Genomic DNA, 115,343 nt, shown 5'->3' on the forward strand with positions numbered 1-115,343 from the left:
CCAGGCCGAATGACTTGGGATCATGCATCCACTGGAACCCGGCCAGCATGACGATCGCGTAGAGCAGCAGCGCCCCCAGCCCGACGCGCAGCGGATGAAACCGGTCCGCCAGCCAGCCGAGCGGAAAGGCCAGGCAAAAGGAGCAAATGAAAGTCACCACGAGGTATTTGCCGTAGGTTTCCATCGTCAGCCCGTAGCTTTTCGCCGCGTAGATGGCGAACAGGTTGACCGGCACGAAGACCGTGTTCGCCAGTCCGATGAAAATGAAGACCCAGAGGTAATACGGCTTGGAGAAACAATCGCGAAAGTAGTCCCCTATCGCGCCCAAGACAGGATTGGTCCGCGCAGCCGCGGCCGGCGGCGGATAATCGCCCTCCTTCACCCGCAAGCACATCACGGTGAATCCGACCCCGTAGATGAGGCCGATGCTGGCCAGAATGATCGAGTAGTTTTCCTCCGCGTGGCCGATGATCTTGTAGTTGAAAAGAATTCCCGCCCCCAGGCCCACGGCGCGAAACAGGCCGTAGAAGCGGCCCAGCCATTCCCGCGGCACCACATCGTTGATCAGGCCATTGAACACCGCGTTTGAGATGACCACGCCGATTTCGAACACCATCCAGAACAGGCCCATGGTTAGCAGTATCGTATGGTTGACCGTGGCGGGATTGCCGCCGAACCACTGGTGGAGCGCCGCGCCCAGCCGCGGACTGAACGCGAGTCCGATCATGGCCAGGGTGACAAACGGGGTGGGCAGCAGCAAAAAGGGGATCCGTCGTCCCCGACGGCTGCGGTGGCGGTCGCTCCAGTAGCTCACCGTCGGGCCGGCGATCAGGATGACCGTCCAGGGAATGGTGAGCAGGAAGATGCCGGTGACCAGGTCCGACGCCTCGTATTTCTTGAGCATCAGCTGCGTCACCGGCGCCGCAGACCGCTCTCGCATCATGTAGGCGAAATCGCCGAAGAGGAGCCAGACAAAGAGCAGCGCGAGGCCGCCGGCCGAGTAGGTCAGGGTACCAACCGACCAGATTTTTTTGCCGCCGGCAAGGGAGACGGGGGGCGGGTTGGGGGATGAAGGGGTAAGCATATCAAACGGGTAAGCAAAAAGAGCTAGGCCATGCTCGCCACCCGGGCCTTATCCAGTGCAAAACGCAGCGGCTGCCCGGTCCGGTAACGGTCAAGTTCCTCCAGCACGACCCGGCCCACGAGGGCGATCTCGCGGTGGCGGGCCCCGGCGATATGCGGCGTCAAAATCACGTTGGGCAAAGCGCGCAACGGCGAATCCGCGGGCGCCGGCTCCGGGTCGGTCACATCCAGCAGTGCGGTCAGGTCGGCACGCTCCCGCATGACGGCCACCAGCTCGGCCTCGCGCACGATGGCGCCCCGCGCGGTGTTCACGAAAGACGCATGCGGTTTCATCAGCCGCAGGTGTTCCGCCCCAACCAGCCCGATCGTCTGCGGCAGCAGCGGGGCGTGCAGTGAGACGACGTCACTCCGGGCGAATAGCGCCGGCAAATCCACCAGCTCGACCCCCAGCCGGGCGGCCTCTTCGCTCGTGACCGTGGGATCGCAGGCCAGAATCGTGAGCTCGTGGCGCTGGAGTCCCTGGACCACCAACCGCCCGACGCTGCTGAGACCGATGATGCCGACGGTGGCCGCATGCACCCCCGAGGAGGCAGTATCGGTCAGGTAGGCCCAGTCGGCCTCGCGCCGCCGCAGGTAGAACCAGGTTTGCTTGAGCGCGAGGATGATCATCGCCTCGGCAAAGGTCGCCGTGGGCCCGGCGTTCGCGCTGGCGGCACTGGAAAGCAGAATGCCCCGCCGCCAGAACTCATCCGTCACGAAGCCGCGCACCGATCCGGCTCCGTAAAGCACGACCCGCAGCCGGGGCATCGCGGCGAGTAATTCGCCGTCGAGCAGGGGTATGCCCCAACTGCCTACGAGCACCTCCACCCCGGCCAACCGCTCGCGCTCGGTGGGCCAGTCCGCGCCGGTGAAGGGCCCGGCCAGAATTTCCACCTGTTGCTCCAACCGGCTGCGCGCCGCGGGTGGGAAGAGCCAAGGCTGCAACTCGGCCCGGAAGGCCAGCGCGGCCCCGGGGCGACGGCCTGGAGAAGTTGTGTCGTCGGGGCTCATCTATTCGGCGCCGCTGGGGTTTTCCTGGCGACGGCCGCCGCGAGGCGAGACTGCAGCTCCGCGACGAGCGCGGCGGCGGTCGGTTCATCGGCGAGGTTTTTCATCTCGTGCGGGTCAGCGCGGAGGTCGAAGACTTGGGTCCAACCCGGCTGGTCCGGGTACGCGACGATCTTGGCGGTCTCCGTGCGGACACTCTGGATGTCATGCGTGACCTCGGGATACTCCGGGTCGCGGTAGTTCTCGTAGAAAAACTCTGTGCGCCAGCCGGCCGGACGTTCGCCGCGAAGGAGCGGGGCAAAGCTGCGACCCTCCTGAGCCCACGTGAGCGGCACCCCGGCAACCTCCAGAATCGTGGCCGGAAAGTCGATGTTCAGCGCGAGCGCGTCGACGACCGTGCCGGGCGCCACCGCGCGGGGGTAGCGGACCAGCAGCGGGATTCTGATGCTTTCCTCGTAGGCGGAACGCTTGTCGCCCAGGCCGTGCTCGCCGAGGTAGTAACCGTTGTCGCCGGCGTAGATGATGAGCGTGTCATCAGCGAGGCCTTGCTGCTGCAACGCCTCGAGGAGGCGGCCGATGTTGTCGTCCACGCCCTGCAGGCAGCGGAAGTAGTTCAGGCGATCCTCGACAAGCGGGTTCCACGGCTTCGTGCGATCAGCCCACTCGAACGGCGGGTAGGCGCGGAAGCTGACCGGCGCCGCGATGCGCGTGTCGGCGTAGCGTGCCGCGTGGCGCGGGGCAGGCGTGCGGTTGTCGTGCGGCGACTTGTAGCCGATGAAAAGCGCGAAGGGCTCGGTGCGGTGGCCAGCGATGTAGTCGATCGCGTGGGTGGTGGTGACGTCGTCGACCCACCCCTCCGTCTCAACCCAGCGGCCGTTCTGCAGGAAGCGGCAGTTCGGGTAGATGCCTTGGTCGATGAAAGTGAAGACGTGGTCGAAACCCGGCCGGTCCTCCTGCTTGCCCATGTGCCATTTGCCGAAATACCCGGTGCGGTAACCAGCGGTCCGCAGCGCGTGGGCCCAGGTGTCGGTCGAGACGAACGGCGTCTTGTTGTCCCGGATGCCGTGCGCATGGGTGGGCCGGCCGGTGAGCATCGAGGCGCGGCTCGGCGAGCAGAGCGAATGCGTGACGAACGCGTTGCGGAAACGGGCCCCCTCTGCCGCGAGCCGGTCGAGGTTCGGGGTCTGGAAGAAGGGAAACCGGGCCCGGTCTCCCTGCTCACGCTGCACGACACCCAAAGCGTCGAAACGCTGGTCGTCGGTAACGATCACGATGATGTTGGGGCGGCGTTCGGCGGCGCTGGCCGCGACCGACAGCCCCGCCAAGACCAACAGTGGTAGGAATCTCTTCATGCTGATTTTCCGGATGGGGCGTGAAACACCTCTGCCACGGCGTGCGCGGCGGGCTTTAGGGTGTGGTCGAACTCCACGATCGACGTGTTGGCGAGGCAGGGAAACGCATCGTGGCCCATCCAGATCAGAAATCCGCCGCACCGCGGAAATTGCGCCTTCTTGGCGCGCACGGCGAAGGCTAATTTTTCGGCCTGTTCTTGCTGCGTGTAGGCAACGTAGGCGGCCAGGGCTTCATCGTCCTTCATGCCCACGAACCGGGGGCCCAAGCGGTCCGCTTGCGTCCACCAACCGGACGAGTGCCGCCAGAGGGCATTGCCGAGCGGCCAGGTGGGTTCGCCGCCCGCCTGCCGGCGGATGAGGGCAAGGCTGCTCGCTCCGGCCACACCGGTTTCCCCGCGAAACAGCGCATCGTCGTCCCGCCAGTAGTTTTCCCAGTCGCCGGGTTGCGGGTGGCCGTCGAGGCCCCAGGGCCCGTGGACCTCGTGATGCAAACCCTGCCCAAACTCCGCGCGTTCCGAGTGAAACCGCGGGCCGTAGGGCGAAGTGGGGAGAAAGCGGCGCGCCGGGTCCTCCGCGGTCACCAAAGCCGCGAGGGCGGCAAGCACCGGGTGCGCCAGCGTCAGCGGGATCCGGCGTTTGCCTCGGGGATAAATCTCATCGACATGCAGTTCGTTGCCGCCGCACCACATGAGCAGGCAGGCGTGGTGCTGGCGCGAATGGATGAAGTGCCGCGCCACGGCGCTGAGTTCGGTGATGAACGCGGCATCACTGGGTGGGTTGCTGTCAATGCCCGAGGAGGAAAGCGGAAACTCCTGCCAGACCAGCAGGCCGGCCCGGTCGCAGGCCGCGTAGAATTCCGGCGATTCCAGATGTCCGCCGCCCCACACCCGGAGCAAATTGCAGCCCAGCTCGCGGTAGATCGCCACCAGCCGTTCGCTTTCCTCGCGCGTCGTGTCCAGATAACACATCCGCACCGGCGTCCAATTGACGCCCTGCAGGAAGATCGGCCGGCCGTTCACGACACAAAGCCAGGGCAACGCGTCGGCGGGCGCTCCTTCGCAAGGCCGCCACTCGATGTGCTTGAAGCCGATCTCCCGGGTCCAATGCGCGACGATCCGGTCGGCACGGGTGGCCGTGATTTCCAGCGCGTAAAGCGGCTGGGGGCCCTCGCCCTGCGGCCACCACAACTCAGGGTTCGCCACCTCGAGCGACAGGCGCTGCTCCCCCCCCGCCAGCTGGGCTTGGGTGGAAGCAACCGCCCGGCCCTCCCGGCGCAGGACCGCCGCAATGTTGGTTTCTCCTTCCCTCCCGGCGGAATCGATGGTGAACGCCACCATCCCTTGGTGGAAGTCAGCCGAAACCGTCGCCGCCGTGCCAAGGAGCAAGGGGCAGGCGGACCGCTCCTGCCGTTCGAGCGTCAGTCGGCCACTGGCGCCGATCGGAACAACCCGCACGCACCAATCCCAGCTGAAGTTGTAGCGCGGTTTCAGGTCGCGGGCCAGCGAGGTGTATCCCATCTGACCCTGCCCCTCCGGCGGCAGGGCAAAGACCAACGCGAGTTGATGCGAACCCGGCTGGGCCAGCTTGGCTCCCAGATCAATCCGCACCGGCTGATGGGCCCCGCTAAACTCCCCGACCACCGCGCCGTCGAGCAACACCCAGCCGTGGTGGTCAAGCACGTCGGCGCAGAGCACGACCGACATTCCTTCGTCCAGCGTCAGGGTCGGTAGCGGCGCGGAAAACTTCCAGTGCCGGTGCTCGACCCACTCGATGGCGAGCGAATTGCGGCCGACGTGCCAGTCGGGAATTTCCCCGGCCCGGCGCAGGTTTTCCTGCACACTGCCGGGCAGCCGGGCTGGAAACGGCCCGTGATCAGGCAAAAGAAACCCGCCGGTCTCGGCCGACTTCCGCAGCTTCCAGGCAAAAGGCCGCCAGCCGGTGAGGGTCCAGGCGAGGGTGGAGAGATCAAGCAACGGGGCCATGGGTTTCAGGATTTCTGCAAAAGGTTCAGCAACGCACGATCAAGCGGACAGCCATGCCAGTCCTCGTAAACCACATCCGATCGCGTGGAATCAAGTACGCCGAATGAGCCGCGAAAATTCCACAGCGCCCAGCCACACTCAAACTCCCGCAACACCGCGAACAGGTCAGCCAGCCAGCGCAAGAAAACCGCATGGGAAGTCCGGTGCCAGGCACCCAGTTCACCGCAGAAAACCGATCCACCTGAGACGGCCAAGGCCCGCCACGGGGCGAACCGCGCCCGCAGCGTCTCCACGTTCGCCTCGGTGCCATCTGTCAGAGTCATCGGCCAGTCGGGCCGGGCAGTGGGCTCACCCGCCCACCAGGCGAGATGATGGGTGACCTCATGCGGCCAGTATCCGCGGCAACCCTGCGTCACCCCCAGTGGTGTCAATCCCGGAACGGGCGTGGTGCCCGCATCAATGCCATCAGCGATGATGCACCGTTTGGGACTGACTTCACGGATAGCCGCGACGGCAGCCCGCACGACGCGCTCGTATTGCGTCGCGGTGCAGCGTACCGGTTCGTTGACCAGATTGAACTCAAGCACCGCCGCGCTGACGCCGGCGTAGCGTCGCGCCAGGGTGCGCCAATGATGGACGAAACAAGCCAGGGCCTCGTCGTCCTGCCAGAGGTCGAACGGATCCGGCTGCGGCAGCGGATTGATGACAAAGCCCGGGGCGTGGTGCAGGCAGAGCCCCAGCCGCAGGCCATGCCGCTGCGTCCACTCGACGGCGGCATCCAGCGGCGCCAAGCCGCTCTCCTCGATGGTGAAGGGTGCTTCCACTTTTGCCCACCAGCGGTAACTTAAGGGCAGCCGCACAAAGTTGAATCCCCATCCGGCAATCCATTCGAAATCAATCTCCCGAAAGCAGCCGCGGGGACCACGGATCATGTCGGCCCAGCGCAGGTCATCCGGCCCGAGAAACATTTCGGGGAGATTGAACCCGCGGCGCCGCGGGGCGTGGGACAAAGCGGTCATGGTCAATCTGGCTGGATCCGGACTGTAATCGTGGCGCGGAGCACGGGTGCGTCCAAGGCCAGGCCCAGGCGGGTCGGCTGGCGCTTGCCAGGCAGATCCTCCTGCAGCAACTCGGATCGCAGCTTCCAAGAGCCACCTTCGACGTTGACCTCGACCCGCACGGCCGAGTCTCCCTCACCGACAGTAAGCCGGCCCGGCTTTTTCTCGCGCCATTTCTCGAAGGTGATCAGCGCCGTCTCAAACGCCGCGGGCGCGGAGAATTCCACCGTGTCCCTGACGATGATCTCCGCCTTCGGCGCCCGGCGCAGGGTGAAGGTGCGGACAAGCGACTTGAGCGCCGGCACCTCATAGCCTCCCGAGAGATCGAGCACGACGGTATCCTCCTTTTCGCTGAAGGCAGTCGAGATGACTTTCGCCGCGAATTCCCGTCCCGGTTGCTGCAGCTGCCCCGCCACCACCGGGACGGCGTGGCCGTAGGAGCTGAGCACTTTTGAAACATACCGGTCCGGCCCGAAGGTGCGCTTAGTGTAGACCTCCAGCCCCGGGTCCACCAACACCGCGCGATCGCCGGCGGCGACGACGAATGAACCGAGGTCGTTGTGGTTGTGGTTCTCGGCGTTATGGCCGCCCTTGATCGCCGCACCGAAATTCGGCGTGGCCCGGCCGGTGTAGACCTGCGCGTCGGCAAACCAGTAATGGTTGGCATTGATGCGGGGGGCGGGGGCGGGCGGCAGGCCGGCCGTCGCCAATGGCAGGAAGACCTTCATCGCCGCTTCGTAGGTTTGCAGCGATTTCAGGTCGTTCACCGTCAGATTCCATACCTTCATGCCCAGGGGGGTGGGATAACCCTGCCGGACGGCGAGCGCCCCGAACCAGCTCGACGGCCGGTCCTTCACGTCCATGTCGGCAAAGGCCGGATAGATGCCGGGGAGAATTTGAAATCCCGCCGGATAGGCCGCCACCCGGAAGGCGTGGTCGCCGGACAAGGGGCGCACGCGGCCACCCGTGGCCGTCGCCAATGTTTCCGAGACCATGGCGAAATGACCGAACCCATAATTCCAATAGCCAATGCCCTCGCTGCAGTAGCCGTCGGCCGCAAAGCCCCGCAAATAATACTCCAGGTTAAGCGCGGCAAAACCGATGACCTCCGCCCGCTCGGCGCGGGATTCGAGCGTGGCAAGTGCGACGCCGACCACGCCGGCGTGGCACACGGCATTCCAGTTGTTGTCGGCCTGATTCCACCACATGCCGTCGGTGTCGGCACTCTTCTCTCCGTGGACGCGTGCGAGGAAAGGCGCAATCACGCGGCGCTTCAGCTCGGCGCGGATCCGGTTGTGCAGTTCTGGGGGCAATTGGTCGGCGTGCCAGTAGGCGATGGTGGCAAGGGACCATCCCTTCATGGCCACCATCAGGTCCACCTCGGTCCAACGGCCCTCAAAATTATTCAGCTTGGGATCGTGCGCGGGGAGCACCCAGGTTTTTTCAGCGAGGATCGCCTCCACCTGTTGCACCAAGGCCGGCAGGAACCGGCCCTGGTGTTCCACCCCCTCGGCCCATGCCAGAAGATTCAGCCGGGCCATCCGGCGCAGGTTGGCCTGTTGGAAGTCGGTGCGGTTGCCGTCTCGGGTGTAACGCAGATAGAGGTCGTCGGAGAGTTCCGGCACCGGCTGTTCCCGTTCCTTCAGCGCGGCCGCGACGAGCTCAGCGGCAGGGATCGTGGCGGCCGCTTTGGCCCACAACGCGCGATCCGTGGCCGGCGCACCCCAACCCGTCGGTTTTTCCGGCAAAGCCGCGGTGACCGCCTCCAGCCATCGGGCCTCCGGCACGAACCGGGACGCAACCGGCGCAACCGCTGCTCCCGCAACGAGGGCAGAGCTGAGAAAAAGCATGATGGCAGGGTGTTTCATTCGAGTTGTTCTCAGTGGATTACTCCGATCAAGCCGATCGTCGTGACCGTGCCGCAACCCCCTGCGAACGGCGCCGACACCGATTCCAGCTCGCACAGGTGTTCCCCCGGAACCAGCTCATCGGAAATCATGGTCGGCCGGAACCAGCCGCTGTCACCCGCCCACGCCGGTCGGTCGCGCTGGGTCGTCTGCCAGGCTCCGCCATCCACGCGATAACGGACCTCGCCCGAAAGCCGGCCAAAATCAAACCCGAGCACCAGCCCGCGCCCGGTGAAGGTGAACTTTAACCCCGCCCCCGGCACGGTGCTGTGCAACGCGCGGTTCATGCCCAGACAGGTGGACCAGCGGCGGAGGGTCCAGGGACCGGAGCAAGCCGGTTTCTCCAGGGGCAGCTGGCTTACGGTGTCCCAGCAACCCGGATGAAGGGCCGGCAGCAATGCGCTACGCGGCCCAGTCTCCGGCGTGCAAATCCACTCCTTTTCGCAAAAGGCGATGACGCTCTGCGCGTAACTGAGGCTGCCGCGACTCTCCGGGTGCAATCCATCGGGCAGCCACTCGGCCCAAGTCATGAGCCCTTGGGTCACTTCCTCCCAGCCATGGAGGCCCGCCCAGACCGAGCCGACGCCGTAGTGCTCCGCGAGGGCTTCAAACTCGGCGATGGAAGCCGGAACGCGACCCGCCTCCATGTCGGCCTGCATTTCCGGACAGAAAGTGTGCACCAGAACGACATCACAGCCGGCGGCCAAGAGCTGACGCAGCAGGCCCTCGCGGGTCCGCCCTCGCCGGGCCGGGGGCTGGCCGACGTCATTGACGGCGTACTCCACAAAAACGAGGTCGCACCCATGGGCGAGAATGTCGGGCGCGGCGCGAAAAACCGCCAGGTCGCTGCCCGTGGCGCCCAAGGCGGCGTTCTCCACGATGGCGCGCACACTCGGGGCCCACTGTCCAAGCCATGCGAGCCACGCCTCGGGCCAGCGCGTCCCGGTCTTTGGAGCCGTAATGGAACCACCCAGAAAACCGACCCGCAGCGTCCCGGCGGCCAGGGCGGCGTGCGCTCGGGCCAAGGGCCGCCGATGCCGAGCCACCGGACCAGGATTCACGGGTGGTAAAGTCATGATCGCGTGGGACGCCGCAAGGTGCGGCCATCGTTCCATGTGAAGGATTGCACCAGCGTCGTCGTCGGCGTGGTCGGTGCACCGCGCTCGTTCGTCTCGATCATTCGGATCAAGATATTCGCGGCCGTCGCCCCCACAGCGTCGGAATTGATCTGCAGGCCGCTCAAAGTTCGCGTGGGATGGTCCTTGTAGAAGAAGGCGATGCCCAGATCGCGGGGCACACGTAATCCCAACGTGCGGGCAAAGGCCGGCAAGCGATCCTCCTCGGTCAGAACGACGTCGGGACGCTCACGCCGAACCCACTCTGCAAAGAGCCTCTCATCCCAACGATCCTCCGGCAAAATCAACGGGGCGACCTCTTCCCATTCGGGCCTCAGGCGGTGCTGGACCAGGAACACGCCGAGCCGGCTGTGATGGGTCCTCACGTCCTGGGAGGCGCGGAGGACGAGGCCGGGGCGGCGATAGTTCCGTCGACCAATCTCCTCCAGAACCCGTTCGATACCGAAGGCATGGTCATCCACCACCCGGCTGAGTACGGGCCGGGCGAGTGAATAATCCAAGCTCAGGGCACTGAACTTACCCCACTCGATCTCAAGCGAAGGATAGTCCACGGGCAGGGGAGCAAAAAGCAGCCCCTGCACGTTCTGGGTCCAAAGGATTCCGCTCATGCGTTGGGCCGTGACCCCGGGTTCCCGCAGCCACACCGGCTCGCAGACATAGCCGCGGTCCAATGCAGCCTGTCGTGCACCTGCAAAACAACCGGCAGAGTATGCGCTTTCCCGCCATTCGTTGCGCTGTGGAAAGGCGGTCAAAAAAGCAATCTTGGCGCGGAAGGTACTCTTGTGCCGCCGGTGCCGCTGCGCCATCAGCGCAGAAATCATTGGATCGGGGCGGTAATGCAGCCGTTTGGCGGCCGCACGCACCAGCCGAATCGTGGAGGTAGACACTTCGGGGCTGTTGCGCAGGGCAAGCGACACGGCGGTTTGGGACAGCCCTGTGTCCCGGGCGACGTCTTTTTGGGTGACCATGACCATGTGTGGACCCAGCCAGGCGGGCGGCGCAAGCTGGGACGCGATCGCCTTTAAACCGGTTGGGCGAGCAAGTGCTGCAACAAATCGTCCAGTGGCGTGGTAGCCAGACCGCAGACCACGTCGCCACCACCGTAGTAGAGGTGGTAGACGCCATTCAACACAGCATGGCCACACGGGAAACAGACCCCATTGTAGAGACCCTTCGTTTCCCATTCGGCCGTTGGTTCGTAAATCGAACGGCGCGTGCGATGCGTGACCCGGAAAGGGTTTTCGAGATCTAGTAGCATTGCCCCGAGCCGGTAATGCTTGTCTGGGCCAACCGCGTGATAGATCTGCAACCAGCCGTGTGGGGTCTTGAGCGGCGGATTGTTCGCGCCCACCTTCAGCTCCCAATCCTGCTCGGCCTTGGCCAACAGCTTGAGCTGCTTCCACCCCAACACGTCATCGGTCGCCGCGATCCAAATCGCGGGCTGGTCGTTGGGAAATCCGGAACCATGCCATTGCATAGGACGATGGATCGTGACCCATTTGCCCCCCACCTGCTCGGGAAAGATGATCACATCGCGCTCGTCGAGGGATGGATCTGTGAGGCGGCCGGCACGAATCCATGACTTGAAATCCTTTGTCAGAAAAAGATGGGTCGACGTGAGATTCTGCCTGAGGGCAACCGGGAAGTGGGTGGGAAAAGTCCGGTGGATGCGGGTGGCGAGGGAGGGCTCGTCCCAGTATTTCCCGGGCGGAAACGGCCGCGAGGCAACCGTCACATAGTACCACTCACCGATCTTAATGATACGTGGGTCCTCAAGGCAGCCCCCGTCGGGGGTGAACGGAATGGGTGAAGCCACGGGGTGGCCGCTGTCTCGGGTAAAGTGAACGCCGTCCTTGGAACGGGCCAGACCCAGGTGGACGACATGGTCGGCGTCATTGCCGGCGGCACGATACAACAACAGCACCTCATTGCTGGACGTGTCATGCCAGGCGGCGGGGTTCGTGGTCACCAGTGACTCCCAGTCCGCGGCGGAATTGGGTGACAGGATCGGATTGGCCGGATGACGGGTGAGTTGAAAGTCAGCGAGCGGTGCCATGGTATTTTTTGAGGGGCCTATTGCAGAAAAACAGGCGGAACACGGCCCCAACCGTGCTCCGCCCGATTTTTATCTACCTGTTCTGACCTAGAACTTGTAATCAGTGCTCAGACGGATCGTGCGGTATTCACCATACGTGAAGCCCTCGGTGACATAGTTCTTGTCAAAGAGATTGCCCACGTTGAGCCGCACCACGATGGCGTGCTTGTTGGCCAGCTTGAATTCCTTGGCCGCAGTCACCCAGTGCACCAGATACTCGTCACTGCGCCGCGTCAGCGAGTTCAAGCCATTGTTCAGGTCGAGGATGGTGTCGTTCTTGTAGGTGAAACCATAACCGAGCCGGAGGCCGGCAGCCATGCCACCCTGGACCGTGTAACTCGCGGAGAACGTGCCGGATTTCTCGGGCGCCCGCGGCAACTCGCGACCGATCTTGAACTGCTCGGTGGCGCTCGCGCCGGTGATCTTGCCATCGTAGAAGGCCCAGCCCACGCGCAAATCGAGCGCTTTGGTCGGCTTGTAGGTCGCTTCAAATTCGTAGCCCTTGCTCTCCTCACCGGGCGAAAGCACGCCATAAGTGCGCGGGGGGACCAAGGACTGATCGTTGAACTGGCGACCCACGTTGGTCCGCTTCTGGGAGAAGACAGTCAGGGTGGTCCTCAGCGCGGGGTTCCAGACCGATTTGATGCCGCCTTCAAGGCCTTGAGCCTCCTGCGGAGGGAGAAACTCATTGTTGATATCGAGCAGGAACTGCGGCGCGTAGCTGGTGCTGTAGTTGGCAAAGAGCATGTGCTTCTTGGCCTTGTCCACCAAGGCGCCCACGCCGACTTGATAGATCGGGGTGGAGGGGAGTTCGATTTTGACCTTGGTCTGATGGTTGTAGTTTTCAATCAACTTGCCGCGAGCGTAGCCCAGTAACAGCTGGAAGCGATCATCGTAAGCCGAGAGAACCTCGCTGATGCGCGTATTGCTCCAGGTGCTGGTGAAACGCTGGGGTCCGCGGAATAACCGCCAAGGATTGTTGGGGTCGACCTGGGTGGGGATCGAGTTGGCGTTTCCCCCCAAGGTATTGGTCGGATCGATGGAGTTGGTGATGTAGTTGTTCTTCGGGAACGGGACATAGTCCGAAGCCACCGTGTCGCGGGTCGCCAGACGGGTGACCGGGTCGTAGCCGACATTCAACGTGAACAGGTTCAGGGTCGCGCCGTTCTGGAAGGTGCGCCACTCCTTGAAGAAGTAGTCGTTGGTATTCCATTCATAACCAATCACGGTGCGCGACTTGATCGGGCCAAAATCATACTCGGCGAGCAGGTCGCCCTTATAACCACTGATCTCGTTGCCATCCTGTTGCTCCACGCCGAAAAATGGCGTCGGCGTCACGCGGAAAGGGTCGCCGCCGCCCGGGGTCACCTGATCGCGATCGCGGTTGTTCCGGGAATAGATGCCGCGGAAGGTGATGTGGTCCGTCAGCCGCGACGTCAGATCGACGGTCCAGTTCGTCATCGTGTTGTTGGCGCTGGAGAAGGGACCAAAGGTGTAGTTGGTCTCCCGCCCGAGCCCGCGCTTGTTCTTGTCGACGACTTCCGTCGTCTGGCCGGGTGGCACCCACACGATGGGTTGGAGCGCGCCGAAGCCGGTCTCAATTTCCAGGTACTCATACTCGAACGTGAGTTCCGTGTTCGGGAATATGCGCCAGAGCGCCGAGGGGTTGATCGAAACCACCTGGTTCGAAAACCACTTGGAATCCCGCTCATTGTAGGTGTAGGACATCGGCAGGCGGAAGCCCAGCTTGCCGGGCACCAGCGTGATGTCGAAATCGGTCTGGGCCCGGTAGAACGAGTAATCGCCCATGGAGGCCGTCGCGACACCGCGGACTCCGGTCTCGCTCCGGAGGCGCGGACGCTTGGTGATGAAGTTGATCACACCGCCCGGGTCATTCTGCCCATAAAGAATCGAATTGGGCCCGCGGATGATCTCCACGCGGTCGACTCCCGTCATGTCGTAGAGCCGGCCACCCGGGGCGAAGCCGTTACGGCGAGGCAGCACGGTAAACCCGCGGTTGGCATACTGCTGGTTGCCGCCCGCTCCCTCGGAGGTCTGGTTGTTCTGCGCCGCCAATCCCGGGACTATTTTGGTCAGCTGATCGCCGTTGAGGACCATCAAATCCTTCATCATCTCGGCACTGAAGACCGAGATGCCCATGGGGGTCTTTTCCAACGGCCGGGATACCAAGGTACCGGAGGTGGATTCAGTGACATCAGAACCCTCCGTGCTCGTCACGACAAAGGGTGAAAGCTCGAGGATTTCTTCACTGGTGGCGGGGCTGGCCGCCGGCGCAGTTTGCGCCAACAGTGCACCTGAAGTAAAAGCGGACAGTAAGCCCGCGGTGATAAACCTGCGTGATGATTTCATGTGGGGTTAGGGGTAAGGCTCTTCACCCACTGACGGACTATCAGGTGAAGTGATGAGCTGAAGTAGCGAGCATCCCTTGCCTCGCAACCTCTCCGAAACTAATATCGATTAGCTTGTCCTCGCCCGCGCCGTGCACGGGGCCCTTGTCTTGCGTCAGCGCGCATTACTGTTGCCCCAGGCCCCCACTGGGACATTCCACCTGCGATGGCCATGTACCCTTCCCGCGTCTTGGTATTTTGCGACGATCGGTATCACCCTGCTTCATTGGTGCGTGCAGGACTCGCTTTTCTGAATGATATCTACCGATTTGATTGGGTCGAGGATCCTAGAAATCGGGATCCGGCCAGCTTAGCCAACTACGGTGTGGTCGTGCTCGCGAAATCAAATCACTGCACGAGCGCTGACCACGCTCCGTGGACTGGTCGCGGCATTGAGGAGCAGTTGGATCGATATATCCAGGCAGGAGGTGGACTTGTCGCCCTCCACTCGGGCACTGCCGGATACCAAGGTGTCTCGTCCATCAGGAGTTTCCTGGGCGGAGTTTTCACCGGACATCCTCCCCCGTGCGAAGTGCAATTCCAGCCCGAGGGTAGTCATGAAATCCTGAATGGAATCCACGAGGATTTCTCCATCGATGACGAACACTATCAGATGGAGATGGACGATCCGGACGTTTCGGTCTTCCTGCGTTCGAAATCAGCATGCGGCACTCAACCCGCCGGCTGGACCCGTTCGCACGGTCAAGGTCGCGTATGTGTTTTGACCCCGGGTCACACTGCAGCGGTTTGGCATCACCACGCCTACCGGCAACTGCTGCATAACTCCATTCGCTGGGCAGCAAATGATGCGCATGACTGATCGCATATTCGATAATGGCGCCACTTCATAGCTCCGGGCAACGAGCACATACTTTGACGTTACGGCGCTACTCCAAGAGCGCGCACCCAGAAGAGCGCAAGAGAAGTTAAACGTTTGATCGGTCGCATCGAACGCAGCCGCGCGTAGATTACCTGCTCATGTCCGTTTCGCAAAAGCCCTGAATCCTTATTTCGGAGGCCACCCCTCGACGCCCATTACCAGTGATGAGAAGGAGCTGTTTTGCAGCTGGGTGCGTAATAATCCCGGGATCACGTCAGGCGAGATTTCTCACCCTGTTCCTGAGCGGCGGACCGAAATTATGCTCTTCATGCTCGCCAAAGGGGAAGTCTTTACCCCTTGGAGCGAAGCGAACGTCGATAAACCGGAGGCTATACGGCTTTTTCCGTCCGCTCAGGACGAGGAAGCATTTCGACAATACCTTGACCGCAGCCGAAAGCGGCCAACGGATTTGTCTGAACTCGGTATTCGCTTAAAACCGGGTGTGTTGGTTGAATTCGACGGCGTCGATTATACGGTTACACGCCTATCTCCTAGCATGGTTAGCCTTCGGGCTGAGGACCAGGAGGAACGCACGCTTTCCTATCAAGCGTTACTCGATCTTAAGCCCTGTGTTGGGCGCAATTTCGGCGCCGAGAAGACATTTGAAGCCCTATACCGCGAAGCCCCGTTTAAGCATCGTGAGACCTATTTACGACCAATTGAGGCAGGAAAACGAATGATCTTCGTATTTCGAGAAGGATTGTGACACGGGGGCCGGACGGGACCTCGCCATTCACAACGGCCAAGGTAACGGATCTCATTTGCGACGTAGCTAGAAGTTTCTAACGCGCGACCGAAGAGATTGTTTACGTCATCATAAGCAATTTCGCACAGCCGCCAGTCGCTTTGGCTTGTAATGCGAACCCAATAGAATCCAGGAGTACGAGGAATCTTCATAATAGTTGGTATAACGGAGCGCAGCTAGTGCACACCACCCTGCTGCCGGATGCCCTCAAGGGCAAGATTCGCAAAAGCTACGAGGAGGCGGTTACGCAGCTTTCTGCGCCAGCAGACTCGTCCCAGGCCGTTAAAGTGGCCGCGTTCGTTCTTTATCCCGACTACAACGTCGATCCCATCGATGTGGAACTGAGCAGCCTATTCTTGGACTTCTGCACAGAAATCGAACTGCCTGACTACCCAATACGACTGCGGATATTGGAGAATTCTTAATCGACGACCCTGGCTTGACGACCCTGAGGTCCGGGATCTGTGGACACTTTGTAGTAACTCCTCAAATAACATATATCGCCCAAAAATGTGACACTCAACCTACTGGGCTGCAGGGCTTAAAATGGAAGGATGACCGAGACGCGAACACGCGACCTTCTACGTGACAGGCAAGACATCGAGACCAAGCGAGAGAGCATTTGGCTTGAAGCTACCGGTGCAGACGAATGCCGTAAAAATTGGCCATGGACGACATACCGTAAAGATTGGCCAAACCCGGGCATGCTTTGTGTCGCGCTACAAGCCCCCTTTAATTTGCGGAGAATGGTGGGCCCACCGGGATTCGAACCCGAAACCAAGGGATTATGCTTACCACTTCGGCTTTCGCCGCCGGCTTGGTGCCGTGCGTGGTCTGGACCATGCCTTCACCATGTCGCGCCATCGCGACGAAGGTGGGTGATTATGGTCTCTACACCTTACCAGGCTGCCCTGGGCTTGGCTCGGCGTTGGGTCGCGGGGCTGAAAAGCATCTCATTGAAATGCTCGCCAACCCCACAGGCCGTTCACCGAATTTACACCTGACTAGTTCGCCGTTTCCCGCGAACCGACCCATTTTTGAGTCCCCTGCTCTAACCGTTGAGCTATAGGCCCGAATAAAAAGAACAACTGATGGCTAACGTCCTGAGCAAGGCCGGCAAGCGCAACCTCCGAAGCCGGACTCAGCATCTCACTGAGATGAAGTCCACCGGGCTCCTTGGGCGTGCGCGATTCGTCTGAAAAATCCGGGCATCGGAGTCCCATCAACCGGCCCGACAACACTTAGTTCTGCGCGAGCCAACTGCCGCTCGATCACGGATACAGGGACTAGGTAAGCCTGAGCCAACGATGCGACCCCCATCCTAGACCTTTTCTCACCGCTAACCGGCAGACACTGATTAAGCCCGGCAAGGGGTGCCAAAAGTTCGTCTGCGAAAGCCTCAACCGCTGCAACACGGGAGCGGCCCTCGAATTGCCTAGGCGTCCTCAAATAGCCGGCTTCAGCCGCGAGAAAATAGTGGTGATCTGGAAGGGTAGCTTCCCCCCAGAAGACGATCACGGGCAGTTCTATTCTTGCCCCGGAATGATCGAGCAAGCTGACGACCACTTTGGTCGCCCCGCTCCCAACGACCCCCGCAGCCCGAACGCAGGGAATGCCCAACTGCTCCAGAATCTCTTCTATCCTGGCGATCGGGCTGATCCCCAAGTCTAACGTGGCGCGAAGGTCGCGGGCGTGATCAGCAGGATCTCGTTCGGCTGGAATCGGCATTCCCCGCCAGAACCGAGACAAGTATTCCGTAGGAAGGCGCAAAGCGCCGACTTCACGTGCCGCAACGATAGCTGCACCGCGCACTAAACGTAGAGACTCGCCGTTTATCTCACGCCGACGCACCGCGACTTCCAGAATCTCCAAAGTCTGCGCCAGATGCATCAATTCCGACACTTCTGGAAAGGCATTCAGGACCCTGGCTTGCATCGCGGGCGAAGGCCCAATCCCTCTACGAGACCAGGTCAGAACAGTCTGCTCGTGGACGCCGAGTTGCCGGGCCGCCGATCGCATTGATATACCACGGGCTTCAAGGGCTTGGAAAAATGCCCGTCGGAAACGGGGCAGCAACTCACGCTGAATCGGTTCTGCCATACCTAGAGGTTCTTCAGTTTCGAGATGCTCACAAGCATATAGCAAGCTATCGTATTAGGTATGATATGGATGCCTAAAGTTGGGCGGTCTTGTTCAGCAATTCTTCTGCTGAGGTTCTTTGGGGTCATAGCTCAAAAAGCATCCAATCGGGTCATATAAAACCCAAATGATATATGGTTAGACTGTGCCTAGATTAGTCGAGCTAGTTAGGCAGTCGAATTAAAAGGCGGGCAAATATTTTCAATAGCACTTGGCGCAATTCTCCATAGAAATTACCTAAATCACTAAACAGTAATTTACTAGAATACATTTAGCTCTCTGGTTCGTGGTGAAAATATTTCGTTTGGGGTCTAGGAGAATACCCTTTCGTCTACAAATAAGGGGGAGTGAAAGCTCCGAAGATCACCAACGCAAACGTACCTCAAGCCCAACATGAGCTTGGCGAGGTCCTGCGTGCACATGGGCTTTCAGCTGAAACACCGCCTCCCGATAGCAACAATGTCTTTTTGAGCCCGAAGGAGATATCACGCGTACTCTATCGAAATCCCCAGACCATGAAGCGGTGGAGGCGCTGGGGGTGGATAACCCCGAGTCCTAAATCGAGGGCGAGAGGGCTCCAGTACGATGCCGTACAGATCGCGGCTATTGCTGCACGTACATTCCGGCATTTTCGGAACCAAGACTTCGATCGGACAGAAGCGCAGCGTCTTGGGGTGGGGGATCTTCTGAACTGGGTCTACAATGCGGTGAAAGAGCATCAGGGGAGTATCCAAGAGTCCAGCGGTCCGGGCCTGCACCTTCTGATCCTGGCCTCCCTGTGCGACTGCTCAGAGGTGATTCCTCCGTCCTTCAACATCACGGCAGCCCAACTCAAGGAACTTCAGTCGGAGGCAAAGCGCCAACTCCGCGACCGACTGCGCGACGTCACCGGGCGGAAGCTCATGATCCATGCGTGGGAGCAGGCCGGCATTTCCGCGGTAACCCACGCCTCCTCCACTGCCGCGTAAATAGCTTATGAACAAAGAGAATAACGAAATCCAATGCCGGGCCCCGCTGCCCGTTTCACAATACCTCACCCTTCAGGATGCGAGTCAGTATACAGGCGTGCCCTTCGACACCTTGGTCTGGGCCCACTCAACAGGAAAGCTGGCGGTGACGCGCATCTACACAGGCGGCACTCACGTACTGTGGGTCCACTCCGGCGCCATTTGCTACTACATGATCAACGATGCGCCTGAGAAATATCGCTGGGCGCTCAAGCCCGTCGAGATCACCAGCCTCAGACCGCATACCGCCACCCAAGTCCGCCCCATTGATCCAACTGAAGTGGAGGATTTGGCAGATGAATTCCGGTTGGGAGGGACGACGTCCCCAATCTGGACGCTCACTGAAGACGGGATGGAATACATAGTCGATGGCTATCACCGCACGGCCGGCCGGCTCTCAGCGACCCAAACCGAGATCGATGCGATCCGCGTGCGCCTGCCCATCCGATACGCCCGGGCTATAGCGATCTACGCCAATGAGCGCCACGGTAGCCGTATCAAGGACTCCGATTTGCAGGCCCTCGTGATCCAGCATCTCGACCTCAATCCCCAAGCCCGAACTGACCTCGCGGCTGGCAAACTCTCGATGGGTGAACTTGCCGAGGTGGTATGCGTATCAATTTCCACCGTATCCCGCGCCTTGGACGACCATAATGATCGCCTAGCAATCGATCCGCAGGCCGTATTCGCAGACCTACGGGCCTTGAACAAGCATTTGACCCACCGGACTGCGGCCGCGGACGCCAAACTCCTCGCCTTTATTTTCGCAACCGCGTTGGGGCGGATCAAGGAGGACCTAACCAGGGTGGAAAAGGCCGACATCAAGCAGCGCCTCCGCCTGAATTCTACTCCGATTTGCTCCGGCATCACCCCCCTCATACGCAGCCTTATCTTCCGCCATGGTGGTGCCCGTAAACGGGGGAAAGCTATGACGATCGGCACCGGGCATGTGGCCCCACCCGAACCGGTCCTGGAAATATCACAAGCTAAGCGCACAGGGAAAGCCGCTAAGAAGAAGTCGACCGCCACAACCAAGGATTCACCGCGATACCATGAACAAATGACATTCGAGAGCCGGCTCATGTGAACGTGCACTACTACACTTCCACGCAATGGACCCCATGAAGAGCCGCGAAACACCCTCTTTACCGCCGACTGCACATGCCGCCGGTAAAGAGGTTCGGTCAATAGTAGCAAACGTCCGGACAAGTCGCCGAAAACCTCCTAAGGACGCCTCGATCGAAATACGGGTCGAGGCGACCTTGAAGGTCGAGGCCAGCGGCAAGGCGAAAGCAGAAAAGACAACAGTGACCAAGATCCTTACCCGAGCGCTCCGAGACTATGTGGCAGGTTCTCTTTGGGTGAGGCGACAACGCTATGGCCATGGTGCTAGACAGATGCAGGCGGCCGAACTGCGTCACGGACAGGTCATCATCACCAACATACTTTCCGACATTCTAAACATCGCCCAGCAAGAGGTGGACAGCCCTTTAAAATCGGCGGCATGCCATGCACTGTTGAAAGAGTGCGTAGTCCAGAACCGCAGACAGCTGGAGAGGCTATTCTGAGCTATGCATCCTGTTTTTTACAAAATCTGGGCGCGTTCTGGCCCCACCTCGATCAAGGAGGCCCAAAACTATGTTTACGGGAACAAGGCTTCCACGGGGGAACTTCGTTTGGCGGACCCAGAGCACCTGGCTGGCGTTGACCGTAGAACGATGAACCTCCTAGGACATGATTGCGCAATTAAAGGCCGGTACCTGACCACTGTCGGAAGCCTCAATTTCGAAGAGAATCCTAGTCGTCAGGTTCTCGTGGAGGTATTCAATCACTTCGTCGACTTCAGCTATGCAGGAATCGACCGTCAGAAGCGGTGCGTGGTCGGTGTAAAGCACCTGAAATTGTTAAAATACACCGGCCTAGAATCAGCGGACGTCCACTTTATTAACCTGCCAGTTCTGCTGGGGTGCGGTCGGGTGTTTCGGCCCTATTACTGGCGGGGATCCCGGTTTGGTTACGACTTGTGGGCGGAAAAGATGAACTACACCTACGGGTTCAGTTCACCCTTTGACCCTGTGCGGCGCCGGGTCACCGCTCCTCGCGCCTATGCCTCTGACACGCCTGAGATGGTTGAATTTAAGCGCGGAATCGGCGAGTTGGTTAACGCCGCTTGGGGAAGGGGAGCACTTGATTGCGGGCGGGACGTCATCGACTTGCTGCTGGCCCAACCTGGGGTAAGGCAGGCCTCGCACAGTAAATACGGCCTCACCGTGGTGGTCGCCGACATCAAGCGGCCCGTGAGCCTGACTGCGATGCTGTTCGCGGAGAGTTTCAACGCCGACTCTGTCAGGGAGAAGGTCGCTCGTTTAAAGCGGCGCACCAAAGAGGAGGTGGAGAAGGAATTCAAACGCATCGTTCAGTTGAGAGCGGATGAGCATTTTCGAAGGTTCGGCCAACCCACCGTCCGCTGGACCCGAAATGAAATCGATAACCTGTTAATCAAAAAGGACTCCAACCATGTCATTCCCCTATACACCAACGAAGGACGAGCTTGGGCAACCGCTGTCGCCGTTGATCGATTCGCTGCAACAGAATTTCACCGGCTTGGAGCAACGTGTGACGGCCTTGAGCGGCGCGTTGGACAAATTAATACAGAACTTGGAGAAAGCTTCGAAGTCGCGGAGCCGATTGTCACAGGAGGTGGCGGCGGTGAGGGACCAATTGAGCGTCTTCGCCGTGCAATTGGAGGGCTGGGACAGAGTCTTCGTCGAGCTGTCGAAGCGGTCCGCGGCGGAGAACGCCCGGCTACTATCTCTCGAAACCCGAATGAAACTCCTGGAATCATCGCTTCCATCCATCAAGCAGCTCAACACATTGCTAGGCGTCGGGCTATGAATCCCCGGTCGGCAGCGGAAGTGGAAAATGCTTTGTTAAGTTTTCACCGCGGCGAACCGATCTCAGAGAGGGAATGTTGGTGGCTTACCTTTGAACCGCTTGGGGTGAAGGCCAGTGTCCTGAAGGGTTTGGATGTGATTGATCCAATGGGTTGCTACGACTTGCGGAAGACTTGCCATGTCATGACGCTACTAACTCCCGGACAAGGTCCCCGCGAACCTGGATTTGATGTTCAGCGGCATCCATCTCATTGAGATGACTGCGGAGTTGCGGCTTGGTATTTCTATCAAGCCTCAACCTCAAACTTGGCGATGACGTTCTTCCGGTTAGTCAGGGCCACCACTTCATAACCCCACTCAGTATCCCTGATGATGGCCCACGACGTCGGATGGCGATAACCGCACATGTGACATCGGAGGCCTGGAACGTGGCCGACGTCGTGGCATTTTGGGCATGAGGCGCCGGGGAGATGCGAGTTATATTTCTCAACGTAGGCCCCTGCCCGCAAACGGGCTGAGCCAAACATTTTCTCAAGGCTCTCTAGCGATTCGTCCATACTCTCGGAGTCCGTTAAAGGGTGAGGTGCTTTCCCCGGGCACAGATGTGCCCGGAGGAAGTGTCGATTAGGCCGCAAGAATCTCCCGAGCGACAGCCTGAAGGCGGTGGGAGCCTTTGTGGAAAAAGCCCCGGACTCCCTCGCCAAACGACACGTAGATCAACGCAATCCAGACACGGCGATCGTGGAATTCGGGTTCATCGGCCACCAAGGTTGCGTAGCCAGATGCCTGAAGTAGATCTCTAGCGGCAGGCTCTTCGGGTAGCGTCGAAACCACTTTGAACTCTGCACAACCACGGTTCGCAAGGCCCCCCGACAGGAGGAGGTCGACCCGACCACTCGGAAGGCCCACACCATCCAAGCTCACTTCCGCTGTCATTTGCCGTACGCCCCTCTCCCAAAGCATACGTCTTGAGGCTTTGAGCCACGGAAGCATCATTTTCTGGCTGGTGCTTAGCAGCGCGCCAGGCGTTTTGGATGCCAACGCATGAAACTGGCAGCCGAGCTGGTATGTTGAACCATTCAGATGCTGAAGCCGTGGGAGCCTGATTGTACGAACGAAGTCATGCGCGATGGGTGTAGTCGCTAGGTGCGTCTCGAACTCGCGGGTAATGCTAGGGGTGATGTATTTGGTCATGGTCATGGTATCGTGTCTTAGGAATTCGCAGCAAAAGTCCGGGTTGCCAACTTGTCAATTATCAAGATTGACACGTTGTCATCCTTTAGATTGATCCACTACGTGGATAAATTTCGTGATGTACTCGAAGAAGTTATAGCGGCCGAATTTGGCGCCAGCCATAAGGCTCTGTCCTCAGCAGCAGGCATCAGCACCTCGCTTGTCAGTCGATTGGTGAGCGCAGAACGCAAAGGCAATCCCGTGGTTATCGGCAAGATTGCCGCAGCGTGTTCACCAGCAAAGCGTCGTGCCCTGATTCAGGCATATCTCCGTGGTATAGCCACCCAGATCAGTGCCGACATCGACGTGAAGGTCGTCGTGTCCAACTAGCAGTAGAGGGAAACCGTTTTGCCTGTACACGAAAAACTACTCCCTACGCATAGCCGTCGCATACTGCGCAAACCCAACCATCGATAAAAAGGAGAGGGAGCCTCACATGCGGACCAAGGAGCCGAGGACATGAAAATCCTCCACGTCGCTGACCTTCACCTCGACCATGATTGGTTTCGTTGGGTCGGCTCCAACAGTTCTGACTATGACCTACTCGTCATTGCGGGTGACCTCCAGAATGCCTTTTCGCGTACTCCTCAGAACGAACAGGCCCTGGGTATCACCCAATGGCTACTCGGGCTATCAACACCGACGGTAGTATGTTCGGGGAATCATGACTATTTTCTGACTGGCTTCCGCAGGAAGGACGAGCAAGCGGAGGGCAGATGGCTAACAGACTTGCAGGGTAAGGGCTCTGTCATCGGAGTGGATGGACAGACGGTGTACTTCAACGGGGCAACGATTCATGTAAACGGTTGGCTGCAAGTACCCCCCGAGTCGCTAGACCACGTTAGCATAATAGTCACACATGCTCCACCGATGGGATGCCCATGCGCTTTCGGCGCCGAGGGCCGGGACGTGGGCGACTGCGATCTATGGCAATCGCTGGAATACCCGCCTCGCCTGATGCTTTGCGGCCACGTACACCTGCCCAGCAAGAGAGCCTGCACCTGGCCACCACTCGATCCATCAACAACTATTCTGGTTCCAGGATGCGACGAGCTGTCGGAAGTGCCCTTGCACTGGAAAATCGATACGGGCCGCGGTACTGCCCTTCACAGTAGCGGCGAATTGGTCAGGCTATTGGACTGAATTTTAGGCACTGCCTGATAGGGCAAGGCTGCAAACACGAGGCGGCCAAACCTTCGGTCCGTCCACCCCGTGGCTTTGAGCGCGGGTGCGCTGGGTCTTCATACCTTTTGAGGTTCCGGCGTATTATGGAAAATCAACACACGCAGATCTCACCATCTGCAATCGTTTCGCCGAATCGCGGCGGAGCAGTAATATTCCAGGGTCATGCTTTAACGCAGGCCCTGGTCCTCACGCGGTCTGAAATAGACCGCTTTTTAGTTATGCCGGCAGCGGCTACCCCGCTGGTTATCCCCTCGTTCGCCTCAGCCGGACTCGCATGCTATACCGCAACTGGAAAGGTCGAGTTTATCGAGGTAACTCCCAACCCGGATCATCCGCTAGAATTCAGCTTAGACATAAAGCTCAAGCAGAGCGACCACATCGCGTACTATTCGCGAGTGTTAAGTTCAGAAGGGCCTGTAGCCTTAGCCAGACGTGGCGTGACGGTTCTGATTACTCCACGGACGGTCGCCCTCGTACACAGGGATGGGCAACCGAGCCTCTCAGTCGTCGCAAGCCTTCCTAGAGCGCAGGAACCCGACCTAGCCAACATCTACGCGGTAGATCCGAATCTACTCCGTGCAGCTTTGGAAGAAGCAATAACCCAAACTCGACAAGGGATTCACCATGACAACTGAAGAACCCTTACGTTTTCCACCCGGCGTGAGCTGGGACAGTCTGAAAAAGGAAGATCTAACGCCTCCACCGCATGTAACCTTCGGAACTGAGGCCTACAATCGGATACTCAGACACTATGGTATCAGTCATACCGCCGGACTAGCTGAGCGATTAATCCGAGCCAATAGGGCCGATTTTGCTGCCGCGGCCGCATCCATCCCACCAGCTGCCTGGAGGTTTCTCTACTACCGGGGCTTCTACGTACTCGAATCACTTAGTGCGTACGGTTTCTCAGCTGAGAGCGCACTACGTGAAATGTGCTCGTTGAGCGATCCGTTGCATGTCCCACCACCGGAATGGCTGGGCCATGAGATTTCGATCGAGTCCCTAGCTTCAGATCTAGAAATCTCGTTGCGCCACCTTGGGGAAGGCCCTTCCAGTGCAGTCTGGACCGTTCTGTCGCTCGCAAAGCGGGTCGTGCTCACCCAGGCCGAAGTTGAGGCCTGTCCTTGGTGGGAACCTGAATGGGCCCTCAACCTGGCCTATCGAATCGGCGTGACATGAATACGTCGTCCAGAACGTTTCGTTCTGCCTGTCGCCTTGCCGCAGAGTTAGAGGAAACGCCTACCTCTGTTCATGCCATCCTGAGGACCGCCCGATTTCTGTCTCAGTTTCAACCGCCTGTGACAGCTGATGAAGCCCAGATCATTTGCTACGTTGTCTGGGATGAAGGTACTCCCATGCCCGATTCGGTTGAAGAAACCCCAGAACTTCTGGCAAGCCGCATCGGGAAAGTCCTCAGGGCTCAAAAGACCCAACCTACGTCTAAGGATATGGAGAATCGTGTTCGTGAACTCCGTCGGTTCTCAAAGAAGCTGAGGAGCCTTGAGGACATCGAGGCCTACGCTCTCTACGTCGGGGGGTGGATATGCGCCCATGCTTCGGACGGAGCCCATCTAAAGCACTTCTTCGTGCTCACAGACAGCAAGGGATGAATTCGCGTGGAGCTTCGGCTCCATTGTCATCGGGGTGTTTGATCAGTGTGGGCTTGTCCTGAGCGCTGGTTAAACGCCCCTTCCCCCTTCCCGGGGAACTTTTGGTTTAGTTCAAACCCCGACCTTTCGCGACAGGTTTGGTTTGAAGACGTGCGTCATCACGCAGTGCTCTTGTCTGCTGGAACATTTCCTTTTCCCAGTAAGTGATCATGGCCTCAGGAACGCCGGATTCCCCCGCCGCCCGTCGCCAGCCACCTAGGGTCGCGGATTCAACTTGGTCATAGATTTCCCGAGCATTTCTAGCCGGGATTCCGCCGATTTTCGCCAGTTGCATCAGGGTTTCGTATTTAGTGGGGATAACCATGCTGCCGAGCCACGACAAACCTGCCAGTGTGTTGTAAACACTCGGGGTGACATCAAAAGCTGGCGCGAGTGACCATGACCGCGAAGTTTCATCATAACGGAACAGGTGATTGCGCCCGTGATCATCTCGATTTGTTGCTAGCAGATTAAACACGGCCCGCCGGAAGCACTCAATCGCGTCGGGTGCACCACCAAGGCGCCGAGAGAGACGCATGAAATCCTCGTAGTCTATGGCTCCATCGGCGGCCTTACGGTGCATCATACCGCTCAGAGAGTGTACATGCCGACGGCCTATTGTATCATCAGGTCGGCGGTAACGATCAAACCGCTCGACGGCGAAATGGTGGCGCTCACCATCGTGGACGAGGCAAGCCCTTGGCAGGCGGATGCCGGCATTTCGAGCCATCAGCCAAAATGCAAACTCAACCGCGCCCTCTGCTTCGTCGGTTGCCTGGGCGAACTTCAGTACGCAAGGAGAGTAACCGGGAGGCGGCAACCCTCCGATCAAGATCTCGTGTCGCTCGATCTGTTCGCCGTCGAGACGGAGGTGGACGGATGACTTCGGTTGCGCGCCCCCAAGAGAACTACCGCCCTTGGCTAAGGCCTCATTGACGTGCTCCTCTGTGAGTGGGACGGGAGAGGCGCGCAGCTTGTCGGCGGCCTTGGCGAGTTCGGCCAAGACAGCAGGGGCAGTTTCTGCGTCAGTGCCGGCTCCCAGCACGGGTTCAAAGGTCAGAGCCCCCGGTCCACGCTGGCCGATCACGGCCAACTTTCCGATGGGTGTCCGGATTGCCGGCATTTCCAGTTGCAGCATACGGTTGCCCCAGGCGTCGGGGAGGGAATCAGCGATCAATCCAGGCAGGCCGCCAACAAACGGCGTATCGCCCAAGCGGAATAGCTTGGATCCCCCCGAGAAGGTCTCCACGGGCATGCTCAATGGCGAAAGGTCGTGTCCACTGGCTAAGAACGCCCTGTCGAGTTCGAGCAAATAAACCGCGTCATCCGGCCGGTGGGCCAGCATACCCATGGGTCCCCCCAAGAATTTAATGTGAAGGGAAACAGGCTCAGACATGGGAATTACTCAGGCGACACCAGCCACGCGGACACGCTGGCGGGGCGGGCGAGTTTTACTCGATGCAAGAAAGGCCTCGATACTTGAAGGTGCAGTCCCCTGAGGCTTGGGCGTGGAGAGGAACCGGTCAGCCAGGCCAAGCGACACCAAGAGTTTGGCGAAGCCAAGAAATCCGATTTGTCCCGTGCGCTCGAATCGGCGCAACGTCGCGATCGAAACGCCACTGCGAGTCGCCAGATCACCCTGCCTAAGCCCCAAAGCCATGCGCTGGGTCCGCAGAGAATCTGCGGCCTCACGGAGAAGGTCAGCTTCGGTTTTAAGAGATATCATATGATCACTTAAATGCATAATTGTTATATAATCAATCAGAATTGATATACTACAGTTCAGCACTAACAACCACCTATCGGCCAACATCATTGCGCATTTATGTGAAAGGGAACTGGATCTACGTTGGGTAGCGCAGCGTAGTGACGCTCTGTTGTGGAAACCTTTTGGTGCCCAAGCGCTTTACAAGCGGAGTAGATACCCTGGGAGTTGCAGATAGCATCACCGAACAGTTTCCGGAGGGTATGCAGTGCCTTAGTGTCATGAACGAGGCCCTTGCTCTTGAGCCAACCACAGAGCGCCTTGAACTGGGAGTCGCAGCGGTAGTGTCGGTAGGTAACGTTGGCACGTGGCGCCGAATTGGACGGGAGAACAAAATCACCGTCGGCAGCGTTGCCGCGCAAGTTGTGGAGCAAGTTGTAGAACGATTGAGGAATGCGCACCTTGCGCAGGGAGGCCTTGGATTTCCCCTTTTGATACGCCGTGCGAGCAACCTCCACGATAGCGCCGTCAGCAACGGCACGCACATCCATCCAGCGCAACTTATCAGCTTCGTTGCGCCGCAGCCCGGCACCAAGGCAAAGGAGAAAAATTGCGAACATGATTGGCTTACGGCCGGCAAGTTCCTCTAGGGCAAAGTCGATGAGCACCTGCGGTTCGATCTCCTTCACAAACCGGAATTCCGCGTCATCCTCCTTGAAGAGACGAACTCCATCGAAAGGGAGCACCGCGGGAAGCTGAATTTTCACGTAGGGGATGATACGCCGGCGAGAGAATACGGACCGAGCGCCACGAACGAGGGCATTGATGGTGTGCTTGGCGCGGAGCTTAGCTAACGGATCATCTGATTTACCGCGTGACTCTAAATAGCGACACATGGTCGTCGAAATGAGTTCAGGGGTAAGTTGTGACAACCGGATGGATTCGATCCGCTTCTGCCAGGGCGTGCGCCCTTCCGCACCCGGCCACTTGTCACTGCCCTTGCCCGTTATGCCCAGACATCTGGCGAAAAGCGTGCGGCACTTTGCCCGATACTCGAACAGGGTGTGCGGATCGATTAGGCTTAAGGATTCGATGTGGTTGAAGTATTCTTCCAGCGTCAGGCTCTCTATATCCTTCTTGGGGGGCGCAGGGAGGAGGCGTTTCATGGCGGCATCCCAGCCACTGCTCTTGGCGTCCCAGTGGAACTGTTGGGCACGCCTCGCGGCTTCCGAAAGATCATTGGTCATGAGGCCCACAAATTTCCGCCGTCCCCCAATCTTGACGCGGAGCATGTAGTCCCCCGGCGAATTTTTGCCGTAGTAGGATTTGGTATTCTGCTTAACGCGCTTGGCCCAACTCTTCAGGTCAGACGGGCGCGGCTTTTTCTTGGCCACTTTTTGGCCACTTTTTTTGAGTGGGTGAACGATGGGATATTTGAGGATGTTATTCATGGGGGGATAGCAAAACCCCGCAAGTAACACGCCTTCAACGGCTCTAAGGGTGCACTAGCTACCTTTAAGGGTGCACTTGCGGATGTTGAGACTCCTCCTTACCACAAACTCATAATCCCTTGAGTGTGGGTTCGATTCCCACCCGGCCCACCAGTCTTGCCCGGACCGAAATTAGCGTGCGGGGGGTGCGGGGATCAGCCAAACGTCGTTGGCCAGGTCGACGGAGCCGCCGAGTTCCTCCTGCACGGCGCGGTCGACGATCCATACGCCGGTGAGGGCCATCGTCGGGAAGTCATCGAGGCCGTCGCGGAGGAAACCCGTGCGGGTGCGGTGGATGTTGAAACGGTCCGCGAATTTCCGGCCGAAGGCCTGCTCTACGCCCTCCTGGCCGAGCATGAAACCGATCAGGCCGCCCCAGGTAGCCGTCGGGTTGTCGGAATCCCAGCCCATCAGGGTCCCAAGCTTGATGGTCTCCACGAGGTCGCCGTTGCCGTAGAAAAGGCTGATCAGGCTCGAGGCGAAATTGATGCCGGCGGCGAAGCACCCGTTGCCCGGTTTGTTTTGTGCGGTCATGGCGTAGCCGTCCGCCTGCTCGACTTGGTAGCGTTGGTACACCTCGTCACGAGCCTGCTCCCAAGGCACGCCGGCGGCATGACGCGCCGAGACGAAATCATACATCCGCGCGGTGTAGGAATCGGCCGGGATCTCGCGCCGGGCCGTGTCGGCCATCCACCGCAGGCGGGCGCCGAGCGGCAGTTGCGGGTCGGCGGCCGAGGCCAGGGCGTGCATGCGCACATAGAACTCGGCGATCCACTGCGCGTTTTCCCGGGCGGTGGTCTGGATCGGTAGGCGGGCGATGCCCACGGCCACATCGGGCCGGCCGGGCGCGTACAGGCCGAAGATCTCCGTGGTGAGCTGGGCGTCGATCATCTCGAATTCCGGGTTGTGGGCCGGGTCGCCCGTTGCCGGTGGCACCAGGCCCGCCCGCATGAGGTCAAAGGCCTTTTGGTTCGAGACCCAGAGGAAGTTCTCCTCCTCGACGCGGATGTGCTTCAGCCAGCCGGTCCGGATCTGCTCCCCGGTGAGCCGGGTCGTCCGGTTTTCATGCAGCAGGGCCTGGTAGATGTATTCGATGTCGGTGTCGTCGTCCGCGCCCCAGACGCCGCCGGGCGATTCGAAAACGAAGTCGATGGTGGGGGACAGCGCGCTCGGTTGTCCGGGGGTCCAGATGTTGGGTTGGTCGGGCCCGCCCCAGTCGGCCCGCGTGTAGAAGGGACCGGTGCGGATGTCGCCGAGGTTGCCGATCTTGTCCATCTCGGTGACCAGGCCGGTCCAGTTGGCGATGCATTGGCCGAGCCAGAAACCCTGGAGCTGCTCCCGGTAGGCGGCGCGGGAGATTACCCGCGCACCCGGCACGGGCTTCACCGGCTGGTAGGTCAACCCGGGATCGGCCGGCGGGCGCGGAGCCGCCTGAGCCGCGGATGCGGTCAGCGCGACCAGCAGGAGCAGGAGAGGATACCGAAAGCAGGGCCGGGGGCCGGAGGCAGACATGGCGAGGGGCCGTTGGTTCAGGCGCGGACGGGTGGGGCGATGGTCTCGCCGGCGACGAGTTCAGCCTCGACGAGGATCTTCCGCCGGGGAGCGGTGGGGTGCTGGATGCGGTTCACGAGGCGCGTGACGGCGGCGGAGCCGATCTGCTCGTGGGGCACGCGCATCGAGGTGATGCGTTTCTGGCCGGCGGCCGGGTCGAGGCCGTCGAAGCCGGTGATCGAGACATCCTCCGGCACGCGCAGGCCGCGCAGGGGCAGGTCGTGGACGAGCTGGTAGGCCTGGTGGTCGGCGGCGCAGACCCACGCGGTCACATGATCGTCGCGGACGCGTTTGGCCACGGCGTCGGCCACCTGGGTAGGGGAGAGGCGCGGGGAGTTCTTGTCCACGTTGAGCACCCACTCGGGCCGGAAGGGCAGGCCGCGCAGGAACAGCGCCTCGACGTAGCCGCTGAAGCGCCGCGCGACCCAGTGCCCCCCGATGGGATAGTGCCAGGACAGAAAGCCGATGCGCTCGTGCCCGGCCTCGGCGAGGCGTTCGACGAGGGCGACCATCGCGGAGGCGTCGTCGGTGTCGATGATGTCGATGCCCGGCTGGTTGTAGCTTTCGAGCACGGCGACGGTCGAGACGCGCTGCGAGATGGCTTCCACGGCCTTTTCGGCGAAGGGATAGATGAGGATGGTCCCGCGCCAGTTGCCCTGGCGCATGTTGCGGATCACAGGTTGCCGGCCGGTCTCCGGGTGGAAGTCGGCGGGGGCCTGGTAGCAGACGTCGATCGTGACATGCTCGATCTCGGCGCGCGCCTGGATGCCGCGCAGGATGTAGGGGAAGGTGGCCATCTCGACCTTCTCCGCGGGGATGCCGATGAGCACCCCGATGGTGAGGGCGCGCGAGTTCTTCCCGCGCCGGCCGACGCGCCCCGGCGACATTTGGTAGCCGAGTTTTTCCGCCATCTCCTGCACGCGGCGGCGCGTCTCCGCGCTGATCGCATGGTGGTTCGCCAGGCTGCGCGACACGGTGGCGCGAGAGAGATTCAGGCGCTGGGCGATCAGCTCTTGGTTGACGGCCGTCATGGGGGATTTCGCAGGGGGGGAAACTCGGGCCATGGCTTCAACATCTAGGCCATGGCGGCCGGCGGAGGAAGCAACAAACGGCGAAACTATTATGCAACAAAATAAACAAACGACCGCCTGAATTCAGTGCACGCTGTGCATTAAGATATCACAAATAGCTAAACAATAATATGAAAAGAGATAATTGAAGGTCTTTTAATTCATGCAACAAGTCATGCACATCCTATTTGACTTTCGTGCACTTGAATTGCTCATTCATGGCCAGTGTCCGGTCAGTCCGGGCGCAACTATCCCCAACCCTTACCCCTCGGCAGCAGACGTCTCCCCGCGTTTCCGTCCGGAAACCGGTGCCGTCCGCCCGCCGCGAGGCCAGCACACCACCCCCATGAACCACAGACCACGTTCCGCGTCCTTCGCGGGATTCTTGATCGGCGCGGCCGCGCTTTCGCTTTGGCCGCTTGCCGCCTTGGCGCAGCAGACCACGGCCCCCAGCACCACCGAGGACGAGACGGTCGTCCTCTCGCCCTTCACCGTCACGTCCGACAAGGATGACGGATATGGTGCGACCAACTCGATCTCCGCGTCGCGCGTGAACACGCCGATCAAGGACATCCCGGTGCCGATCCTGGTCATCACCGACCAGTTCATCAACGACATCGGCGCCACCACGCTGCGTGATTCCCTCTCCTATGTCTCCGGCATCAGCCTGCAGACCCAGAACGACCTCGAGAACCGCGGCGGCACCTTCGGCAGCGCCTACGGTCCCGGCGGCGTCAACAACCCGGAAGGCGTCACGTCGAACATCAACGGCGTCCAGATGAAGATCCGCGGTTTCATCACCAACAACGTCCTGCGCGACGGCTACTATCGCGGCAGCCCCAGCGACTCGATCAACATCGAGCGCATCGAGGTGGTGCAGGGACCCAACGCCCTGCTCTACGGCACGGGCAACTTCGGCGGCGTGGTGAACTACCTCACCAAGAAGCCGCTGAACGAGGAGCGCGCCACCGCCAGCGTGTCGTACGGCACCAACAGCTTCATGCGCGCGACGATCGACAGCACCGGCCCGATCTCCTCGACGGTGGCCTACCGCGTGGTCGGCGCCTGGGAAGACACCGAGACCAACATCGACCACCAGTCGATGAAGCACTGGTACATCTCGCCCTCGCTCTCGTGGCGCCCGACGCGCAAGACTGAGATCCTGGCGCAGTATGAGTACAACGACGCCGAGAACCGCGGCTTTGGTTTCCGCGCCCTCCGCGCCGCCCAGGGCACCGGCGCCACCCCGATCAACAACGACCAGCTCGAGGCCACCGGCTTCTACTGGCCCCCGGGCGCCAACAAGCGCACGCACAACCTCGGCGGCCCCGACATCTATAATCTCAACCAGCAGGACAACACCGAGGTGACCCTCACCCAGCAGATCGTGGACGAGTCCACCTGGATGCCCCGGGTTGACTTTCTGGCCGGCTACAACCGCTCGACCTTCAACACCCAGACCCGCGACGCCAACGGCGGCATCCAGCAGGTCTCGGTCGGCAACCCGGGCTTCAATCTGTCGCAGACGATCACCCTGACCTCGATCGACAACGGTCTCGGCGGCAGCACGCCCTCCAACGGCAACCTCCAGTACGGCACCTTCGACAACGAGGTCACCCGCTTCTCCTGGAACCGCAACGACACCGGCACGACCCGCTCGCAGGTCCGGGCCGAGCTGACCGCCCGCAAAGCCCTCTTCGAGGGCCGCTGGTTCCAACTCGAGGACCAGGTCCTCGCCGGTTACACCAAGATCGCGAACAAGGTCAGCTCCGAAAACTGGGAGACCGCCCCCGGCCTCTACAGCTACAAGGGGCCGCTCGACCTCACCCCGATCCGCTTCGCCACGCAGGGTGACGGCAGCCCCGCCCCCGGCTTGTTCCAGAACAACCGCGACAACATCAACAAGGGCTGGGACCGCGCGCTCTATCTGAACAACTACCTGAAGTTCGGCAAGCTGGGCGGCCTCTCGGACCGCATCATCCTCATGACCGGCATCCGCGAGGACAAGGCCAACAACTGGTCCACCAACACCCAGGTCACGATCGCCGGGGTGCCGACCACCAGCACCAGCCGCGCCCTCGAGTCCAAGGTCAAGTCCCGCCAGAACGGCGTGATGCTCAAGCTCACGAACTCCCTCTCCGTCTACGCCCTCAAGGCCGACGGCTTCCAGCCGAACTTCGGCGGCCTGCATGAGGCGATGACCGGCGCGCCCGTGGGCGCCGACACGGCGAAGAGCAAGGAGCTCGGCCTGAAGTTCGACTTCATGGACGGCAAGATCTCCGGCACCATCAGCCGCTACAAGATCACGAAGAACGCCTGGATCTCCAGCGGCTTCTCCACCCCGGCCCCGCTGGGCGCCCCGCGCTTCGACCCGACCAAGCCCATCATCTACAACCTCGGTGATGCCAACGGCACGGGCTTCCAGCCCTTCCCGGGCTTTGTCTCCAACGGCCAGACCTACACGCCGAACGCGGCGCAGCAGGCCGCCTGGAGCGCCGCCGTCGCGGCGGGTGCCGTCACGCTCGTCTCGCCGATCAACGGCCGGGCCGCCGACTCCGGCAGCATCTACCTCAACGCCAGCACGCCCCAGGGCGCGGCGTGGATGGACGCCTTCTTCGCCGCCGCCGCCCCCGGCTGGGCCGGCTGGCCCTACAAGGGCAACGACATGAACGATCCCGGCATCAACAACGCCACGCTCGATGACGCCGCCTTCCAGAACGGCCCGCAGCAGGCCGCGATCCCCGCGATCTCGCAGTCCGAGGGCTGGGACGGTTCCTTCCTGTTCACGCCCACCAAGCAGCTCCAGATCGTGCTCACCGCCTCCATCGGCACGCAGGTCCAGCTGATCGACAAGGGCAAGTGGATCAAGTACCCGTACCCGCAGGACCGTTGGGCCACCTGGTACTTCCCGAACGGCGGTTTCGGCCTCAAGGGCCAGAAGCTCAACGAGGCCTATACGGACCCGACCGACACCTCGACCCGCACGAACACCGGCACCTTCCCGGGTGATGACACCCCCGAGGACCGCTTCTCGATCTTCGCCAACTACAAGTTCGAGGGCGACCTCAAGGGCTGGATCGTCGGCGCGGGTGGCGACTGGCAGTCCAAGCGCGCCTACTTCTCCGGCGTCACGCACGGCTCCGGCCAGGTGCAGACCGACGCTGCCGGCGAGGTCATCGTGCTCTACACTCCGAAGCAGTGGGTGCTGAATGCCTTCGTCCGCCGCGAGTGGAAGAAGGACCGTTACAACCAGTCCGTGCAGCTCAACATCGACAACGTCATCAACGACGAGGATCTCTACGGCACGATCTATGCCCCGGGCCTCTCCGCGCGTCTGACGTACACGATCGGTTACTAAGCTCCGCTTAAATCCAGAAACTCATTCGATCAACCCGGTGGGAGGGACTTGGCGTCCCGACCTGGTAAAGGCTGCGGCCCCGCGCCGCTCCCACCGCCGATCTCCGCTGTTAGCCAAGTTTGCTGGGGTTTAGTCGCGCGTCCCGGGTCCGCCCGGGGCGCGCCGCCCCGCCGGCTTTTTCCGCTTCCGCTGCGCCCCCCGGGGGCGCAGCGTCGGGCCGGGTCGCGACACCCCGCCGCGATCTTCAACCCCATCCCCTCGTGACCCCTCCCACCACCGCCCGCCTCACCTTCCGGGAAAAGTTCGCCTACGGTCTCGGCGACACCGCCTCGAACTTCTATTTCCAGGCGTTCAACCTGTTCCTGGCGTATTACTACACCGACATCTTCGGCCTGCCGTCGGCCGCCGTCGGCACGCTGCTCTTTGTGGTGCCGATCGCCGTCGCCGCGCTCAATCCCGTGGTCGGGGCGCTCTCCGACCGCACGAACACCCGGTGGGGCAAGTTCCGTCCGTGGATCCTGTGGGGCGCGCTGCCGTACGGCGTGCTCGGCTGCGTGATGTTCGCCAACCCCGACCTCGGCGTCCACGGCAAGCTCATCTACGCCTACCTCACCTACACCGCGGTCCTCATCGCCTACGTGGTCATCAACACGCCCTACGGCGCGCTGATGGGCGTGATGTCGCCCTCGTCCGAGGACCGCACCTCGCTTTCCTCCTACCGCTTCGCCTGCGCCTTCCTCGGCGCGTTGCTCATCGGCTGGCTCGTGCCCGGGCTCAAGGATTTCCTCACCCCGGCCGGCGGCTCGCCGGCCGACGGTTTCCGCAACACGATGGTGATCTTCGCCGTGCTGTCCGTGGGCATGTTCATCTACACCTTCGCCAACACCAAGGAGCGCGTCGTCGCCCCGCCCCAGGAAAAGGGCTCCCTCGGCCGCGACCTGACCGACCTGAAGTCCAACGGTCCATGGCTGGTCCTGTTCTTCGTCGCCTTTCTCAACCTGACCAACACCGGCATGCGCAACGGCGCCGGCATCTACTACTTCAAGTACGTCGTCGGGCAGGAGTCGGCCATCGGCACCTTCAACCTGGTCGGGTTTCTCTGCTTCATTGGCGGTGCGCTGGCCACGAAGCTGTTCACCGCCCGCTGGTCGCGCCGCTCGCTCATGATCTGGCTCACGATCATCAACGCCCTCGGCATCATGGCGTGCTACTTCGTGGACCCGCAGAACCTGCCGCTGCTTTACGCGCTCAACATCATCGCCTCCTTCGCCGCCGGCCCGACCCCCGCCATCGTGTGGTCGCTCTACGCCGACACCGCCGACTACGGCGAGTGGAAGTTCGGCCGCCGCGCCACCGGGCTCATCTTCTCCGCCACGGTCTTCGTCCAGAAGGTCGGCCTCGCCATTGGCGCCGCCACCATCGGCTGGCTGCTCGGTTACCTGGGTTTCGTGGCCAACGGCGTGCAGACCCCATCGGTCCTCCACGGCATCACGCTGCTCTTCAGCCTCCTGCCCGGCCTCTTCGCCCTCGCGGCCGGTGTCGCGATCTTCTTCTACCCGCTCGACGAACCCCAGGTGAAGGAGATCGAGCGTGACCTCGCCTCCCGCAAGGGCGGCACCAACCCCGCCTAAAACGAGCCCCGCGTGGTCCCCTTCCGGTCCACCCGGCTCCCGCCCCCATGAAATTTCTCCCTGCCCTCGCTTGTTTCCTGTCGGCGTTCGCCTGCGCAACCGCCGCCGCCCCGGCCACCCCTGCGGGCTGGAACCTCATCTGGTCCGACGAGTTCGACACCGGTACGCAGCCCGACCCGGCCCGCTGGGATTACGACGTCGGCGGCCAGGGCTGGGGCAATAACGAGCTGCAGTTCTACACCTCGGCCCGGCCGGAAAATGCCCGCATCGAGGCTGGCCACTTGATTATCGAGGCACGCCGCGAGAAATGGGAAAGCCGGCAATACACCTCGGCCCGTCTCGTCACGAAGAATCGCGGCGACTGGAGCCACGGGCGTTTCGAGATCCGCGCCAAGCTGCCGCTTGGTCGCGGCACGTGGCCCGCCATCTGGATGCTGCCCACGGTCTGGAACCTCGGCAACGGCGGCTGGCCCGACAACGGTGAGATCGATATCATGGAGCATGTCGGCTACGACCCGGGCGTCGTCCACGCCTCCACCCACTCGCAAAAGAACCAGTGGCGGAATAAAAACCAGCGCACGGCCACGATTCCCGTCCCCGACGCCGGCGAGGCTTTCCACACCTACACGCTTGAGTGGGATGCCGAGGAGATCCGCATCTTCCTGGACGACCACCATTATTTCACCTCCCGCAAGGAGGGCGGCGACTGGACCTCCTGGCCTTTCATGCGTCCTTTCCACCTCGTGCTCAACCTGGCGGTCGGCGGCGACTGGGGTGGGGCCAAAGGCGTGGATGAGACCATCTGGCCCCGGCGCATGGAGGTGGACTACGTCCGCGTTTACCAAAAGGCCGCGCCTTGATCCGTTCGACTGACCTTTACCCGTCCGCATGACCCCTTTGCTCACCACCCTCCTTTGGCACGACGAGTTCGACCAGCCCGTCGGCACCGGTCCGGACCCGCGCAAATGGGTGCATGACCTGGGGGACAACGGCTGGGGCAACAAGGAGCTGCAGACCTACACCAACGCACGGGAGAATTCCGAGGTGGTGGATGATCCCGCGGCCAGCGGTGGCCGGGCGCTGGTGCTGCGCGCCGTGCGCACGCCGGCGGGCGGCTACACCTCGGCCCGACTGAAGACCCACGGCACCTATGCCGCCACGCACGGCCGCATCGAGGCGCGGTTGAAGCTGCCGCAGGGGCAGGGGATCTGGCCCGCCTTCTGGATGCTCGGGGAAAACATCAACGAGGTCCCCTGGCCCGCGTGCGGCGAGATCGATATCATGGAACTCGTCGGGCACCTGCCGGGCACGCTGTATGGCACCTTGCACGGGCCCGGCTACTCGGGGGCCCACGGCCTGACCCAGTCGCTCGTGTTGCCGGATGGCGCCGTCTTTGCCGAGGCCTACCACGTCTTCGCGGTCGACTGGCGGCCGGGCCGCATCGACTGGTTGCTCGACGGCCAGGTCTATCGTTCGCTGACCCCGGCCGACCTGCCCGCGGGCGCGCCCTGGGTTTTTGATCACGCGCGGTTTTTCCTGCTGCTCAACCTGGCCGTCGGCGGCGCTTGGCCGGGTTACCCCGACGCCACGACGCAGCTGCCCCAGGAATACCGCGTGGATTACGTGCGCGTATACCGGCTGGACTGAGTCGGGACGACTTAGGCGCGGTAACCACCACCCTGTCAGGTGATGGCGTCGGGCCGGCCGTCGCAGTCGTGGGCCCGCACGGTGGATCCGGGGCTGACGGTCCAGTCGCCGGCGGTGGGACCACGGATGCCGGCCAGGTCGGCCGCGGACACGTCGTCGAGCGCAATCGCGGGTCGTTCATCGGGGCCCAGCAGGTGCAGTGACAGGTCGCGCACCTGGATCCGGGCCGCATGTCGCACGTACAGGCCCCAGGCCGGCAGGGTGCCGAACAGCATCGGCTCGGGGTAGCCCGCGGGCAGTTCGGGCACCGTGCGGGCGGCATCCGCGCGGGTGCCGCCGCCCCGGCCGTGCAGCTGAATGCTGGCGAGGCGCACGTCGGTGACGGGGTGGCCGGGCAGTCCGGCGATGAAGATGCCGTGTTCCGGGGCGACGTCGTAGGCAATGACGTTGCTGATAGCGATGCGCGCGGCGGTGCCGGGCATCCGCGCCCCGGGGGCGCGCAGGCGGGCACCCACGCGGATGAAAATCGGCGCGTTCATCACCTCGCGGAGGGTGAGGTTCGAGACGACCACGTCCTCCATCGGGGCGCCGTCGACCTGCTCCAAGGCGAGCCCGCGGCAGAATTCAAAGATGCAGTTGGTGATGGCGATATTGCGGAATCCACCGCTGGCCTCGGTGCCGAGCTTGATGCGCCCGATCGGGCCGCCGCGGTGGCGGATCACGCGCTCGCGGGTGCCGTCGTAAAGCGTGCCCTCGGTGAAGCCGCTCACGTAGCAGTCGGAGACCGTGACGTTCTCGACGGGACGCAGCCCGCCGAAGCCGCAGGATGACTTGATGCAGATGCCGTCGTCCCAGGGGGAGTTGACCGAGCAATGGGCGATACGGACATTCGCGCAGGCGTCGATGTCGATGCCGTCGCGGTTGGTGTCGATGAAGACCCCGTCGATCACGACTTGGTCGCAGGCGGCGGCGAGGATGGCAAAGTGGCCACCGTGTAGGATGGTCAGGTCACGGATCGTGACCTGGCGGCACGCGCGCAGCGCGATCGCCTTGTTGCCGACGCCGGCTGGCAGGGTGTCCTTGGCGTGCGGGTACCCGAAGGGACCGGGGTGGAGCGGGTCGGGGAAGGGCGGGAAGTCGCCGTCGGCCTCGAGCACGTCGGGCAGGTGCCCGGGCGGCTGGGGCGCGACCTGCCCCGCGGGCAGAGCGATGCGACCGTTGCCGCGGCTCAGGCCGCGGCCGTAGATGCGGCCCGGGCCGCGGATAGTCACGCCTTCCAGGTGCTCGCCCCAGATGAGGCTGTTGCGAAAGCGCGAGTGGCCGAAATCCTGGTAGTGATTGGGCGGGCCGTCCTCGGGGGCGTCGTAGCCTCCGGGCTGGCCGGCCGGGGGCGGGTCGGCGGCGATCAGGGTCGCGCCGGCCCGAAGCTCGAGCGTGATCCAGCTTTGCAGGCGGATCGAGTGGCACAGGTAATCACCCGCGGGGAGGACCACCGTGCCGCCGCCCGCGGCGTGGGCGGCGGCGATGGTGGCGTTAAGGGCGACGGTATCCAGCGTCCGCCCGTTCCCGGTGGCGCCGAAGCGGCGCACATCGAAATCGGAGGGAGCTGAGGAGCTTTCCGCCGGCGTTGTTCCCGGGTGATGCACGTAGCCGGTGGCTTACCAGTTGACGGTTGTGGTGAACCGGATGTTGCGGCCAGTGGCGGTCGTTAGCCCGGTGCCCCAGAATACGCCACCCGCCACGGCCAGGTAGTTTTTCCGGTCGAACATATTGTCCACGTTCAGGCGGAAGGTGTAACGATCGTTGAGGCGGTAGGTGGCGCCGAAGGTGTCGACGGCGTGGGCCTTCAGGAAGAAGAAGGTTTTGCCGGTGACATTGAGCACGGTGTAGTTGATCGGGGCATCGCCCGCGCGCTTGCCGCTGTAGCTGACGCCGGCGTTCAGGGTGAGGCCCTTGGCCTCGCCGTCGGTGAAGCGATAGCTTAGGAGCGTCGAGGCGTTGTTGTCAGCCACGCCGCGCACCATGCGGCCGAGGGCGTCGCGCATCTTGAGGTGCGAGTAAGTGGCGATGACGGACAGGTTGTCGCTCACGCGGCCCATCAGCTCGAACTCGTAGCCCTTGTTCTTAAGGTCGGAGACCAGCTGCTCCGGTGCGGTGGGATCATTCTGGCGGGCGGGATTCGGCACGGTGACGTTCGTCTGGGCGATCTGGAAGTAGGCGCCGTTGAGCGAGAGCTTGCCGCCGGCGAATTCGGTCTTGAAGCCGATCTCGTCCTGCTCGCCGGAGCGCCAGAGGGGCTGGTTGTTGGCGATGACCGGCGAGGCGTTGATGGAGCGGCTGGCGTAGAGCGAGACGTTGTCGCGGACCTTGTAGAGGGCGCTGAGGTTCCAGAGGTTCTTGCCGTCGTCCAGCACGCTGCGCGGGTTAGCGATGCCGGTGTTGACGTTCCAGCTCCAGGACTGGGTCTTGGTCGAGTAGCGGAGCAGGCCGCCCGTCAGGTAGAGGCGGTTTTCGAAGAAACCGAGGCGCTGGTTGATGAACCCCTGCATGTTGGTGTAGGCGTTGCCGTTGTGCGCCGTGAGGTTGGCCGGGTAGACCGGATAGGCGTAGGCCGTCGGCTTGCTGAGGTCGATGGCCGGCAGCGTGCCGGGATCCTTGACGCGACTGTAGCCCTGCTGCCGGGAGTAACCGAAGCCGACGACGGTCTGGGAGCTGACTACGCCGAGCTGGTGCGTGAGCACGGCGTCAGTTTGGAAATTGGCCGTTTCAGCCTGGGTCCACTGGATTTGGCCGCGCACCCCGATTGCGCCGGGGTTGAAGTATGCCCGGGGGGTCGCGATGTAGGGATTTGTAGTGGCGTTGTGCGCCAGCGAGGTGTTGGTGAGCGCCCAGGTCTGGTTCAGGGTCAGCTCGCCGGTGTAGGGGTTGTAACGGTTGTTTAGACCGGGCAGGCCGTTGACGAACTCCTGGTCGGAGTCCGAGTTGTAACGGCGGGCGTTGGCGGCGACGCGAACGCTGAGATTCTCGTTGATGGTGGTCGTCAGGTTGGCGAACAGATCGAGGCTATCGGTCTTCACCGCGCTCCAAGTTTGGGTGCCGTTGAGGCCGTTGTAGCCGAAGCCCGGGGCGAGCTTGGGGTCCACCGTGCCGGACTTGGTGGCGGGATCGATGATCAGGGCGGGCTCGCGGAAGATCTCGTGCTGGGCGGCGACGAGCTTGGCCGTGAACTGCGTCTGGTCCGAGATGCGCCAGGTGATCATCGGCGCGACGGCCGAGTTCTTGTTCTTGGCCGAGGAGGACCAGTAGGTGCGCGTATCCTGGTGCGAGCCGACAAGGCGGTAGGCGAGGCTTTTGCTGTCGGCGATCGGGCCGCCGACATCGAGGGTGGCCTTCTGGGCGTTGAACTGGCCGAGTTGCAACGTCAGGGTGCGCGAGGGGCGGAAGGAGGGCGCCTTGGTGATGATGTTCACCGAGCCGCCGGGGGCGCCGGCGGGCGAGAGGATGGCGTTAGGGCCCTTGGAAACCTCGATGCGGTCGATGATGGACTCCTCGACGTTGTCGGCGTCGGCTGATTGGAGGAAGTTGTCCACGGTGCGGGCACCGTTCTGGGTCTCGAAGCCGCGGATGATCATGCGGTCCTGAAACTGGATGCCGCGGCCTTCCTGCACGCCGGCGACGTAGCGGGTGACGTCAAACACTCGGCCCGGCGCGAGGTCGTCGATCATGTCGCGCGTGATGACGGAGATCGAGCTGGCGGTGTCGAGCAACGGGGCGCGGACGCGGACGGCGGAGATGGCCTCGCCGGCGCGGTAGCGGTCGGCGGATTCCGCCGACACAGTGAACGGCGAGAGCACCACCACCTCATTTTCCGGGGCGGTGGGGGCGGTGGTCTGGGCGCCCAGGGGCGCGACCGCCAGGAGGGACAAGCAGGAAAACACCAAGGGTGCGGACGGACGGATACGGCGAGCCTGGGCTCGCGGGAGGAGCGACTGGTTCATGGGGTTCGTGGGGTCTGGGGGTTGTCCTGACGGACCGGCACGGCGGCGCCGCGTGGTCTGCCCGGGATAGCGGCCCGGGGTGGGGCCGATGGGCGAACATGTGGCGTGGCGGGCGGGTCCGGCCAAGCCCCCCGGTGCTTTCCACGTAAAATGAATTGCCGCAACCGGGGCTGATGGCAGCGTGCCCGCATGGCCGTACCCCCGCCATCAAACAATCCGCCCACGCTGCGGGAAATCGCGCGGCGTGCCGGCGTGAGCCACACGACGGTCTCGCTGAGCCTGCGCAACCACCCGTCGATCCCCGAGGCCACGCGCGAACGCGTGCGCCAGCTCGCCGACGGGCTTGGCTACCGGTCGAACGTGTTGGTCTCCGCGCTCATGAGCCAGGTGCGGCTCAAGCAGCACAAGTCCGGTCCCGAGGTCGTGGGCTTTCTCACCGGCGGGCCGACGGCCGATGAGTGGAAACACCATTCCGCCAGCGTCGGTTTCTATGACGGCGCCCGGCGGCGCGCCCAGCAGCTGGGCATGCGCCTCGAGCCCTTTTGGCTGGGTCCGGGCGGGGTTCATTCCGCTGCTACGTGTCGCATGCTGCAGGCCCGCGCCATCCGGGGGAATCTCATCACGCCGTTCGCCGTCCCGGTCTACGACCACGAGCTCGACTGGGCCCACCTGATTTGTGTCGGCCTGGGTTATGTGTTCAACCACCACGCCCTGCACCGCGCCACGCACAATCATTTCCGCGGGGCTTTCCTCGCTTATGAAAAGCTCTGGCAGTTGGGCTACCGGCGCATCGGCCTCATGCTGGATCGCGACGACCAGAACCGTCGGGTGAACTACGGCTGGCTCGGGGGATATCTCGCCGGCCAGAACACGCTGGGTGAGACGCGGCTGGAGCCCCTGCTCACCACGCGCGGCGAGGAAATTCCCGCCCTGAAGGCTTGGATGCGCCAGGCCCGTCCCGACGCGGTGATCGGCTTCGGGCCGAAGCAGTTCCTCGCCCTGGAGCAGATCGGCCGGCGGATCCCGCGCGACCTCGCGTTTGCCGCACTCGACGTGGAGCAGACCAAGCTCGACCACGTCGAGGAGGTGACCGGTATCAACCAGAACCTCACGCTGATCGGCGCCACCGCGATCGACATCCTCGCCAGCCAGCTCTACCACAACGAACTGGGCCTGCCCCATCGCCCGGTCTACAGCATGATCGAGGGTTACTGGGTGCCGGGACGCACCGCGCCGAAACGCCGGGCCTAGGCCCGCCGGTGCGGGGCCGTCGGACCGGGTAGCTTTACGCGGAAAACGCCCGCAAGCTTGGCAATTGTCGGACTCATGCCGGACTTGCCCGGTTCGCCTCTGCGCCGGACCCTAAGCCCCACCCCATGGTCACCCCTCCGTCCGCCCCCGCGGCTGCCCCGATCGTCGCCCGCGCGGGTACGCTCCAGTACACCCGCGGCAATCTGGTCGCCATCTTTGCCTGGTTGCTCGGGGCCGAGGTAGTGTTCGTGCTCATCGACATCATCGAGCCGCAGGTTTTGCCCGTCCTCCTCAAGTTCCACGGGGCCACGGACACGCAGATCGCTTTCATCATCGGCTCGGTCAACGCTGTGCTCCAGCTGCTGATCATGCCGCCGCTGGGCTACTGGAGCGACCGGCTCCGCACCCGGTGGGGACGGCGCATCCCGGTGCTTTTCTGGGTCACGCCCTTCGTCACGTTCTTCCTCATTCTGACCCCGTTTTCCCCGGAGATCGCCGTCTGGCTATCGGGAATCCCGGTCATCAACGGCTGGCTGCACCTCCTGCCAATCGCCCCTGTAATCCTGGTCTTCGCGACGTTGGTGATCCTCTACCGTGCCGTGCAGACCGCGACCAATGTCTGTTTCTTCGGCCTGCTGCGCGATGTGGTGCCCGATACCCACATGGGTCGTTTCCTCGCGCTGTTCCGGGTGTTCGGAGCCGCGGGCACGGCCATCGTCAGCTACTGGCTGCTCGGTCTCACCGAGACCCACAGCAAACACATCTTCATAGGTATCGGTGTCCTCAACCTCGTGGGCTTCTCGTTGCTCTGCTGGTTCGTGCGGGAGGGGGAGTATCCGCCTGTTGCGCCCAGCACCGCCGGCGCGGGCGCCGGCCGTGCGGCGCGGTTTTGGGCGGCGACCCAGACCTTCGTCCGGGAGTCCTACCGTCATCCGGTCTACCTCTGGTTCTACTTTGTGCGGATCTGTCTCTACGGCGCGCTGCTCGGTCTGTCTCATTTCACCATCTTCTTCCCGCAGCACGAGCTTGGTCTGAACCTGATGACGGTCGGTGCCTACCGCACTTATCCGCTCCTGATCTGGGTCGTCATCGCGTTTCCCGTGGGCTGGCTGGTGGACCGCCGGGGCGCCATCGACGTATTGCGGTGGGGTCTGATCATGATCACCGCCGGCTATATCCTGACGTTCCTGTTCGCGAACGGCCCCCGAACCTTCCTCACGGGCAACCTGATCTTCGGGGTGGCGTTCTGGATCGTGATGATGGCGCAGCTCAAACTCACCGCGGAGGTTTTTCACCCTCAGCGCTACAGCCAGCTCGCGGGCGCGAACACCGTCGTGCAATCGCTCATGATTGCCGTGGTCATCAGCCCGGTGTGCGGCTGGATCCTCGATGCCCTCAAGGGCTGGTCGCACACACTGGCGATGCCCGGCGTGGGTGATGTCGTGATCGGGCCCTATCGGCTCGTGTACCTGATGATGGGCGCCTGCTACCTGCTGGCGCTGTTCGGCCTCAACCGCGTCACCCACCACATGCGCCGGCACACCGGCGCCGACGGCAAGTATCTCGCGCCGCTCTGAGAGGATGCTGAAGACTTGCGAGTCCGGCAAACCGGCGTTCATCGTCCCTCACCCCATGAAGCCCCCTTTCTGGCTGGTTGCCCTCGCCCTGGTGTCCACCGCTTTTGCCGCCCCCATTGACCGCGAGGCGCTGGTGCGCCGCCACAATCCCGTCGTGCGCAGCGTGGATTACGATTCCCCGCTCACGGTGGGCAACGGCGGCTTCGCCTTCACCGCCGATATCACCGGCCTCCAGACCTTCGCCTACGACTATCACCGCAATGGCGTGCCCACCGAGACGCAGGCCCGCTGGGCGTGGGTGAGCGACGAGAATGTGGCCGGCTATACTCTCGCCGATGCCAACAAGGACTTCACTCTCCCCGACGGCCGCGTGCTCGGCTTCCCCACGCGCTCGTCCGTCCCCGCGGGCGACTGGTTGCGCAAGAACCCGCGCGCCCACCCCGTCGGCCAGCTCCAGCTCGTGTGGGACAAACCAGACGGTTCGCCCCTCACGCCCGCCGACATCGAGGAGCCGGAGCAGACGCTCGACCTCTGGACGGGAATTATCACCAGTAAATTCAAACTGGGTGGTGTGCCGGTGATGGTGACGACGGCGTGCGATCCAACGAAAGACATGGTGGCGGTGAACATTCAGTCGGAGCTCGTAGCGCAGGGAAAGGTGCGGGTTCGCTTGGCGTTTCCACGTGGTCACGACGTTAACACCAAGAACACTCCGGCCCTCGATTGGGACCAGGCCGAAAGCCACCAATCGAAGGCAGAGGGCAAAGGTTGGGTGGAGCGTAATGTCGGCGGATTGCGCTATTTCGTAACGTGCGAGCGCAACCTTGAATCGAACGGCGCGCACCGGTTCGTGATCAAGCCCGAGGCCGGCCAAGAGACCTTGAGCTTCACGATGCATTTTGGCGCCGAACCTAAAAAATATGCCCCGGCAGCGGGGGAGATCTTGAAGGCCAGCGCCGACCACTGGGAAAAATTCTGGCACGAGACGGCCGCGGTGGATTTTTCCGGCAGCACCAACCCGCTGGCGCAGAAGTTCGAGCAGCGCATCGTCCTCTCGCGCTACCTGACCGCCGTGCAATGCGCGGGCGACGTGCCGCCGCAGGAGAGCGGGCTCACCTGCAACACCTGGTACGGCAAGCACCACACCGAGATGGTGTGGTGGCACACCGCGCAGTTCGCGCTCTGGGGTCACGACGCCGCGCTGGCGCGGAACCTGGAGTGGTTCATTCGCCAGCTGCCCGCTGCCCGCGCCCTCGCGGCCAGTCGCGGCCTCCAGGGAGCGCGCTGGGCCAAGATGACGGGTCCCGAGATGCGCGAGAGCCCGGGCGGCAACCCGCTCATCATCTGGAACCAGCCGCACCCGATCTACCTCGCCGAGCTGCTCTACCGGAATACGCCGACCGCGGAGACCCTCGCGCACTACCGCGACCTCGTCTTCGAGACGGCCGACTGTCTCGCGACCATGGTGCATTGGAACGAGGCGACGCAGCGTTACGACCTCGGCCCGCCGCTCTGGATCGCGCAGGAAATCTACGATCAGGCCACGAGCCGGAATCCGTCCTTCGAGCTGGCTTACTGGCGTTGGACGCTGGGCCTCGCCCAGCAGTGGCGCGAGCGCCTCGGTCTGCCGCGGGTGGAGAAGTGGGACCATGTGATCGCGCACTTAGCGCCGATCCCGGAGAAGGACGGCAAATACGTCGCCCTCGGCTCGCACCCCGACACCTGGGACAACATCGACAGCCGTCACGACCACCCGACCATGCTCGCGCCCCTCGGTCTGCTGCCGCCGCAGGCGCCGTACACGGACCGTCCCACGATGGAGCGCACGCTCGATGCCGTGCTCGCGCACTGGGACTGGGCGGCAAAGATCTGGGGCTGGGACTACCCGATGATTGCGATGACCGCCGCCCGACTCGGCCGGCCCGAGGTGGCCGTGGAGATCCTGCTGCGCGACGGGCCCAACAACGTCTACCTGCCCAACGGACACGCGCCCGTGCGCAGTGACGAGCGGGTGGATCCCAACGCCCCGTCGGGCGCCCGCAAGCGCGAGATCGCCGTCTACCTGCCCGCGAACGGCTCCTTTCTCGCCGCGGCCGCGCTCATGATCGCGGGCTGGGACGGAAACGAGGTCGAATTTCCCGGCATTCCCCAGGACGGCACCTGGCAGGTCCGGGCCGAGGGGCTGAAACCCCTGCCCTAAAGGGAGACCTGCGCCCTGTGCGGACCGGTTCCGCCGAGGGGAAAACTCCGGCTGGCCTCTGGCACAGCGATGGCTACAATGCCGGTATGAGAGTGGTGGCAGTGATACTCTTGCTCCTGGTGCAGCCGGCGATCGCCGGACGGGCTGACGTTTTCAAACTGCCCAAGGGACAGCTGGAGATTTTCCCCGTCGGCCGGTGGCAGGCCAGCAGCGAGGACGTGGGTGAATTGAAAATCGTCCTCGCCGCGGAGGACCCGCAGATCAACGCCCGGGCCATCTACAGCGTGGCGTCCGAGGGTTCGGATGACTTTCCGACCGAGCAACAACTGCTCGAGCACATGCACCGCGTGGCCACCCGTCTCCTCGACGGCGGCACCTTCGTGGAGCGCAAGCCGGTGGTGAAGCCGTTCTACCCCGCGCAGGGTTTCGGATTTTATGCGGTGATGACGGATCGCAAGCTCGTGGGCCGCCCGCCGGTGCCGGGTGATTTCAAGTTTTTCAGTCTGGGCATGATCCGCCTGGCGCCGGCGGTCTACCTCAAGGTGCAGATCATGGCCGACAGCGAGGAGGGCGAGCCCTACCAGCAGCTCCTCGGCATGGCGGAAGGCGTCACCTACACGCCGCGCTGACCGCGGCTTCAGCCGGCGGTCCGGGACTCGGCCCGTTTGGTCAGCTCGTCCACCACGACCGCGGTGGTGATATCGCAGCCCACGTTCGTGGCGGTGCGGCACATGTCGAGGATGCGGTCGGTGCCGAGAATGATGCCGATGCCCTCGGGCGGAATGCCGAAGGTGATGAGCAGGCCGGCGATCAGTGGCAGCGAGCCGCCGGGGATGCCGGCGACGGCCACGGCGCTCAGCACCGAGAGCAGCAGCAGTGTGATCTGCTGGCCGATCGAGAGGTCGACGCCGAAGACCTGGGCGACGAAGAGCACGACACAGCCTTCGTACAGCGCGGTGCCGCTCATGTTCATCGTGGTGCCAAGCGGCAGCACAAAGCCCGCGGTGCTCGGGGAGATATTGAGCTTGTCGGTGGCATTCTCCAAGGCCGCCGGAAGCGTGGCGTTGCTGGAGCTGGTGGAGAAGGCGGTGACCAACACGTCCTTGATCGCGGCGAAATAGGCCCGCGGGCTCCAGCGCGTCCACACCTTGAGCCACACCGACATGGTGCCGAAGAGGTGGAGGGCCATCACGGCGGCACACCCAAGCACGAACACCCCGAGTGCCTTGATGATGTCGAGGCCTGACTTCACCAGCACACTGTAGATCAGGCAGGGGACCGCATAGGGGGCCAGGCGCAGGGCGAAATGAACGATGCCCGTCATCAGGTCCGTGACCATCTGGAGGGAATCCATTAACCGGTGGCGCTTGTCGTCCGGGAAAGACATGCCGACGACGCCGACCAGGATGGCGAAGAGGATGAGCGGCAGCACGTCGCCGATGCGTGCCGTGGAGGAACCGACGACGGCGGCGAACAGGTTGGCCGGCATGAACATCTCGACGATGACGGCGAGGGAAAGGCCAGTTTGGCTGGCGGAGGCGCTGACGTGCTTTTGCGCCGCGCCCCCGAACTCGGTCATCAGCCGGGCCTTGGTGGCCTCGTCGATGTAGCTGCCCGGTTGCAGGGTGTTCATCATCACCAAGCCGAGCGCCACCCCGATGGCCATGTTCAGGAAAAACAGGGCGAAGGTGCGGCCGGCCAGCGGGCCGAGTTTATCCGGGCGACCCAGTTGGACCACACCGGTCGCAAGCGAGGCGAAGACCAGGGGGATAATGACGAAAAACAGCAGACGCAGGAAAACCCGACCAAAGGGATCCAGCAGCACCGTCGAGATCCCGCGCATGGCCTCGAGCAGCGTGGCCGAGGATTTGACGCCGACGTGTTCCAGCAGGGCCTGCAAGCCCTCAGGCAGCGGCACATGCGGGCCGGCCACCAGGGTGATCACACCCAGAATGATGCCGACGACCAATCCGCGCAGGATGCGGTTGGCTAGTTTGTCGGAGGTGGATCCGGCCATGCGCATGACCTTGGGTGGCGGCGGGGCCTTGCGCAACAGGAACTTGGGGATAAAAAATTTCCCGCTGGTTTGCTGGGCTCGACCGCCTAGGCTGCACCCTTGTCGTCCATGAACTCCCTCCTCGGCTTCACCCTCGAAATCCTGATCATCCTCGGTCTGGTGGTGGCCAACGGGTTTTTCGTCGCGGCCGAGTTTGCCTTGGTGAAGGTGCGGGCCAGCCAGTTGCGGCCCCTGGCGAAGAAGGGCCGGGCCGGCTGGCGCCTGCGCATGGCGTTGAAGGCCACCCAACACCTCGACTCAGCCCTGTCCGCGACCCAACTCGGGATCACCCTCTCCAGCCTCGGCCTGGGCTGGGTGGGCGAACCCTTTCTGGCCCACCGCCTGGAGCCGATGCTGGCGAACTTCGGCGTGACGGACCCGGCGGCGGTGTCGTCCATCGCCTTCGCCATCGCCTTCGCGATCATCACCTTCCTGCACATCGTGTTTGGTGAGCTGGCTCCGAAGTCCCTCGCCATCCAGCGGCCCAAGGGGGTGTCGCTGTGGACCGCGGGACCGCTGATGTTCTTCTATTACCTGTTCCTGCCCTTCATCTGGGTGCTGAACGGCACGGCCAACCGCTTCTTGCGCTGGGCTGGGCTCGGGCCGGCCACGGAGGGCGAGCACGCCTTCAGCGCCGAGGAACTCGAATACGTCTTCAGTCATGCCCGCCACACGCACCCCGGCGATGCAGCCATCAACAAGCTGATGGTGCAGTCCCTGCGCGCCCGTTCCACCCAGGCCCAGCAGATCATGCGGCCGCGGGATCAGGTCATCGCCCTCTGGTCGGACAAGCCGCTCGCCGAGAACCTGCGGACGGCCCAGATCAGCGGCCACAGCCGCTTTCCGGTGTGCACGGGCTCGCTCGACGAGGTGAAGGGTCTCCTCCTCATCCGCGAGTGGCTCTGGCAGATCAGCCTGCTCGGGCCGGACACGCCCTTCGAGCCGCTGGTGCGCCCGGTGGTGGAGTTCGAGCTCACGACCCCGCTGCACACCATGATCGAGCGGTTCCGCCTTTCCCGCAGCCACCTCGCGGTCGTGCTCGATCCCGAGCGCAAGCTCGCCGGCATCATCACGTTTGAGGACGTGCTGGAGGAGATCGTGGGCGACATCCGCGATGAGTTCGACATCGAGAGCGGCCCGATCTACGAGCGCACCGAACACGCCATCGTCGTCACGGGCGCCTTCACCCTGCGGGAACTGCAGGCGGAGACGGGCTGGCCGCTGGAGGGGCAGCCCCGTGAGACGGTGGCCATCTGGGTCCAGCGTCTGGCCGGGGCCGGTGTGCCGAAGCGCGGCGACCAGTTCGCCGCCGGTGAATACCGCCTGACCGTGCTGGAGGCCAACGCCGAGCGCGCGCGCCGCGTGCGCGTGGCCCGCAACGTGGGCGAGGGCACCACGCCGCCGATGTGACCATGAACGGCCCGACCTTCCTCGCGGCGTTGACGTTGCTGATCTGGCTGGGCCTCGCGTGGGACGTGGGGCGCGGCAACCGCCGGTTGCGCCGTCTGGCGAAGCTGCCGCTGCCGGAGCAGGCGGGGTGGCCCCGCGTGAGTCTCGTCATCGCCGCGCGCAACGAAGGGAAGACCCTCGGCGCCGCCGTGCCCACGATGCTGGCGCTCGACTATCCCGACCTCGAGCTCATCGCGGTCAACGACCGGTCGGAGGACGACACCGGGGCGGTCCTGGAAAAACTGGCCGCGGCCGACCCGCGGCTGCGGGTCGTGACGGTGACCGCCTTGCCCGAGGGCTGGATCGGCAAGAACCACGCGCTGCATACCGGGGCGATCGAGGCGGCCGGCGAATGGATTTTGTTCACCGACGCCGACATTCATTTTCAACCGGACACCCTGCGGCGCGCGGTGGCGTATGCCCGGATGCAGACCCTCGACCACCTCGCCGCCGTGCCCCGGCTGGTCGAGCAAGGGCATGCGCTCGGGATCTGCGTCAACGCCTTCAGCTTCGCCTTCACCGTGGGGCTGCGGCCGGCGCACATCTCCGATCCGCGCAGCCGGGCGCATGGCGGGGTGGGGGCCTTCAACCTCGTGCGTTCCTCCACCTACCGGAAGCTGGGCGGCCACGAGCCGGTGCGGATGCGGCCCGACGACGACATCAAGCTGGGCAAGTTGATGAAGGCGGGTGGATTCAGCGAACTCGTGCTGGGCGAGGGCGCGCTCGCCGTCGCGTGGTATGATTCCGTCGGCGCGATGATCCGCGGCCTGACCAAGAACGCCTACGCCGGCGCCGACTACCGGCTGTGGGTGCCGCTGGCCGCGATGCTCGCGTTTGGCGTCGGCTGGGTCTGGCCCGCGGTTGCACTGTTTCTGTATGAGGGTCCGGCGATGTGGCTGAATGCCGGCACGCTGGCGCTGATCCTGGCCTTGGGTTGCGACCAGACGCGTTTCACCGGCGGCCGGTGGTGGCACGGCCTGTTTTTGCCGCTGGGCATGGCGGTCTTCGCGTGGATCCTGCTCCGTTCACAGGCGGTCACGCTTTGGACGGGCGGCATCACGTGGCGCGGCACGCATTACCCGTTGCGCGATCTCAAGGCCAACCGGCTGTGAGCGGGGAGCTGGCGCGGCAGGAATCGTCAGTGGCGGGCCCGCGAGCCTGCTGGCACCTCCAACTGCGAACCAGATTCGGGTGATCCGGTTTTGCGTTGGACCCCGCTTCGTCGCGTTGTTTCATTGCGCCCATTGCCATGAATTCCCCCACGACCCGCCGCGCCTTCCTTGCCACCGCCGCTACCCTCGGAGCCGCGGCCGCGGTCTCCGCCGCCCCTGCCCTGGGAGCCACGCCGCCCAAGTTGGTGCACCACGTCTTTTTCTGGCTGAAGAACCCGGATTCGAAGGAGGATCTCGCGCAGCTCCTCGCCGGCATCCGCGGCCTCGCGGCGATCGAGACCGTGCGCGGCATCCATGTCGGCGTGCCGGCCAGCACCGAGAAACGCGAGGTTGTGGACAACAGCTTCAGCGCCTCCGAGATCCTCTACTTCGACGACGTCGCCGGGCAGAACGCCTACCAGGTGCACCCGCTGCACCAGAAGTTCGTGGCCGAGTGCTCGCATCTTTGGGCCAAGGTCATCGTGTACGACGCACTGGCGGTGTGAGGGAGGTGGGTGGAACCTGACCTCCGGGCAGGTTTTGCGTTTGCCTATCCGATCAGCCCGCCCGGAGGTCGGGCTCCACCTTCAACAACCGCTCACTTCGTACGCTGCACCATCTCCGGGCTGACGGCCAGGACGGAGCCCGGGTCGGACTTGATCCAGATCAGCAGGATGCCGGCGGTCTCGTCGACGACGACGTGTTCCTGGGCGCCGCACACGAAGTCCTGGCCGCCGAAACGGTAGGCCTGGCCGGGGGGGATGGTGCGGCGGTTGGCCTCGGGGTAGCCGGCAAACTGCATGCCGATGAAGGTTTCGGCGTCCTGGGCGGTGAAGCGGGTGCGGCGGTAGGGCTTGAGGCCTTCCGCCATCGAGAGCCCCTTGTCGTTCGCGGTGACGGTGTAGTGCATCGCCCCGAAGTCGTTCTCGAACATCCAGAACATGGTCCGACCATCCGGATGGCCCTGGGGCTTGCCATAGCGCTTGCGGATCTCGGACACGGGTTCGCCCACGCGGGCCCAGGCGGGGGCAGAGGCAAGGACGGCGAGCAGAAACGTGAGCAGGACGCGGGTCACGGGAGGGAGCGAATTCAACCGAGCAGGTTTTTCAACGCCGCGAGGTATTTCTCCCGGGTGCGGGTGATCACCTCGGCGGGGAGGCGCGGGGCGGGCGGCTGCTGGTTCCACTTGATGGCGAGCAGGTGGTCGCGGACGAACTGCTTGTCGTAGCTCGGAGGCGAGCAGTCGGGGCGGTAGTCGGCGGCGGGCCAGTAGCGGGAAGAGTCGGGCGTGAGCACCTCGTCGATGAGGAAGAGGTTGCCGGCCTCGTCGGTGCCGAACTCGAACTTGGTGTCGGCGAGAATCATGCCGGCCTGCTGCGCGCGCTCATGACCGAAGGCGTAGAGGGCGAGGCTCATGGCCTTGACCTTCGCATAAAGCTCCGCGCCGATGGCGGCCGCACCCTGAGTGTCGTTGATCGGCTCGTCGTGCTGGCCCTTGGGGGCCTTGGTGGTGGGCGTGAAGATCGGCGTGGGGAGTTTGTCGGCCTGGCGGAGACCGGCGGGGAGCTTGATCCCGCAGACCTCGCCCGTTTCCTGGTAGGATTTCCAGCCGCTGCCGATGAGGTAGCCGCGGGCCACGCACTCGATGGTGAGGGGCTTGAGCTTGCGGACGATCATGCTGCGGAGCTGGAGGTCGCGGCTGCCGAGCCCGCGCATGAGGAACTGGCGGGGCTGGTCGGGGAGGAGGTGGTTGGGGATGAGGTGGCTGGTCTGGCTGAACCACCAGTTGCTCATCTGGGTGAGGATGGCGCCCTTGCCCGGGATGCCATCAGGGAGGATCACGTCGAAGGCGGAGAGCCGGTCGGTGGCGCAGAGCAGCAGGGCGTCGCCGAGGTCAAAGATTTCACGGACCTTGCCGGAGGCGATCCGGGGGAAGGGTAGGCCGTCGATCGTGACGACGGCTTGCGGAGGCAGGGCGGCGCTGAGCTCGTGAAAATTCATCCAGAAAGAGGTAACGAGAACGGCCGGCCAAAGTAAATTCCTGACTCGGACGGGTTAGCGGGTGCAAAAAATAGGCCTTGCGCGACCCCGGGCAGGCCGTAGCTTCCCCGATTCCGTGCTGGGTCCCCATCGTCTAGCCCGGTTAGGACACCACCCTTTCACGGTGAGAACCGGGGTTCGAATCCCCGTGGGGACGCCATCTTTCAAAGGCCCGCAACTTGAATGAGTTGTGGGCTTTTTCGTTTTTCTAGAAACGCCAACTGGCAACAGGACTGGCAACAGGACTGGCAACAGGACTGGCAACAGCCGCAGCGCAGACAACTCAGCCTGCTCGGACGACGAATCGGCAGAGGCGGCCGTGAGCGCGGAGCCAAGCTGTCTCTGCCCGCAATGAATGGCCGGAGCCGCAATCGGAGCGGACACCGGAGTGCTGGCCGGTCCAGTTCGTGCTAATTTCCCAGGCTGCAAACGCCCTTAACGAGGCTGTCATCTTTATGGGCGCCAACCGAAGTTTTATTGCTTTGGCAGTGCACTTGGATCTACCGGAGCGACTTCTTTTGGCGGCCAGGTTGTGCCGGCAAGTTCGTTGGGCAGTTGGGTGGGATTGGTCGGATAAATCAACGAAAGGTCCATCGTCGATTTCGAGCCTTGGAGGAACTCTAGCTCTTCCGGCGCGCCTAAGATTAACCATAGTACCTCCGTCTCGGTGTCGTTGAACACCTGGCGTAGCTCTTCGGGACCGACGAGCAAACCGCCATACCGCGGCACCGTTAGGGTTTTATCGCCGATCCGTACGCGGCCGGTGCCTTCCAGCACAAAATAGAATTCCTCAGCACGGATGTGCTTATGCAGCGTGTTGGCGCTTCCAGGCGGCAACCGCCAGAGCCTCGCTCCCATGATTTCACTCGCGGTGCGCTCAAGATAGTCCGCGTTCGGGATTTTCATCAAATTGGACGGCCTCCAAACAAGATCTTCTGGCTTGATGAGATGGTATCCGTGAATGGGTTTCATGAGGCTTGGTTGAGGTGAAGAATGCATGCGCTAGGGACACTCCGGTCTCTGAGCACTCAGAGTAAGACTTGTGTGGTCGTCTGCATGAGAACCCAAAAACGTAGCCATCCGCTCGGTGATCCTGGTCATGGAGGCTTCGCTTCGCTCGATGCCGTAAACAGCAAGTGGGAAATTCAGCGGCTTCTGGATCTCCCAAATTCTCTCATGTTGGTCCGGCGGTAAGATGGTGACGGGTGAGCCAACCGCCACCCAGCCGATCGGAACGGTGGCATCCTCAGGAAGTTCCGTCTTCAAATGCACCACGCCATTGACCCTCACCTCGCTCCTGGCCCGCAGGATCCCCGCGTGAAAGACGCACGCACCGGTAGCGATGAAAACCTCGTCCTCTAAGGTGCAACCAGCCAAGTGGGCGTTCGGACCGACAAGACAATGATTACCGATGGTCACCGAGTGCAAGGCGGTGCTTCTGATAACTGCATTCTCCAGCACGATACCATGCGAGCCGATGACAATGGAACCACCTTCGGCAATGAGGCACGCCCCAAACATTATACGACAATGTGCTCCGACCGTGACATCGCCGCAAAGAGTGGCGGTCGGCGCGATGTAAGCGCTGGGATGAATCTGCGGGCACTTACCTTGGTGCGACAGGATCATTGCATGGATTTAAGTGAATCCCGGGGAGTCAGTTCCTCCAAATATCCTTCGTCAAAAGCGATCACCGTGAACACGCTGTCTACCCTGGGATCGGGGATATCCCCGCCGTAGTAGGTTTTCAGCAGGAACTGAAATCCACGATGCACCGGGAAGCCGGGCCGGCCCAGGTTGGGGGCGAGGGCGTTCCAAGCTTCTACATGGTTGGCAGAGCAAGCTGAACGGCCCTGAAACCATTCGCCAACCGGCGCATCACTACCGGATGAAAGCCGGATCACCTCGATGATCTCCTGCTTCTGAATTCCAAAGTGCTTCAAGAATGCCCCATCCGTGGCCACCGGATGGCAATAGGGCAGGACGAAATCAGGCTCCAGCGTGCCCGCGAGATAGTAGCGAGTCTTGTCGATGAATCGCGGCAGCCAAACGCAGCCGGCCAGTTTGTCGGAGGGACGCCGTAACTTTTGCATGGTGATGTGTGGGAAAGCGTGGCTGCGATGCGATTTTCAGGGAAAGGTGTCCCAGCCATGGGACACGTGCGGTTGGGGAGTCTGGCTAAGTTACCGTGTCGGTCCGTGGTTCCGCGGCCCGGACCAAGGCCCAAAGTGTCTGATTGACTGGAGTCGGCACCCCCAGTTCCCTTCCTCGCCGGGCGATGAAACCGTTGAGGGCATCGATCTCGGTGCGCTTTTTTCGCCGGAGGTCCTGCGCGGTTGAGGAGTAGGCGGCCGCGATCTGACGGGTAAGTTTTCTCACCGTAGTATTGGCGGTGTCCACATCATCCATGTTTGTCGGGCTGACCCCTGCCGCACGCGCCACGGCGAGAGCCTCTGCGATGACCTTTCCCACCACCTCCCAGACGGCTTTGTCATCACCTGCTTCTCCGTAGGTTATCTGGCAGAGCGCCGAAATCGCGTTGAGCGCGCTGTTGCAGATCAGCTTCTCCCAAAGTTGGTCCTGAATGCGGGAGGAGACGACGCATCCAACCCCAGCGTCCCGGAAAAGATTGGCGATCTCAGCGACCCGGCTTCCGTCGGGGCCGATGATCAGATCACCTCGGCCGGTATGTTTGACGGTTCCGGGGGCTGGCACCGCCGCCGCAAGGTAGACTACGGCTGATATAGTCTGCCGTCCGGTGATCGCGCTGATCTGGTCGGCATTTTCGACCCCGTTCTGGAGACTGAGCACAGTGCAGCCTGGGGCGAGAAACGGCACCAAGGCACGGGCCGTCGCCTCCGTGTTTGTGGTCTTAACGCAAAACAAGACGAGATCGGCATTCCGGGCCGCGGCTAGTTCGGTGGATGCGTCTACGGAAACCACTTCGTTGAACATTCGCGTATCGAGGGTGAGTCCCCTTTGCTTCACCGCAGTGACAAAGCTCTCCCTCCCTATCATTACTGTGGGTACACCCGCTCGGGCCAGTAAACCGCCGAAAAATCCCCCGACGGCGCCGGCTCCGACGACCGCGACCTTGGGCTTGGCTGTATGGACGTTTCCTCCGCCCTGCGTTTCATTTGTCATGCGTGGCGCTGTTCAAAGTACCCCAGCCTCAAGCGGGTGCAGATAAAGAAAGCGCGGAGCCGCCACGCCTGCCTCCTGGCGGATCTGTTCAAGGCGGGGTGACTCGAAGAATCGTCTGGCGTCTGCGTGGGATGTCCAGGTGGAGAGATGTACGATCAGGAGGACATTGGCTTCGTCGCGCAGCACTTGGTAGGAAAGTTCCCCGGCGGCCTTCCGGATGGTAGCAGCCGAATCGAAGACTCTTTTCCACGGCGCATAAGCCTGCACTTCGTGGAGAATCAGAACCTGTGGTCCAGAGGGACTGACGGCTTGGTCGCGTGGTTGCACCGATCAATGCTACCAGAAAGACAAACATGCTGGAAATACCATGATTGGCCGTTAGTGATGCTGAATAGATATGATAGATTATTCGATCCGGGAACTGGAGTGCTTTGTCGCGGTAGCCGAGGAACTGTCCTTCACCCGGGCGGCTCGGCGCCTGCATCTGTCGCAGCCGCCATTGTCCCGGCACATTCAATCCCTGGAAGCCCGGCTAGGTATCAAGCTGTTTACGCGCTCACCCCGCTCGGTCGCGTTGACGCCGGCGGGACGCGCCCTGCTGACCGATACTAAGGGGGCATTGGTGCAGCTCCAACGTGCGGGGGATCGGGCTCGGAGGGCCTCCCGGGGAGAAACCGCCCGGCTGGATCTTGGATTCGTCAGCGCGGTGCTAAACCCGGATTTGATCAGCATCTTTCAGCGCTATCGCACGTCTCACCCGGCTGTGGACTTGACCTTACATGACTGTCCCCCGGCCGAGCAATTACGGGCTATTGCGGAAGGGCGACTGGACGGCGGATTTGTCGGCGCCTCGCCGGCCACACTCACATCAGGTTTGGTCTTTATCCCATGGAGCAAGGAGCCCCTGATGGTCTTCCTTCCTCGCGGTCATAGGCTGCAAGACACCGCCAAGGTAAGAATGGCCGATCTGGCTGCGGAATCGTTCGTGATGGTGGCTGCGGAGTCGGCTCCTTGTTTCTCGCAGCAGATCCACGAACTGTGCCTTGAGGCGGGATTTCGCCCCAAGGTCGTCCAGGAGGCGAGCCGCGGACAAGCGGTTGCCGTTATGGTTGCCGCTGGAACGGGTATCGCGATCCTGCCGGCATCCATGTCGCGCATCGCCGGTGAGTCCTCGCTCGCAATCCCGATTACCACGAAAGGCGCAACAGTGACGTATGTCTTTGCCCATCGGCGTGGCGAACAAGAACCCCCTCTCAGAAATTTCGTGGCCGGATTGGAGGGATGAGCGCTAAGGCAGCCGCTTAGTAAGATTCAGCCTCAGATTCTTGTGAAGGTATAGCGAATATCGATGCAGACTTATCTCCCAAGAAAATGCTCAGAACCCGCGATCTGATGAACGCCGCGTTGCGGCCTGCTGATATGTTTGAACTCTATGGTATCCCGTCCAGCACACTCTGCGGTTATGTAATAATCCCGATCAAGTGCGACGCCTGCCATCGCGACTGGTGCCGGGACGGCAGGGAGGGAAGGGGCTCAGAATCATTATGCATGCTGAACTGCGGCAGAGCTCGATAAGTTGAAAGCGACTTGACTATATACGCTATTCGCGAATAGCGTATACTCATGTTTACCAAGCCACAAGACATCGTCGTGGCGCTAAAGTTGAGCTTGAGCAACTCAATCTCCAGCTACGCAGAGTTGGGGAAGAGCTTGGGCATGAGCGCTTCCGAGGTCCATGCAGCCGTGCGGCGCCTCCAAGAGGCGCGACTGCTCGACCCGGAAACCAAACAGGTGCGCTTCGAAGCGCTAAGAAACTTTTTGGTGCATGGTGTTCCCTACGCCTTCCCCGTAAGCCCCAAGGCCGTCACGCGAGGAATGCCAACCGCTTGGGCCGCACCGGCAATGTCAGACAAGATAAGCGCTGCGGACCAGATGCCACCGGTCTGGCCTGACCCGGATGGGAAGGTGCAAGGCGCCGCTGTGCAGCCGCTCTATCCCAGTGTTCCAGGGGCCGCACGACGCGATCCGGAGCTTTACCGACTACTTGCGCTGGCAGACGCCTTGCGCATCGGTCGTGCGCGCGAACGCGCAATAGCGGAAAAGGAACTTGGTCTGCATCTGAATCGCCATGCCCACGCCTAATCTCGGTGCATTGCGAGCGGTGGCGGACCGGCTGGATGGATTGGAGCTCAGCTATGCGTTTGTCGGTGGGTCCGTGGTAAATCTCCTGCTCGATGACCCAGCTTTTGCGCCTGCGCGCCCGACCGATGATGTGGATGTCATCGTCGAGGTCGTCGCCGACAAACGTTACTCCGAATTGGAGGCGCGCATTCGCGCACTCGGATTCAACCATGACATGCGAGAGGGAGCGCCACTTTGTCGATGGGTCTTGGGCAACTTGACCGTGGACATCATGCCGACGGACGGCGCGGAAATTGGGCTCAATACAACATGGTTTAAGGAAGCCTTGGCGACAGCGACTGAGCAGGAGTTCTCGCATACACGGCTGAAGCTTGTTTCACCGGCTGCATTTCTCGCGACCAAGTATGTGGCTTTTGTGGACCGCGGGTATGGCGACTATTACGCCAGCCACGATCTGGAGGACTTCATCACCGTGGTGGATGGCCGCGAAGGAATCGTCGCGGACATAGATAGAGCGCCCGCGGAGTTGCGGAAGTATCTGGTCACTGCCGTGCGGGCGCTGCTAGCGGTGCCCGCGTTTGACGAGGCATTGCCAGGCCAAATTCCGCCTGACCAAGCCAGTCAATTGAGGTTACCAAAACTACGCGCGAAGCTGCACGCCATCGCGGGCCTCCGATAGCGTTACATGATCGCCAGAAGGCCGATCAACCGAATGGACGGTTCAAAAAAATCATATTTGCACCCATCGGAACACTCTTTTGGTGCTCTTGTAGCACATCCTCATAGTTCCGAACCCGGACCGCGCGTTCAATCGGAACGGATGTATGGACCATTGGCTCAGTTTAGGGCGCCGCTTCAGGGGTGGCGATGTCCGCGCCGGAATCCGCACCAAGTGTGATGCGTTTGCCGGTCCTCGCGGACTCTTTGGCGGCGTCCAGAATTTCAGCCACGATCAGGTTCACCTCAATGGACGAGAGGCCGGTCACTTGGATTTCACCGCGAACCACGGCGCCGAAATAGGAAAGGGTGTCGGCATAAGGTAGCGGCATCGCAGGCGCGGGCAACGGGATCTCGGCGGCATTTCCTTTTCGCAGGTACATCGATTTGCCATCGGGCAAGCGCAGCGCCCCGGTTTCGCCGTAGAGATCCATATCTTTTCGGCCATAAGGCCAGTTCCAGGAGGCTTGGATGATCGCCTGGGCGCGGGGGTAGGTGAGAACGATCGTCGCCTCGTCATCCACCTTGGGGTAGACGTCAGGCTGCAGCTGTTGCGTGACGGCGAAAACCGAATCAGGCCGTTGCCCATCCATCAGCCAGGTGGCCAGGTTGGCGCCATAGCAGCCGAAATCCATCAACGCCCCGCCGCCGTTCAGCACCGGGTCGGTCAACCAATCCAGAAAGTAGGATGAGCAGATGGGAGCCGGGCCGGAATGACCGTCGCGGATCACGAGTTTGCGCAAATCGCCGATCGCCCGCTGCCGGTGGACGGCATCGTAGGCGCCGTGGGTGCTCCGATACCAGGTGGTCTCGTAATTCACGACCAGCTGGATGTCGCCTTGGCGCGCGGCCTCCGCCATCTTCTGGGCGTCCGCCAGGCTCACGGCCAGGGGTTTTTCCATCATGACATGGATCCCGAGGGGAGCACACATCTCCACCACCGACAGGTGATCAAACGTCGAGGTGAAGGCCGCGACCGCCTGCACGTCATGCTTGGCGCGAAGGGCCGCCAGGCTCGGGTAAAACAGATTTGCCTCCAGGTTAAAGTCCCGGGCGATCTTGGCGGCCAGGGCCTGGTTGGGCTCCACGATGCCCACGAGCTGGACATCACGCCGGCTGAGCAGATCTGGCAGGAATCCCGTCACATGGTCGTGGACCAAACCGATGATGGCGAGCCGCACGGGTGGAGGGCTTTCCTGGGACGAAGCGCAGGCGGCAACCAGCATGAAAGCGAGCAGGGTGAGGAGTTTTTTCATGGGGAGGTGGGTAAACCGCAAAGCAACGGAAAGGAGTCGGGCGCCGCGACTCGCCCCAGGCCGGCGTCTTGCGGCGGCACCGTGCGGTTCGCCTGCCGGTGGAGCGCCAACGCGCCGGAGCCTAGAGCTCGCGGAGGGCGGCGGCGATGGGCTGGCGGGCGGCGCGGAGGGCGGGGAGGAGGCCACCGATCAGGCCGATCAGGGTCGCCCAGATCACGCCCTGGACCACCAGTGCGGGGGTCACGGCGAAGGAGAAGGCCACTTGGCTGAAGCTCTGCCAGTTCATCGTGGCGGCATGGAAATTGTTGAAGGCGAGGTAGGCGAGAGCGGACCCGAGGGCTCCGCCACCCAGTGCCAGCAGGAGCGATTCGAGCATGAGGGCGATGACCACGGCGCCGCCGCCAAAGCCAAGCGCGCGCAGCGTCGCAATCTCGCGGGTGCGGGTCGCCACCGCGCTGTACATCGTGTTCAGCGCACCGAAGACCGCGCCGATGGCCATGAGGAAGGCAATCAGGTAGCCCAGGGTCGTGATCAGGCGGGTCATGCCCTCGGACTGCGCCGCGAAGTGCTCGGACTGGCGCAGGACCTTGACGCTGAGCTGGGGGTTGGCGGTGAGGGCGTCCTTGAATTCCTGGAAGGCCCCGGCCGAGTTCAGCCGGGCGTAGACCGACTGGAAGGAGTCGCCACGCTGGTAGGCGGCCTGCAGGACGCGGGCGTCAGTCCAGACCTCCGACTCGGCCACACCGCCACTGGCCGTGAACACGCCGACGACCGGCCAGGCGTCACGACCGACCTGTACCGTGCCGCCGACCTCGAGGCCGGCGAACTCGCGCGCGGCGCCGGCGCCGACGATGACCTCGTTCTTGCCCCACTCGAACATCCGGCCGGCGGTGATCTGCAGGTTGTCCCGCACCGCGGGCGCGGCGCTCTCGACTCCGCGCAGGGGGACGTTGGCGTCGGTGCCGGTCGAGCGCTTGGGGAGGTTTATGATGACGAAGAGCTCGGCGGAGGCGAGGGGGCCCGCCGCGTTGCGGGCGACGCCGGGGGCGTCGGCGATGAGGCGCGTCTCGGCGCGACCGAAGCCGCTGACCATCTCGCTGTCGGAGCCGCTGCGCAGGACGATGGCGGCGTCGGCCGAGCCCGAGTTGGCCATGGCGCGGCGGAAGCCCGTGCCGATTGAGAGGACACCAATGAAAACGAGCACGACCCCCGCGATGCCGATGACCGTGGCCGCCACCGAGCCGCGGCGCTGCGGTATGCCCATGACTCCGAAACGGAGGATGGCGGCGACCTGGGAGAACCAGTTGAGCAGGGTGGTCATGGCGTGAGCGTGCGGGTGCGGGAGCGGCCGGGTGAAGGTGGATTCAAGGGCGGGGAGACAGGGGTTTGATCGCTCTGATTTACAGGCTCGCTCGGTCTACATTCTCCGGAGGGCGTCGGCGACCTTGAGGCGCATGGCTTGCTGGGCAGGGAGGATGCCCGTGATGAGCCCGAGCCCGAGGCTGAGGGCAAGGCCGAGCAGCAGGTCGCGCACGGGGAAGAAGAACAGCGGGAGCATGCCGCCCGTGGGGTCGCCCTGGGAGGTCAGCACCCAGGCGAGCCCGAGGCCGAGTCCGCCGCCGATGCCGGTAAGCAGGCAGGACTCCGCCAGCACGAGGCCGAGTACCTGGCTATTGGTGAAGCCGATGGCCTTGAGCACCCCCAGTTCGCCGATGCGCTCGCGCACGGCCTGGGACATGGTGCTGCCCGTCACGAGCAGGATGGTGAAGAAGACGGCGCCGAGGATGCTGGTGACGATGAGCGCGATGTTGCCGATCTGGTTGGCGAAGCCCTGGGCGAAGGCGCCCTCGGGCTCGGTCTTGGTCTCGGCAGGGGAGTTCTCGAATTCCTGGTCGACCGCGCGGGCGACCGCGGCGGCCTGGGCGGGGTCCTTGACCCGGATCGTGTACCAGCCGACCTGGCCGGTGCCCCAGTTCTGGGCCCGGCGGGCCTCGTCGAAGTAGTCGTAGCGGAAGAACAGGGCGGTCGTGTCGGTGCCCTTTTTCTCGCCGTCGAAGATGCCGACGAGCTCGAACTCCCAGGTCTGCCGCATCCAAATGGGGGACATGATCGGGATCTTGTCACCGATCTTCCAGCCGAAGCGCTGGGCGGTGTTGCGCCCGACGATGGCGCCCGTGCGGGTCGCGAGCCATGCCTGCATCTGCTCGGGTGGCAGGCGGAACTCGGGGAACATGGCCATGAACTGCTCCGGCACCACGGGGCATTGCATGAAGAAATTCTTCGGGTCCTGGTAGATCCCGCCGAACCAGGTCTGGTGCGCCGCCGCGGCGACGCCGGGGAGGCGCTCCATGCGCGCCTGGTAGGTTTCCGGCAGCAGCTGGATGAGCGACACCTTGTGGCGCACGATCAGCCGGTCCGCCCCGGCCAGCTCGACGCCGCCGACCAGCGCCTGCTTGATGGCGCAGAGAAAGCCGAAAAGCACGAAGGCCACGAGGATCGACAGGAGCGTCAGCGCCGTCCGCAGCTTGCGGCGCCGGAGATTGCCCCAGACCAGGTGGAAGAACTTCATGACTGCGCCTCGCTGGTGAGCCGGCCCTTGGTGAGGTGGACAGTGCGGGCCGCGCGCGCGGAGGCGTGCGGGTCGTGGGTCACCATGACGATGGTCTTGCCGTGCTCGCGGTTGAGGGCCGTGAGCAGGTCGAGGATCTCGTCGCCCGCCTTGCGGTCGAGGTCGCCGGTCGGCTCGTCGCAGAGCAGGAGGGTCGGGTCCGTGACGATGCCGCGGGCGATGCCCACGCGCTGCTGTTCGCCGCCCGACATCGTCCGGGGATAATGCGTGGCGCGGTGGGACAGCCCGACCATGGCGAGGGCGGTGGCGACGTGCTTTTGCCGCTGGACCTTGGTCAGGGGGGTGAGCAGGAGCGGGAGCTCCACGTTGCGCTCCGCCGTCAGCACGGGCATGAGGTTGTAGAGCTGGAAGACGAAGCCGATGTGCCGCGCGCGCCAGGCGGCAAGCTGGCGGTCGGAGAGGTTGTCGAGGCGGTCGCCCGCCACGGACACGCTGCCCTTGGTCGGGCGGTCGAGGCCGCCGATGAGGTTCAGCAGCGTGCTCTTGCCCGAGCCGGAGGGGCCCATGAGGGCGACGAATTCGCCGGCGGGCACGTGCAACGTGAGGTCCGAAAGCACATGGATGTCCTCCGAACCGCGGTGGAAAATCTTTTCCACGGCGTCCACGCGGACCAGCGGTTCTTTCTGCGGGGTTGGGTCGCTCATAAGCGGGTGGGGCGCACGGAGGCGCCGTCGGTCAGCTCGGTCGGGGCGTCCAGGGCGACGGTCTCGCCGTCGGCCACGCCGGCACTGAGGGTGGTCTCGGCGTCCTGTGTGCCGACAACCGTCACGGCGCGGCGCTCGGCCCGGCCGCCCGTCACAACGAAGACGACGTCGCGGCCGTCCCGGTTTTGCACGGCGGCCTTGGGGACGAGCACGAGGCGGGCCGGGTTGGCGGCCGGCGCGGCGCCGCTGTCGCGGAAGGCCACCTTCACCGCCATCTGCGGCAGGATGCGCGGGTCGAGCTGGTCGAAGCCGACCCGGACGCGGACGGTGGACTTCTGCCGGTCCGCGGTGGGGATGATGGCGATGACCTTGCAGGGAATTTTCCAGCCGGCATAGGCGTCGAGCGTGGCCTCAACCCCCTGGCCGGGGGCGACGCGGTTGATGTAGCTCTCGTTGACGTCGATCTCGATCTCGCGCGAATCCATGTCGACGACGGTGCAGATGCCGGTGCGGGTGAAGCCGCCCGAGGACATCGGGGAGATCATCTCGCCGGGCTGGGCGTTCTTGGAGGTGACGATGCCGGCGAAGGGGGCGCGGATGATGGTGTCGTCGAGTTGCTGTTGCCAGATGGCGACGGTGCGCTCGGCCACGGTCACGGTGGTTGCCTGCTGGGCCAGGCGCGCGCGGGCGGCGAGGGCTGCGGTCTCGGCGCGGTCGAAGTCGGCCTGGCTGGCGACGGTGCCCTGGAGCAGGGTGGCGAGGCGCCGGAGGTCGCGCTCGGCCTCGATGACGCGGACCTTGGTCTCCTCCAAGGCGGATTGCGCCGCGGCCAGCTGCGCCTGCGCGAGCTCGAGGTTGCCCCGGACGTTGGTGTCATCGAGCCGGGCGAGGATCTGGCCGGCGTCGACGCGGACACCCTCCTCGATGAGAATTTCCATCACCTTGCCGGTGACCTTGGAAGAGACGGTCGCCTCGCGGCGGGCGGTCACGTAGCCCGAGGCGTTGAGCACGGTACGTTCGGCGCCAGTGGCCGACACCGCACGGGCCACCGCGGTGCGGAGGGCCGGCGGCTGGGGCCGGGCGAACCACCAAGCCGCGGCCAGAGCCAGCAGGAGGAGGATGGCGGCCAGCACCAGCGGCAGGATCCGACGGGGGGCGGCCGGCGGTGTGCCGCGTTCGATGCGCAAGTCATCCAAGCTGGGGCGCGACGGGGTCATGCGATTGCGAGATAAACAGCCAACGCGGCGGAGGGTCAATGGCGATAGAGATACCATGACTTCCGTCATGGCCGGGTGGTGGCTTGAAGTGCCGCCGTTTTCCCGTCACTCATGGAAGGAATCGTATGACCAACGTGTCCGGCTCCTCCCTTGCGCAACAGTTCCAGCAGGCCTTTGGCCGCGCGCCGGTCGTCGTCGCCCGGGCGCCCGGGCGCGTGGAGTTCATCGGGAACCACACCGACTACAACGGCGGGGCTGTGCTGGGGGCGGCGATCAACCGGTCCGTCACGGTGGCGGCGGGGCCGAATGCGGACGGTCGTTTCCGCCTGCGCAGCACGAGCGGAACGCCGTCGCTGGACCTGGCGGCCGTGCCCGCCGGCCGGCTGACGGGGGCGGAGGCCTGGGCCAATTACCCGCTGGGGGTGTGGCGGTCGCTGGGTGACTTCAACCTGCCGCAGCCGGCCGGTTTTGACCTGCTGGTCGATTCCGACCTGCCCCCCGGGGCCGGGCTCAGCAGCAGCGCGGCCTTGGAACTCGCGACGGCGCTGGCCCTCTTGCAGCTGGCGGGGTCCGGCCCGATCACGCCGGACCGGCTCGCCACGCTGGGTCGTCACGCGGAGAACAAGTATGTGGGCGTGCCCTGCGGCATCCTCGACCAAGGCACGAGCGCCTTCGGGGCGGCGGGCCAGCTCGTGCATATTGATTGCCGCGGACCGGTGTTCTCCCGGGTACCGCTGCCCGGCGCCGTGCATTTGTGGATTTTCAACACCAAGGAGAAGCACGCGCTGGTGGACGGGTTGTACGCGACCCGTCACCGCGAGTGCATGGAGGCGGCCAAGACGCTCGGGGTGGCCCTCCTCGCCGATCTCACGCCGGCCCGGCTGCTACCGTTGCTGCCGAAACTGACGGCCGAACAGGCCAAGCGGGCGCAACATATCGTCGCGGAACACGCCCGGGTGCACGCCACCGGGGAGGCCCTCGCGGCCGGCGACCTCGTCGCAGCGGGCCGTCTGCTCACGGCCTCGCACCGCAGCTCTCAGCACCTCTTTGAGAACAGCACGCCGGCGCTGGACCGCCTGGTGGACCTGCTGGAGAAACATCCGGCCGTGCTGGGCGCGCGCCTCACGGGCGGCGGTTTCGGCGGGGCGGTGATGGCGTTGACGCGCGACTCGTTCACGCCGGCCGATGCCGAGGTGATCGCGGCGCAATCCGGTTCGCACCCCGAGGTCATCCACCTGTTGACGGCCGACGGGGCGCGGGTGGTGGGATGAGAATTCCGATGTAGGGGCGCCTGGGGCGCGCCCTTGGGCGTGGACGAGCCACGCCCTACAGGGTTTGATCGCCCTTCAGTCGAACCACTCGTCGTGGGGGTCGAAGGCGGGGACAGGGATGTTGACGAACTTGATCTGGCCGATGAGGCGGTGGCGGCAGCCGGGCTTGATCAGGATGGTGGACATGGGACGCACCGGGTGGAGTTCCCCGTCGAGCTCCATGTGGCCCTCGCCTTCGAGGATCAGGTAGATCTCGGTGAGTTTTTTGTGGTAGTGCGTCTGGGTGTCGACCTTGGCGTCCACGAGGTGGATGGTGGCCACGGGATTGTCGGGGGTGGCAAAGGCGCGGCGCGACTGGCCGCAGGGGCAGGGCACGGCCGGGATGTCATCGAAATGGGCGACGGTGAATTGCGGGGTCATGGCGGGGATCGATGGGGGTTAGGCCGACGAGGCACGAACGCTTGCGGGGGTAGGGTAGGGCGATGAGACGGAGGCTGTCCATCCGTGTTCACCGGTGTGGTGGGCTGGACGGTCCCATAGGGAAGGTTCATTTCGCTCTTGGAGGGCATCGCCCGGCCGCGTAGACAGGGCGCCGGTTGCCTTCATGAAATTCCACGTCTGGCTCAAGGTCATCCTCTGGACGCTCGTCGTCGCCGCCGGCGTCACCGCGATTGGCGTGCTTGCGTGGTCGCGCGGGGAGCCGGTGAGCACGTTGTGGGTCGTGGTGGCGGCGGTGTGCGTGTTCGCCGTGTCGTACCGGTTTCACTCGGCCTGGCTGATGGCGAAGGTGCTGACGCTGGACGAGCTGCGGGCGCCGCCGGCGGTGGTGAAGGAGGACGGGAAGGATTTTGTGCAGACGAACAAGTGGATCGTCTTCGGGCACCACTTCGCGGCGATTGCCGGGCCGGGGCCGCTGGTCGGGCCGGTGCTGGCGGCGCAGTTTGGTTTTCTACCGGGCATGCTGTGGATGCTGGTCGGGGCGACGCTCGGCGGGGCGGTGCACGACTGCGTGATCTTGTTCTGCTCGGTGCGGCGCGGGGGTAAGTCGCTCGGCCAGATGGTGCGGGACGAAGTCGGGCCCTTTGCCGGCGTGGTCGCCCTGGTGAGCATCGTGGCGATCATGGTCATCTTGCTGGCGGTGCTGGGGCTGGTGGTGGTCAACGCGCTGGCGGAGAGCCCGTGGGGGTTGTTCACGATCGCGGCGACGATGCCCATTGCGGTCGTGATGGGCTGCGGCCTGCGATACGGCGGGCACAGCGGGCGGTGGTTGGTGGCGATCAGCGCGTTCGGCGTGGTCGCGTTGCTGGCGGCGGTCTGGGGCGGCCAGTTTCTCCCCGGCACGGCGCTGGAGGGCTGGCTCACGCTGCACGGCACGACGCTGGCGTGGTGGATCATGGGGTACGGCGTGGTGGCGTCGATATTGCCGGTCTGGCTGCTGCTGGCGCCGCGCGACTACCTGAGCACGTTCATGAAGATCGGCACGGTGGCGGCCATGGGCCTGGCGATCGTGGCGCTGGCGCCGATGCTGAAGATGCCGGCGATCACGAAGTTCGTCGACGGCACGGGCCCGGTGGTGGCGGGGCCGTGGTTCCCGTTTGTGTTCATCACCATCGCGTGTGCGGCGGTGTCGGGTTTCCACTCGCTGATCGCCTCGGGCACGACCCCGAAGCTGCTGATGCGCGAGAGCCACATCCGCACGGTGGGCTACGGCGCGATGGTCACGGAAATGGTGGTGGGCCTGATGGCGCTGATCGCGGCGTGCGCGATGGAGCCGGGCGAGTATTTTGCGATCAACATGAAGGGCGAGGCGGCGGTCGTGACGGCGCGGGTGACGGAGCTGGGGTTTCCGGTGACGACCGGGCAGATGGACGCGCTGGCGGCGAGCGTGGGCGAAAAGACGATGATCGGGCGCACCGGCGGGGCGCCGACCTTCGCGGTGGGCATGGCCCAGATGTTTGCGGGCGTGCTCGGTTCCCCGGGCGCGATGGCGCTATGGTACCACTTTGCGATCATGTTCGAGGCGCTTTTCATCCTGACGACGATCGACGCCGGCACGCGGGTGGGGCGGTTTGTGGTGCAGGATTTGCTCGGGCTGTTTTTCAAAAAGCTGGGCGACACGCGGTCGTTCGCGGGCAACACCGTGGCGACCCTGCTCTTTGTCGGGGCTTGGGGCTGGTTCCTTTACCAGGGCGTGGTGGATCCGTTGGGCGGGATCAATTCCCTGTGGCCGATCTTCGGCGTGGCGAACCAGCTGCTGGCGGTGATCGCGCTGGCGCTCGGTACGACCGTGCTGATCAAGATGGGCCGGGTGCGTTACCTGTGGGTGACGCTGGGGCCGCTGGCGTGGCTGCTGGCGGTGACGATGACGGCGGGCTGGATGAAGATATTCAGCCCCGCGCCCGTCGGGTTCCTGGCCATCGCCCGTGGGCTGCAGGGGAAAGTCGCCGCCGGGGGCACCCCCGCCGAGCTGGCGGTGTGGCGCGCCCAGATCCTGAACAACCACATTGATGCGGCCGTGACCGGGACCTTCCTCGTGTTGGTGTTGCTGGTGGTCGCGGCGAACGCCCGCGGGTGGTGGCTGCTGCTCTCCGGGCGCCGCCCGGTTGAACTCCGGGAAGAAACCTACGTGCCGCTGGCCGCGGCGCCGGCCGGGAAATGAGGCGCATCGCGGTCATCGCCGACACACACGACCGGGTGCCGCCCGGGCTGCTGGCGCGTCTGGCCGGGGCCGATGAGATCTGGCATCTCGGCGACGTGTGCGAGCCGGAGGTGCTGGCGGAGTTCGAGGCCCTGGGGAAGCCGTTGCAGGTGGTGCTCGGGAACAACGAGTGGCACAACCTTTGGCCGCTGGAGCTGGAGCTGGAGCGGTCAGGGCATCGTTTTCACCTGGTGCACATCCCGCCGCGGCACGCCCCCGCGGGGGTGGGGTTTGTGCTGCATGGTCACACCCATGTGCCGCGCGACGAGACCGATGCCGCCGGCGTGCGCTGGCTGAATCCGGGATGCATCACGCGGCCGCGCGGCGGCACGACGCACGGGTTTGCGTGGCTGATCCTGCAGGAGGGCGCCGCGCCCCGGTGGGAGCGCGTGGAGCTCTGACGCGAGGCGTCAGGACTGGACCGGCGGGACCGGGGCGGCCACCTGGGCGCCGAGTTCAGCGCGACGGTATTGGAAGCGGCCGACGTTGACGACCTCGGGCGGCTCGGTGCCGGCGATGATGCCGAAGGAAGTGATGACGCAGGCGATGCTGCCGCGGCGGCCGGCACGGGCCTGTTCCTGGATACGGGGCGGCGTGGGTTTGCCGTCCTTGCCGATGGTCGAAAGCAGGACGCGGCCGTCGGGCTCGATGATGACGAGGCTGTTGCCCGGCGTCTTGCCGGTGGCGTAGCTGCCCGCGACGGTGGCGAAGACCGAGGCGCGTTCGTCGGACGACTGCACGATGGTGATATCGTCCGGCACATCGCTGAGGCGTTTCTGCGGGAGGCCGAAGCGGAGGCCGACGGCGATGAGGACGACGGCGATGGCAAAGAGACCGGCGACCTCCAGGACCGAGCGAAGGGGGCTGGTCTGGCGGGCGCTGCGGGGGCGGGAGGAAGTTTTCGTCGGGACGACTGCGCCGGCGGAGAGGAACGGCGGGAGTTCGATCAGTTCCGCGGGGGTGTCGGCCGTCCAGTAGTCGTCGAAGAGGGAAACGCTCTTGTGGACACGGATGCGGCCCTGGTGGGCGGCGAGCCGGTAGCTGCGGTCGCCGCGGTGCACGATGAAACCGGGCTCGACCTTGGCGCCGACCGCGGTCGGAGCGAGCAGGAGCAGTTTTTCCGCGAAGCGGATGATGTCCTCGATCGAATGCTGGCCGGCTTCCAGGCGTTCCGACGCCGGAGCGAGCGCCGAGGCGTCGGCGGTGAGGTAGACCAGAGTAATGCGGTAGGTCACACTCATTTCTCGATGATGTAGACCAGCGAGTTGGTGGAGCCGACCTGGATGAGGCCGCTTTCGAGATCACCGTTGTCCATCTGCTTGTCGATCATGCGGAACAGCGCCTCATCATCGCTGAGGGGCTGGAGGCCCGAGGCGGTTTGCACGATAATCGCGGCCTTGGCGGTGATGCCATCCGCGGGGACGTCGAAATTCCATTTATAGACCCCGCCGATGGGACTCGGAAACCGGAAGCGGGACGGCATGCCGGTGGCCACTTCGGGTGGGATGACCTGAGGATCGCTGTTGGCCGGCCAGACGGCATTCTGCAAATTGTAGGTGATCAGCGTGGTGGAAAACTGGCGGAGGTCGTTTTCCAGCGCGGTCGTCTTGGACCGCATGGTGATATGCCGGTAGGTCGGCAGGGCCGCGGCGGCCAGCATCCCGATGATCACGACCACGACCATGATCTCCACCAAGGTGAAGGCATGCAGCCGGCGGCTGACGATGGCGGAGTTGGGCACGCGAGGCGGCATTTAGGGTATTGAACCTAGAGTAGATAGGAGAATGGAGCCGCCGCAAGCCTTCTGCGGTAAAATGGTCCTGAGAATGTCATCCTATTAACTGCGAACCATCCGGGAAAGGTTCCCGGCTACTTTTCTACGCCCGGGCCGCGGGGCCGAAGCGTGTAATAAAACTGGCGAAGGGTGCCGGGCGGAGCTACCACGGGGTCTTTGTGAGCGAAACTATTTCACCAGCGAACTTTGCGGCGATGGGCCTGGTGTTGGTGCCGAGCCGGCGGGCGCGGTCCTACCGGCTGACCTTGCGCAAGGACGGAACGGCAGCGGTCACGATTCCGCCGCGGGGGTCGGAGTCCGGGGCGCGTGCGTTTGCCGAGGAGCACCAAGCCTGGCTGACGCGGGCGCGGGCGCGCCAGGCGCGGCGACCGCGTCCGGCCGCCGTCTGGACGGTGGGCACGGCGGTATTGTGGCGTGGCGAGCTGACGGAAATCCGCGAGGCGCGGGCGGGGGAGCGGCCCCAGGTTTGCCTCGCCGCGGATGTGTTCCGGGTGCCGGCGCTGGCCGGCGACCTGCGGTTGGCGCTGGAAGCGGGCTTTGCGCGCCGGGCCAAGATCGAGCTGCCGGCGCGCACCTGGGAACTCGCCGCGGAGACGGGGGCGGACGTGAAGCGGGTGACGGTGCGTAACCAGCGGTCGCGCTGGGGATCCTGCTCAGCCGGCGGCACACTCTCGCTGAACTGGCGGCTGGTACAGGCGCCCGATTTCGTGCGCGACTACATCATCTACCACGAACTCGCCCACTTGCGGGAGATGAACCATTCCGACCGGTTTTGGGCGCACGTGGAGACGCTGTGCCCGGGGTGGCGCGACGCCGAACGCTGGCTCAAGCGGAACGGGTCGCTGCTGGGGTTGTGAGGCGGTCGTCCCAAGCTTTTGACCTACAGGCGGAGTCTCCGAACCGCGCCTTACTTCAAGGCTAGTGGATATCGAGCAGCTCGACCTCGAAGCGGAGGGTGCCGCGGGGCGGGATCATGCCGCGGCCCTGCTCACCGTAGCCCAGCCACCAGGGGATGAGGAGGGTGCGTTTTTCGCCTTTCTTCATGGTGAGAAAAGCCTCGTCCCAACCCTTGATGACCGCGCCGGTGCCGACCCGGAAAACGAAGGGTTGGCCCCGGTCCACGGAGCTGTCGAATTTCCGGCCGTCGAGCAGGTAGCCCTCGTAGTGGGCGACGACCTCGGCGCCGAGGGACGGCGGCGAGCCCGCGCCCGGCGCGCGCACGAGATAGCGCAGGCCGGAGGGACTGGTGTGGGCGGTGTTGTAGTCCGTGCGCAGGACGGCGGCGTCGGCCTCGGAGAGCTGGGGATTTTCCATCATCTGCCGCGTGTACTTGTTGGCCGGCAGGTCGGTGTCGCTGTGGCGGCGGAAGATGCCGGTGCGGGCCTGCCAGGCGATGAACATGAGGAACAGGCCGAGAACGAGGAGAATACCGTAGGTGCGCATGGGAGATTATTTTTTGGCGAGCAGGTCGAGGGCGGCGGCGGTCAGGGTGGTAACGCCGGTCTTGATCGTGGGCTCGGGGAGGGGAGCGAAGTGGGGCGAATGGTTGGAGGGCAGGAGCTGGCCGCTGGCGCGGGCCGCGGTGATGACGGCCGGATCGCTGCCGCCGATCCAGAAGATGCAGGCGGGCACCTTGCGCGGGGTGCGGCTGTAGTGGGAGAAATCCTCCCCGTAGGTGGCGGCTTCACCCGCCAACACCCGTTCCGGGGGCAGCCACTCGCGGAAGACCGCGGTCAGGCGCTGCGTGAGCACGGGGTCGTTGACGGTGACGGGGGTGCGGCTGCCGAAGGCAGCGACCACCGGCAGGCGATCCTCGGGCACGCCGGCGGCGCGGGCGAGGTGCTCGCAGATGCGGCGGATCGAGCCGACGAGCTGATCGGCCACGGCGTCGTCGTAGGAGCGGAGGGTGAGCTGCAGCTTCACCTCGTCGGGAATGATGTTGTGCTTCGTGCCGCCGTTGATGGCACCTACCGTGACAACGGCCGGCGTGCCGGGCACGAGTTCGCGGCTCACGATGGTCTGCAGCGCCAGCACGATCTGGGAGGCGAGCACCACCGGGTCGCGGGTAGAGTGAGGGCGGGCGCCGTGGCCGCCGACGCCGCGCACGGTGATATCGAGGGAGTCCACATTGGCGTAGGTGGGGCCGGAGACATAACGCACGGTGCCGGCCTCGGCATCACCGACATGCAGCGCAAGCACGTAGTCGGGGTGGGGGAAGCGCGTATAAAGTCCATCGCGCAGCATGGCCACGGCGCCGGCGCCGATTTCCTCGGCGGGCTGACCGATGAGAACGAGCGTGCCCGACCAGCGGTCCTTGAGGGCCATGAGCATGCGGGCGGTGCCGATGAGCCCGGTGACATGCATGTCGTGGGCGCAGGCATGCATGGCCGGCGAGTCCGTGCCGGTGAGGGTCTTGGTCGTGCCGGTCGCGGCATAGGGCAGGCCGGTCTTCTCGGTCATCGGCAGGGCGTCCATGTCGCCGCGGATCATCACGGTGGGCCCGGGGCCGTTCCGCAGGACCGCGACCACGCCTGTGTTGCCGACCTGCTCGGTGACCTCGTAGCCGGCGGTGCGCAGTTCCTGGGCGAGCAGGGCGGCGGTGCGGGTCTCCATGAAGGAGAGCTCGGGGTGAGCGTGGAGGTCCCGGTAAATGGCCTCGAGTGACGGGTAGTCGGCGGAGATTTTCCGGGCTACGACGGCTTTCACGTCCTCCGCAGCGACGGAAAGCGCAGAGGGGAGCAGCAACAGGGCGGCGAGCAGGCAGCGGTTCGTCATTTGGGTTCGAGGTGCAGCAGGAGGGCGTCGAGCAGGGCGTCGGTCTGGAGCTTGATGCGCTGGCCAGGGGGCGGCAGGCGGTCGGCGGGTGCGCGTTGGCGCTGGGCCTCGTAGGCCTCGTCACCGGCTTTGAGGGCGGCGGTGATGAGGGCGTCTTTCACGTCGTGCAGGGCGCCACCGTCCCCGAGATCACCGGGGGCGACCGGCCGGCCGAGGAAACGCGGGACCACCTCGTCGCCAATCCAGACGCGCCAGTCATCCTCGCCGAGGTAGGCGACCAGCACACCGGTGCGGGCGACGCCTAGTTTTTCGGCGAGTGTGCGCATGTAGCGGCCGGGGATCTCGTCCTCGGCGGGCGGGGGCGGCTGGGCGGAGAGGCGGCCGACGATCTTCAGGCCGGTGACGCGCTCGTAGTTGGCCAGCTTGTAGTTGAAGTAGCGGGCGCGGGGCGGCTCGGTCGGGAGGATGCCGTCGGGATCGTCGAAGTGCGTGGTCGGGCCTGGTTCCGCGGTGCCGGGGTAGGTTTTGGCCGCGGCGGCCAGGGCGCGGAAGGTGGCCTCGTCGGCCCGGAACGCCTGGGCGGCGGCGCCACGGCGGAGGATTTTCACGCTGAAGGGATCGTCGGGCTTGATCAACGGGAGTACCTCGAGCCCGCGCACGACGCGGCCGAAGACGCTGTGCAGGTAATTGAGGCGGGTGCAGTCGCCGAGGGTGAGAAAGAATTCGCCGCTGTTGGTGTCGGGCCCGCCATTGGCCATGGAGAGGATGCCGGCCTCGGCGTGCCGCAGGCCGGGCACGAGCTCGTCGGGGAAACTGTAGCCGGTATCGCTGTCATCGGGGGCGCGGGGGTTGCCGCTTTGGATGACGAAGCCCGGGACCACGCGGTACCATTTCAAACCGGTGTAGTAGGGTTGGCCGTCGCGGGCGGCGAGCGTGCCCTCGGTCAAGCCGACGAAGTTGGCGACGGTGAGCGGCGCCTGTTGGTAGTGTAATTCCGTCACGAACGCGCCGTGTGGCGTGGTGAACTCGGCATAGAGGCCGTCGGCCAGCTCAGGCAGGGCGTTGGCCGGCCGCGGCGCTTGGGCGGTCAGTCGGGTGGAGGCCGTGACGAGCGCGAGCAGGGCGAAGGCGGTGAGGAAACGCATGGCGGTACCCTAGTCGGGTACGGCGGGTCTGCCAGTCCGGATTGGATCGTTCTCGTTCTCCCGGGTCCGGAGAGAAAGAGAGCGATGAGGAGAACGAACGAGAGGGAAACCTCCCAGCTTAGAGGAACGAGCAGATGTATTCGCAGAGGCCGGCGGGCACCTCGATGGTGAAGCCGCTCTGGCCGGGGACGTCGAAGTACGTGCCGGCGGGGTAATCCTGCGCCGCGGTCGATCCGTCGAGCGTCACGCGGCAGGTTCCGGCGACGATCTCCATGCGCTCGGGGGCGCCGGTGCCGAAGTGGTAGCTGCCGGGATAGATGAGACCGAGGGTTTTTTTCGCGCCATCGGGCATCAGCACGGTGTGGCTGACGACCTTGCCGTCGAAATACACGTTGGCCTTGGTGTGGACGGTGACGCCGGTGAACTGGGTGGGGAGGCACATAAAATATTTTAAGGGGAAAGTTTAAATGAAGAGGAAGGGGGGCCCGGACGGTGAGTCAATCCAGTGATGGGGCGAGGAGTGGCATAGGAGGTGTAAGGCGGGGCATCTTGGTCGGGCGACGGTGGGAGCGCGGGTCGATCGTCCCGCGCTTGGGAAGGGGGTGTAGCGCGGGCGGGAAGGCGGCGGGGCGGCGGAACGAGGGTCCCCTGCGATTCGTCGTCGCGGGAGCGCGGCTGGTCGCAGGGGTCTGCCGGGCGGTCGCAAAACCAAAACTCCGGAGCGCCGGCTGCGTTATTTCCCGCAATGAAACGAATGCGCCTCCCGGTATTCCTCCTCGGTTTGCTGTTGGCCGTCTCGCTCCGGGCGGGCTCGTTGGAGTCGGCGTACCAGGCGCGGGCGATGCTCGGGGCCGACGTATGGTCGCGGGTGGTGCGGATTGAAAACGAGGCGTCAGGACGCGGCAGCCGGTATCCGGCGGAATTCCACGGCCTGGTCGTGGCGTTCGAGGGGATCCTCTGGCTCTACACTGAGTACGACGGCACGCAGTCGATCTCCCGCTATGCCGGCCGGCTGGAGCAGGACCAGGCGGATCTCGGGCCGTTGCTGCAGGCGGTCGAGCCGGGTTTGACGCGGTTCGAGGATGTGACGGCGCCGACCCCGTTCGCGATTCTAGGCCGGCCGCCGCCCTACGCGTGTTTTCCGGCGGCGGTGGCGCGTTGGCAGCAGTTGCAGCGGGAGGCGAAGCCGCCGGCGCGCGCCCGGCTGCTCGCTATTTATCCCGAGGGTCATCGGCAGGGTCACATGGTGCTGGAATACTGGCGCGAGGGGCGGCGTTATGTGTTCGACCCCGCCCGTCCCACAGTGGAACGGGAGCTTTCCCTGCGGCTGACGGAGGATCCGTTGAAGGTGGCGCGGGCGCTGTTTGCGCCGCGCGACGGGAAGCGGCCGGTGCGGGCGATGCACCTCGATCTCGAGGGACCGGGGATCGATGGATCGGGGCAGGGTTGATCCGTTCCGGGCAGCGCCTAGGCGCGCTCCGTGTAAAGCCGGAAGAGGGCCTGGGTGCCGGCATCTTCCCAGCCGCGGGCGGCGACCTGGTCGTAGAGTTTTTTGGCCTGCTTGGTGCCGGGGAGATCGAGCGACATCGCCTCGGCGGCCTCGAGGGCGAGGCGGAGATCCTTCAGGAAATGTTTCACGTAGAAACCGGGCGCGAAGTCGCCCTTGAGTGCGCGAGGGGCGAGCACGGTCATGCCGACGCTGCCCGCGGCGCCTCCGCCGATGCTCTCGAGGACACGCGCGGGATCGAGGCCGGCGGATTGCCCGAAGGCGAGGGCCTCGCACCAGGACATCATCACGGAGGCGATGCCGATCTGGTTGGCGAGTTTGCAGAGCTGGCCGCAGCCTGGGCCGCCGTGGTGGACGATGATGCGGCCCATCAGGTCGAAAAACGGCCGGGCGTGGGCGAAGGCCGTCTCGTCGCCGCCAACCATGATCGAGAGACGGGCCTCGCGGGCGCCGACGTCACCGCCGGTCACCGGGGCATCGAGTGCGGCCAGGCCCTTGGTGGCGGCCGCCGCCGCGATGCGGCGGGCGAGGGCGGGGCTGGAGGTGGTCATGTCGACGAGCACGGTGCCAGGTTTGGCCGCGGCGAGCACGCCGGTGGGATTGAAATAGGTTTCCTCCACATCCTGGGGGAAACCCACGATGGTGAAGACGAAGTCGGCCTTGGCCGCGGCGCTGCCGGGGGTGGCGTGCCAGTGGGCGCCGGCGTCGAGGAGCGGCTGGGCCTTGGCCGGGGTGCGGTTGTGGACGTGCAGGGTGTGTCCGGCCTTGAGCAGGTGTCCCGCCATGCTGCGGCCCATGACGCCCGTGCCGATGAATGCGATCGATGCCATGGAGAGTGAAAGTGAGAGGGAGCGTGCAGGGGGCGAGACGAAAACCGTAGCCCAGACCGCGCGGAGCGCGGGCTCCACCTGTTTCGGTTCACCGTTTTCCGTCTAGACGGGTGGAGGCGGGGGGCGCATCGTCGGGGGCATGTTGATTCTCAACACCCTGGCCCCGGTCTTCCTGCTGATCGCGGTCGGGGCGGGGTTGCAGCGGGGCGGCCTCGTGTCGGCGGGATTTTTGAAGGAGGCGAACCGCGTCACCTATTGGCTGGGGTTGCCGGCGCTGTTGTTTTCTCAGCTGGCTGGATCCGTCCAGCAGGCGGTGGGCGGGGCGGCGCTCATGCTGACGGTCATGCTCGGCGCCACGGCCCTGGTGATTGTCGCGGGCTACGGCGTGGCCGGGCTGATGAAGGTGCCGGGGGCCGCAGCGGGGACCTTTGTGCAAGGCGGGTTCCGGGGCAACCTGGCCTTTGTCGGGTTGCCCGTGCTGTTCTCGCTGCCCGATGCACCGCTGCCGGGTGGAATGTCAGCGCGGACGGCCGCGGTGATCACCGTGGCGCCGATGATGGTCTTTTATAACATCGGCGGGGTGGTCGTGCTGTTGCTGAGCCAGCACCGTCTGGGCTGGGCGATGGTGAAACCTTTCCTGAAGCAGTTGGCCACGACGCCGCCGCTGCTGGCCACGCTGGCGGGCATCGGGTGGGCGGTAATGGGGTGGACGCTGCCGCCGGCGGTGGACAAGGCGCTCTTTGCGCTCGGCGAGATGGCGCTGCCTCTCGGACTTCTCGGGGTGGGCGGCGCGCTCGTGACCGTGAAGCTCGGCGCCGCGTGGCGGACGCCGCTGGCTTCGGCGTTGGTGAAGACGGTTCTATCTCCCCTGCTCGGGTGGGCCGTGGGCCGCGGGCTGGGCCTCGGGGCGGTTGAGTTGAAAATGGTGCTGATCCTCATGGCCTGCCCGACGGCTATCATTTCCTACACGATGGCGCTCGAACTGAAAGGCGACGAGGCGCTGGCCAGCGGGGCGATCGCGCTGAGCGTGCTGGCATCGCTCGTATCGTTGGCGGTGATCGTGGGGTGGATGTGAGGCGACGGGGCGAGGGCGCCCCGGGTCCAGCCGGTTGTAGGGCGGGGTCGCCGAGTACCGCCTTGAACCTGTTAACTCAACCGCACCAAGGCGGGGTTCGGCGACCCCGCCCTACAACAAGGCGGGCGTTACGGGATGCGCAGCTCGGTGCCGATGCGGAGGACGCCGTTGGGGCCGAGCTTGTCGGCGTTGGCGGTGTAGATTTCCTGCCAGCGGGTGGCCGAGCCGTAGTAGCGCTGGCTGATGCGCGAGAGGGAATCGCCGCTGGCCACCACATGGATCCGCGCGCCCGGGGGTTGGACCGGGGCGGCGGGGGCAGTGACAGGGGAGGCCGGGGCCGGGCCACCGGCGTTGCGGGACAACATCGTCTTCAGTTGGTAGTTTTCCTGGGCCAGGACGGCGTTGGCGCCTTGGAGCTGCTGGGCGAGGGTGCGGAGGCCGGCGGCCTCGGTGCTGGATTGGCCGGTGGAGCGCTGCAGGGCGGCGAGGGACTCGCTGAGGCGGGCGACCTCGGCCTGGGCGTTGACCGCGGTGGTTTCCACCTGCGCGAGCCGGGCGGCGAGGGCATTGCGCTCGCCAGCGAGGGTGGTGGCGCTGTTGGCGGCCTCGTTCTGGTTGGCGGCGGCGGTGCGCAACTGCTCGATTTCCGAGGTGAGGGACGTCACCTGACGGGCGAGGGAGTCCTTCTCGGCGGCGATCGCCGCCGCGGATTCGCTGGCGCGATTCTGCAGGGCGTCGCGCTCCTTCTCGAGGAGTGAGTAGCCACGGAGAGCGGTGGCGAGCTTGTCCTCGGTATCCGCGAGGCGCTGCGCGAGGGCCTCGTCCGGAGCGGCGGCCGGCGCCGGCGCGGTGGTAATCTGGGCCTGGGCGGCAATCAATTGGGATTCCAGCTCAGCGACCCGGCCGGAGAGATCGGGATAAGCGGGGGTCGAGGCGGCCACGGGGCGGGCCAAACGGGCTTCGAGTTCGGCGACACGATCGGAGAGGTCGGGGTACGCGGGGGTGCGGCGCGCGTTGCGGGCGGCGGCCAGTTCGGCTTCCAAGCTGGCGACGCGGTCCGATAGATCGGGATAGGCCGGGGCGGCGGGCCGGGCGGCTTGCAGGCGCTCGACATCGGCCTCGAGCTGGCCGATCCGGAGGGTGCGTTCGGAATCTGTGTTGGTGCGGGCGAGCAGGGTGGCCTGCAGCGCCTGCAGATTGGTCGCGGCCTCGTCCGCGACCTGCGTGAGCCGGGCGATTTCCGCGCGGGCGGTCTCGGCGCCGGTGGTGGTTTCCGCGAGTTGGGTCTCGAGTTCCTTCACGCGCGCGGTGGCGGCGGTGGTGTCGCGCATCTGGCGGCCCGCATCGGCGAGGAGTTTCTGCATGCGCTCGCGATCGGCGCGGAGCTGGGCCACTTCGCCGGCCAGATCGCTCACGCGGGTCGAGAGCTCGTCGCGTTCGCGGCGGAGCTGGGCGTCGTCGGACTTGGCCGGGGCGGGGACTTCGGCGAGCTGGCGTTCGAGCGCTGCTTGCGCATTTTCGGCGGCGACCAGCTGGCGGGCGGAACCGGCCAGGGCGGATTCGAGCTCGGTGACACGGGCGGAGAGGTCGGGATAGGCCGGGGCCGACGGCGTGTTGGCGGCCTGCGCGAGTTGTGTCTCCAACTCCGTCACGCGGCCCGAGAGATCGGGATAAGCGGGGGCGACGGGTTGGCGGGCGGCCGCCAGGGCGGATTCCAACTCGGCGATGCGATTGGTAAGCGCGAGCTTGGCCGCGGCTTCGTCGGCCTGGGCCTGGGCCAGCGTGGCCGATGCTTGCTGCGCACGATCAGCGGCGCTGGTGGCGGCCGCGAGCTGGGATTCCAGTTCGCTGATGCGACCCGACAGATCAGGATAGGCGGGGGCGACGGGCTGGCGGGCGGCGGCGAGCTGCGTTTCGAGCTCGGTGACGCGGCCCGAGAGATCGGGGTAGGCCGGGGCCGCCGATTGGGCCGCGGCCAAGGCGGTCTCGGCCTGTTGCTGGGCGGCGAGCGCGGCGTCGCGGGCGCGGCTGGCGTCCAACGCCGTGGCGACGAGGCCGGCTTTTTCCTGCGCGAGCTTGTCAACCGTGGTTGCGAGCTCGGCCTTGGCCGTGCTTTCGGCGCTCAGGCCGGACTGTGCGGCGGCGAGTTGCTTTTCCAGGGTGGACACCTGGCCGGAGAGGTCGGGGTAAGCCGGGGCGGCGGACCGGGCGGCGGACAATTGGGATTCCAGCTGGGCCACGCGTTCCGACAAGTCAGGATAGGCGGGGGCCACGGGCTGGCGGGCGGCGGTGAGATCGGTTTCGAGCTGGGCGACACGGTCGCGCAAGTCGGGGAAACCGGGGAGGGCGGGTTTCGCCGCGAGCTGATCCTTGAGGGTGGCGACCTGGGTGCGAAGTTGGGCGGCCTCGTTGCCGGCGGTCTCGGCCTGCCGGCGGAGGGAAGCCTTGTCGGATTCGAGCAGTTTGACGCTGGACTGGAGGGTGGTGCGCTCGCGGAGGGCGGCGGTGGTCGTGCCCTTGTAGTCCTCGAACTGCCGGGCGAGCGTGTCGCGGGATTTCTCGGCCTCGGCGCGGGCCTCGGTGAGCGTGGTGGTCTCGCGCTGGCGGAGGGCGGCCTCGGCGGTGAGGGCGGCGACGCGGGCGTCGAGTTCGCGGAGGCGGGGGGTGGCGTTTTCCGCGGCTTCCTGGGCGCGCGTGAGAGCGAGGGTCTGGGCGCGGGCGTTCTCGCGGCTGGCGGTGAGTTCCTGTTCCAGGGTGGCAACGCGGCCGGAGAGGTCGGGGTAGGCCGGAGTGGCGTTGCGGGCGGCGGTCAGCTGGCCCTCGAGCTCGGTGACGCGACCGGAGAGATCGGGATAGGCGGGCGCGACGGGTTGGCGGGCGGCGGTGAGATCGGACTCGAGCTGGGCCACGCGGTCGCGGAGATCAGGATAGGCCGGAGCCTTGGGCTGGTTGGCGGCGGCAAGGGCGGATTCGAGCTCGGCGACCTTGCCGGAAAGATCGGGGCGCGCGCTGAGCTTGTCGTTGGCCTGGGCGAGGGCGGCCTTGGTGGCGTCGAGTTCGCGGGCGAAAGTGCGTTGGGCGGCCTCGCTGCTCTGTGTCTGGCTCGCGAGCTGGGATTCCAGTTCGCGCACGCGGACGGTGAAGTCGGGGTAGGCCGGGGCGGCGTTGCGGGCGGCAGTCAGCTGGGTTTCGAGCTCCGTGACGCGACCGGACAGGTCGGGGTAGGAGGGGGCCTTGGGTTGGCGGGCGGCGGTGAGATCGGACTCGAGCTGGGCGACGCGATTGCGGAGATCAGGATACGCCGGGGCCTTGGGCTGGTTGGCGGCGGCGAGGGCGGATTCCAGCTCGGCGACCTTGCCGGAAAGATCGGGACGCGCGTTGAGCTTGTCGTTGGCTTGGGCGAGAGACGTCTTGGTGGCGTCGAGTTCACGGGCGAGGGTGCGCTGGGCGGCCTCGCTGCTCTGCGACTGGCCGGCGAGCTGGGATTCCAGGTCGCGCACCCGACCGGACAGGTCGGGGTAGGCCGGAGCGGCGTTGCGCGCGGCGGAGAGGGCGGATTCGAGGTCGGCAACCTTGCCGGAGAGGTCGGGGTAGGCCGGGGCGGCGGCCGCGGCCTGGGTCAGGGCCGCGATGCGGGCGTCCGCGCGGGTCTGGGCGGCGGTAGCCGCGGCAAGGTCGGAGGTGCGGGCGGTGAGTTCCTGTTCCAGCGTGGCGACGCGCGGGCGCAGATCCGCATAGGTGGGTTTGGCGGCGAGATCCTTTTCCAAGGCGGCGACGCGGTCGCGCAGGTCGGGATAGGCGGGTTTGGCGGCCACGCGGGCCTCAAGTTCCGTCACGCGGGCGCGGAGATCGGGGTAGGCGGGGGCGACGGGCTGGCGGGCGCGGGAGAGTTCCTGTTCCAGGGTGGCGACGCGGCCGGAGAGATCGGGGTAGGCCGGGGCGGCGTTGCGGGCGGCGGTCAGCTGGCTCTCGAGCTCGGTGACGCGACCGGACAGATCGGGATAAGCGGGGGCCTTGGGTTGGCGGGCGGCAGTGAGATCGGACTCGAGCTGGGCGACGCGGTCGCGCAGATCTGGATAAGCCGGGGCGGCGGAGCGGGCGACCAGCTGGGCCTCGAGTGCGGCGAGCCGGGTCTGGGCGGCGGTGAGATCGCGCAGGTGGGTGGCGCGGGCCTGCTCGGCGGCACGCAGGGAGGACTCCAGCGTGGCGCGTTGGTCGGTGACCTGGTTGAGGGTGGATTCAACCTGCCGGCCGAAGCCCTGGGCGGCGACGAGTTCCTGTTCCAGGGTGGTGACGCGGTCGCGCAGGTCGGGGTAGGCGGGGCCGGCGGGCTGGCGGGCGACGGCCTCACGAGCGGAGCGCAGCTGCGCCTCGAGGGTGGCTTTCTCGTCGTTGACGCGGTTGAGGGTGGCCTCGACCTGTTCGCCGAAGGCGCGGGCGGCCGTGAGTTCGGCGGCGGCGGCCTGGGTCGCGCGGGCTTTTTCCTCATTCACGCGGTTGAGCGTTTCCTCGACCTGGCGACCGAAGGTACGGGCGGATTCGAGTTCAGCCTGCACTGCCTGCAATTCGCGGTTTTTCTGGTCGAGGGCGGCGGCATCGGCGGCGGGGCGGGGGGCGTTCTCGAGGGTGGTCACGGCCAGGCGGGCGGTGTCGAGGGCGGCGGTGAGCTCGGCGACGCGCGCTTCCGTGGTACGGATCTGCGTCTGCAGGGTGCGGCTCGCCTCGGTGGCGGCCCGGGCGGCGTTTTCCTGCTCAGTGGAAAGGCGGAGGAGGCGGTCGCGCTCGGCGCGGAGATCCGCCATGTCGCCGGCGATCGAGTTGAGCCGGGAGGCGAGCGCATCGCGCTCGGCCTGGAGCCGGGTCAGCTCGCGGTCGTCACGGTCGGTCGCGGCGGGGCTGGTGGGGGCGGCGGGCTCGGACGGCGTGGGCGCGGGCGCGCGCGCGGGGAGTTCTTCCGCAGCGGTCGCGGCGGGCACGGTCGCGGCCGGGCGGGCCGGGGTAGCGGGACGAACCCCGAAAGCAGTGCGGCGCTCGGCGAGGCGAGCCTGGGCGGCGGCGAGGGAGTCGCGATCGAGGGCCGCGGACAGGTTGTCGAGCGCGCGACCGCGGGCGCCGTTGTCGCGGGCGAGGGAGAGCCACACGTAGGCCTCGATGGGATCGCGGGCGATGCCGCGGCCCTCGGCGTAGGCCAGGCCGAGGTTATATTGGGCGATACCGTTGCCGCGCTGGGCCTTGGCGCGCAGGGAGGCGACTTCGCCGCTCTCCTGGGTGAACGCAAACGGGGTGGCGAGCACAACAGCCAGCAGCAGGGCCGGCAGACGGAAAGTTTTCATACGGCGCACAACGGATTGGGAGGTCGGGCAGGATTGCCGGACCGGGGCCGGGCTGCAAGCCCCGCGGTGGGCGGCCTGTAAAAAAATTCGTGATAAACCCGGGCGGGTCTTTTCAGGCCCGCGCGCGGACGATGGCGGCCTGCCACTGGGCTTGGAGCCGGCGGACTTGTCGGGCCGGAGCCTGCGGGCGGAAGGTGCGCCCGGCGGTCCAGAGGCGGGCGATCTCGGCGCGGTTTTTCCAGAAGCCGGTGGCGAGGCCGGCGAGGTAGGCGGCGCCGAGCGCGGTGGTCTCGATCGTGCGCGGACGGATGACGGGCACGCGGAGGAGATCGGACTGGAACTGCATGAGGGCGGGATTGACGGTCGCCCCGCCGTCGACGCGGAGCTCGCGCAGCGGGTGGCCGCAGTCGGCCTGCATGGCGCCGAGCAGGTCGGCGCTTTGGTAGGCGATGCTTTCCACGGCGGCGCGGGCGAGGTGGCCGGCGGTGCTGCCGCGGGTGAGGCCGGTGATCAGGCCGCGGGCGCCGGCGTCCCAGTGCGGGGCGCCGAGCCCGGCGAAGGCGGGGACGAGGTAGACGCCGCCGTTGTCGGGGACGGTGGCGGCCAGGCGCTCGATGTCGGCGGACTGCGCGATGAGGCCGAGGCCGTCGCGGAGCCACTGGACGACGGCGCCGCCGATGAACACGGAGCCCTCGAGGGCGTACTCGGTTTGGCCGCCGATGCGCCAGGCGATCGTGGTGAGCAGGTTGTTTTTCGAGGCGACGGGTTTCGACCCGGTGTGGAGGAGCAGGAAGCAGCCGGTGCCGTAGGTGTTCTTGGCCATGCCCGGTTGCCAGCAGGCTTGGCCGAAGAGGGCGGCCTGTTGGTCGCCGGCGATCCCCGTGATCGGCACGCCGCGGAGGGCCGGCACGGTGGAGACCTCGCCGAAGAAACCGCTGCTGTCGCGGACCTCGGGGAGGACCTCGGGCGGGATGCGGAGGAGGCGGAGGAGTTCGGGGTCCCAGGCGGCGGTGCGGAGGTTGAGCAGGAGAGTGCGGGAGGCGTTGGAGACGTCGGTGGCGTGAACGCGGCCGCCCGTGAGTTGCCAAAGTAGCCAGGTGTCGACGGTGCCGAAGGCGAGTTCGCCGCGTTCCGCGCGCCGGCGGGCACCGGGTACGTGGTCGAGGAGCCAGGCGAGCTTGGTGCCGGAGAAATAGGGATCGAGGAGCAGGCCGGTTTTGCGGCGGAAGAGCGGCTCGAGGCCGGCGCGCTTCAGTTTCGCGCACGCGGCCGCGGTGCGGCGGTCCTGCCAGACAAGCGCGCGGTGGAGCGGCCGGCCGGTGCGGCGGTCCCAGAGGAGGGTGGTTTCGCGCTGGTTGGTGAGACCGATCGCGGCGATGTCGCGCGCGGTGAGGTTCGCCTCGGCGAGGGCGGCGAGGGCGGTGCGGCGCGTGGAGGTCCAGAGATCGCGCGGGTCATGCTCGACCCAGCCGGGCGACGGAAAGTGCTGGGGAAATTCCTGCTGTGCGGAGCCGCGCGCGCGACCGCGGCGGTCGAAGACAATGGCGCGCGACGAGGTCGTGCCTTGGTCGAGGGCGAGGACGCAGCGGGGCATGGGGTGGGGAAGAAGAGACCTGAGACTTGAAACCTGAGACCGGAGGAAGGGCGAGCGGGGTCAGGCCTTTGGCGGCAGGGCGGGCGGGACGTCGTCGTTCTCGAAGAGGCTGCCGGAGGAGACGGGGGCGGTGCGCCAGTTGAACGTGATCGTGAGGCTGCGGAGGACGAAAGTGAGGGCGACGGTGGCGATGGCGGCACGGTTCGCGGACCAGCCGAGGGTGGCGGTGCAGAACAGGAACACGACGGCGCCGCCGAGGGCGATGAGGAAGTAGAACTGGCCGGGCTTGAAGACGAGCGGTTCCTCGCGGCAGAGGAGGTCGCGCAGGATGCCGCCGCCGACGGCGTTGACGACGCCGACGAGGATGGCGGCTGGTGGGGCCAGGCCGGCGAGCAGGGATTTCTGCACGCCGAAGGCCGCATAGGCGCCGAGACCGAGCGCGTCCACGACCGGGATGAGCCGCGCGAAGCGGTGGATGCGGGCGCCAAACACCACGCCGCCGACGGCGGCGAGCACCACGGCCTCGAGGTAGTGGGGGTTGGTGAGGAGCGGGGTGGGGCCCTGCGCAAGGAAGAGGCCGTCACGTATGAGGCCGCCACCGAGGCCGGTCACCAGGGCCAGGGCGAGCACACCCACGATGTCGTAGTGGCGTTTGATGGCCGCGAGCGCGCCGGAGAGGGCGAAGGCAAAGGTGGCGCCGAGGTCGAAGAGCACGGGCAGGGCGAAGCTGCCCTGAAGCGAGAGCTGGGCGGAAGCGCTCATGGTTTGGGCTCCGCAGGCGGGGGCGGCGGGGGCGGAGCGGTCTTGAACGTCACGCCTTGGGTGGCCTCGGCCAGATCCTTCGCCGCGGCGTCGATCGCGGCCTGGTCTTCGGGGGAGTTTTTCACGACCGGCTGGCCGCTGGAGAAGTCGATGGTCTGGCCGTCGTGCTTGGTCAGGTCCACCGGCGGGGCGGGTTGTCCCGTTCCAGCGGTCTGCGGAGCAACCGCCGGCAAAAGTACGGTGGCGGCGGGTGGCGCCGCGCGGTTCCGGGCGCGCCGGTCGATCACGTACCAGAGCACGAAGGCCATGGCCCCGAGCAGCAGGGCGAGCAGGACGATGATTTCCTTGGAACGGCGCATGGGGGGCAGGATGCGAGGCGGATCAGCCCAAGGCCAGCGCGATGATGCCGGCGACCATGGCGGCGGCGGCGAGGAGGCGACGGGGGGCGTCGGCTTCGCGGAGGAGTTTCGCGCCGAAGAAGGCGCCGATGAGGATGCTGATCTCGCGGGCGGGCGCCACGTAGCTGACCGGGGTGAAGCTCATGGCGTAGAGCACGAGCACGTAGGCGACCGGACTGAGCAGGCCGACGAGTGCGGCCTTGCCGCGGTGATCGCGCCAGGTCGCCGCGACCTCGTCGCGCCGGTGCAGGGCGAAGGGGGTGAGGATGGAGAAGAGCACGAGCTGCGTGCCGCCGTCATAGAGGATGGGCGGCAGCTGGAGGTGGGAGACGGCGCGCTGGTCCCACACGGTGTAGATGCCGACGCAGGTCGCGCAGGCGAGCCCGTAGAGGATCCCCTGGCGCAGGTGGGCCCGGTCGGCTTGGAACATCCGGAGGCCGCCGGAGAGGAAGAAGACGCCCGCCACGATCAAGCCGCCGCCGGCGAGGGCGAGCGGGGAGGGGCGTTCGCCGAAAAACGCGATGGCGCCGAGCGTGGCGAGCAGCGGAGCGGTGCCGCGGGTCAGCGGATAGACCAAGGAAAAGTCCCCGTGCCGGTAGGCGCGCTGGAGCAGGAGGGAGTAGATGGTCTTCAGGATGCCGCTCCCGACGACGACCCACCAGAGCCCGGCCGGCAGCACCGGCTGCCGCCAGAGCCAGTAGACCAGGCCGGCGACGGAGTAGAGGGCGAGCGCGAAGACGCTGGAGACCCACACGAAGGGCAGGCCGCCGCCGGAGCGCTTGGCCGCGTAGTTCCAGGTCGCGTGGGTGAACGCGGCGATGAGAACGAGGCCGAGGGCGAGGGGCGTCATGACAGTGCCGGTTTAACCACAGAGGCACAGAGACACGGAGCATGAATTAGCTTCAAACCAAAACCATTCTCTGTGACCTCTGTGTCCCCGTGGTTAAACTGTCCGCCATCACCCGCGAACTTCGCCTGACGCTGGCGCTGGCCCTGCCCATGATCGTGGGGCAGGTGAGCCAGATGCTGATCGGCATCACGGATGCGGCGTTAATTGGTCGCGTGGGCACGGTGGAGCTGGCGGCGGCGGCCTTCACACACGGGGTGTTCGGGCTGTTTTACATCGTGGGGATCGGGCTGTTGCTGCCGGTGGGAGTGTTCACCGCGCGCGACCATGGCGCCGGTGATCCCGCGGCCTGCGGTGGCTGGCTGAAGCACGGGCGGGCTCTGGCGCTGATGGCAGGAGGCGCCGCCTTCCTGCTGCTGGCCGGGCTGTCGACGCAGCTGCACCGGTTCGGCCAGCCGCCGGAAGTGGTGGCGGTGGTGCGGCCGTTTTTCCTGCTCTGTTCCCTGTCGCTGATCCCGGTGTTTTATTTCCAGGTGCAGCGCCAGTATCTGGATGCGCTGGGCCGGCCGTGGGTCGGCACGAGCATCATGCTGGCCGATGTGGCGCTCAACGCGCTGCTCAACTGGATGTTCATCTGGGGCAACCTGGGGGCGCCCGCGCTGGGGTTCACCGGCTCGGGGGTGGCGACGCTGTTGGCGCGGATCCTGGCCGTGGCGGCCATCGCGATCTGGCTGCGCCGGGAGCAGGCGCCGGCCGGCCGGCTGGAGCAGGCAAAATTCCGGGCGATGATGCAGATGGGCGTGCCCGCGGCCGGCAGTCTGCTGTTTGAATCGGGGGCCTTTACGGCGGCGGCGCTGATGATGGGCTGGCTGGGCGCGACTGCGCTGGCGGCGCACCAGATTGCGCTGAGCTGCGCGGCTTTCACCTTCATGGTGCCGCTGGGGCTGGCGATGGCCACTAGCATCCGCATCAGCAAGGCGCGGGGCGAGGGCCGGCCCGAGGTGCTGCGGGCGATTGGCTTCGGGTCGCTGGGGCTTTCCAGCCTGGTGATGCTGAGTTTCGCCACGGTCTTCACCCTGGCCGGGACGCTGCTGGCCCGGGGCTTCACGCCGGATGGCCCGGTGGTGGAACTGGCGGCGCGGCTGCTGGTGGTGGCGGCGGTATTCCAGTTGTTTGATGGCGGGCAGGTGGTGGCGGCCGGGGCGTTGCGCGGCATGACCGACGTGAAGATCCCGACCGTGATCACCTTCATCGCCTACTGGGTGCTGTCGCTGCCGGTGGCCTACCTGCTGGCGTTCCACACCCCGCTCGGACCGATCGGCATCTGGAGCGGCCTGGCAATCGGGCTGGCGTGCGCGGCGGTGTTGCTGGTGTGGCGGTTCCACCGGCTCACCCGCCTTCGCTAAAGCTTCGGCGCGGCGAGCCCGCCTGCTTTCGGGGAAGGGTTACGGCGCGGCGAGCCCGCCTTGCTTGGGAAGAAGCTCCGGCGCGGCGACATTGGACCGGGGGCAGGAGAGGGGATTGATTTTTGTGCGGGCGGCGACTGGCGAAACGGGACGGGTTGGGCATGGTTCGGGGCCATGAAACTGCTCACGCCGCTTTCCGCCGGGGACCTGCTGCTGCCCAACCGCGTCCTGATGGCGCCGCTCACCCGGGTGCGCGCCGACACGCAGCACGTGCCGACGGACCTGATCGTGGAGCACTACCGCCAGCGCGCCGCGGCGGGGCTGCTGATCGCCGAGGCCACGATGGTGGCAGGCGACGCCCGGGCCTTCGGCTGGGAACCCGGCATCTATGGCCCCGCGCAGGTGGAAGGGTGGCGGAAGGTGACGACGGCGGTGCACGCCGCGGGCGGGCGCATCGCGCTGCAGCTCTGGCATCCAGGCCGGGCGACGCATCCGGACCTGAATGGCGGCCTGCAGCCGATCTCTTCGTCGAACAAAGCGATCCAAGGCGACACCATCCACACGCCGCAGGGCAAGCAGGCCTATCCGGTGCCGCGGCCGCTGCGGGCGGACGAGTTGCCTGGGATCATCGCGCTTTTCCGCCGCGGCGCGGAGAACGCGCGGGCGGCCGGCTTCGACGCGGTGGAGCTGCACGGGGCGCACGGTTACCTGCTCGACCAGTTTTTGCGCGACGGGGTGAACGACCGGACGGATGAGTACGGCGGCAGCATCCCGAACCGGGCGCGGCTGCTCTTCGAAGCCATCGACGCCGCCATCGACGTGTTCGGCCCCGGACGGGTGGGTGTGCGGATTTCGCCGCTCGTGGCCTTCAATGACATGGTCGACAGCAATGCGCCGGCGCTGGTGGCGCACGTGGCGGAGGAGCTGCAGTTGCGCGGCGCGGCCTACCTGCATCTGCGGCACGCGCGGCACGACGCGCCGGGTGAGGCGGAGCTGGCCCGGGTGGTGCGGCAGCATTATCGCGGCGCGCTGATCCTGAACGGCGGCTTCGACCGTGAGACCGGTGAGGCGGCGGTGCAGAGCGGTCGGGCGGACGCCATCGCGTACGGCCTGCCGTTCCTCGCCAACCCCGACCTGCCGCGGAGGTTTCTGCTGAACGCGCCGCTGAATGCGGTGGATGAGGCCCGGCTGTATTCGGCGGGGCCGCAGGGGTACATTGACTACCCGTTTCTGCCGGCGTGAGGGGCCCCCGTGGGCCGGAGGGTCAGACGGATCGGACGGGTGGGCGGCGGGCTTGCTCGCGCCATGGTCTTACAAGGTGCTCGTGGCGCCAGCAAGCTGGCCGCCCACGGGGAGAGGATCAGACCTGCAGTCTTTGCCGGACCGTCGCGGCATCGAGAGCGGTGATCTGCACGACCTTCTGGCGGGACTTGTCGCCGCGGAGGAGCGTGACGCTGCGGCGCGGGACGCCGAGCGTCTCGGCCAGAAAGGCGAGCAGTTCGTCGTTGGCGCGGCCCTCGAGGGCAGGGGCGTGGATCTTGACCTTCAACGCGGCGCCGAGCCACCCGACGACCTCGTTGCGCGGGGCGTTGGGGATGATCTTCAGCTCGAGGGTGCAGGCGTGGTCGGGCGAAGCAGGGACTTTGGCCACAGATTTCACCATCGATTCGAAGGGGAAGGGCGGGGCCCCAACATGTCACTTATTAAGTGACGTGTTGGGGTCAGGCCAGAGCCTCGGACAGGGCGCGGATGATTTCGTCAACGGGCTCGGTCCCGACGCAGAGGCGCAGGAGGTCGGGGTCGAGCCGGCTGGCGGCGAGCTCGGCCAGGCCGGCGGGCGTGGTGACGAGGTCGTAGTGCGCAAGGTACATGAAGGGGCAGATGAGGGTGGTCTTCATGCCGAAGCTCGGGCCCTTGGGGAGGCGAAGGCGGTCGTAGAATTTCTCTAGCCCGCCCGGATTGCGCAGAGTGAAGGTGATCATACCGCCGGTAGCATCGGGGGTGCGGGCCAGCTTCAGGTAATTTTCGCGGCTGCCGGATTGCAGGGCCCAGAAGACCGCCTTCACGGCGGGGTGTTTTTCGAGGAAGGCGACGACCGACGGGGTGGCGGCCTGGATGCGGGCCAGCACAGCGGGGGTCTGGCCGATCTGCCAAGCGAGGCGGGCGGCATCCCGGGCGTAGAGCGGCTCGGCCGTGCCGGCGAGGGCGGAGCGGAGGGCCGCGGCGGCGGGAGCGGCGGGATTCACCGCGACGAGGCCGGCGGTGAGATCGCCCTCGCTGGCGGTGTATTTGGTGAGGCTGCTGACGACCAGGTCGGCGTGGGGCAGGACGTCGAGGGAGAACACCGAGCTCATCGAGGGATCCACGAGGAGGCGGGCGCCGTGTTCGCGGCAGAGGGCGGCGATGGCGGGCAGGTCGGGGGTTTGGATCAGCGGGTTGGTCGGTACCTCCGTGACCACGCCGGCGATGCGGGCGCCGTGCGCGGCAAAGATGCGACGCAGCGCGTCGAGGTCGGCCACCTCGCGCACGTAGACGTAGTCCGCCGGGTGAGCGGTGAACTTCTTGAGGATCGCGATGGTGTCGAGGTAGAGCCAGCCGAGCTGGAGCCAGACGGTGCGGCCGCGCGGGGCCTGGAGGGAGTTGACGGCGCGGAAGGCGGCGTGCATCGCGCTCATGCCGCAGCTGGCGAGCAGGAGATCGGCGTCGGTCGTGCCGGGGAGCACGGTGCGCAGCTGGCGGCGAATCTCGGCCGGGGCGTCGCCCGCAAACACTTCCTCGGGATGGGGCGCGGGCAGGAGTTGCAGGGCCACGAGGTGATCCTCGGCCTCGCGGGAGGAGAGGAAACCGCCGAGGTTCTGGAGAAAGACCTTGGCCAGCGCGGCGGTCTCGGGGGATTCCGGATGGGACACGCCATGCAGGCCAGGCAGGGTGTATAGCTCGGCCCCGCGGGCCGGAGTGAGGTGGGCGAGCAAGGCCTGCGCCATCGCGCCGGAGGACGTCAGCCACAGCGTGCGTTGGCGCAGGGCCGGGGTGACGGTCGTGAGGTGCGCGACCAGTCGGCGGGTGAAAGGGTGGAGGACGAATCGCGGGTAGCCGTTGGTGAGCTGACGGACGATCGCAGGATCCTTTTCCTCGTAACCCCGCACGGCGTGCATGGTGGGCAGGCTGCACGAGACGGCGTGTGGACTGGCCGGGATGGATTGCCCCAGGGGCAGCGGAGGAAAGTAGGCGGAGCTCACAGGGTGGGGAGGATTCAGGGCGGGAGGGCGGATGACAACTGCGGGTTTTGTCACATGACCCGGAAGGCGGGAGGTTACGGTGGTCAATCGGACGACAATGAGGGCGATACAGCCGCCGGGCGGGGGGCCGTGGCGCGAGCAAGCTCGCCGTCCACCCTGAGTCCAAGTCACGGGCCAGGGGCGCTGGCAGCCCGGGGAGGGCTTCGGGAGAAAAGGATTTGCGGGTCTGGCCTGATTCGCCCGGACTGTGCCTAATGAAAATGCTTTCGTGGAACGTGAACGGGGTGCGCGCAGCACTGGGCAAGGGCCTGCTGGACTGGATGAACGCCAGTCGGGCCGACGTGATCTGCCTGCAGGAAGTCAAGGCGCAGCCCGGGGACGTCCAGGGCGTGGTCTGGCCGAAGGGGTATGAGATCGTGTGGAACGCCGCGCAGAAGAAAGGCTACAGCGGCACGGCGCTGTTTTCCCGGGAAAAACCGCTCAGCGTAACGCTCGGCCTCGGTTCGCCGGACCACGACGCCGAGGGCCGGGCCATCACGGCGGAGTTTGCCGACTGTTATTATGTGGGCGTGTACGTGCCGAATGCGCAGCCCGAGCTGGCGCGGCTCGGTTTCCGCCAGGCCTGGGACCGGGCGTTGCTGGCGCACGTGCGGAAGCTGGAGAAGAAGAAGCCGGTCGTGTTCAGCGGCGACCTCAACGTGGCGCACGAGGAGATCGACCTGGCGCGGCCGAAGGAGAACGTGGGCAACCCGGGTTTCTCCGACGAGGAGCGCGCGGGTTTCCGGGACTACCTGGCCGCCGGGTTCGTCGACACCTTCCGGCACTTTGAGAAAGGGCCGGGCCATTACAGCTGGTGGACGTACCGGGCCAACGCCCGGGCCAACAACGTGGGGTGGCGCATCGACTACTGCATGGCGTCGGCGGCGCTGCAGCCGCGGTTCAAGCGCGCCTGGATCGAGGCCGGCGTGCAGGGCAGCGACCATTGTCCGGTGGGCCTGGAGCTGAAATGAGCCGCGCGCCGAAGAAGGGGAGGCCGGCGGTGGACACCAGTCAGGTGCGCCTGGCGCGCTCGGGCGTGCATGGCTACGGGTTGTTCGCGCGTGATTTCATCCCGACGGGCGAGCGGATCATCGAGTACGTCGGCGAGCGCGTGACGAAGGGTGAGGCCTGGCGGCGCGAGCAAAAGCGGCTCGCGCGGCTGGCGGCTGGCGGCGACGGGTGTGTCTATATATTCGATGTGACCAAACGGCACGACATCGACGGCGGGGTGAAGTGGAACCTTGCGCGGCGGATCAACCATTCCTGTGCGCCGAACTGCGAGGTGCAGATCGGGCGGGGACGCATCTGGATCGTGGCGATCCGGGACATCGCGGAGGGCGAGGAGCTGACCTACGACTACGGCTTTGATTACGTCGACTGGCGGGAGCATCCGTGCCGGTGCGGGGCGGCCACGTGCGTGGGGTTCATCGTCAACGCGGCGCAACGCTGGCGGGTACGCCGGGTGCTCGCGGGCGGCAGTCGCGGGTTGAAACAACGCGGGTGAGGGTGTTGGGTGGGGTCATGCCCCACCCCCTGCGCAAGATTCTCGCCGGCCTGCTGCCGGCCTGGGTCGCGGTTTTCGCCGTGACCGCCGCCGCCCAAACCGCCCCCCAGCTGCTGCGCGTCTCGTACCACAGCGCGGCGCTCAACGCCGAGCGGGATTATTTCGTCTATCTGCCACGGGGCTTCGACCAACAGGACAAGTGGCCGGTGATGCTCTTTCTCCACGGCAACGGCGAACGGGGGGATGGCAAAGGCGAGCTCGATTACGTGCTGAAGCACGGCCCGTTGTTCGAGGCATGGGCGCAGAAACGGGATCTGCCGTTTGTCATCATCTCGCCGCAGATGCCGATGCACGACCAGGGCGAGGTGAGCTACATCAAGAACCGCACGCGGGCCGAGATCCCGCAGCGCATGGCCGAAGGCATCCACCCGTACCCGCCCCACTACACCGGCCGCGACCCGATGGAGGGCCAGCTCTCCGCGGAGCTCCCGGCGAACCGGATCAACATAGAGAGCAACCCGCGGGGCTGGAACGTCCTCGCCGACGAGGTGATGAGCCAGCTGGACCGGGTCATGGCCGAGTACAAGGGAGACCCGCAACGCGTGTACCTCACCGGCATCAGCCTCGGTGGCTTCGGCACCTGGTACCTGGCGTCAAAGCATCCGGAAAAATTCGCGGCCATCGCCCCGGTCGTCGGGTACGGCGTGCCCGCGATGGCGGCGCCGATCGCGGAGGCGAAGCTGCCGCTGTGGGTCTTTGCGGGCGGGCGCGATGCCGGCGTACCGGTGCGGCATTTTTATCCGCTGCTAAACGAGCTGGAGAAACTCGGGCACCCGGACGTGCGATTCACGATCGAGGCCGACATGGGCCATGACACGTGGATCCGGACCTACGCGGGCGAGGATCTCTACCGCTGGTTCCTGTCCCACTCCAAGTAAGGTCGCCTCACTTCGCCGGGGCGAAGATCCCGGCGAGTTCCTTCTTCGGATTCAGGAAGCGGATCGCCGTGATCCGGCCGGCGGGATCGAGGCTGAGGACGGTCAGCTTGTCCTCCTGCTCCGGGTAGCGGGCGAGGAAGTTTTCGGCGTCGGCCAGCAGGATGCGGTGGGGGTACCGGCGCATCTTGGGCAGGGCGAAGGTGCGGCCGATGCCCGGCATGCCGTAGATGTTCGCGATGAAGACGGTCTGCTGTTTCGCGAGGAAATCGGCGGGCTGTTCCTCGAAGAAGCCGTTGGCCGCCTTGCCGACGCCCATTTCGAAGGAGACGACGATGAGGCGCGCCCCGCCCTCGTAAGTGTACGGGCGGTCATGCTGGTCCTTGGTGGTGAAAGGCTCGAAGGTGTCGCCCACGCGGTAGGGCGCGGCGCCGAGGGTGACGGCGGAAAGGAGGACAAGAAGGAGGACGTGGAGCTTCATGAAGGGAGCCAAACACGATTGGCGGGGAAAAGACACGGCGAAAACAGGCGTGCCTCCCGGGGCGGCGGACGCCAGCCTGCGGGCATGAGCAACGCCGCCGACCTGAAGCCCCTTCTCCTGCGCCGCCCGGCGCTCACGCTGGCCGTGGCCGAAAGCCTAACCGCCGGGCACGTCCAGGCGCGCATTGCAGCGGTGGCGGGCGCGTCGGGGTATTTCCTCGGCGGGGTGACGGCATACTCGCTGGCGCAGAAGGTCCGCCTGCTCGGGGTGAACCGGGCGCATGCGCGGGCGGTGGACTGCGTGTCGCAGCGCGTCGCGGTGGAGATGGCGGCGGGAGCGGCGAAGCTGTTCGGGGCCGACCTGGCGGTGGCAACGACGGGTTACGCGGAGCCAGCGCCGGGGAAGAAGATCCGGATCCCGCAGGCGTGGTGGGCGATTTGTCACCAGCGGCGCGGGGCAGCGGTGGTGCTGTCGGGGTTCATCGAGGTGCCGGGAGCGGACCGGGTGACGGTGCAGGAGCGGGTGGCCGAGGCGGTGCTGGTGGAACTGGTGAATTATTTGCGGGAAGTGCGGGCGGAGAATTGACTCTGAGTGTAGGGCGGGGTCGCCGAACCCCGCCTTTGTTCGAACGCGATATCACGTTCGCGGCGGGGTTCAGCCGTCGCCGAGGCTATGGCTGACACGGTCGGCGACCCCGCCCTACAGGCACAAAAAAACCCGCCGGGGTGCGGCGGGTTTGAGAGGGGTGGGGCGGCTCAGTTGGTGAGACGCGTCACGTAGTCCATCAGGAAGCGGGCGTCCTGCGGGGGCGTGACCCAGTCGCTGTAGAGCAGCTCGGGCATGCGGTGCTTGGCGTTGTAGAACAGCTCGTTGGCCTGCTGGTTGGGCGAGAGGTAGCCGGTCTTGATCGTGGCGCCGAGGTAGAGGCCTTCCTGGGTGGAGTAGATGTAGACGTTGGCGTCGCCGGGGAGGGCCTTGCTGACGGCTTCGCGCTCGCTGGCGCGGATGCCGGCGACGGCGCGGGCGTCGGCGCCGAGGTTCATGCGGTTGCGGAAGAGCAGACGGGCGGTGTCGTCGTCCATGAGGACGTAGACGGCATTGATCGCCTTGGCGCCGGCTTGGAGACCGAAGCTGAATTCACCGGCCTTGAGGAAGGCGGGAACGGACCACTTGCCATTGGGGCGGCGGACGAGGGCGACGCCGTAGCCGTCCTTGATGCCGAAGATGAAGCCGCCCTGGAATTGGTTGACGATGATGATGCCCTTGGCGCGGCGGAGGACCTCGGCCGGGATGGCGGTCTTCACGTTGCCTTGGATTTCCTGGAGGATGGCTTCGCAGGAATCGAGCTGGGTGATGACGCTGTCACGCGAAAGACCGCTGGCGGCGGGCAGGGTGACCGCGAGGGCGGCGAGGGAAAGGAGGGCGAGGAGAAACTTCTTCATTGGTTGAGAGGACAGCAAGCCGGCCACGGGGTGCCGGGTTACTTGCTGGGACTAAACACATTCGTCCCGGGAATGCTAGCCCTAGTTGGCCGCCCGGGGTGGGGTCATTCCAGACCCCGGCTGGCGACCTCATCCTCGTCCCAGCCGAGGTAATGGCCGAGTTCGTGGAGGTAGGTGAGGCGGACCTCGTCGCGGTAGAGGGTCTCGTCGCCCTCGGCGTAGTCCCAGAGGTTCTCGAGGAAGAGGAGGATCTGGGGCGGGAGGGGTGTTTCGTCGGACTGGAGGCCGGCCCCGTGGGTGTGGCCGACAAACAGGCCAAGGATGTCGGGTTCCCAGCCCTCGGCGACGATGGCCTCGTTGGGGAAGGGTTCGTAGCAGACGGGCACCTGGGCGGCGGCGGCCCGCACCTCGGCCGGCAGGCGGCGCTCGGCGGCGGTGACGACCTCGCGGGCGAGGGTGGTGAGGCGGTCAAAATTCACAGGTGAGGCAGGGGGGCCAGTAACAAGGATCAACCAATCGGAGCCAAGGCGCAAACGAGTCTGGGCGGACCAGGGGGGGGCGCGGGAGGGATAATCTTTCGGCCCGCGAAACCAGCGGGGAGGGCCGGCGTCTCGGTGCCCGAACCAAATTCAATCCATGAAAAATCAACGTATGGCCCTGCTCCTCCTGGGAGCCACCCTAGCCGCCCTGCCCGCCCTGCGGGCCGCGGACAAACCCGAAGCCCCCATGGGGGAACGCCGCGAGCGCCTGCACCAGGGCGCCGAAAGAATGGCCGAGAAACTCGGCCTCGATGAGACCCAGAAGGTGAAGATGAAGGAAATCACCCAGCAGGAAAAAGCCGAGCTGGACGCGCTGCGCGCCAGTGCGGCGGGCGCAAAGGAAGAGCACCGCGCCAAGGCCAAGGCGATTCACGAGAAGTATCGCGACCAGCGCCATGCGATCCTCACGCCCGAGCAAAAGGTCAAGGCCGACGAGATGCGCGCGCAGATGGAGGAACGCGCCGGCAAGTGGGAGAAACGCAAGGAACGGCGGGAGCACCGCCAGGAAGGGCGCGAGTAAGCGGGCGCCGGTTATTTTCCCCGGCGAGCCTGGGAGCCACCGACACGAGCACCGCAGCCGGGAGCTGCGGTGCTTTTATTTGGACAATGGACAACCCGCCCGGGCCGCCGCACGCTGTCTGGACATGGGCAAACGGCACATCGCGATCGTCGGGGGCGGGGCGGCGGGCTTTTTCGCGGCCATCACGGCGGCGGAGGCGGCCCCGGAAAGCACCGTGACGATCTACGAGGCCACCGCGCATCTGCTGGCGAAAGTGAAGGTGTCGGGCGGCGGGCGGTGCAACGTGACGCATGCGTGTTTCGAGCCGCGCGAGCTGGTGAAGCGCTACCCGCGCGGGGCGCGGGAGCTGCTCGGGGCGTTCTCGCGCTGGCAGCCGCGGGACACGGTCGAGTGGTTCGAGACGCGGGGCGTGAAACTTAAAACGGAGGCGGACGGGCGGATGTTTCCGGTGACCGACAGCTCGCAGACGATCGTTGACTGCCTGCTGGGTGCCGCGCGGCAGGCCGGCGTCGTGATCCGGACGAATTGCGGGGTGAAGGGCGTGGAGCGGGTGGTCGCCGACGGGGCGACCAAAGAAAACGCGTTGGGGGCAACGCGCTCCACCTTCCGACTGACGCTCAGCACGGGTGAGACGGTCGCATGCGACCGTCTGCTTTTGGCGGCGGGCGGGAACCGGTCCAACGCGGGGTTCACCGTCGCAGAGCAGTTCGGGCATGCCATCGAGCTGCCGGTGCCGTCGTTGTTCACCTTCAACATCAAGGATCCGCGGCTGGCAGATTTGGCGGGGGTGTCGGTGGAGGAGGCGGCCACGGAGGTGGTGGGCCAGAAACCCATCGACAGGCTCAGGGCCCCGGGCAAAGCCGAGGGGCTGAAAGAGCGCGGCCCGGTGCTGGTGACGCATTGGGGTTTAAGCGGGCCGGGGATCCTGAAACTTTCGGCCTGGGGGGCCCGGTCGTTGCACGACTGCGGTTACAAGTTCACGCTGCGGGTAAACTGGGCGCCGAAATACAACCCGGAGACGGCGCGGGCCGCGCTGGAGCAGGCGCGGGCGGCGAACCCGAAGAAGCAGATCACCACCTGGTGTCCGGTGGGTCTGCCGTCGCGGTTGTGGGAAAAGCTGGTGGCGGCGGCCGGGCTCGCGCCCGAGGCGATCTGGACGGGGATCGGGAACCCGGCGTTGCGCGGACTGGCGGCCCAGGTGTGTGAGGCGGAGTTCGCCGTGGACGGGAAGAGCACGTTCAAGGAGGAGTTCGTGACCTGTGGCGGCGTGCGGCGGAGTGAGGTGGATTTCAAGACGATGGAGAGCCGGCTCGTGCCGGGGCTGTATTTCGCCGGGGAGTTCCTCGACGTGGATGGCGTCACGGGCGGGTTTAATTTTCAGAACGCGTGGACGACGGGGTATCTGGCGGGGGTGGCGATGAGCGCGGCGACGGAAGTCTGAGGATAGAGGACGGGGTGGCTGAGCAAGCCAACCTGCCCGAGGTCAGGTTCCACCGGAGGAGACGGGGAAATTGGAGTTGTTTCCGGCGGCCGTCGTCTGTCCTCTGTCCTCCTGCATGATGTCCTACGGCCAGTTGTTCCTCGCGGTGGCGCCGGTGATCGCGCTGATCGGGCTGGGCCTGCCGTTGCGGCGGATGAACTGGATCTCGGAGGCGGGGGAGGAGACGCTGCTGAACCTGATCGTGCGCGTGCTGACGCCCTGCCTGATTTTCGAGTCGGTCGTGCGCCGGGCCAGCGTCAGCGGGGCGGGTGATGTTCTCCTGCCGCCGCTGATGGGCTTCCTGCTGACTTCCTTTTCCCTCGGGGTGGGCTGGTATGTGGCGCGGGCGCTCGGGCTGACGATCGGGCACGGGCTGCGGACGTTTGCGCTGGCGGTCGGACTGACCAACTACGGTTACCTGCCGCTGCCGCTGATGGACACGCTGTTCGGCCCGGAGAGCCGGGCCTGGCTGTTCATGCACAACGCGGGCGTCGAGGCGGCCATCTGGACGACGGGCGTGCTGATCGTGACGGGCGAGTCGCCGCGGGCGGCCTGGCGCAAGTTGCTGAACGCCCCGTTGCTGGCGCTGGCGGTGGCGCTGGTGGTGAAGCTCACCGGGGCGGGCGTTTATATACCCGAGGTGGTGTGGACCTTCGTGCATGCCCTGGCCGTGTGCGCGGTGCCGCTGGGCCTGCTGATGACCGGGGCCAGCTTCGCCCCGCACCTGAATGATCCCAAGCAGCTGGCCAATCCGCGGATTATCCTGACCGCGTGGCTGGTGCGGCTGGCGGTACTGCCCTGGGTGTTCCTGCTGGCGGCCCGCTACCTGCCGGTGACTACCGAGTTGAAGCAGGTGCTGGTGGTCCAGGCGGCGATGCCGGCGGCGGTCATCTCGGTGATCGTGGCCCGCATTTATGGCGGGCGGCCGCTCATCGCCGTGCAGATCATCCTCGGCACGACGGCCCTGGCGGTGTTCACGATCCCCGCATGGATCAAGTTCGGGCTGGCCTTCGCGGGGCTGGCGCCGTGAGGAACCGGACCGGCCGGTTTGGTCACGAACCGGGGGACGGGATGGCGGATTGACGGGGCGGGGGGGTTCGGGCTGACTCCGCGACCACCACACCACCATGGAATTTCTCGCTGACCCCCAAATCTGGATATCGCTGCTGACGCTGACCGCGCTCGAGATCGTACTCGGCATCGACAACGTCATCTTCATCTCGATCCTGGCCGGCAAGCTGCCCAAGGACCAGCAGGCCAAGGCCCGCCAGACGGGGCTCATGCTGGCGCTCGTCACCCGGATCCTGCTGCTGTGCAGCATCACCTGGGTCATGAGCCTCACCAAGGTGCTCTTTGTGCTGCCGGTCATGCAGGTGGATGTGACGGGCAAGAGCCTGATCCTGCTGATCGGCGGCCTGTTCCTGATCGGCAAGAGCGTGATGGAGATCCATGAAAAGCTCGAAGGGGAGGACGGCCACGCCACGAGTGGCAGCAAGGGGGCCTCCTTTCAGTCCACGATCATCCAGATCCTCCTGCTCGACATCGTATTCTCGCTCGACTCGGTCATCACAGCGGTGGGCATGGCCAACCAGCTGTGGGTGATGATCACCGCGGTTGTCATCGCGCTGGGCGTGATGCTCGCCTTCGCGGGAGCGATCAGCGATTTTGTGAACCGGCACCCGACGCTGAAGATGCTGGCGCTGTCCTTCCTGATCCTGATCGGCGTGATGCTGGTGGGCGATTCGCTCGGGCATCACATCCCGAAGGGTTACATCTACTTCTCCATGGCCTTCGCCTTCGGCGTCGAGATGCTCAACCTGAAGCTGCGCGCCAAGGCCAAGCCGGTCGAGCTGCATCAGCCGTACCGGTGATGGGGAAAGGGTCGCCGCAAGCGGCGACCCCCCGGTGGCGGCAGCGCCCGGGCCCAGGCCGAGCGCGAGCAAGCTCGCTGGCTCTCTGCGGCGACGGCTCAGACCTTCGGGAGATCGGAGTCGAGCTCGGCGGCGTGCGGGTGGTTGCGCTTGTCCTTGCGCAGGCCGTGGCGCTCGCGGAGGAGGGCGTCGAGCTTGGTTACCAGCAGGTCGATCGACTTGTAGGCGTCGTCGCTGTGGGCGCTGGCGATGAGGTCGGGACCACCGATCTCGATCCGGCCCTTGGCGATGAACTGGTCGGCGTTGCCGCGGGTCTTGTCGTGCTCGAGGTCGAGGCGGATGCGGATGATGTGGTCGTTGTGGCGGAGGAGGCGCCCGGCCTTCTCCATGGCGATCTGGCGAAGGGCGTCGGTCAGGTCCAGATGGACGCCGCGGATGATGAACTTTGATTCGTCGATGGCGTGGGGTTTATCGGGGGTCATACCCAGATCCTGACCCGGCTACCGGGGAAAGGTGGCGTGGAATCGTCGCCGCGAATTCAAGTTGCAGGATTTGGAATATGGCAGATCAGGCGGGCTTGTGCGGGAAAAAGGGCGCGGGTGGCGTGAGCGCGGCCCCGGCCGGAGAGCGAACCCGTGCTTCGCGCGGGTTCCACCTACTTCTTCTTGTTGAGCGCGGCGGTGAACCAGTCGCCGTTGAGGGACTGGGGAGCGGCGGGGGGACGGGGGGGCGGGGTGCTGCGCGGGGCGTTCCGATCAAACCCGCCCGGAGGACGGGTTCCACCTTGGTGTGGCGTCTTCGGGCCGAGCACGGGGTTGCTGCGCATCGAGAGGGCGATGCGTTTGCGGGGGAGGTCGATTTCGGTGACCGTGACCATCACCTTCATCTGCGGCTTCACGACCTCGCCGGGATCCTTCACGAAACTGTCCGCGAGCTGGGAGACGTGCACGAGGCCGTCCTGGTGGACGCCGATGTCAACAAAGGCGCCGAAGGCCGTGACGTTGGTCACGAGGCCGGGGAGCTTCATGCCGGGCTTGAGATCCTCGGGCTTGTTCACGCCCTCCTGAAAACTGAAGGCCTCGAACTTCTCGCGCGGGTCGCGGCCGGGCTTGGCCAACTCGGCCATGATGTCCTTGAGCGTGGGCAGGCCGACTTCGGCGGTGACGTAGGCCTCGAGTTTGATCCGCTTGCGCAGCTTATCCTCGCGGACCAGATCGGCGACCGTGGCGCCGAGGTCGGCGGCCATTTTCTCCACGAGCGGGTAGCGTTCGGGGTGGACGGCGGAGCCGTCGAGCGGGTGGGCGGCGTCGCGGATGCGGAGGAAGCCGGCGGCCTGCTCGAAGGCCTTGGGGCCGAGGCGGGGCACGTCGAGGAGTTCCGCGCGGGTCTTGAACGCACCCTTTTCGTTGCGTCGGGCGACGATGGCGGCGGCGGTGGTGGCGTTGAGGCCGGAGACGTAGCTGAGGAGCTGCTTCGACGCGGTGTTGAGCTCGACGCCGACGCCGTTGACGGAGCTGACGACAGTGTCGTCGAGCGAGCGCTTGAGGGCGGGCTGGTCGACGTCGTGCTGGTACTGGCCGACGCCGATGGATTTGGGGTCCAGCTTCACGAGTTCGGCGAGCGGATCCATGAGGCGCCGGCCGATGGAGACGGCACCGCGGACGGTGAGATCGTGGTCGGGGAATTCCTCGCGTGCGACGTCGCTCGCGGAGTAGATGGACGCGCCGGACTCATTGACCATGACGACCGGGATGTGCGGCGGCAGGCCGAGGGCGCGGACGAAGGACTCGGTCTCGCGGCCGGCGGTGCCGTTGCCGATGGCGACGGCCTCGACGGAGAAAAACTTCACGAAGCCGAGCAGCTTCTCCTTGGCCTCCTCGGCGTGGCGGTCGGGGAAGATGACATCGTTGTGCAGGAGCTTGCCCTGGCGGTCGAGCAGCACGGTCTTGCAGCCGGTGCGGAAGCCCGGGTCGATCGCCATGACGGCCTTCTGGCCGAGCGGGGCGGAGAGGAGGAGCTCGCGAAGGTTGTCGGTGAAGACCTTGATCGCGGCCTCGTCGGCGCGTTTCTTGGACTCGATGCGCATCTCGGTCTCGAGGGCGGGGCAGAGGAGGCGCTTGCAGGCGTCGGTGGCGGCGAGACGGACCTGTTCGCCGCAGGAGGAGCGGTTCTTCACGAAGAGCGGCTCGACCTCGGCGACGGCGGTGAGCTCGTCGGCGAGGGTGATGCGCATGATGACAAACCCTTCCTTCTCGCCGCGGCGCATGGCGAGCACGCGGTGGGACGGGGCCTTGGCGAGGGGCTCGGACCAGTCGAAGTAATCCTTGAACTTGGCGGCTTCGGGATCGGTTTCCTTGCCGTAGAGGACCTTGGACGAGACGGTGGCCGAAGCGCGATAGACGAGGCGCAGTTTTTCGCGGGCCTGGGCGTCGTCGCTCATGCGCTCGGCGAGGATGTCGCGGGCGCCGGCGAAGGCCTCCTCAGCGTTCTCAATCTTGCCCGGGGTGGCCTTGCCGTCGTCGAGGATGAACTCGCGCCCGACGTGGGCCTGGGCGGCGGCGAGGGCGTCGGTGGCCGGATCCTGGGCCCAGAGGAGGTCGGCGAGCGGCTCGAGGCCCTTCTCTTTGGCAATGGTGGCGCGGGTGCGCTTTTTCGGGCGGTAGGGGAGGTAGAGGTCCTCGAGTTTGGTGAGGGTGTCGGCGGCGGCGATCGCGCCCTCAAGCGCGGGGGTGAGGAGGTTGCGTTCCTTGAGCGAGGAGAGGATGGCGGCGCGGCGCTCGTCGACCTGGGCCATCTGCTCGAGGCGGTCGCGGATGGCAGTCACCTGCACTTCGTCGAGCTCGCCGGTGACCTCCTTGCGGTAGCGGGAGATGAACGGCACGGTCGCGCCCTCGTTGAGCAGCTGGGCGGTCGCGGCGACCTGGTGGACCTTGAGCTTGAGCTCCGTGGCGAGGAGCAGGACGTGATCGGGATTGGGCAAAGCCATGAGGGGAAGCCGCCGAGTGGAGCGGGCGGGGCGCCGCGTGCAACCGGGAAATCGCCCCGATGGGGGCAATAATCCAAGCGCCAAAGGCCCATGGCCGAAGCAACCCGATCAGCAAGATTTGAAAGTCGGGCCGGGGTTTTGCACGGGACTCATGAGTGTGGGGATTTATGCGGGGCGACCATTGACGGCGTCCCCCGGCGGGCTTCACTCGCCTTATGGCCAAAAAGCTGAACTGGGGCATCCTCACCACGGGGTGGATCGCGCGGAAATTTGTCACCGACCTGCTCCAGTCGCAGACCGGGCGGCTGGCGGCGGTGGGGGCCCGGCAGCTGGCGGATGCCAAGAAATTCGCCGCGGATTTCGGCGGGGTGCGGGCGCACGGCAGCTATGAGGCATTGCTGGCCGACCCGGAGGTCGAGGCGGTCTACATCGGCACGCCGCATCCGTGGCACGCGGAGTGGGCGATCAAGGCGGCGCAGGCGGGCAAGCACATCCTGTGCGAAAAGCCGCTGACGCTGAGCCTGGCCGACACCGAGCGCGTGCTGGCGGCGGCGAAGCAGCACGATGTGCTGCTGATGGAAGCGTTTATGTATCGCTTTCACCCGCAGACGCGGAAGGTGGTCGAGCTGGTGCGGAGCGGGGCGATTGGCGAGGTGCGGTTGATCCGGGCCTCGTTCAACATCATGATGGGCTTCAACCCGGAGCACCGGATGTTCAAGAAGGAGCTCGGGGGCGGCACGATCCTGGATCTCGGCTGCTACCCGGTCACGTACTCGCGGCACATCGCGGGGGCGGTGCACGGGCAGGATTTCGTCGAGCCGGAGGAATTCCACGGCACCGGGCACGTGCGCCCGGAGGTGGGGACGGATGATTTTGCCACGGCGGTGGCGAAGTTCCCGGGCAACATCGTGGCCGAGCTCTCGTGCGGGGCGACCGTGCTCAACGACAACTCGGTGCAGATCCACGGCACCACCGGGTGGATAGATGTACCCCAGCCCTTCGTCCCGGGCCTGCTCGGGCAGGACGAGAGAATCAGCCTGCACCGGCGCGACGGGGCGACGGAGGAGATCGTCATCCGGAGCCCGGGAGTGGGCTTGTACGCCTACGAGGCCGATGCCTTCGCCGCGACCCTCGCCCGCGGGGCGCGTGAGGTGCCGCTGGCGACGCATGCCGACACGCTGGGCACGGCGCGGCTGCTGGACCGGTGGCTGCGGGAGGTCGGGGTGAGGTATGCCTGACCGTTTCCGCGGAGGGTCGGCCGGAGGACCGATCCTCCCGCAGGCCCGCCGTTCATCGCACCGGGCTTGCCGCGGGGGTGGCAGGTGCCCCACAATCCCGGCCAATGAAATTTCGTTCCCTGTGCACCGGTGCGGCGCTGGCGGCCGCGATCACCCTGAATCTGGCCGCGACGTCGGCGATCACCCGGGAGGCGGTCACGGCCGAGCGGATCGCCGCCGAATCGGCGAAGGCCAACGCCTTCTTCGACCGGGTGTTTGACGAGAGCGTGGACCGCAGCCCGCTCATGCAGGGCTACCTCGGGCTGAAGAAGGACCAGGACAAGTGGGATGATTTCTCGGAGGCCAACCGGCTGGCCGAGCTGGCGATCACGGTGCGGGAGCTGGCGGCGCTGAAGGCCACGATCGATTTCGACCGGCTGGATGAGCAGACGCAGATGAGCTACCGGCTGTTCGTGACGCAGGCCGAGCAGACTATCGAGGGCTGGAAGTGGCGCAACCACGACTACGTGTTCACGCAGATGGGCGGCCAGCACACCGACGCGCCGGCCTTCCTGATCAACTTTCACACCGTGGAGACCGTGGCCGACGCCCGCGCCTACATCGCCCGCCTGCGGGCAATGCCCCGGATGTTCGACCAACTGATCGCCCGGGCCGAAGCTCAGGCCGCGCGGGGCATCCAGCCACCGAAATTCGTCTATCCGCTGCTGATCGAGTCATGCCGGGAAATCCTGACGGGCATGCCGTTCGACGCCTCGGAGACGAGGAATGTCCTGCTGGAGGACTTCCAGGGCAAGGTGGCGGCGCTCCCCGAGACCGAGGCCGACGTCAAGCCGCAGTTGGTCGACGAGGCGCGGACGGCGCTGCTCGGGTCGGTCCGGCCCGCCTATGAGAAGCTCATCGCGCTGTTCGAGGCGCAGGCGAAAGTCGCGACGGACGACGACGGTGTCTGGAAGCACCCCGAGGGGCGCGACTACTACAACTTCATGCTACGCAGCCACACGACCACGGCGCTGAGCGCCGACGAAGTGCATACGCTGGGCGTGCGGGAAGTTGCCCGCATCCATGCGGGGATGATGGCGATTGCGCGGCAGACCGGTTTCACGGGGGATTTGGCGGCGTTTCTGAAATTCATGCGCGACGACCCGCAGTTCAGCTACCCGAGCACCGAGGAGGGCCGTGCCGCCTACATCCAGCGGGCGGAGGCGGCCATCGCCACGATGACGGCGCGGCTGGATGAGTTCTTCGGCGTGAAGCCCAAGGCCCCGCTGGTGGTGAAGAAGGTCGAGCCCTTCCGCGAGAAAGGCTCGGCCGCGGCGTTCTACAACCAGCCATCGGCGGACGGCTCGCGGCCGGGCATCTATTACGTCAACACCCACGACATGCGCGGCCTGCCGATCTGGGAGCTGGAGACGCTGGCGCACCATGAGGCCATCCCCGGCCACCACATGCAGATCGCGATCGCGCAGGAGCTCGAGAACATGCCGAAGTTCCGGCGCTTCGGCGGCTACAACGCCTACGCCGAGGGCTGGGCGCTGTATGCGGAGTATTTCCCGAAGGAGTTCGGTTTCTATGCGGATCCGTACCAGGATTTCGGCCGGCTCTCGGACGAGCTGCTACGCGCCGTGCGCCTGGTGGTGGACACGGGCGTGCACGCCAAGGGCTGGACGCGGCAGCAGGTGCTGGATTACTTCGGCGCCAACACGGCCGCCTCGGCGGTGGAGACGCTGGCCGAGACCAACCGGTACATCGTGTGGCCGGGCCAGGCCACGGGTTACAAGGTCGGCATGCTCAAGATCCTCGAACTGCGGGAGCAGGCTAAGGCCGAGCTGGGCGCGAAGTTCGACCTGCGGGCGTACCACGACCTCGTGCTGAAAAACGGGGCGCTGCCGCTGAACCTGCTCGAGGAGAATGTACGGGCGTGGATCGCGGCGCGGAAGCAGGGCTGAGCCGGGGTGCGGATCCGTGGCCGGGGCCGACCTTGGTCGGTCCTTTCCGGGCTGGTACCCAGGGCCGCTTTAACCACAGATAGACCCAACGAACACAGAGCGATCGGATCGGCGCTTCACCCCGAAGAACTCATCGTCCGGTCGCCCCCCCCATACCCATGATCCTCTCCCTTCGACTTCTCCCGCTCTACCTCAGCCTGATGGTCTTTGCCTCCGGCGAGGCGCCGCCGTTGGCTACGGGCCTGTTTGATGAAGCCCAGTTTGCGCGGATACGGTTCTTGGAAGGTCGCTGGAAGGGCATCGGTCCCGACGGAAAGGAGTTCTTCGAGGAGTATGTTCTGACCGGTCCGACGCGGTTCGAGGCGAACCGGCATGGCGACGCCAGCTTCAGCGAGCGCAAGGACGGCAGCACGGTGACGCTGCAGGACGGCGTGATCCTCTCGACTTGGGGTCGGTATACCTGGAAGGCGGTGTCGCTGACCGATACCAAGGCCTGTTTCGAGCCGATGAACGCCCCGAGCTCGTTCTGTTGGGAGCGGATCTCGCCGGAAACGGTCACGGTCACCCAGCGCTGGAACGGGGAGGATGGCAAGGAACAGTCCTATGTGTTGACGCTGACACGGGTGAGCAAGTGAGGCCGCGAAAGGATCCCAAAGCCCGGACCAGCATACCGCGAAGGGCGGGCAGAGTGGGAATAGGGCGGCTGTGATCCGCTGGACCATCCGGTGAAGCGCGGCCGGCAAACGCCAGCAGGCCGGTCGGAGACCGGCCCTACGGCAGGCCCAGTTCGCGGATCAGCCAGGCCATCCGGTCGGCGGCGACTTCGGGTGGGTGCAGGCCGTGGTCGGCGGCGTAGGTGGCCATGTGCTTGCGCGGGCCGGCGGCGGCGTAGAACTCGGCGGCCTCCTCGGCGGTGACGTAGAAATCCTTCGCTGCGAATTGGAAAAACACCGGCGCGGGCGCGAGGCGGCCGACGAAGTTCACCGGGTCCAGCGGGGCGAGCTGGGCGGAATAGGCCGCGAGATCCTTGGGTTGCTGGCGGAAGAGGAACCAGTCGATGAAGTGGGGCGTGGGGGCCAGGAAGACATAGGTCCGGGCGCGGCGGTCCTGGGCCTCGGCGATCATCCCGTACATGGCGCCGAAATCGTGGGCGACGAAGGCAACGCGGGCAGGGTCGATGCCGGGCTGGGCGAGGAGCAGGTCCATGGCGCGGCGGAGTTCGATGACCTGGCGGACCGCGTGCGCATGGTCCTGCTCGGGGACTCGATTTTTGTACCAATCGGGCTGGGCCCACATGCCCTCGACCAGTAGGGACACCACGCCGCGGCCGGCGAGGGCAATGGCCTCGGCGAGGAACTGCGTGCGGTTGGTCGTGGCCGGGTCGCCGAGCCAGTGGACGTAGAGGATGGCGGCGTGCGGGCCGGCGGAAGTGACTGGGGAAACGACGTAGGCCTTCACCGGCTGGCCGGCCGGGGTGAACGTGATGTCACGGACCAGGGCGGCGCCGCGGGTTTCGCGCCCGGCCTCCTGCACGTTGAAGGAGGCGGTGCGGTCGTAGGCGAAGATAGCGGGGTCGGGTTCGGCGGCAACGGCGGAGGACCCGCCTACGCAGATGGCCACGGCGAGGCTGCGCAGGAGACCGAGGGAAAAGAACGACGCGCGGTGGGCGGAAGACGAAGGGCGGTTCATGGGCGGGTGGTTAGGGTAACACCGCGGGGCAGACAATCCCGTCGCGATGAAGGGCGGGATACGTGCGACGGGCGGAGGGGGCCACTCCGGGCCGGTGCCGAAAAACCTGCCCGGAGGTCAGGTTCCACCGGGCGACACCCGGCGAAGGTTGTCGCAGACGATGGCGGCGGCCGTGGCGGCGTTAAGGGATTCGGCGCCGCCATACTTGGGAATGGTCACGAAATCCGTGACCAAGGGTCGGACGGCGACGGAGATCCCGCGGCCCTCGCTGCCGATGACCACGATCGCGTCGCGCCGAGGTTGCATGGAGTGCACGTCCGCGCCCGACAGGTCGCAGCCGAGCACCGGGGCGGTCACGCCGGCGAGGGCGTCGGCCAGCGGCGCGGTGTGGCAGGTGACGCGGGCGAAGGAACCCATGCTGGCGTTGATGACCTTTTGGGAAAAGAGGTCGGCGGAGTCGGGGGAGAGTAGCACGCGGTCGAAGGCGAACCAGTCGGCGAGGCGGAGGAGCGTGCCGACGTTGCCGGGGTCCTGGATACCGTCGAGGGCGAGGGTGAGGCCCCGGTTGAGGACGCCGGCGGCCAGCGGGGGGCGGTTGATTGTGCCGACGGCGAGGACCGTCGACGGGGTGGGATAGTGGCTGAGGCGCGCCATCTCGGCCTCGGTGATGCTGGTCGCTTGGAGGCGGGGTGCCCTCACCCCGCGGGATGCGTCATCCGGAGCCGATGCCTTGCGGGGTGGGGGCACCCCGCCTCCACCGGTCCATGCGTCCGTGGCGTAGAGTTCCGTGAACGGAAATCCGGCGGCGAGGAGCTCGCCGACGACCTTCTCGCCCTCGACCACGAAGAGACCGAGAGACTCGCGGGACTTCTTCTCCTGCAGGGAGCGCAGGCGCGTGATCTCGGCTTTGGGGAGCGGCATGACCGCGAGCAAACAGGGCGGGTGGGATTTGGCAACTGTGGCGGCGGGAGGGATCTGCGTGATTAAAAGGGGGGCGGGCATTGCGAGGCGGGCCCGCGCGCACGGGTTTTGTGACGGCCGTGTTTCGCCGGGGTAACGTTTTGGCGACGCCACGGGTCGCGCGTTGACCGCGGAAAAAATGTCCGTGCAGGTTCACCCCACACCTTATGCACACCACGACTCCACGCGCGGGATTCCGCGCTTTTTCCCTGTTTATGCGCGCCGCGGTTGCGGCGCTCGCCTGCACCGGGCTCACCCTGGCGGCCCAGACCGCCGGCTCGCTCTCCGGCCGCGTGACCGATGCCTCGACCGGCCTCAGTCTCTCCGGCGCGCGCGTGACCATCGCGGATACGGGACTCGAGACCTTTACCGGTCCCTCGGGTGACTACTCCTTCGGTAGCGTGCCGGCAGGTGCGGCCATCGTGGAGGTCAACTACGTGGGTTATCCGGTCGTTTCCCGTAACGTGGAGATTGGCGGCGTGACACGGTTGAACGTCGTTTTCAACAGCGAGACGGTTGAGCTGGACAAGCTGGTGATCGAGGGCGCCGCGGTCGGCACCGCGCGCGCCATCAACCAGCAGCGCGCCGCCGCCACCTACACGAACATCATCGCCTCCGACGAGATCGGCAACTTTGCCGACCAGAACGCGGCCGAGGCCATCCAGCGCATTCCCGGCGTGTCGCTCTACCGCGACCAGGGCGAGGGCCGCTACATCGTGCTGCGCGGGCTCAACTACACCTTCACCTCGGTCAAGGTGAACGGCGGCTCCTTCGCTGGCGCCGACCTCGGCGAGCGCGCCACGGCGCTCGACGTGATCCCCGCCGATGCGCTCTCCGCCATCGAGGTCACCAAGGTGCCGACGCCCGACATGGATGGCGAGGGGCTGGGCGGACAGGTGAACATCCGCACCAAGAGCCCCTTTGAGTCCGATGGGCTGGCGGCCAGCTTCTCGGCGCAGGGCCAGTATGCCGACCAGAGCGGCGAGTATTCCAAGAAATTCAATGGCTACGTCTCGCAGTTGTTTGGCGCGGACAAGCAGTACGGCTTCCTCATCGCCCCGACCTGGCAGGAGCGCAAGTTCGGCTCGTACAATTTCGAGAACGGGGGGGCCTGGTTGTCGCCCGCCGACAACGGCACGGCCTTCTATACCATGTCCGAGCTCGCATTCCGCGATTACGTGATCAATCGCGAACGTTACGGGGTGAATGCCGCCTTCGAGGCCCGCCCGGACAGCACCACCTCCTTCTACGTCCACGGCGGCTTCAACCGCTTCACCGACACCGAGAGCCGTCATCTCACGCTTTTCGACTTCACCGAGGCCACCCTTAATCGAAGCTCAGTGACGGCGAACTCGGCCACCTACACGGGCATGCGCCGCTACGCCCGCCGGCTCCGCATCCGCGAGAAGGATCAGGATGTGACCACGTTCAGCGCCGGCGGCGCGAAGCAGCTCGGCGCCTGGAAGGTTGAGGTGCAGGCCGGGTACACCAAGGGCGACGAGCGCCGGCCCGACGAGCTTACCGCGCGCTTCCGCCGCAACACCCGCGACACCTCCGTCCGTTACGACACGGACGGCGCCTACAACGTCAGCGTCACCCAACTGGCCGGCGCGAGTTTCTTCGAGCCCTCGTCCTACGCCTACCAGCGCATCGACCTGGTTAACGAAAGCGGGTCCGAGACCGAGACGGATCTGGGTTTCCATGCCCGTTATGATTTCACCGGCCGTCCGGCCTACCTGAAGTTCGGCGCCCTGTTCCGCGCCAAGGAGAAGGAGTCCGAAGGCGAGGCTTACGAGCTCGGCTCCGCCCCGGCCACCTTCACCTTCGCCAACCTGGCCGAGCCGGCCAGCGATTATCCCTACCTGCGGGTCCCGCGCATCAGCACCGCCGCCGTCAAGGAGGCGTTTTATGCCAACCGCGCCGGCTTCACCGGGGGCCGCGTGTTTGAGGACAGCGAGTTTGAGGATTTCTCCCTCAACGAGGATGTGCTTTCCGGTTACGTGATGGGCGGCTCGCAGTTCGGCCAGCTCAATGTGCTCGGCGGCGTGCGCGTGGAGCGCACGGAGTTCGAGACGACGGGCAATGAGCTCGATCTGGTCAACGAGGTTTCCACGGCCCGCACGGCGAAGCAGAGTTACACGAACGTGCTGCCCGGCGTCCACTTCCGCTACGACCTCACCAAGAGCGTCGTGCTGCGCGCTTCCTGGTCGAACTCGCTCGCCCGGCCGTCCTTCAGCGACACCGCCTTCCGCTCGCTGGTGAACAGCGATGATTTCGAGATCACCCGGGGCAACCCGGCGCTCGACGCGCTCGAGGCGACGAACTGGGATGCGTCGGTCGAGTACTACCTGCCCTCGCTGGGCGTGCTCTCGGCCGCCGTGTTCCACAAGGAGATCGAGAACTTCTCCTATGAGTACGAGGACCCGTCCCCGCTGGTGATCAACGGCGACAGCTACGACCTGACCACGTACGCCAACGGATCCGACGGCAAGATCACGGGCCTCGAGCTGGCCTACCAGCAGCAGCTGCGGATGCTGCCCTCGCCCTTTGACGGACTCGGGCTGATGGCGAACATCACCTTCCTCGACAGCAAGGCGGACTACCCGACGCGCCCCGGCGAGAACGTGCCCTTTGTCGGCCAGAGCGACCGCACGGGCAACCTGGCGCTCACTTACGAGAAAGCCGGCCTGTTCCTGCGTCTCGCGCTGAATTTCCGCACGGAGCGCCTGCGCGAGGACGAGCCGATCGGTGGCGCGGCCTGGCAAGACATCTACGTCGACGACTTCAAGCAGCTCGACCTCACCGCCCGTTACAAGTTGACCAAGAACTGGGAGCTTTACGGCGAGATGCTGAACCTCACCGACGAGCCCTTCCGTGTCTACCTGAACAGCCCCGGCACGACGCAGGGGAAGCGCCTCGGCCAGGTGGAGGAATATGGCTGGAGTGCCAACTTCGGCGTCCGCTGGAAACTCTAAGACAAGTTTGGCCATCCGGGCCGGTGGGTGCAAACCTGCCGGCCTGCGGCGTTTTCGCTCAAAGGCAGGAGCATGCTTCTCGGTGATGCAGTCTTTTGCTGGCGGCGAATGATCCTGAGTCGCCTGCGAGCAGGCTCCTATGACCAATCCCCTACCAAATGAACAAAGCCCTTTCTCTTTTTGCTCTCCTGTTGGTGTCTCTGATCGCGGCCCGTGCCCAGCCGGACGGCCATCTCCCGTTCCGACCGGATCTGGCCGCGGGCGCCGCCTACCGAATCGAGGCGAGCGCGCTGCACCCGACGCAGTTTTCCCATGGCTGGCGCGAGGTCGTTTACAAAGCGGCCAAGATCAACGCCATGACACCCGCGGAGGTGAAGGCCTACCTCATCGACAAGGACGTGCCGGTCGTCATCGGCCCCGGCGGCGTGCCCTACATGACCGACGGCCATCACACGCTGCGCTCGCTGCTGGAGTCGAGCGCGCCGGACAAGACCGCGTATGGCCACATCCTCGCCAACTGGTCGGCCCTGCCGCCGGAAGAATTTTGGTCCCGCATGCAGGCGAACAATTACACCTACCTGCAAGATGCCGCCGGTCAGGTGCAGCCGCCCTCGGCCCTGCCGGCGAGCCTGCTTGTCATGCAGCGCGATGCCTGGCGCGGGCTCGCCTGGGGCGTGATGAAGGCGAACGGCTTTCACGAGCGGAAAGATATATACTTCCAGGAGTTCCGCTGGGCAGATTATTTCAGGACGCGGATCCAGTGGGATGACGCGGACGACGATGCCTTCGATGACGCGGTGAAGGCCGCCTGCGTGCTGGCCCAGGCCCCGGCCGCCGCGGCCCTGCCGGGCTATCGGACGACGGCGGTCCACCCCCGGGTGATCACGGAGCCGGCGAAGCATGACACCGACGACCCGGCCATCTGGATCAACCCGGCGGATCCGGCGCAGAGCCTGGTGCTCGGCACGGACAAGAACTCCGACGGCGCGTTGCTGGCCTATGACCTTGCGGGCCGGATCGTCCGCTCCGTAACCGGACTCAAGCGGCCCAACAACGTGGATCTGGTCAGCGGCTTCAAACTCGGCGGCCGCACGGTGGCCATCGCGGTTGTCACCGAGCGGGAAATGAAGCGCCTGCGGGTCTTCACCGTACCGGATCTCGCCGCCGCCGACCGGGGCGACCTGGTGGTGTTTGGCGGTGACCCGGAGCGCGCCCCGATGGGCGTCGCCCTGTACCAGCGGCCCCGCGACGGCGCGGTGTTTGCCATCGTCGGCGGCAAGTCCGGTCCGGCGGAAGGTTATCTCGCGCAATACCGGCTGGAGGATGACGGCACCGGCCAGGTCAAGATGACCCTGGTGCGCGAGTTTGGGGCCTACAGTGGCCGGGCCGAGATCGAGGCGATCGGCGTCGATGCCGAGCTTGGTTTTATCTACTATTCCGACGAGACCTTTGGCGTGCGCAAATACGCCGCCGATCCCGATGCGCCCGACGCGAACCGGGAGCTTGCGCTCTTTGGCACCACCGGATTCGCCTCCGATCACGAGGGCATCTCCTTCTACAAGCGTGCGGACGGCACCGGATATCTGCTGGTGTCCGACCAGCAGGCGCATCGGTTTCAGATTTTTCCCCGCGAAGGTGTCGCCGGGCGACCACACGAGCACCCGATGATCAAAGCCGTCGACGTGGCTGCCATTGAGAGCGACGGCAGCGAGCTCACCTCGACAGTGCTGCCGGGATTTCCCGGCGGCCTTTTCGTGGCGATGACGGAGGGCAAGGTGTTCCACTTCTACGCGTGGGATGACATCGCCAAGGCCGCGGGGTTGGAGTGAGGGGAGTTAGGGCCGGACTTTGACCGGTCCGGCACGGCATTTGCGGGCTTTCCAAAGTGCTGCGGATTCCTAGGTTCGCGGCATGAAACGTTATGCCCCCTTGGTGGCCCTCGCGCTTTGTCTGACCCTGCTGAGCCTGCCGTTGCTGGCGCAGGGCACGGCGAAAGCCGAGACCAAGACGGCCAAGACGCCCGGCCTGGAACTGGCGGCGATGGCCACGCAGGTCACGGGTATCGCCATCTCGCCTCTGCTGGGCGTGAGCGCCGTGGGTGCGTACCAGTACTTCAAGGCGGCGACCCCGGAGGAGAAGGCGGCGCTGCCCTGGTTTGCCAATCCGTCCTTCTGGGCGCTGGGCGTGCTGATGGTGGCGGCGGTGGCCTTCAAGGACGCGGCCGGCGCCACGTTGCCCCCGGGCTGGAAGAAGCCGTTGGATGTCCTCGAGACGATTGAGAACAAGGCCAGCGGGCTGGTCGCGGCCGGCGCGGTTATTCCCTCGCTGATCACCTTTGGG

98 protein-coding genes and 1 tRNA gene (2 of these 99 running past the window's edge) are annotated in these 115,343 nt (G+C 65.2%); 47 read left to right on the forward strand and 52 right to left on the reverse strand.

Annotated features, from left to right (window positions below; translation table 11 throughout):
• The 10 genes from Verru16B_RS06885 to Verru16B_RS06930 form a co-directional block, all read right to left on the reverse strand.
• On the reverse strand, positions 1-1,084 hold the 5' portion of the coding sequence (locus Verru16B_RS06885) for an MFS transporter (protein ID WP_069961587.1). 302 nt of this gene lie to the left of the window's left edge; the window shows 1,084 of its 1,386 coding nt (coding positions 1-1,084); its start codon is at positions 1,082-1,084; its stop codon lies off the left edge, out of view.
• A 23-nt stretch (positions 1,085-1,107) separates the two neighbouring features.
• Positions 1,108-2,133, reverse strand: coding sequence for a hydroxyacid dehydrogenase (locus tag Verru16B_RS06890; RefSeq protein WP_083270167.1), 1,026 nt, complete (start codon positions 2,131-2,133; stop codon positions 1,108-1,110).
• The gene (locus Verru16B_RS06895) at positions 2,130-3,482 is read right to left on the reverse strand and encodes a sulfatase family protein (protein ID WP_083270168.1); all 1,353 of its coding nucleotides are present in this window, start codon (positions 3,480-3,482) and stop codon (positions 2,130-2,132) included. The genes Verru16B_RS06890 and Verru16B_RS06895 overlap by 4 nt, the downstream gene beginning before the upstream one ends.
• Entirely contained in the window at positions 3,479-5,464 is a 1,986-nt protein-coding gene (locus Verru16B_RS06900) for a glycosyl hydrolase 2 galactose-binding domain-containing protein (RefSeq protein ID WP_069961589.1), read from the reverse strand. The genes Verru16B_RS06895 and Verru16B_RS06900 overlap by 4 nt, the downstream gene beginning before the upstream one ends.
• Before the next feature lie 5 nt (positions 5,465-5,469).
• Positions 5,470-6,483, reverse strand: a complete 1,014-nt coding sequence (locus Verru16B_RS06905; RefSeq protein ID WP_083270169.1) for a glycoside hydrolase family 5 protein — start codon at positions 6,481-6,483, stop codon at positions 5,470-5,472.
• A 2-nt stretch (positions 6,484-6,485) separates the two neighbouring features.
• Positions 6,486-8,390, reverse strand: a complete 1,905-nt coding sequence (locus tag Verru16B_RS06910) for a heparinase II/III domain-containing protein (RefSeq protein ID WP_099093264.1) — start codon at positions 8,388-8,390, stop codon at positions 6,486-6,488.
• Between the two features lie 11 nt (positions 8,391-8,401).
• Entirely contained in the window at positions 8,402-9,454 is a 1,053-nt protein-coding gene (locus tag Verru16B_RS06915) for an SGNH/GDSL hydrolase family protein (RefSeq protein ID WP_069961591.1), read from the reverse strand.
• 47 nt (positions 9,455-9,501) lie between these two features.
• The gene (locus tag Verru16B_RS06920; RefSeq protein WP_157772297.1) at positions 9,502-10,533 is read right to left on the reverse strand and encodes a LacI family DNA-binding transcriptional regulator; all 1,032 of its coding nucleotides are present in this window, start codon (positions 10,531-10,533) and stop codon (positions 9,502-9,504) included.
• A 53-nt stretch (positions 10,534-10,586) separates the two neighbouring features.
• Positions 10,587-11,621, reverse strand: a complete 1,035-nt coding sequence (locus Verru16B_RS06925) for a glycoside hydrolase family 130 protein (protein WP_069961593.1) — start codon at positions 11,619-11,621, stop codon at positions 10,587-10,589.
• An 87-nt stretch (positions 11,622-11,708) separates the two neighbouring features.
• A complete protein-coding gene (locus Verru16B_RS06930) occupies positions 11,709-13,967 on the reverse strand; it encodes a TonB-dependent siderophore receptor (protein ID WP_157772299.1) in 2,259 nt (752 codons plus the stop codon).
• Positions 13,968-14,240: 273 nt separating this feature from the next.
• Here Verru16B_RS06930 and Verru16B_RS17780 point away from each other — a divergent pair, with 273 nt between their 5' ends.
• The 7 genes from Verru16B_RS17780 (at position 14,241) to Verru16B_RS18315 (ending at position 21,988) form a co-directional block, all read left to right on the forward strand.
• Positions 14,241-14,888 carry a ThuA domain-containing protein gene (locus Verru16B_RS17780; protein ID WP_157772301.1) on the forward strand — a complete coding sequence of 216 codons (648 nt, stop codon included), beginning with the start codon at positions 14,241-14,243 and terminating at the stop codon, positions 14,886-14,888.
• Positions 14,889-15,138: 250 nt separating this feature from the next.
• Positions 15,139-15,654 (forward strand): hypothetical protein, encoded by a 516-nt coding sequence (locus Verru16B_RS18300; protein WP_169829281.1) that lies wholly within the window; start codon positions 15,139-15,141, stop codon positions 15,652-15,654.
• Between the two features lie 218 nt (positions 15,655-15,872).
• The gene (locus tag Verru16B_RS06940) at positions 15,873-16,118 is read left to right on the forward strand and encodes a hypothetical protein (RefSeq protein ID WP_069961596.1); all 246 of its coding nucleotides are present in this window, start codon (positions 15,873-15,875) and stop codon (positions 16,116-16,118) included.
• A gap of 2,508 nt (positions 16,119-18,626) precedes the next feature.
• A complete protein-coding gene (locus Verru16B_RS18305; RefSeq protein WP_157772305.1) occupies positions 18,627-18,800 on the forward strand; it encodes a hypothetical protein in 174 nt (57 codons plus the stop codon).
• 7 nt (positions 18,801-18,807) lie between these two features.
• Positions 18,808-19,926 carry a ParB/RepB/Spo0J family partition protein gene (locus Verru16B_RS06955; RefSeq protein WP_069961599.1) on the forward strand — a complete coding sequence of 373 codons (1,119 nt, stop codon included), beginning with the start codon at positions 18,808-18,810 and terminating at the stop codon, positions 19,924-19,926.
• Positions 19,927-19,960: 34 nt separating this feature from the next.
• Positions 19,961-20,407, forward strand: a complete 447-nt coding sequence (locus tag Verru16B_RS18310) for a hypothetical protein (protein WP_157772306.1) — start codon at positions 19,961-19,963, stop codon at positions 20,405-20,407.
• A 3-nt stretch (positions 20,408-20,410) separates the two neighbouring features.
• The gene (locus Verru16B_RS18315) at positions 20,411-21,988 is read left to right on the forward strand and encodes a hypothetical protein (protein WP_157772308.1); all 1,578 of its coding nucleotides are present in this window, start codon (positions 20,411-20,413) and stop codon (positions 21,986-21,988) included.
• A gap of 369 nt (positions 21,989-22,357) precedes the next feature.
• Here Verru16B_RS18315 and Verru16B_RS06965 read toward each other — a convergent pair whose 3' ends face one another.
• Entirely contained in the window at positions 22,358-22,927 is a 570-nt protein-coding gene (locus Verru16B_RS06965) for a hypothetical protein (RefSeq protein ID WP_157772310.1), read from the reverse strand.
• A 102-nt stretch (positions 22,928-23,029) separates the two neighbouring features.
• Between Verru16B_RS06965 and Verru16B_RS18320 the strand changes: the two genes are divergently transcribed.
• The 3 genes from Verru16B_RS18320 (at position 23,030) to Verru16B_RS06970 (ending at position 25,761) form a co-directional block, all read left to right on the forward strand.
• On the forward strand, positions 23,030-23,296 hold the full coding sequence (locus Verru16B_RS18320) for a hypothetical protein (protein WP_157772312.1): 267 nt from the start codon (positions 23,030-23,032) through the stop codon (positions 23,294-23,296).
• A gap of 129 nt (positions 23,297-23,425) precedes the next feature.
• Positions 23,426-24,109: a metallophosphoesterase family protein gene (locus tag Verru16B_RS19275; RefSeq protein WP_083270173.1), complete on the forward strand. Its 684-nt coding sequence runs from the start codon at positions 23,426-23,428 to the stop codon at positions 24,107-24,109.
• A gap of 1,397 nt (positions 24,110-25,506) precedes the next feature.
• Positions 25,507-25,761: a hypothetical protein gene (locus Verru16B_RS06970; protein ID WP_069961602.1), complete on the forward strand. Its 255-nt coding sequence runs from the start codon at positions 25,507-25,509 to the stop codon at positions 25,759-25,761.
• 106 nt (positions 25,762-25,867) lie between these two features.
• Here Verru16B_RS06970 and Verru16B_RS06975 read toward each other — a convergent pair whose 3' ends face one another.
• The 4 genes from Verru16B_RS06975 to Verru16B_RS06990 form a co-directional block, all read right to left on the reverse strand.
• A complete protein-coding gene (locus Verru16B_RS06975) occupies positions 25,868-27,196 on the reverse strand; it encodes a type II toxin-antitoxin system HipA family toxin (protein ID WP_083270174.1) in 1,329 nt (442 codons plus the stop codon).
• A 416-nt stretch (positions 27,197-27,612) separates the two neighbouring features.
• Positions 27,613-28,956 carry a tyrosine-type recombinase/integrase gene (locus Verru16B_RS06980; protein WP_069961604.1) on the reverse strand — a complete coding sequence of 448 codons (1,344 nt, stop codon included), beginning with the start codon at positions 28,954-28,956 and terminating at the stop codon, positions 27,613-27,615.
• 171 nt (positions 28,957-29,127) lie between these two features.
• Positions 29,128-30,507 (reverse strand): ADP-ribosylglycohydrolase family protein, encoded by a 1,380-nt coding sequence (locus Verru16B_RS06985; protein ID WP_069961605.1) that lies wholly within the window; start codon positions 30,505-30,507, stop codon positions 29,128-29,130.
• A 17-nt stretch (positions 30,508-30,524) separates the two neighbouring features.
• A complete protein-coding gene (locus Verru16B_RS06990) occupies positions 30,525-31,577 on the reverse strand; it encodes a LacI family DNA-binding transcriptional regulator (RefSeq protein WP_069961606.1) in 1,053 nt (350 codons plus the stop codon).
• Between the two features lie 385 nt (positions 31,578-31,962).
• On the opposite strand from Verru16B_RS06990, the gene Verru16B_RS06995 reads away from it, so the two are divergent.
• From Verru16B_RS06995 to Verru16B_RS07010, 4 genes are all read left to right on the forward strand, one after another.
• A complete protein-coding gene (locus Verru16B_RS06995) occupies positions 31,963-34,974 on the forward strand; it encodes a TonB-dependent siderophore receptor (RefSeq protein ID WP_169829282.1) in 3,012 nt (1,003 codons plus the stop codon).
• Between the two features lie 260 nt (positions 34,975-35,234).
• Entirely contained in the window at positions 35,235-36,605 is a 1,371-nt protein-coding gene (locus Verru16B_RS07000; RefSeq protein WP_069961608.1) for an MFS transporter, read from the forward strand.
• Positions 36,606-36,652: 47 nt separating this feature from the next.
• Complete coding sequence (locus Verru16B_RS07005; RefSeq protein ID WP_083270177.1) at positions 36,653-37,465, forward strand: glycoside hydrolase family 16 protein; 813 nt, start codon at positions 36,653-36,655, stop codon at positions 37,463-37,465.
• Positions 37,466-37,493: 28 nt separating this feature from the next.
• On the forward strand, positions 37,494-38,252 hold the full coding sequence (locus tag Verru16B_RS07010) for a glycoside hydrolase family 16 protein (RefSeq protein WP_069961609.1): 759 nt from the start codon (positions 37,494-37,496) through the stop codon (positions 38,250-38,252).
• Positions 38,253-38,287: 35 nt separating this feature from the next.
• Here the strand turns inward: Verru16B_RS07010 and Verru16B_RS07015 are convergent, their stop codons facing one another.
• Positions 38,288-39,841 (reverse strand): rhamnogalacturonidase, encoded by a 1,554-nt coding sequence (locus Verru16B_RS07015; RefSeq protein WP_069961610.1) that lies wholly within the window; start codon positions 39,839-39,841, stop codon positions 38,288-38,290.
• A gap of 69 nt (positions 39,842-39,910) precedes the next feature.
• On the reverse strand, positions 39,911-42,178 hold the full coding sequence (locus Verru16B_RS07020) for a TonB-dependent siderophore receptor (protein ID WP_069961611.1): 2,268 nt from the start codon (positions 42,176-42,178) through the stop codon (positions 39,911-39,913).
• 261 nt (positions 42,179-42,439) lie between these two features.
• Here Verru16B_RS07020 and Verru16B_RS07025 point away from each other — a divergent pair, with 261 nt between their 5' ends.
• The 4 genes from Verru16B_RS07025 (at position 42,440) to Verru16B_RS07040 (ending at position 47,907) form a co-directional block, all read left to right on the forward strand.
• Positions 42,440-43,501 (forward strand): LacI family DNA-binding transcriptional regulator, encoded by a 1,062-nt coding sequence (locus tag Verru16B_RS07025; protein WP_069961612.1) that lies wholly within the window; start codon positions 42,440-42,442, stop codon positions 43,499-43,501.
• A 125-nt stretch (positions 43,502-43,626) separates the two neighbouring features.
• Positions 43,627-45,078: an MFS transporter gene (locus Verru16B_RS07030; protein ID WP_069961613.1), complete on the forward strand. Its 1,452-nt coding sequence runs from the start codon at positions 43,627-43,629 to the stop codon at positions 45,076-45,078.
• A 55-nt stretch (positions 45,079-45,133) separates the two neighbouring features.
• Positions 45,134-47,278: a hypothetical protein gene (locus Verru16B_RS07035; RefSeq protein WP_069961614.1), complete on the forward strand. Its 2,145-nt coding sequence runs from the start codon at positions 45,134-45,136 to the stop codon at positions 47,276-47,278.
• 101 nt (positions 47,279-47,379) lie between these two features.
• Positions 47,380-47,907: a hypothetical protein gene (locus Verru16B_RS07040; protein ID WP_157772314.1), complete on the forward strand. Its 528-nt coding sequence runs from the start codon at positions 47,380-47,382 to the stop codon at positions 47,905-47,907.
• An 8-nt stretch (positions 47,908-47,915) separates the two neighbouring features.
• Here Verru16B_RS07040 and Verru16B_RS07045 read toward each other — a convergent pair whose 3' ends face one another.
• Complete coding sequence (locus Verru16B_RS07045) at positions 47,916-49,295, reverse strand: dicarboxylate/amino acid:cation symporter (protein ID WP_083270495.1); 1,380 nt, start codon at positions 49,293-49,295, stop codon at positions 47,916-47,918.
• A 108-nt stretch (positions 49,296-49,403) separates the two neighbouring features.
• Here Verru16B_RS07045 and Verru16B_RS07050 point away from each other — a divergent pair, with 108 nt between their 5' ends.
• The 3 genes from Verru16B_RS07050 to Verru16B_RS07060 all read left to right on the forward strand — a co-directional run bounded on the left by Verru16B_RS07050 (position 49,404) and on the right by Verru16B_RS07060 (position 52,440).
• A complete protein-coding gene (locus tag Verru16B_RS07050) occupies positions 49,404-50,744 on the forward strand; it encodes a hemolysin family protein (protein WP_069961616.1) in 1,341 nt (446 codons plus the stop codon).
• A 2-nt stretch (positions 50,745-50,746) separates the two neighbouring features.
• Entirely contained in the window at positions 50,747-51,895 is a 1,149-nt protein-coding gene (locus Verru16B_RS07055; protein WP_083270179.1) for a glycosyltransferase family 2 protein, read from the forward strand.
• A gap of 137 nt (positions 51,896-52,032) precedes the next feature.
• A complete protein-coding gene (locus Verru16B_RS07060) occupies positions 52,033-52,440 on the forward strand; it encodes a Dabb family protein (protein WP_069961617.1) in 408 nt (135 codons plus the stop codon).
• Positions 52,441-52,532: 92 nt separating this feature from the next.
• Here the strand turns inward: Verru16B_RS07060 and Verru16B_RS07065 are convergent, their stop codons facing one another.
• Together Verru16B_RS07065 and Verru16B_RS07070 are read right to left on the reverse strand one after the other, a co-directional pair.
• Entirely contained in the window at positions 52,533-53,027 is a 495-nt protein-coding gene (locus Verru16B_RS07065) for a hypothetical protein (RefSeq protein WP_157772316.1), read from the reverse strand.
• Positions 53,024-53,935 carry a phosphoribosylaminoimidazolesuccinocarboxamide synthase gene (locus Verru16B_RS07070; RefSeq protein ID WP_069961619.1) on the reverse strand — a complete coding sequence of 304 codons (912 nt, stop codon included), beginning with the start codon at positions 53,933-53,935 and terminating at the stop codon, positions 53,024-53,026. The genes Verru16B_RS07065 and Verru16B_RS07070 overlap by 4 nt, the downstream gene beginning before the upstream one ends.
• A gap of 122 nt (positions 53,936-54,057) precedes the next feature.
• Here Verru16B_RS07070 and Verru16B_RS07075 point away from each other — a divergent pair.
• Positions 54,058-54,134: transfer RNA gene (locus Verru16B_RS07075), tRNA-Glu, on the forward strand.
• 314 nt (positions 54,135-54,448) lie between these two features.
• Here Verru16B_RS07075 and Verru16B_RS07080 read toward each other — a convergent pair.
• From Verru16B_RS07080 to Verru16B_RS07100, 5 genes are all read right to left on the reverse strand, one after another.
• Positions 54,449-54,946: a cupin domain-containing protein gene (locus tag Verru16B_RS07080; RefSeq protein WP_069961620.1), complete on the reverse strand. Its 498-nt coding sequence runs from the start codon at positions 54,944-54,946 to the stop codon at positions 54,449-54,451.
• A gap of 30 nt (positions 54,947-54,976) precedes the next feature.
• Positions 54,977-55,603 (reverse strand): gamma carbonic anhydrase family protein, encoded by a 627-nt coding sequence (locus tag Verru16B_RS07085; protein ID WP_069961621.1) that lies wholly within the window; start codon positions 55,601-55,603, stop codon positions 54,977-54,979.
• Positions 55,600-56,067 carry a DUF5069 domain-containing protein gene (locus Verru16B_RS07090; RefSeq protein ID WP_069961622.1) on the reverse strand — a complete coding sequence of 156 codons (468 nt, stop codon included), beginning with the start codon at positions 56,065-56,067 and terminating at the stop codon, positions 55,600-55,602. Before Verru16B_RS07090 ends, Verru16B_RS07085 begins: the two co-directional genes overlap by 4 nt.
• A gap of 85 nt (positions 56,068-56,152) precedes the next feature.
• Positions 56,153-57,118, reverse strand: a complete 966-nt coding sequence (locus Verru16B_RS07095; protein ID WP_069961623.1) for a ketopantoate reductase family protein — start codon at positions 57,116-57,118, stop codon at positions 56,153-56,155.
• 12 nt (positions 57,119-57,130) lie between these two features.
• A complete protein-coding gene (locus Verru16B_RS07100) occupies positions 57,131-57,445 on the reverse strand; it encodes an antibiotic biosynthesis monooxygenase (protein ID WP_069961624.1) in 315 nt (104 codons plus the stop codon).
• 70 nt (positions 57,446-57,515) lie between these two features.
• Here Verru16B_RS07100 and Verru16B_RS07105 point away from each other — a divergent pair, with 70 nt between their 5' ends.
• From Verru16B_RS07105 to Verru16B_RS07115, 3 genes are all read left to right on the forward strand, one after another.
• Positions 57,516-58,403, forward strand: a complete 888-nt coding sequence (locus Verru16B_RS07105) for a LysR substrate-binding domain-containing protein (protein WP_069961625.1) — start codon at positions 57,516-57,518, stop codon at positions 58,401-58,403.
• A 338-nt stretch (positions 58,404-58,741) separates the two neighbouring features.
• A complete protein-coding gene (locus Verru16B_RS07110) occupies positions 58,742-59,260 on the forward strand; it encodes an AsnC family protein (protein WP_069961626.1) in 519 nt (172 codons plus the stop codon).
• Positions 59,247-59,939, forward strand: coding sequence for a hypothetical protein (locus Verru16B_RS07115; protein ID WP_069961627.1), 693 nt, complete (start codon positions 59,247-59,249; stop codon positions 59,937-59,939). Before Verru16B_RS07110 ends, Verru16B_RS07115 begins: the two co-directional genes overlap by 14 nt.
• 163 nt (positions 59,940-60,102) lie before the next feature.
• Here Verru16B_RS07115 and Verru16B_RS07120 read toward each other — a convergent pair whose 3' ends face one another.
• The 5 genes from Verru16B_RS07120 to Verru16B_RS07140 all read right to left on the reverse strand — a co-directional run bounded on the left by Verru16B_RS07120 (position 60,103) and on the right by Verru16B_RS07140 (position 65,723).
• Positions 60,103-61,233, reverse strand: a complete 1,131-nt coding sequence (locus Verru16B_RS07120; protein WP_069961628.1) for a Gfo/Idh/MocA family protein — start codon at positions 61,231-61,233, stop codon at positions 60,103-60,105.
• 121 nt (positions 61,234-61,354) lie between these two features.
• Positions 61,355-62,554 carry an ABC transporter permease gene (locus Verru16B_RS07125; RefSeq protein WP_069961629.1) on the reverse strand — a complete coding sequence of 400 codons (1,200 nt, stop codon included), beginning with the start codon at positions 62,552-62,554 and terminating at the stop codon, positions 61,355-61,357.
• Positions 62,555-62,650: 96 nt separating this feature from the next.
• Positions 62,651-63,802 carry an ABC transporter permease gene (locus Verru16B_RS07130; protein ID WP_069961630.1) on the reverse strand — a complete coding sequence of 384 codons (1,152 nt, stop codon included), beginning with the start codon at positions 63,800-63,802 and terminating at the stop codon, positions 62,651-62,653.
• Positions 63,799-64,506 (reverse strand): ABC transporter ATP-binding protein, encoded by a 708-nt coding sequence (locus tag Verru16B_RS07135; protein WP_069961631.1) that lies wholly within the window; start codon positions 64,504-64,506, stop codon positions 63,799-63,801. The genes Verru16B_RS07130 and Verru16B_RS07135 overlap by 4 nt, the downstream gene beginning before the upstream one ends.
• Positions 64,503-65,723 carry an efflux RND transporter periplasmic adaptor subunit gene (locus tag Verru16B_RS07140; protein ID WP_069961632.1) on the reverse strand — a complete coding sequence of 407 codons (1,221 nt, stop codon included), beginning with the start codon at positions 65,721-65,723 and terminating at the stop codon, positions 64,503-64,505. The genes Verru16B_RS07135 and Verru16B_RS07140 overlap by 4 nt, the downstream gene beginning before the upstream one ends.
• 125 nt (positions 65,724-65,848) lie before the next feature.
• Here Verru16B_RS07140 and galK point away from each other — a divergent pair, with 125 nt between their 5' ends.
• Positions 65,849-66,994, forward strand: a complete 1,146-nt coding sequence (gene galK, locus Verru16B_RS07145; RefSeq protein ID WP_069961633.1) for a galactokinase — start codon at positions 65,849-65,851, stop codon at positions 66,992-66,994.
• Between the two features lie 75 nt (positions 66,995-67,069).
• Here the strand turns inward: galK and Verru16B_RS07150 are convergent, their stop codons facing one another.
• On the reverse strand, positions 67,070-67,414 hold the full coding sequence (locus tag Verru16B_RS07150) for a cupin domain-containing protein (RefSeq protein WP_083270180.1): 345 nt from the start codon (positions 67,412-67,414) through the stop codon (positions 67,070-67,072).
• A 184-nt stretch (positions 67,415-67,598) separates the two neighbouring features.
• Between Verru16B_RS07150 and Verru16B_RS07155 the strand changes: the two genes are divergently transcribed.
• Both Verru16B_RS07155 and Verru16B_RS07160 read left to right on the forward strand, forming a co-directional pair.
• A complete protein-coding gene (locus tag Verru16B_RS07155) occupies positions 67,599-69,653 on the forward strand; it encodes a carbon starvation CstA family protein (RefSeq protein ID WP_069961635.1) in 2,055 nt (684 codons plus the stop codon).
• A complete protein-coding gene (locus Verru16B_RS07160) occupies positions 69,650-70,093 on the forward strand; it encodes a metallophosphoesterase family protein (RefSeq protein ID WP_069961636.1) in 444 nt (147 codons plus the stop codon). Before Verru16B_RS07155 ends, Verru16B_RS07160 begins: the two co-directional genes overlap by 4 nt.
• Before the next feature lie 9 nt (positions 70,094-70,102).
• Here Verru16B_RS07160 and Verru16B_RS07165 read toward each other — a convergent pair whose 3' ends face one another.
• Positions 70,103-70,933 carry a hypothetical protein gene (locus Verru16B_RS07165; protein ID WP_069961637.1) on the reverse strand — a complete coding sequence of 277 codons (831 nt, stop codon included), beginning with the start codon at positions 70,931-70,933 and terminating at the stop codon, positions 70,103-70,105.
• Positions 70,930-71,433, reverse strand: coding sequence for a type II secretion system protein (locus tag Verru16B_RS07170; protein WP_157772318.1), 504 nt, complete (start codon positions 71,431-71,433; stop codon positions 70,930-70,932). Before Verru16B_RS07170 ends, Verru16B_RS07165 begins: the two co-directional genes overlap by 4 nt.
• A gap of 212 nt (positions 71,434-71,645) precedes the next feature.
• Here Verru16B_RS07170 and Verru16B_RS07175 point away from each other — a divergent pair, with 212 nt between their 5' ends.
• Positions 71,646-72,344, forward strand: a complete 699-nt coding sequence (locus Verru16B_RS07175) for a M48 family metallopeptidase (RefSeq protein ID WP_237023482.1) — start codon at positions 71,646-71,648, stop codon at positions 72,342-72,344.
• A 61-nt stretch (positions 72,345-72,405) separates the two neighbouring features.
• Here the strand turns inward: Verru16B_RS07175 and Verru16B_RS07180 are convergent, their stop codons facing one another.
• The 4 genes from Verru16B_RS07180 to ppnP all read right to left on the reverse strand — a co-directional run bounded on the left by Verru16B_RS07180 (position 72,406) and on the right by ppnP (position 75,849).
• A complete protein-coding gene (locus Verru16B_RS07180; RefSeq protein ID WP_069961640.1) occupies positions 72,406-72,930 on the reverse strand; it encodes an FKBP-type peptidyl-prolyl cis-trans isomerase in 525 nt (174 codons plus the stop codon).
• A gap of 6 nt (positions 72,931-72,936) precedes the next feature.
• Positions 72,937-74,262: an amidohydrolase gene (locus Verru16B_RS07185; protein WP_069961641.1), complete on the reverse strand. Its 1,326-nt coding sequence runs from the start codon at positions 74,260-74,262 to the stop codon at positions 72,937-72,939.
• Positions 74,259-75,407, reverse strand: coding sequence for a peptidylprolyl isomerase (locus Verru16B_RS07190; RefSeq protein ID WP_069961642.1), 1,149 nt, complete (start codon positions 75,405-75,407; stop codon positions 74,259-74,261). Before Verru16B_RS07190 ends, Verru16B_RS07185 begins: the two co-directional genes overlap by 4 nt.
• A gap of 118 nt (positions 75,408-75,525) precedes the next feature.
• Entirely contained in the window at positions 75,526-75,849 is a 324-nt protein-coding gene (gene ppnP, locus Verru16B_RS07195; RefSeq protein ID WP_069961643.1) for a pyrimidine/purine nucleoside phosphorylase, read from the reverse strand.
• A gap of 303 nt (positions 75,850-76,152) precedes the next feature.
• On the opposite strand from ppnP, the gene Verru16B_RS07200 reads away from it, so the two are divergent.
• Positions 76,153-76,857: a hypothetical protein gene (locus Verru16B_RS07200; RefSeq protein WP_157772320.1), complete on the forward strand. Its 705-nt coding sequence runs from the start codon at positions 76,153-76,155 to the stop codon at positions 76,855-76,857.
• Positions 76,858-76,874: 17 nt separating this feature from the next.
• Here Verru16B_RS07200 and Verru16B_RS07205 read toward each other — a convergent pair whose 3' ends face one another.
• Positions 76,875-77,744 carry an NAD(P)-dependent oxidoreductase gene (locus tag Verru16B_RS07205; RefSeq protein ID WP_069961645.1) on the reverse strand — a complete coding sequence of 290 codons (870 nt, stop codon included), beginning with the start codon at positions 77,742-77,744 and terminating at the stop codon, positions 76,875-76,877.
• A gap of 139 nt (positions 77,745-77,883) precedes the next feature.
• On the opposite strand from Verru16B_RS07205, the gene Verru16B_RS07210 reads away from it, so the two are divergent.
• The gene (locus Verru16B_RS07210; RefSeq protein WP_069961646.1) at positions 77,884-78,819 is read left to right on the forward strand and encodes an AEC family transporter; all 936 of its coding nucleotides are present in this window, start codon (positions 77,884-77,886) and stop codon (positions 78,817-78,819) included.
• A gap of 128 nt (positions 78,820-78,947) precedes the next feature.
• Here the strand turns inward: Verru16B_RS07210 and Verru16B_RS19160 are convergent, their stop codons facing one another.
• The 5 genes from Verru16B_RS19160 to Verru16B_RS07235 form a co-directional block, all read right to left on the reverse strand.
• Positions 78,948-84,152, reverse strand: coding sequence for a LysM peptidoglycan-binding domain-containing protein (locus Verru16B_RS19160; protein ID WP_069961647.1), 5,205 nt, complete (start codon positions 84,150-84,152; stop codon positions 78,948-78,950).
• 112 nt (positions 84,153-84,264) lie between these two features.
• On the reverse strand, positions 84,265-85,746 hold the full coding sequence (glpK, locus tag Verru16B_RS07220; RefSeq protein ID WP_069961648.1) for a glycerol kinase GlpK: 1,482 nt from the start codon (positions 85,744-85,746) through the stop codon (positions 84,265-84,267).
• 60 nt (positions 85,747-85,806) lie between these two features.
• Positions 85,807-86,508, reverse strand: coding sequence for a trimeric intracellular cation channel family protein (locus Verru16B_RS07225; RefSeq protein WP_069961649.1), 702 nt, complete (start codon positions 86,506-86,508; stop codon positions 85,807-85,809).
• Positions 86,505-86,867, reverse strand: a complete 363-nt coding sequence (locus Verru16B_RS07230; protein WP_069961650.1) for a hypothetical protein — start codon at positions 86,865-86,867, stop codon at positions 86,505-86,507. Before Verru16B_RS07230 ends, Verru16B_RS07225 begins: the two co-directional genes overlap by 4 nt.
• Positions 86,868-86,889: 22 nt before the next feature.
• Positions 86,890-87,756, reverse strand: coding sequence for an EamA family transporter (locus Verru16B_RS07235; RefSeq protein WP_069961651.1), 867 nt, complete (start codon positions 87,754-87,756; stop codon positions 86,890-86,892).
• Between the two features lie 89 nt (positions 87,757-87,845).
• Between Verru16B_RS07235 and Verru16B_RS07240 the strand changes: the two genes are divergently transcribed.
• Complete coding sequence (locus Verru16B_RS07240; RefSeq protein ID WP_237023483.1) at positions 87,846-89,159, forward strand: MATE family efflux transporter; 1,314 nt, start codon at positions 87,846-87,848, stop codon at positions 89,157-89,159.
• 174 nt (positions 89,160-89,333) lie between these two features.
• Positions 89,334-90,401 carry an alkene reductase gene (locus tag Verru16B_RS07245; RefSeq protein ID WP_069961652.1) on the forward strand — a complete coding sequence of 356 codons (1,068 nt, stop codon included), beginning with the start codon at positions 89,334-89,336 and terminating at the stop codon, positions 90,399-90,401.
• A gap of 118 nt (positions 90,402-90,519) precedes the next feature.
• Here Verru16B_RS07245 and Verru16B_RS07250 read toward each other — a convergent pair whose 3' ends face one another.
• Both Verru16B_RS07250 and Verru16B_RS07255 read right to left on the reverse strand, forming a co-directional pair.
• Positions 90,520-90,810: a DUF167 domain-containing protein gene (locus tag Verru16B_RS07250; RefSeq protein WP_237023484.1), complete on the reverse strand. Its 291-nt coding sequence runs from the start codon at positions 90,808-90,810 to the stop codon at positions 90,520-90,522.
• 70 nt (positions 90,811-90,880) lie between these two features.
• The gene (locus tag Verru16B_RS07255) at positions 90,881-92,398 is read right to left on the reverse strand and encodes a PLP-dependent transferase (protein ID WP_237023485.1); all 1,518 of its coding nucleotides are present in this window, start codon (positions 92,396-92,398) and stop codon (positions 90,881-90,883) included.
• Positions 92,399-92,652: 254 nt separating this feature from the next.
• Between Verru16B_RS07255 and Verru16B_RS07260 the strand changes: the two genes are divergently transcribed.
• Genes Verru16B_RS07260 through Verru16B_RS07270 form a run of 3 tightly spaced genes read left to right on the forward strand, consistent with a single transcriptional unit; the run spans position 92,653 to position 94,879 of the window.
• Complete coding sequence (locus tag Verru16B_RS07260) at positions 92,653-93,408, forward strand: exodeoxyribonuclease III (RefSeq protein WP_069961654.1); 756 nt, start codon at positions 92,653-92,655, stop codon at positions 93,406-93,408.
• Complete coding sequence (locus Verru16B_RS07265) at positions 93,405-93,941, forward strand: SET domain-containing protein (protein ID WP_069961655.1); 537 nt, start codon at positions 93,405-93,407, stop codon at positions 93,939-93,941. The genes Verru16B_RS07260 and Verru16B_RS07265 overlap by 4 nt, the downstream gene beginning before the upstream one ends.
• Before the next feature lie 17 nt (positions 93,942-93,958).
• Entirely contained in the window at positions 93,959-94,879 is a 921-nt protein-coding gene (locus tag Verru16B_RS07270; protein WP_069961656.1) for a carboxylesterase family protein, read from the forward strand.
• A 7-nt stretch (positions 94,880-94,886) separates the two neighbouring features.
• Here Verru16B_RS07270 and Verru16B_RS07275 read toward each other — a convergent pair whose 3' ends face one another.
• Positions 94,887-95,357: a hypothetical protein gene (locus Verru16B_RS07275; RefSeq protein ID WP_069961657.1), complete on the reverse strand. Its 471-nt coding sequence runs from the start codon at positions 95,355-95,357 to the stop codon at positions 94,887-94,889.
• Between the two features lie 84 nt (positions 95,358-95,441).
• On the opposite strand from Verru16B_RS07275, the gene Verru16B_RS07280 reads away from it, so the two are divergent.
• Positions 95,442-95,942, forward strand: a complete 501-nt coding sequence (locus Verru16B_RS07280; RefSeq protein ID WP_069961658.1) for a CinA family protein — start codon at positions 95,442-95,444, stop codon at positions 95,940-95,942.
• A 170-nt stretch (positions 95,943-96,112) separates the two neighbouring features.
• Here the strand turns inward: Verru16B_RS07280 and Verru16B_RS07285 are convergent, their stop codons facing one another.
• A complete protein-coding gene (locus Verru16B_RS07285) occupies positions 96,113-96,799 on the reverse strand; it encodes a lipid-binding SYLF domain-containing protein (RefSeq protein WP_069961659.1) in 687 nt (228 codons plus the stop codon).
• 104 nt (positions 96,800-96,903) lie between these two features.
• Positions 96,904-97,278, reverse strand: a complete 375-nt coding sequence (locus tag Verru16B_RS07290; protein WP_069961660.1) for a metallopeptidase family protein — start codon at positions 97,276-97,278, stop codon at positions 96,904-96,906.
• Between the two features lie 157 nt (positions 97,279-97,435).
• Here Verru16B_RS07290 and Verru16B_RS07295 point away from each other — a divergent pair, with 157 nt between their 5' ends.
• From Verru16B_RS07295 to Verru16B_RS07310, 4 genes are all read left to right on the forward strand, one after another.
• Entirely contained in the window at positions 97,436-97,858 is a 423-nt protein-coding gene (locus tag Verru16B_RS07295; protein ID WP_157772322.1) for a hypothetical protein, read from the forward strand.
• Between the two features lie 124 nt (positions 97,859-97,982).
• Positions 97,983-99,299, forward strand: coding sequence for a BaiN/RdsA family NAD(P)/FAD-dependent oxidoreductase (locus tag Verru16B_RS07300; RefSeq protein WP_069961662.1), 1,317 nt, complete (start codon positions 97,983-97,985; stop codon positions 99,297-99,299).
• A 115-nt stretch (positions 99,300-99,414) separates the two neighbouring features.
• Positions 99,415-100,368: an AEC family transporter gene (locus tag Verru16B_RS07305; RefSeq protein ID WP_069961663.1), complete on the forward strand. Its 954-nt coding sequence runs from the start codon at positions 99,415-99,417 to the stop codon at positions 100,366-100,368.
• A 97-nt stretch (positions 100,369-100,465) separates the two neighbouring features.
• Entirely contained in the window at positions 100,466-101,209 is a 744-nt protein-coding gene (locus Verru16B_RS07310; RefSeq protein ID WP_069961664.1) for a TerC family protein, read from the forward strand.
• A gap of 98 nt (positions 101,210-101,307) precedes the next feature.
• Here the strand turns inward: Verru16B_RS07310 and hpf are convergent, their stop codons facing one another.
• Together hpf and Verru16B_RS07320 are read right to left on the reverse strand one after the other, a co-directional pair.
• Positions 101,308-101,691, reverse strand: a complete 384-nt coding sequence (hpf, locus tag Verru16B_RS07315) for a ribosome hibernation-promoting factor, HPF/YfiA family (protein WP_069961665.1) — start codon at positions 101,689-101,691, stop codon at positions 101,308-101,310.
• Between the two features lie 173 nt (positions 101,692-101,864).
• A complete protein-coding gene (locus tag Verru16B_RS07320) occupies positions 101,865-104,195 on the reverse strand; it encodes a Tex family protein (protein ID WP_069961666.1) in 2,331 nt (776 codons plus the stop codon).
• A gap of 215 nt (positions 104,196-104,410) precedes the next feature.
• Here Verru16B_RS07320 and Verru16B_RS07325 point away from each other — a divergent pair, with 215 nt between their 5' ends.
• The 3 genes from Verru16B_RS07325 (at position 104,411) to Verru16B_RS07335 (ending at position 108,014) form a co-directional block, all read left to right on the forward strand.
• Entirely contained in the window at positions 104,411-105,433 is a 1,023-nt protein-coding gene (locus Verru16B_RS07325; RefSeq protein WP_069961667.1) for a Gfo/Idh/MocA family protein, read from the forward strand.
• A 104-nt stretch (positions 105,434-105,537) separates the two neighbouring features.
• On the forward strand, positions 105,538-107,379 hold the full coding sequence (locus Verru16B_RS07330) for a DUF885 domain-containing protein (RefSeq protein ID WP_069961668.1): 1,842 nt from the start codon (positions 105,538-105,540) through the stop codon (positions 107,377-107,379).
• Positions 107,380-107,537: 158 nt separating this feature from the next.
• Positions 107,538-108,014, forward strand: coding sequence for a hypothetical protein (locus tag Verru16B_RS07335; RefSeq protein WP_069961669.1), 477 nt, complete (start codon positions 107,538-107,540; stop codon positions 108,012-108,014).
• A 136-nt stretch (positions 108,015-108,150) separates the two neighbouring features.
• Here the strand turns inward: Verru16B_RS07335 and Verru16B_RS07340 are convergent, their stop codons facing one another.
• Both Verru16B_RS07340 and Verru16B_RS07345 read right to left on the reverse strand, forming a co-directional pair.
• Complete coding sequence (locus Verru16B_RS07340) at positions 108,151-109,068, reverse strand: alpha/beta hydrolase family protein (protein ID WP_069961670.1); 918 nt, start codon at positions 109,066-109,068, stop codon at positions 108,151-108,153.
• Positions 109,069-109,185: 117 nt separating this feature from the next.
• Positions 109,186-109,989 carry a TrmH family RNA methyltransferase gene (locus tag Verru16B_RS07345; protein ID WP_069963656.1) on the reverse strand — a complete coding sequence of 268 codons (804 nt, stop codon included), beginning with the start codon at positions 109,987-109,989 and terminating at the stop codon, positions 109,186-109,188.
• Between the two features lie 254 nt (positions 109,990-110,243).
• Here Verru16B_RS07345 and Verru16B_RS07350 point away from each other — a divergent pair, with 254 nt between their 5' ends.
• The 3 genes from Verru16B_RS07350 to Verru16B_RS07360 all read left to right on the forward strand — a co-directional run.
• On the forward strand, positions 110,244-113,003 hold the full coding sequence (locus tag Verru16B_RS07350) for a TonB-dependent receptor (protein WP_069961671.1): 2,760 nt from the start codon (positions 110,244-110,246) through the stop codon (positions 113,001-113,003).
• Positions 113,004-113,161: 158 nt separating this feature from the next.
• The gene (locus Verru16B_RS17795) at positions 113,162-114,832 is read left to right on the forward strand and encodes a phytase (protein ID WP_083270182.1); all 1,671 of its coding nucleotides are present in this window, start codon (positions 113,162-113,164) and stop codon (positions 114,830-114,832) included.
• Between the two features lie 82 nt (positions 114,833-114,914).
• On the forward strand, positions 114,915-115,343 hold the beginning of the coding sequence (locus Verru16B_RS07360; protein WP_069961672.1) for a hypothetical protein. 801 nt of this gene lie beyond the right edge of the window; 429 of the gene's 1,230 nt are visible here — the first part of the coding sequence; it begins with the start codon at positions 114,915-114,917; its stop codon lies beyond the right edge, outside the window.

It is taken from the genome of Lacunisphaera limnophila (assembly GCF_001746835.1).
GTDB lineage: Bacteria > Verrucomicrobiota > Verrucomicrobiia > Opitutales > Opitutaceae > Lacunisphaera > Lacunisphaera limnophila.

Coding starts and splice junctions, on each gene's coding strand:
- Verru16B_RS06890 (WP_083270167.1), bottom strand. CDS start 2,133: ATGAGCCCCGACGACACAACTTCTCCAGGCCGTCGCCCCGGGGCCGCG.
- Verru16B_RS06895 (WP_083270168.1), bottom strand. CDS start 3,482: ATGAAGAGATTCCTACCACTGTTGGTCTTGGCGGGGCTGTCGGTCGCG.
- Verru16B_RS06900 (WP_069961589.1), bottom strand. CDS start 5,464: ATGGCCCCGTTGCTTGATCTCTCCACCCTCGCCTGGACCCTCACCGGC.
- Verru16B_RS06905 (WP_083270169.1), bottom strand. CDS start 6,483: ATGACCGCTTTGTCCCACGCCCCGCGGCGCCGCGGGTTCAATCTCCCC.
- Verru16B_RS06910 (WP_099093264.1), bottom strand. CDS start 8,390: ATGAAACACCCTGCCATCATGCTTTTTCTCAGCTCTGCCCTCGTTGCG.
- Verru16B_RS06920 (WP_157772297.1), bottom strand. CDS start 10,533: ATGGTCACCCAAAAAGACGTCGCCCGGGACACAGGGCTGTCCCAAACC.
- Verru16B_RS06925 (WP_069961593.1), bottom strand. CDS start 11,621: ATGGCACCGCTCGCTGACTTTCAACTCACCCGTCATCCGGCCAATCCG.
- Verru16B_RS17780 (WP_157772301.1), top strand. CDS start 14,241: ATGTACCCTTCCCGCGTCTTGGTATTTTGCGACGATCGGTATCACCCT.
- Verru16B_RS06955 (WP_069961599.1), top strand. CDS start 18,808: ATGAACAAAGAGAATAACGAAATCCAATGCCGGGCCCCGCTGCCCGTT.
- Verru16B_RS18310 (WP_157772306.1), top strand. CDS start 19,961: ATGAAGAGCCGCGAAACACCCTCTTTACCGCCGACTGCACATGCCGCC.
- Verru16B_RS18315 (WP_157772308.1), top strand. CDS start 20,411: ATGCATCCTGTTTTTTACAAAATCTGGGCGCGTTCTGGCCCCACCTCG.
- Verru16B_RS06965 (WP_157772310.1), bottom strand. CDS start 22,927: ATGACCAAATACATCACCCCTAGCATTACCCGCGAGTTCGAGACGCAC.
- Verru16B_RS19275 (WP_083270173.1), top strand. CDS start 23,426: ATGAAAATCCTCCACGTCGCTGACCTTCACCTCGACCATGATTGGTTT.
- Verru16B_RS06970 (WP_069961602.1), top strand. CDS start 25,507: ATGCCCGATTCGGTTGAAGAAACCCCAGAACTTCTGGCAAGCCGCATC.
- Verru16B_RS06975 (WP_083270174.1), bottom strand. CDS start 27,196: ATGTCTGAGCCTGTTTCCCTTCACATTAAATTCTTGGGGGGACCCATG.
- Verru16B_RS06980 (WP_069961604.1), bottom strand. CDS start 28,956: ATGAATAACATCCTCAAATATCCCATCGTTCACCCACTCAAAAAAAGT.
- Verru16B_RS06985 (WP_069961605.1), bottom strand. CDS start 30,507: ATGTCTGCCTCCGGCCCCCGGCCCTGCTTTCGGTATCCTCTCCTGCTC.
- Verru16B_RS06990 (WP_069961606.1), bottom strand. CDS start 31,577: ATGACGGCCGTCAACCAAGAGCTGATCGCCCAGCGCCTGAATCTCTCT.
- Verru16B_RS06995 (WP_169829282.1), top strand. CDS start 31,963: ATGAACCACAGACCACGTTCCGCGTCCTTCGCGGGATTCTTGATCGGC.
- Verru16B_RS07005 (WP_083270177.1), top strand. CDS start 36,653: ATGAAATTTCTCCCTGCCCTCGCTTGTTTCCTGTCGGCGTTCGCCTGC.
- Verru16B_RS07010 (WP_069961609.1), top strand. CDS start 37,494: ATGACCCCTTTGCTCACCACCCTCCTTTGGCACGACGAGTTCGACCAG.
- Verru16B_RS07025 (WP_069961612.1), top strand. CDS start 42,440: ATGGCCGTACCCCCGCCATCAAACAATCCGCCCACGCTGCGGGAAATC.
- Verru16B_RS07030 (WP_069961613.1), top strand. CDS start 43,627: ATGGTCACCCCTCCGTCCGCCCCCGCGGCTGCCCCGATCGTCGCCCGC.
- Verru16B_RS07035 (WP_069961614.1), top strand. CDS start 45,134: ATGAAGCCCCCTTTCTGGCTGGTTGCCCTCGCCCTGGTGTCCACCGCT.
- Verru16B_RS07045 (WP_083270495.1), bottom strand. CDS start 49,295: ATGGCCGGATCCACCTCCGACAAACTAGCCAACCGCATCCTGCGCGGA.
- Verru16B_RS07050 (WP_069961616.1), top strand. CDS start 49,404: ATGAACTCCCTCCTCGGCTTCACCCTCGAAATCCTGATCATCCTCGGT.
- Verru16B_RS07055 (WP_083270179.1), top strand. CDS start 50,747: ATGAACGGCCCGACCTTCCTCGCGGCGTTGACGTTGCTGATCTGGCTG.
- Verru16B_RS07060 (WP_069961617.1), top strand. CDS start 52,033: ATGAATTCCCCCACGACCCGCCGCGCCTTCCTTGCCACCGCCGCTACC.
- Verru16B_RS07070 (WP_069961619.1), bottom strand. CDS start 53,935: ATGAATTTTCACGAGCTCAGCGCCGCCCTGCCTCCGCAAGCCGTCGTC.
- Verru16B_RS07080 (WP_069961620.1), bottom strand. CDS start 54,946: ATGAAACCCATTCACGGATACCATCTCATCAAGCCAGAAGATCTTGTT.
- Verru16B_RS07085 (WP_069961621.1), bottom strand. CDS start 55,603: ATGATCCTGTCGCACCAAGGTAAGTGCCCGCAGATTCATCCCAGCGCT.
- Verru16B_RS07090 (WP_069961622.1), bottom strand. CDS start 56,067: ATGCAAAAGTTACGGCGTCCCTCCGACAAACTGGCCGGCTGCGTTTGG.
- Verru16B_RS07095 (WP_069961623.1), bottom strand. CDS start 57,118: ATGACAAATGAAACGCAGGGCGGAGGAAACGTCCATACAGCCAAGCCC.
- Verru16B_RS07105 (WP_069961625.1), top strand. CDS start 57,516: ATGATAGATTATTCGATCCGGGAACTGGAGTGCTTTGTCGCGGTAGCC.
- Verru16B_RS07110 (WP_069961626.1), top strand. CDS start 58,742: ATGTTTACCAAGCCACAAGACATCGTCGTGGCGCTAAAGTTGAGCTTG.
- Verru16B_RS07115 (WP_069961627.1), top strand. CDS start 59,247: ATGCCCACGCCTAATCTCGGTGCATTGCGAGCGGTGGCGGACCGGCTG.
- Verru16B_RS07120 (WP_069961628.1), bottom strand. CDS start 61,233: ATGAAAAAACTCCTCACCCTGCTCGCTTTCATGCTGGTTGCCGCCTGC.
- Verru16B_RS07125 (WP_069961629.1), bottom strand. CDS start 62,554: ATGACCACCCTGCTCAACTGGTTCTCCCAGGTCGCCGCCATCCTCCGT.
- Verru16B_RS07130 (WP_069961630.1), bottom strand. CDS start 63,802: ATGAAGTTCTTCCACCTGGTCTGGGGCAATCTCCGGCGCCGCAAGCTG.
- Verru16B_RS07135 (WP_069961631.1), bottom strand. CDS start 64,506: ATGAGCGACCCAACCCCGCAGAAAGAACCGCTGGTCCGCGTGGACGCC.
- Verru16B_RS07140 (WP_069961632.1), bottom strand. CDS start 65,723: ATGACCCCGTCGCGCCCCAGCTTGGATGACTTGCGCATCGAACGCGGC.
- galK (WP_069961633.1), top strand. CDS start 65,849: ATGACCAACGTGTCCGGCTCCTCCCTTGCGCAACAGTTCCAGCAGGCC.
- Verru16B_RS07150 (WP_083270180.1), bottom strand. CDS start 67,414: ATGACCCCGCAATTCACCGTCGCCCATTTCGATGACATCCCGGCCGTG.
- Verru16B_RS07155 (WP_069961635.1), top strand. CDS start 67,599: ATGAAATTCCACGTCTGGCTCAAGGTCATCCTCTGGACGCTCGTCGTC.
- Verru16B_RS07160 (WP_069961636.1), top strand. CDS start 69,650: ATGAGGCGCATCGCGGTCATCGCCGACACACACGACCGGGTGCCGCCC.
- Verru16B_RS07165 (WP_069961637.1), bottom strand. CDS start 70,933: ATGAGTGTGACCTACCGCATTACTCTGGTCTACCTCACCGCCGACGCC.
- Verru16B_RS07180 (WP_069961640.1), bottom strand. CDS start 72,930: ATGCGCACCTACGGTATTCTCCTCGTTCTCGGCCTGTTCCTCATGTTC.
- Verru16B_RS07185 (WP_069961641.1), bottom strand. CDS start 74,262: ATGACGAACCGCTGCCTGCTCGCCGCCCTGTTGCTGCTCCCCTCTGCG.
- Verru16B_RS07190 (WP_069961642.1), bottom strand. CDS start 75,407: ATGCGTTTCCTCACCGCCTTCGCCCTGCTCGCGCTCGTCACGGCCTCC.
- ppnP (WP_069961643.1), bottom strand. CDS start 75,849: ATGTGCCTCCCCACCCAGTTCACCGGCGTCACCGTCCACACCAAGGCC.
- Verru16B_RS07200 (WP_157772320.1), top strand. CDS start 76,153: ATGAAACGAATGCGCCTCCCGGTATTCCTCCTCGGTTTGCTGTTGGCC.
- Verru16B_RS07205 (WP_069961645.1), bottom strand. CDS start 77,744: ATGGCATCGATCGCATTCATCGGCACGGGCGTCATGGGCCGCAGCATG.
- Verru16B_RS07210 (WP_069961646.1), top strand. CDS start 77,884: ATGTTGATTCTCAACACCCTGGCCCCGGTCTTCCTGCTGATCGCGGTC.
- Verru16B_RS19160 (WP_069961647.1), bottom strand. CDS start 84,152: ATGAAAACTTTCCGTCTGCCGGCCCTGCTGCTGGCTGTTGTGCTCGCC.
- glpK (WP_069961648.1), bottom strand. CDS start 85,746: ATGCCCCGCTGCGTCCTCGCCCTCGACCAAGGCACGACCTCGTCGCGC.
- Verru16B_RS07225 (WP_069961649.1), bottom strand. CDS start 86,508: ATGAGCGCTTCCGCCCAGCTCTCGCTTCAGGGCAGCTTCGCCCTGCCC.
- Verru16B_RS07230 (WP_069961650.1), bottom strand. CDS start 86,867: ATGCGCCGTTCCAAGGAAATCATCGTCCTGCTCGCCCTGCTGCTCGGG.
- Verru16B_RS07235 (WP_069961651.1), bottom strand. CDS start 87,756: ATGACGCCCCTCGCCCTCGGCCTCGTTCTCATCGCCGCGTTCACCCAC.
- Verru16B_RS07245 (WP_069961652.1), top strand. CDS start 89,334: ATGAAACTGCTCACGCCGCTTTCCGCCGGGGACCTGCTGCTGCCCAAC.
- Verru16B_RS07260 (WP_069961654.1), top strand. CDS start 92,653: ATGAAAATGCTTTCGTGGAACGTGAACGGGGTGCGCGCAGCACTGGGC.
- Verru16B_RS07265 (WP_069961655.1), top strand. CDS start 93,405: ATGAGCCGCGCGCCGAAGAAGGGGAGGCCGGCGGTGGACACCAGTCAG.
- Verru16B_RS07270 (WP_069961656.1), top strand. CDS start 93,959: ATGCCCCACCCCCTGCGCAAGATTCTCGCCGGCCTGCTGCCGGCCTGG.
- Verru16B_RS07275 (WP_069961657.1), bottom strand. CDS start 95,357: ATGAAGCTCCACGTCCTCCTTCTTGTCCTCCTTTCCGCCGTCACCCTC.
- Verru16B_RS07280 (WP_069961658.1), top strand. CDS start 95,442: ATGAGCAACGCCGCCGACCTGAAGCCCCTTCTCCTGCGCCGCCCGGCG.
- Verru16B_RS07285 (WP_069961659.1), bottom strand. CDS start 96,799: ATGAAGAAGTTTCTCCTCGCCCTCCTTTCCCTCGCCGCCCTCGCGGTC.
- Verru16B_RS07295 (WP_157772322.1), top strand. CDS start 97,436: ATGAAAAATCAACGTATGGCCCTGCTCCTCCTGGGAGCCACCCTAGCC.
- Verru16B_RS07300 (WP_069961662.1), top strand. CDS start 97,983: ATGGGCAAACGGCACATCGCGATCGTCGGGGGCGGGGCGGCGGGCTTT.
- Verru16B_RS07305 (WP_069961663.1), top strand. CDS start 99,415: ATGATGTCCTACGGCCAGTTGTTCCTCGCGGTGGCGCCGGTGATCGCG.
- Verru16B_RS07310 (WP_069961664.1), top strand. CDS start 100,466: ATGGAATTTCTCGCTGACCCCCAAATCTGGATATCGCTGCTGACGCTG.
- hpf (WP_069961665.1), bottom strand. CDS start 101,691: ATGACCCCCGATAAACCCCACGCCATCGACGAATCAAAGTTCATCATC.
- Verru16B_RS07320 (WP_069961666.1), bottom strand. CDS start 104,195: ATGGCTTTGCCCAATCCCGATCACGTCCTGCTCCTCGCCACGGAGCTC.
- Verru16B_RS07325 (WP_069961667.1), top strand. CDS start 104,411: ATGGCCAAAAAGCTGAACTGGGGCATCCTCACCACGGGGTGGATCGCG.
- Verru16B_RS07330 (WP_069961668.1), top strand. CDS start 105,538: ATGAAATTTCGTTCCCTGTGCACCGGTGCGGCGCTGGCGGCCGCGATC.
- Verru16B_RS07335 (WP_069961669.1), top strand. CDS start 107,538: ATGATCCTCTCCCTTCGACTTCTCCCGCTCTACCTCAGCCTGATGGTC.
- Verru16B_RS07340 (WP_069961670.1), bottom strand. CDS start 109,068: ATGAACCGCCCTTCGTCTTCCGCCCACCGCGCGTCGTTCTTTTCCCTC.
- Verru16B_RS07345 (WP_069963656.1), bottom strand. CDS start 109,989: ATGCCGCTCCCCAAAGCCGAGATCACGCGCCTGCGCTCCCTGCAGGAG.
- Verru16B_RS07350 (WP_069961671.1), top strand. CDS start 110,244: ATGCGCGCCGCGGTTGCGGCGCTCGCCTGCACCGGGCTCACCCTGGCG.
- Verru16B_RS17795 (WP_083270182.1), top strand. CDS start 113,162: ATGAACAAAGCCCTTTCTCTTTTTGCTCTCCTGTTGGTGTCTCTGATC.